Origin of the sequence: Paenarthrobacter sp. AB444 (genome assembly GCF_028736865.1) — a bacterium.
Taxonomy (GTDB): Bacteria; Actinomycetota; Actinomycetes; order Actinomycetales; family Micrococcaceae; genus Arthrobacter; species Arthrobacter nicotinovorans_B.
This window is the reverse complement of record NZ_JAQZBY010000011.1, coordinates 1-110,326: the sequence shown is the minus strand read 5'-3', so window position 1 is coordinate 110,326 and position 110,326 is coordinate 1. Positions and strand designations below refer to the sequence as shown.

The window sequence follows — 110,326 nt, the reverse complement described above, 5'->3', positions numbered from 1 at the left end:
GCGTCGACAGGAGGTCCGACGCCGGTGCCCGGGTTGCGTCCGTGACCGGCGGCTTGCCTGCCGCCAGCGGTGAGGTAGTAGTCTCCGGTGCAACCAGCACCATTTGGCTCGGCCCCACCGAGTTCCTGGTAGTGGCCCCCGAGGAGTCCCACGATTCGCTGGGTGGCTCCCTGGTGGGCGACCTGACCACTGCCTTGGGCAGCGACTCCGGCCAGGTGGTGGATCTTTCCGCCAACCGCACCACGTTCGAGCTCTCCGGCAGCCACGCCCGTGCAGTGCTGGAAAAGACGTGCTCCCTGGACCTCCACCCCCGCGTCTTCAAAGCCGGGACGGCCCTTTCCACGGAACTCGCACACATCCCGGTGGTGCTCTGGAAGACCTCGGACGAGTCCTACCGGATTCTTCCCCGGGCCTCGTTCGCCGACTTCCTTGGCCGCTGGATCCTGGACGCCATGCGGGAGTACGCATCCCCTGAGGTCCCGTAATGGCACTGAGTGTGCTCGACCTGTTTTCCGTGGGCATCGGGCCGTCATCGTCACACACGGTGGGCCCGATGCGCGCGGCAAAGCAGTTCACGGATGGTCTTGAATCGTCCGGCCAGCTTCCGGCCACGGTGCGCGTCCAGGCTGAGCTTTTCGGCTCCCTGGGCGCCACCGGCCGGGGCCACGGCTCGGACAAAGCCGTGGTGCTGGGACTGCAGGGGCACTCCCCCGAGACCGTGGACACCCGCACCGCGGATGACCAGGTTGCGGCAGCCGCCCTCGACGCCGAATTGCGGCTCGGCGGCGACCACCGGGTGGACTTCAACTGGGATGAGGACGTCGTCCTCCACCGCCGCAAGTCCCTTCCGGCCCACCCCAACGGCATGACTTTCCGCGCCCTGGACCACACAGGGACGGTACTGCGGGAACGCAGCTACTACTCCATTGGCGGTGGCTTCGTGGTGGATGGGGATGCCTCCGGCGCCGACAAGGTCGTCGCGGACGACACCGTCCTGCCCTACCCCTTCTCCACCGCTGATGAGCTGCTGGCCATCTGCGAACGCGAGGGTAAGTCGATCTCGGACATCATGCTGGCCAACGAACTGGTGTGGCGTTCCGAGGAAGAGCTTCGGGAGCGGCTCCTGGGTATCTGGGCCGTCATGCGCGAATGCGTGGACAACGGCTGCTCAGCCGAGGGCATCCTGCCGGGAGGCCTGAAGGTCAGGCGACGGGCGCCGTCGTTGTTCAAGAAGCTGTCCGAAACCGACGCCGACCTGAACGGCGCAAACTCAGCCGACCCGCTCCTCGCCATGGAATGGGTCAACCTGTTCGCCCTTGCCGTGAACGAGGAAAACGCCGCCGGTGGACGGATCGTCACCGCGCCCACCAACGGGGCAGCCGGCATCGTTCCGGCCGTGCTGCACTACTACACCAAGTTCGTTCCGGGAGCCAACGACGACGGCGTCGTGCGGTTCCTGCTGGCGGCGGCCGCCGTCGGGATTCTGTTCAAGATCAACGCATCCATTTCAGGTGCCGAAGTGGGCTGCCAAGGTGAGGTAGGTTCTGCCTGTTCCATGGCAGCCGCGGGCCTGTGCGAAGTCCTGGGCGGGACTCCGGAACAAGTGGAGAACGCCGCAGAAGTGGGCATCGAGCATAACCTCGGCCTCACCTGCGATCCCGTAGGCGGTCTCGTGCAGATCCCGTGCATCGAGCGGAACGCCATTGCCAGTGTCAAGGCGATCAACGCTGCCCGCCTTGCCCTGCACGGCGACGGCAGCCACAAAGTCTCCCTGGACAAGGCCATCAAGACCATGCGGGAGACCGGCGCCGACATGAAATCCAAGTACAAAGAGACCTCCCGTGGAGGCCTCGCCGTCAACGTAGTGGAGTGCTGACCATGACTGCCATACAAACTGAACCCGCCGTTTCTTCCAGCGGGGACACCACCGTGGAGCACGTCCTGACCCTGGACTGCCCCGAAGGACCGGGCATTGTGCACGCAGTCTCCGGCTTCCTGCTGGAGCACGGGTGCGACATCATCGACAACAAGCAGTTCGGTGATCGCGCCGAGGGCCACTTCTTCATGCGCGTCCACTTCGCCTCCTCCGGGGACGAGTCCACGCTGGAGACCCTGCGTACCGCGTTCTGCCCGGTCGGCGAGAAGTACGGCATGAACTGGCAGCTTGAACGCCAGGGATCCAAGCGGCGCGTGCTCATCATGGTGTCCAAGTTCGGACACTGCCTGAACGACCTCTTGTTCCGAGCGCGTATCGGTGAATTGCCCATCGATGTGGTGGGCGTCGTGTCCAACCACACCGACCACCAGGGTTTGGCCGAATGGCACGGAATCCCGTTCTTCCACATCCCTGTAACCGCAGCCACGAAGCCCGCCGCCGAAGGTCGCTTGCTGGAGATCATCGACGAGCTGGACGTTGAGCTGGTGGTGCTTGCCCGCTACATGCAGGTCCTCAGCGATGATCTGGCACGCAAGCTCGATGGCCGCGCCATCAACATCCACCACTCGTTCCTGCCGAGCTTCAAGGGTGCCAAGCCCTACCACCAGGCATACGCGCGTGGCGTGAAGACAGTCGGTGCCACAGCCCACTACGTCAACGGCGAACTGGACGAAGGTCCCATCATCGCCCAGCAGGTAGTGGAAGTGGACCACACGTTCGGGCCGGACGATCTCGTAGCCGCCGGCCGGGACACTGAATGCAAGGCCCTCAGCAACGCCGTTCGCTGGCACTGCGAAGGACGGATCATCCTCAACGGGAACAGGACGATCGTGCTGAAGTAGGTCCTTGCTTGCACGCCGAGATGGCATTTAATGACAATCCGAGTGCCTCGCATTGTCATTAAATGCCATCTCGCGGTGGGGGGAAGTGGGGGTTACATCCGCGCCAACCGCGTCGCGAGATGCAGCGCGGCCAGGCGGCCCGTACCCCGAGGATCACCCCCGCAGAGCTCGAAGATCCGTTGCAGCCGGTGATGCATTGACTGCCGTTCCAGATGCAGTTCGCGTGCCGCTTGCGCCGTGTTGCATCCGGTGTCCAGCCATACCGACAACGTCCTCATCAGCTCGGACTTCTTCAGGCGGTCATGGTCGACGACGGCACCCAACTGCCGCTGCACAAAGGCTTCGCGGGTGGTCGGGTCAAGCGAACCGGCGGCGAGGAGTTCCACGGCGAGGATGTCAGCGTCCACTACGCCTGTTCCCGATCCCTCTTCCGTTCCTGACACCGTGAGTTCAAGCGCGCTGCGGGCTTCGGTGAGGGACCATGGCGCCTCTCCGATACCCCTGCCCAACGGGCCAACAGCAATCACAGATCCCACCGGCACGTCCAAACCGCGCAGGGCCTGCACCAAGGCCTGACGCTGGGAACTTCCGCCAGCCACGGATGCCAGCGCAATCAGCTCAGCATTGTTGGCATAGCTGGCGCTGTGGGGCACACACTCCCGGAGCAGCGCATCCAGGGCGGGACGCAGATGCCCCGCACCCGTGGACCGGATCACCATGGCTGCCACGTCTCCACCGACGGTAAATCCCGACGCCGGACCCAGCTGCTGCAACTGCCACTGCTGGCTTCCGGAGTTGATGGCCCGCATGAGCTCGATACCCGCCAATTCCTTCAGGCCCGGGGGCATCCGTTGGAGCAGCGCCAACCCGAGAATGTCCACGGCCCGTTCTCCGGCCACGCGCGCCAGGGCGTTGTCGCCGCCGTCGGGCACTTGCAGGTCGAGCCTGGCCGCAAGCACGCCGCGCACTGGCACGTCCACGGAGGTGACGTCGCCGGCGTCGTCGAAGGAACCGGCGGCCCCGAGCGTCAGGCCCGACGGCGACAACAGCCGCGCGCCCGCACCTGTCTTTTCCGCCAGGACACCCAAGAGCTGGTCGAGGCCGGCGCCATGGGCCAGTTCAGCGGCCATTGCGTGGCTGGCCTGATCACCACGTTGGAGGTATTCCACGGATTCGCTCACGAGGAGTGAGTTGATTTCCTGCATCACGCCAACGAACGGGACCACCTTGCGCAGTTCGATCAGCGGGAGGCCGGCAGCCTCGGCGACCTCCACCATGGCGGCTGGAACTACAGGAAGTGCCGGCCCGGTTTCCAGTGCCAGCGCGGCTATCCCGCGCCCGGCCAATTCCCGCACGTAGTCAGACTGCCGTTCTTCTCCCGCGACCGCGAGCGCCTGCCCGCCGCTGAGGAGCAGTTCCCCGCCGCTGAGCAGAGGAGCGATATCCAGTACTTCGCTTGAGTGCACCCACCTGACGGGTCTTTCGAGAGCCCCAGGGACCTGGTTGAGCAAAAGCGGGTCGGCGGCTTTGAGGCTTGCATACTCCAAAGCAGCACGCAGGAGGATTGGCATGACACTCCGTATGATGGTTGGCATTTCGTTTAGACACATCGTATCTTGTTGCTGTGATCTGACGCACATACGCTGGGAGAGTCCCTTTCACACACGGAGGCTCTCCTCATGCAAGACAACCTCTCCCCCGCGTCTTCCACCCCATCCCATGCGGGCTCGGCGCAGTCAGGTCCGGCAACGGCGCCGGGCCATGACAGCGAAGCCTGGCTCCAGCCCATCCCCGAGTCCGACCGCACCCGCAAAGTTTCCGGACAATTCTGGATCTGGGCCGGCGCCAACCTCGCCCCGATCAACTGGGTCCTGGGTGCACTTGGCATTCATCTGGGCCTCGGCTTCGCCGACACGGTGATCGTCCTGGCCCTGGGAAACCTGATCGGCATGCTGCTGTTCGGCTGTTTCGTCCTCCTGGGCCAGAAGACCGGAGCCACCGGCATGGTCCTGGCCCGTGCTGCCTTCGGCCGACGCGGCAACTACCTTCCCGCGGCCATCCAGGCCCTCCTGGTGATCGGCTGGTGCGCCGTCAACACGTGGATCATCCTGGATCTGGTGATGGCCCTCTTCGGCACCCTTGGCTGGGTCGATCCGGACGCCAAGAACTATGCCTGGAAAATCGGCGTCGCGACGGCCATCATGGCTGCGCAAGTGGCCATCGCCTGGTTCGGCTACAAAGCCATCGCAGCCTTTGAGAAGTGGACGGTTCCGCCAACCATCCTCATCCTCGCCGTCATGTCAGCTGTTGCCTGGTTCGGCATGAAGATCGACTGGGGCTACGCGGGCCCGGCGGGCAACATCCTGCAAGGCTCGGAGCGGATCGCCGCCATGAGCGCCGTCATGACTGCAATTGGCATCGGCTGGGGCATCACCTGGTTCACCTACGCCGCCGACTACTCACGGTTCGTCAGCACCGCGGTTCCCAAGCGCAAGGTCTACCTTGCCTCGGTGCTTGGCCAGTTCATTCCCGTTGTGTGGCTCGGCGTCCTTGGGGCAAGCCTGGCAACGAACAGCGGCGAGATCGACCCCGGCAAGCTGATCGTGCAGAACTTCGGCGTCATGGCGTTGCCTGTCCTGCTCATGGTGCTGCACGGACCCATCGCCACGAACATCCTCAACATCTACACCTTCTCCGTGGCGACGCAGGCCCTGGACATCAAGATCAGCCGCCGCAAGCTCAACCTGTTCGTCGGCGTCTTCTCGCTCATCGCCGTCGTGTTCTTCATCTTCCAGGAGGACTTCGCAGCGGTGCTCGATGCCTGGCTGATCGGCCTGGTGGCGTGGGTAGCCGCTTGGGGTGGGGTCATGCTGGTGCATTACTTCTGGCTGGACCGTCGCTGGCCAGCCAAGGTGGACCGCCTCTTCGACCCCGTCGGCACGCACCGGTTGCCGGTGGTCAACTGGGCAGGAATCGTCTCGCTCCTGGCGGGCATCTTCTCCACCTGGCTGTTCATGTACGGCCTGGTACCCGCCATGCAAGGACCGATCGCTGTTGCCCTGGGCGGCTGGGACCTCTCCTGGCTCGCCGGCGGACTCACCAGCGCCATCGTGTATGCAGTCCTCGGCCCCCGGGCGCACAAGAAGTACCTTTTGGCCGACTCAAACCACGTATCAGTCACTCAGCCTGCACCCGCGCCGGCCGTTGAAAGGACCACCGCATGAACCAGCCCGCTTACGCTGATTCACTCCACCCGATCACTTGGCCTTCCGGATACAAGGCTGCGGCGTCCTTCACTTTCGACGTCGACGCGGAGTCCTGCACCATCGCCCACGATCCCTCCAGCACCAGGCGCATGTCCCTCATGAGCCACCAGTCGTACGGCCCGAAGATCGCTGTTCCACGCTTGCTGCAGATCCTGGACCGCCAGGACATCAAGGCAACGTTCTTCATCCCGGGCTTCACGGCGGAAAGCTACCCGGATGTCGTGCGCAGGATCGCCGATGGGGGTCACGAGATCGCCCATCACGGCTACCTCCACGAGCCCATGCAGGGAATCGACGCCGCCACGGAGGCCAGCTACCTGGACCGGGGCCTTGAAGCGTTGGCCAGCGTCGCCGGCGTCCAACCCGTTGGTTACCGCGCACCGTGGTGGGAGTTGAACTGGCAGTCGCCGGCGCTCCTTGCGGACCGTGGCTTCCTTTACGATTCGAGCCTGCTCGACGGCGATGCGCCCTATCGCCTGTCCGTCGCCGAAGACGACTCCCGCGACATCGTGGAGATCCCCGTGGACTGGGCACTGGACGACTGGGAGCAGTACGGCTTCTACCCCGGCGTCACGGGCAGCGGCGTTATCGAGAGTCCAGCCAAGGCGCTGGAGATGTGGACCCTCGAAGCGCAGGCTCACCACTCCCAAGGCAGCTGCTTTGTCCTGACGAACCACCCGTTCATTTCAGGCAGGCCATCCCGTGCCGTGGCACTGGAGCAGCTGATTGAACGGGTCAAGGATCTGGATGGCATGTGGGTGACCACCCTTGCGGAGATCGCGCAGCACACCAAGGACACCGTGCAGGACATCCACACTCATGCCCGGATCGACGTCCCGCTCTTCCCCGGCGCGGGGGCAACGTTCCGCCCGGCACGGGTTCAAGTGCCCACTCTCCACTAAGCCCAGCGTCGAGATGGCATTTGATGACAGTCCGCCGGCGCGGGATTGTCATTAAGTGCCAACTCGGCGGGCCGTCAGGGGCCGCCGTACACAGCCTCCACCCAGACGCCGATGATCCACGTACTCGCGGCGGCGCAGGCCAGGGCAAACTCCACCAGCATGCCGATGCCCGTTGCTTTGAGCGCCGCCCCGCTTGAGCGCAGGGCGGCCTTGAAGTTCCGGGTCCGTTGAACCTCACTCAGCAGGAGCCCGACGGCGAAACCCACGAACAGCCCCACCACCGGGATAACGAACATTCCCACTACCCCGAGGACAATCCCGATCAACACCGACCTGTTGGGGATTCCGTGCTGTTTCATCTTGCGCCCGGTCAACACGGCGCTGGCGGCCATCCCTGCCACGACAAACACCATGCCGATGGCGAAGATCACCCAGCCCATCGGCCCGGCACCACCCCAGATAGCCCACACCAGGAGGCTGGCGCCGATGAGGATGCTGCCCGGCAACACGGGAATGATGGTTCCGACCACGCCCACGGCGATGGCCAGGCCACACAGGATGGTCACGATAAGTTCGGCGTTCATGGCCCCAAGTCTATGAGCCGCCTTTCCATCGACTTCCAACAAGAGCGACGGCGACGCTCCCCAGCACGGGAGGCGTCGCCGTCGTCGGTCTTGCTTTGGTAGCCGCTACTCGGTGACTGCAGCAGCAACAGCCGCGGTGACCGCAGGTGCCACGCGGGCGTCCAGCGGGCTCGGCACGATGTAGTCAGCGGAGAGGTCTTCGGCGGCCAGCTCGGCAATGGCGTTGGCTGCGGCGATCTTCATGGCCGGCGTGATCCGGCGTGCCTTGGCGTCGAGTGCGCCGCGGAAGATGCCGGGGAAGGCCAGGACGTTGTTGATCTGGTTCGGGAAGTCACTCCGGCCCGTGGCAACAACGGCCGCATACTTCTGCGCAACCTCGGGCAGGACTTCCGGGTCCGGGTTGGACAGGGCGAAGACGATCGACTGCTCGTTCATGAGCTTCAGGTGCTCTTCGTCCAGCTTGGAGGAGGAGACACCGACGAACACGTCAGCGCCCGTCAGTCCCTCGCCCGGGCCGCCGGTGACGCCGCGAGGGTTGGTGCGCTGGGCCATGCGGGCCTTGACGCTGGTGGGGTCGGCGGCGAGGTCGGCGCGCTCGGCGTTGACCACACCCTTGGAGTCAAGGAGGATCACGTCCTCGATGCCGACAGCCAAGAGGATCTCGGCGATGGCGATACCTGCGGCGCCGGCGCCGGAGACAACTACCTTCAGGCCCTTGAGCTCGCGGTTGGTCACCTTGGCCGCGTTGGTCAGGGCAGCGAGAACCACGACGGCGGTACCGTGTTGGTCATCGTGCATGACGGGGCAGTCGAGGGCTTCGATGAGGCGCTCTTCGAGTTGGAAGCAGCGGGGTGCGGAGATGTCCTCAAGGTTCACTGCGCCGAAGCTCGGGCGGAGGCGGACCAGGGTCTCGATGATCTCGTCCACATCCGTGGTGTTCAGGACCAGCGGAATGGAGTCGAGGTCGCCGAAGGACTTGAACAGAGCGGACTTGCCCTCCATGACCGGGAGTGAGGCGCTCGGGCCGATGTTGCCAAGGCCAAGCACGGCAGTGCCATCGCTGACCACGACAACAAGGCGCTCAGCCCAGGTGTGGGTGCGGGCGAGCTTGGGGTCGGCGTGGATGGCACGGCTCACCTGGGCCACACCAGGGGTGTAGGCGATGGAGAGGTCACGCTTGTTGTTCAGAGGAACGGTGCTGGAAACGGTCAGCTTGCCGCCCTCATGGGCTGCGAAGATCTCTTCTTCGCTCAGTACCAGGGCGTCGTTATCAGTTGCAATTGTCTCGATGGACACGTCTTTGTCTCCTCAGGCTAGCCGTGGACCCACGGCATGGTTCGGGCAGGAACAGAACTGCTGTGCGGACCAAGGGTGGCTGGTCCGGCGTTGCTTCTGCAGATAGGGGGCTGCTAGCCGCTTCGGTAGTTCCAGCCTAGGGAGGCGCGAGGGGTACAAGATTCAATACCAAAAGAGACGATTCGAGAGTAAAACGTTCAACCACGGCTAATTGTGAGCTACGTCATGCCAGAAACCGTGTTTTCGGCTGTCTGCGGTCTAGACCACTGCGGCATTTTCCGCGCGGTTATTCGCCGGTCATGAGGGAGCAGGCCCTCTTCAAGTCCTTCTCGGCTTCAAACAACGACAACCTGCGGCAACGGACTGCCTGTACCAATCCACTGACCAGGTGCAGCAGGATCCTGGCCTTCACGGTGTCCTTGCCGGTGTCATTGCTCAGGGAGCCCACGACTTCCTGCGACAGGGCATCGACTTCACGCAGGAGCTGGGCCGTATCGTCGTCCTTGCCGGCCGGGCGGATCAGGCAGTGCTCCACACCCGGTTGCATCACCCGAAGGTGGAAGATCTCCATCATCAAACCGGCCAACGCGTGGCCTTTGCCCCCGCGCTGATGGACGCCGTCCCGCAACTCACGGAGCTGCTGCCTGTAGACCGCAAGCATCAGATGCGCAGTGGAAGGGAAGTAGCGGTACAAGGTTCCCAGCGGGACGTCGGCGCGGGCAGCAACATCGGAAAGGCTCAACGTATCGAACTGCCGCTGGGCAAAGCCCTCCGCCGTTTTCAGGATGCGGGCATAGCGGAGCTGCTGCCGCGGGGTGGTGGGCGCGGCAGCCATACGGGGGAGCCCCGTGGTCAGGTCAAGGGAGTACGGTTCCAGTGAGTTGGTTACGGGCATTTCCGGCGATCTCTTGGCAGGCTGACAAGGAAGCGGCCGGCGGCGTGAAAGACCCGCGGCTGGCCGATCGCATCAATGATACGGGAGCAACATGACCGTTCCCTGAGAGTCGCCGAGGAGGCCAGGCAGCGGCCCATCCCGGAAATCGCGCCCCGCCCGCATACACTTTCATGCAGGTTCAGACCCACAGGAGGAACGTATGGGGACATTACGACGCCGGATGGCAGCAGCGCTGCTGACCGCCACAGTGGCGGCCATGGCACTCAGCCCGTTGTCGGCGTCGGCGGCTCCCAGCAATGGACCCGACCCCGTAGTCAACGGTCAAGCGTTCGTGGGCAAGCAGCTGACCGCGGACATCGGCCCGTACACCTACTACGGTTGCGGAGGTGGCAAAGGACCCGACTACTCAATCTATTGGACCAGGGACGGCTTCCTCGTAGCCGGCGAAACGGCGCCCAGCTACAGGCTCGAAGGCGACGACACCGGTTCGCGGATGGCAGTACACGTCACGGCAAGCAAAACCGCGTGCGGCGGTGAATCCCTGCACAGCGCCGAGACCAGGCCGGTCGGGGCCGTGAACCGCGCGGCAGGATTCACCGGCCGCAGCTTCGAACTGCTGACCCGGGCTAACGACGGTTCGCTGCTCCTGTATGGCCGCACCGGCGCTGCGTGGGACGCGCCCCGCACTGTGGGCTACGGCTTCAACATCTTCAATACCGTCTCCTCCCCCGGCGACTTCGACGGAGACGGTAAAAGCGACATGATGGTTCGTGATTCCGCGGGGGGCCTCTACCTCTTCAGCGGTGACGGCGCGGGCGGATGGAAGCCGGCACGCGCCATCGGCAACGGTTGGAACATTTTTGATGCCATCATCAGCCCCGGCGACTTCAACGGCGACGGCAACAACGACATCCTCGCAAGGGAACCAGGCGGCACCCTGTATCTGTATCCCGGCAACGGCGCCGGAGGCTGGTTGCCAAGAACCGCCGTCGGAACCGGTTGGAACGTGATGAACGCCTTGGTGACGCCCGGCGATTTCAACGGCGACGGCAATGTGGACCTGCTGGCGCGCGACAGTAACGGGTACCTGTTCATTTACACGGGCAACGGCGCCGGCGGCTGGTCGCGGTCCTGGATGATCGGAGTCGGCTGGAACGCGCTCAAATACGTGGGGGCTGCCGGCGACTTCAACGGCGATGGTTTCCCCGATGTCTACGGAGTTGACCAGCAGGGCCGCCTGCTGGCGTATTACAGCGACGGGCGGGCCGGCTGGAAGGGCTCCGAGGCCGTAGGCGCAGGCTTCGGCTGGTTCACAGCAATCTTCTAGAAAACTCCGAACGTTGTACCACTAACCCCATAAAAGTCTGGGGAGGACACAATGTACGCTCCATCACGCCTGGGGTCTGGCGTGCGTCGAGCGGTTGCCGCAACAGTGGCTGCGATGGTCGCAGCCGTACTTGCGGGGCCCGCGCCCGCCATGGCCACCATGGATCCGGAACCGCCAGTCATCACCGGTGCTCCGTTTGTCGGATCCACCCTCACCGTCACATGGGATCCCTACGCCTACAAAGGGTGCGGCGCCGGAGCTGGCCCCGACACCCGGATCTATTGGACCAGGGACGGCGAAGTAGCTACTGACCACCCCACATGGCCCAACTACGTCCTGGGCGAGGAAGACCGCGGAAAGACCATCGCAGCGCACCTCGTGGCCGCTTATCCGTGTGAAGACATGGAAGTAGCCAGCGCGGAGACCGCGCCCATCTCCGACTCCAACCGGCCCAACGGCTTTACGAGCCGGGGAGCCTTCGAACTGCTTGCACGCCGATCCGACGGCGCCCTCCTCATGTACCCGCGGCTAAACAACAGCTGGGAACCCGCCCGAACCGTCGGCGTTGGATGGAATATCTTCCCCACCGTCCTGGCACCCGGCGACTTCGACGGCGACGGCAACAATGACGTCCTGGGCAGGGATTCGGCAGGCGGCCTCTACCTCTACAGCGGCAACGGTGCCGGCGGTTGGAACGGTCCCCGCAAGGTCGGGACGGGATGGAACATCTTCAACTCGCTGCTGGCCCCTGGCGACTTCAACAGCGACGGCACCAACGACATCATGGCCCGCGACGCCAACGGAGTCCTCTACCTCTACCCCGGCGACGGACACGGCGGCTGGCTGCCGCGGACCGTGATTGGCCAAGGCTGGAACGCACTGGATGCGATCATCACCCCGGGCGACTTCGACGGCGACACCAACGTGGACATCATGGGCCGCGACTCTGCCGGCAATCTCAGGCTTTACAGCGGCAACGGCGTGGGGGGCTGGAATGGCATGGCCGTGGTCGGCCAGGGCTGGGGCGGCATGAGCAAGATCGGCAGCGCAGGCGACATCAACAGTGACGGAAAGCTGGACGTCTTTGCCGTGGACAGCTCCGGACAACTGCGGGCCTACTACGGCAACGGTTCCGCCGGATGGGCGGGAAGTGCCGTGGTCGGCTGGGGCTGGGGCGGGTTCACGGACCTGTTCTAGCTTTCGGTTTTGAGGGCCCCGTACGGAGACATCCATACGGGGCCTTCGCCATAAATGGGCACCCTCTATGCCAGCGCTCCTGCAGGCGGTAGTGTCATCCCAATTGATCTCTATCGGCCATCTCAGCGCCGCCTTATTTCTTGGGGGAATCCTTGGGTCTTAACCCTGTCCTGCGCGTGCCCGCGCGCCGCAGTCCTCGACGACTGCTTGCACTTCTCACCGCTCCATTGGTTGCCGCAGGCTTGTTGGCCTCGGTGTTGCCGGCTTCCGCGGCGACTGACGCACCGGCGAATTCCGCAGTCGGCTCCACCGCCGCAACGAACGCCGGCCTCGAAACGGCGAATGCCATGCCTATCGAAGCAACACCCCGGTCAAAGGGCTTCGACGGCGACGGCACCTTCGATCTGTTCGCCCGCGACAACGCCGGTCGCTTGCTCCTCTACCCCACCGACGGACGAGGCAATTGGCAGGCCCCGCGGGTGATCGGCAATGGCTGGCATATCTACAACCTTCTGGTTTCGCCCGGAGATTTCGACGGCGACGGCACAGTCGACGTCATGGGCCGCGATGGTTACGGACGGCTTTTCCTTTACCAGGGCAATGGCGCCGGCGCTTGGAAGCAGGCCTTCCAGATCGGCCAAGGCTGGCAGGGTTTCGTCAACCTCATCGCCCCCGGTGACCTGAACGGCGATGGTACCAACGACATCCTTGCCCAGGATGCAGCCGGCAACGTGACCCTCTACCCGGGAAACGGGCGGGGCGGTTGGCTCGCACCAAGTAAGGTCTCCTCGGCGTGGCAGGGACTTGATGCTGTCGGAGCGGGACATTTCTATGGCACGCCCGAGGCAGTGGTTCTTACCCGCCCCTTCTGGGGTGATCTGCAGGTCCGCTCATCTCCGCGCAACGGTCTCTTCTTTGAATACGGTCATCCCAGCGGCTACGACGGCGTCATTGGGAGGGGCTTTGAGGTGCTCACCCGTTTTGGGGTTGCCGGTGATTTCAATGGAGATGGCTACAACGACGTTTACGGCATCAGCCCGAACGGCCTGCTGACGATGTACCTCGCCGATCCCTCCGGCTTCAGCAGCCACGGCATCTATGGCTTCAAGTGGAAAGGGCAGCCGGTAGTGGGCAGCGGCTGGAACGTCATGAACTACGTCTTCTAGGCCTACTCGACGCTCTTGATCTTCACCACGAACACAGCGCCCAGAAGCCCGATGACTGCGGCGGCTACGTACAGCGAGACGTAGCCGCCCCAGTACTGGACGAACACAAAGGCGATCGCCGGGGCGATCACCTGGGGCAACGAGTTCGCGATGTTGATGACACCCAGGTCCCGGCCGCGGTCCAAAGCCGTGGGCAGGACCTGGGTGATCAGCGCGAAGTCCACCGCCAGGTAGGCCCCAAAGCCGATGCCAAGTACGGCCGCCCCGGCAAGCCCGCCGATCCACGTCGGAGCGAAGGCAAGAATCAACGACGCCGCAGCAATGATGACCGACGACGCTATGACCAAGGGCTTCCGCTTTCCCATCCGGTCACTGACCCGCCCACCCAGGACACTGGTGATGATGACCATGACGGCGTAAAGCCCTGTCAAAACCAGCACACCGAACTCGGGCTCGATCCCTTGCGTTTCCTTGAGGCGCACAATGTCGCTGAGGAAGAAAAGCAGATACAGGGTGATCATGTGGTTGCCCGTGCTGACCAGCAACCGCGTAAGCCAGGCCCATCCAAAGTCCGGGTAGCGCTTCGGCGAAACCCAGAAACCCTTGACGAACTGCCACAGGCTGAACGGCGGCCGCTCCTGCGGCGGGAGGGGCTGGTCATCGCTCTTGAAGAGATAAAGCACGACGCCGGCGAGCAGCGCCGCTGCGCACACCCAGTACCCTGCGGCAAAGTTCCCGGCCACGACGGCGGCGATCACCGCGCCTACGAGGATACCCACTGTTTGGCCCATGGCGGCCAGGCCACCAACAGTTCCGCGCTGCGATACTGGGACCCTGTCCGGGACGGCGGCGGTGATGGCCGAATACATGGCATTGGCCCCGGCCTGCACCAGGCACCACAGAACAGTCATCACAGCCACGTTGGGCGCACCGGCCAGGGCAACCAGGGCCACGGCGCCGAGGATGGCACCCATGAGCACCCAAGGAACGCGCCGGCCGAAACGGGACGTGGTCCGATCACTGAAGGCACCGAACAAGGGGTTCGCCACCATGGAGACTGCAGCGCCACAACCGGTGACCAAGGCCAGGATTGCTTCCTTCTGGCCTTCGTCGAAGTGGGCTGCCTGCTGGCCCAGGAGGACTTGGAGGGGGCCAAAGAACGCGGCGTTGATGCCCAGGTTGACCAGTACCACTCCGGTAATCCACAAGGGCCTGACGCGGGCAACAGGTTCAGCAAGGGCCGTACCTCCGGCACGGACTACAGCAGGATCCGGCACCGGCCCCGGAAGGTCGGACAAGGTCATGGCAGTTTCCCCCTCATTTTGTGTGTGGATTCAGCCTAACGCGGCGCAGTGACAGCTGAACCGCGGTGGCGTCGTTTATCCACATAGCTCGAAATACGCACGGTCCGGGTCGCATCGACGCGTTAGTGTGGCCTCAAACCACTTGGAAGGAGCACCATGAGCGAGCAGATAAATACGGCCGATCTCTACGACGAGCGCGGCGAGGAATTGGAGTCTCTTGCCATCCAGTTCCACAACCTCGGGGGCCACACCCACTTCAGCGGTCCTGCCCGGACGATCCGGTGCCTCGAAGACAATGCGTTGGTGAAATCTGTCCTGGGCACTCCGGGCGAGGGCGCCGTCCTGGTCGTTGACGGCCAAGGTTCCCTCCGCACTGCCCTCATGGGGGACATGATCGCTGACAGCGCCGTCGAAAACGGCTGGGCAGGGGTGATCATCAATGGCGCCATCCGGGACCGCGAAGCGATTGCCCGGTTGCCCCTGGGTGTCAAAGCCCTTGGAAGCAACCCTCGGAAGAGCGCAAAGACGGGTGCCGGGGAGCTCGACGTCGAACTTGTGATCGATGGTGTCCGCATCCGGCCAGGTGCCATGATCTACAGCGACCCGGACGGCATCCTGCTCGAGCGCTGACTCTGCCAGGGCGTCTTGGAGGGTCCAGCAGAAGAAATAATTCCCGCCGGGAATGAACTGGGCGTTAGGATAGTTACTGAAAGCAACTATCCTGCTTAATCCCACTTTTCTGCCATCTCTGGAGAAGATATGTCCAATTCCACGCCCGTTCGGGCCGCTGGTGAAGTCCTGACCCATCGTCAGACACTCACCGTCATGGTGGGACTCATGCTCGGCATGTTCCTGTCCTCGCTGGACCAGACCATCGTGTCGACGTCCATCTACACCATCGCCAACGACCTCGACGGCCTGTCACTTCAGGCGTGGGCCACCACGGCGTACCTCATCACCTCCACGGTCAGCACGCCCTTGTACGGCAAGCTCAGCGATATCTTCGGCCGGCGGCCCTTGTACCTCACCGCCATCCTGATCTTCCTGGCCGGCTCGCTGTACGCGGGGTCCGTGCACTCAATGACCGAACTCGCCATCGCACGCGGCATCCAGGGCCTGGGCGCCGGCGGCCTCCTGGCGCTGGCCCTGACCATCATCGGTGACATCGTCGCCCTGAAGGACCGCGCCAAGTACCAGGGCTACTTCATGTCGGTTTTCGGCATCTCCTCTGTTCTGGGCCCGGTCATTGGCGGCGCCTTCGCAGGTTCTTCGAACATCCTGGGCTTCGACGGCTGGCGTTGGGTCTTCTTCATCAACCTTCCCATTGGCCTCGCGGCGCTGGTAGTGGTCTTCCTGTACCTGCACCTGCCGGCCAGGCACGTCAAGCAGAAGATCGACTACTGGGGCGCCGCTGCCATCACGTTGGCCATTGTTCCGCTGCTTCTGGTGGCAGAGCAGGGACGCACGTGGGGCTGGGCTTCGGCTGGATCCTGGATTTGCTACGGCCTTGGCGTCATCGGCATCGTGGCCTTCCTCCTGGCCGAGCGGCGCGCAGGTGACTACGCCCTGATCCCGTTGCGGCTCTTCAAGAACTCCACCTTCGGCCTCTCCTCGCTGCTGAACTTCATCATCGGTATCGGCATGTTTGGCGCCATCGCAATGCTGCCCATGTACCTGCAGCTCGTGAAGGGCCTGACGCCCACCGAGGCCGGCCTGATGATGATCACGTTCACCGTGGGCATCCTCTTCGGGTCCATCTCCGCCGGACGCACGATTTCCTCATCGGGCGTCTACCGGATCTTCCCGATCCTTGGTACTGCGATCCTGGCTGGTGCAGCCACAGTGATGGGCTTGGTCCTGGGAGTCGACACCGGGCTATGGGTTCCCGGCCTGATCGCCGTGTTCTTCGGCGTAGGACTCGGCTTCTGCATGCAGCCGCTGACCCTCGCCATGCAGGTTTCCGTTCCTCCAAAGGACATGGGCGTCGGCACGTCCACCGCCGCGTTCTTCCGCTCCATGGGCGGCGCCGTAGGAACAGCAGTATTCATCTCCATGCTGTTCAGCACGGCTGCTGACAAGATCGCCGACGGCATGAAAAACGCTGTATCGAGCCCGGACTACCAGGCAGTCATGCGGGATCCCGCTGTGGCTTCGGACCCGGCGAACGCCAAGCTGTTCGACTTCTTCAAGAACGGTGCCAACAACGATTCGTTGAACGACACCAGCTGGTTGCACGCGGCCAACAGCACGCTCACCAGGCCGATCACCGAAGGCTTCGCACAGGCAATCGACGTGGTGATGCTGACCGCCGCAGGCCTGATGATCGTGGCCTTCCTGATCAGCTTTGCTCTGCCGAACAAGAAGCTCACGGATCCCAAGGCTGCTGCCAAGGATTCAGTTCCGGCGCACTAGCTAACCGCGGTTCCATGCGACATACGCCCTGACGGCGGCCCTTGGGGATGTCACCATCCTCAAGGGCCGTCGTCGTGCGTTGCGTTCATTAAGTGGATCCAAGTAGCGCCGTCGTGCCGCCGGGAAGGGCGGAATTGACTCCCAGGGAACGTTCAGCGCATGGCCAGCCCCTCTTGGGTTAAGAAAGTGAATGCATGTCACGTCCATCACTTGACTGGAACTTGGCGGATATGACGTGCCACACTGTGTAGCGCGAGTGCACCGGCGTCCCCGTCGGAACAGCCGACGACGTCACGCATCGCAGCCCCCAACACCTTTCCCAAGGGAGACCCATGTCCAGTCCCAGCACCGAAGCAGGCGCGCCCCACGTTTCACGGAAGGTGATCGGCCTCGCTGTCGCCGGCGCAGTGGGTGGCTTCCTTTTCGGCTTTGATTCCTCCGTGGTTAATGGCGCCGTGGATGCCATGGCGAGCGAGTTCGCCATGAGCGAGGCACTCACCGGATTCGCCGTTGCCGTGGCATTGCTCGGTTGTGCCGTGGGTGCCTACCTGGCAGGCAAAGTCGCCGACCGTTATGGGCGCATTCCCGCGATGAAGATCGGTGCGCTGCTGTTCCTGGTAAGTGCTGTCGGAACCGGCCTGGCCTTCAGCGTGTGGGACCTCATCTTCTGGCGCTTGGTGGGCGGCCTCGGCATTGGCCTGGCGTCCGTGATTGCCCCCGCCTACATCTCGGAAATCTCCCCGAGGCATGTCCGCGGCCGTTTGGCATCACTCCAGCAACTGGCCATCACCACGGGTATCTTTGCCGCGCTGCTCTCCGACGCGGTCCTGGCAAACTCGGCCGGCGGTGCCGGTGAAACCCTGTGGCTGGGCATTGAAGCGTGGCGGTGGATGTTCATCGCCTGCGCTCTTCCCGCCGCCGTCTACGGCTGGATCGCTTTCCGCCTGCCCGAGTCGCCGCACTTCCTGGTGCTCAACGGCAAGGAAGACCAGGCCCGCACCATCTTCACCAGACTGATCCCTGGCGACGATATCGACCGCCACATCCGCGAGATCCGTGAATCCATCCAGCAGGAAAAGCTCTCCACCAAAAAGGGTTCCTTGCGCGGCAACCGCTTCGGCCTGCTGCCTGTGGTGTGGATCGGCATCATCCTGTCGGTGCTGCAGCAGTTTGTTGGCATCAACGTCATCTTCTATTACTCGACCACCCTGTGGAAGGCTGTCGGTTTCCAGGAAAAGGACTCGCTGACCATCTCGGTTGCCACGTCCGTCACCAACATTCTGGTGACCCTCGTGGCCATCGCGCTGGTGGACCGCATTGGCCGCCGGCCCATCCTGCTCACCGGTTCCATCGGCATGGCTGTATCGCTGGGGGTTATGGCCTTGGCCTTCTCCTCGGCTCAAGGATCAGGGGCGGACATCACCCTTCCCGGCGCGTGGGGACCGATCGCTTTGGTCGCGGCCAACGTCTTCGTGATCAGCTTTGGTGCCTCATGGGGTCCGCTGGTGTGGGTGCTGCTGGGTGAGATCTTCCCGTCCCGCATCCGCGCCCGCGCGCTCGGCCTGGCGGCTGCTGCGCAGTGGATCGCGAACTTTGCCATCACGCTCAGCTTCCCCATCATGGCGGCAGGTTCGCTGCCCCTGACGTACGCCATGTACGCGGCGTTCGCGGCGGCGTCGTTCTTCTTCGTAATGTTCAAGGTTCCCGAAACGAACGGCATGTCCCTGGAGCAGGCCGAAACCCTGTTTGTTCCCAAGGGCGCACCGGTGGCACCGCTGCCTGTCACTTCGGACGAAGGCAAATAGCAAACAAAGAAGCCCGGCGGATGTGATCCGCCGGGCTTCTTTGTTTGTGATTGCTAAACCAGGTGCGGTTCGTGGGACGACAGGAACTTCCGACCCCCGAACGCGATGAGGATTGCGATCACCATGGCCACCGCGCCGGCAAAGAACGGCACCTGCGGCCCGAAGTGCTCACCGAGCTGCGCGGCGGCAAAGGGTGCAAGCGCTCCGCCCATCCAACGGACAAAGTTATAACCGGCGGAAGCAACCGGACGCGGCGAGTCTGAGACGCCCATGGCCAGCTCCGTGTACACCGTGTTGTTGATGCCCAGCAGGGCACCTGCCACGATCACCAGCACGACGACGGCAGGCACCGAGTGCCCCGCGGCCAGTCCCAAACCGATCAAGTCGAGCATGAGGACGGCCAGGGTGCCCGTCAGGACCTTCACCGCGCCAAAGCGCTTCTGCAGTACGGGTGCAACGAAAACCGAGAACACAGCTACGGCAACACCCCAGCCAAAGAAGACTCCGCCGATGCCGTAGGCGTCCATGCCGAGGATGAAGGGCGTGAAGGCCAGGATCGTGAAGAAGCCATAGTTATAGAACAGCGCGCTGGCGGCCGTGGTGCGGAGGCCTTTGTGCCCGAGAGCCAGGAGCGGATCCCGGAGACGGGACTTCTTCGCGGGCGCGGGTGTCTTGGGGAGCAACGCCAGCAGGGCAATGAACGCGATGGCCATCAGTACCGCCGTGCCGAAGAAGGGTGCACGCCACTGCCACCCGCCAAGGAGGGCGCCCAGCAGCGGCCCGAGCGAAATGCCAAGGCCGAGGGCAGCCTCATAGAGGATGATCGCGGTTCCCGTTCCGCCGCTTGCGACACCGACAATCACGGCCAGGGCAGTTGCAACGAACAGGGCGTTTCCGAGTCCCCACCCTGCGCGGAAGCCCACGAGCTGTTCGACGCTCCCGGAGAGACCGGACAGGGACGCGAATACGACAATAATCGCCAGGCCAATGAGGAGCGTCCTCTTTCCGCCGATCCTCGAGGACACGAAGCCACTGATCAACATCGCTATCGCCGTCACCAGGAAGTAGCTGGTGAACAGCAAGGACACTTCGCTGGTGGACGCCTGGAGGTTCTTCGCAATCGCGGGGAGGATCGGGTCAACCAGCCCGATGCCCATGAAGGCAAAGACCGCGGCGAGGGCTGTTGCCCAGACTGCCTTGGGTTGCTTGAGGAACGAAGCCTTCTCCGCTTCGAGGGTGTTTTCGACGGTTGTTTCGGCGCTTGCTGAAGCGTCAGCCAACTGGCGTGACATTCAATTGCTCCTTGTCGGTGCGTGACTGGGTATTGGTTCTGGGTATCAGTTCTGGAACGAGCTGTTGATTTTGCTGATGACGGGAAGCGCCGCGGCCAGCTGGCCGATCTCCTCTTGGCTGAGCCCCTGCAGCAACTCAGCCACCATGGCATTGCGCCGCTGGTCGGCAGATTCGACGGCGGCGTGCCCGGCCGGGGTGATGGCCACCTGGACAGCCCTGGAGTCGTCGGGGTCGGGCTGGCGGGTCACAAGGCCGGCGCGCTCGAGTTTGATGATCTGCTCAGTCGCGCTGGGAACCTTGATGCCAAGATTCTTGGCGATGTCACCAACACGGAGACCGGCGTCGGAAATCATGGAAAGAAGGCTGAGTTGCGCAGCGGTGAGGTCGCCTTCGGGATCCAGGCGGCGGAACATGTAGACGCCCAACCGCAGGGCCTCACGGAATTCCTGCGCAAGGTCAATGAGTCGGGGACTGAAGCCATCATTCATATTTAGGTAGCCTAATAGTTAGGGACCCTAATAGTCAAGCCGCAGCCCGCCCATCCAGGGGACAGCAGATGTCGCAATGGGGTCCCATAGCGATGTCTACTGTCCCTTAGTTGGGTGGGTGCGGGTTAGAGGGTGAGCTTCATGCCCTCGTGGCTCGCGACAAAACCGAGCCGCTCGTAGAAGCGATGGGCAGCGGCTCTGGATTTGTCGGTGGTGAGCTGAACGAGCGAGCATCCATGCTGGCGTGCCCGATCAATGGCCCACTGGATCATGAGCGCCCCAACGCCCTGCCCCCGCAGCGCACCGGAAACCCGAACCGCCTCGATCTGTGCGCGCCATGACCCCCGACGGGACAGGCCGGGGATATAGCTGAGCTGGAAAGTTGCCACAACCTCTCCCGCGAGTTCCCCCACCACCAAAAGGTGCGCCGGATCGGCGTCGATCGCGTCAAAAGCCCGCTCGTATGGCGCCAAATCGTCGGCACTTTCTCGCGTGGCACCCAGCTGGTCGTCCGCCAGCAAGGCCAGGATCTGCGGCAGGTCGCCCTTCCGGGCGCGTCGAAGGGTGAGGGTCCCGGAGTCGACGGCGGCAGTCAGCAAGGTGGGCGAGGTGGCAGGGTCTGTAGTCACCATCCCAGCATGCCAAATTCTTCGGTATTCAGTATTGCTAAGTACCGGTACCTAGTTCTACTATGTAGTGGTAGCTAGCAATACTGAGTAGTGAAGGAGGTGTCCGATGGGCAAACAAATGACAGAGATGCTCAAAGGCACTTTGGAGGGCATCGTGCTGGCCCTGCTGACCGGAAAGGCAGCGTACGGATACGAAATCACCACGCTGCTCCGGGAACAGGGCTTCACGGAGATCGCCGAAGGCACCGTGTACGCGCTGCTGGTGAGGATCGAACAAAAGGGGCTGGTGGACGTCGAGAAACGGCCATCCGAAAAGGGCCCGCCCCGCAAGGTGTACACCCTCAACGCCCAAGGCAAAAAAGAACTGAACGAATTCTGGAACACCTGGAGCTTCCTGTCCGAACGACTGGAACAGCTCCGCAAGGAAGGAAACTGACATGGCAGCAAAATGGATCGAACTGGTCACCGGATCACTCGAGCAGAAGAAGCAATACAAGCAAGCAAAAGCGCGGCTGGATGCCCTGCCCGAGCCGTACCTCACTGTAGCCACCGCCTTCAACCGCTACCTCATGTACTACGGCGGAGTGACAGAAGGCGACACCATGGTGCAGATGTTCACGGACCTGGCCGATCTCTGGGAACGCGCCGCTGTGGACGGCACGCCTGTGAGCGCGATCGTCGGAGATGACCCCATCGAATTCGCCGAAACCTTCGCCCAGGCCTACGGCGGAAAACGCTGGATCGACAAGGAACGCGAGCGCCTCAACAAGGCGATAGACAAAGCGAAGGAAGCGGAATCATGACTGCTGCGGCAATCCAGGTCAAGGGCATCGAAAAGTCCTACAAGGATCTCCATGTACTCAAGGGCGTGGACTTCGACGTTGCGAAAGGCAGCATTTTCGCCCTCCTCGGATCCAACGGAGCGGGGAAAACCACCATGGTGAAGATCCTGTCGACGCTGCTGACAGCCGACGGCGGTCAGGCCGCCGTCGACGGTTTCGACGTCGGCTCCGAATCGCTTCAGGTGAGGCAGTCCATCAGCCTGACCGGGCAGTTCGCCGCGGTGGATGAGGTCCTCAGCGGGAAGGAGAACCTCATCCTGGTGGCCAAACTGCGTCATTTGAAGAACCCCGCCGGGATCGCGGACGAACTGCTTGCGCAATTCAGCCTCAGCGACGCCGGGGACCGCAAAGTGGCGACGTACTCCGGCGGCATGAGGCGGCGCCTTGACATCGCCATGAGCCTGATCGGCAACCCCAAGGTGATCTTCCTGGACGAACCCACTACCGGGCTCGACCCGGAGGCCCGCATTGAGGTGTGGCAGATCGTCAAGAACCTCGCCACCAAGGGCACCACCGTGCTGCTCACCACCCAGTACCTGGACGAGGCCGAGCAGTTGGCGGACCGCATAGCCATCCTTCATGAAGGACGCATCATCGCCAACGGCACCCTCGGCGAACTGAAGCAGCTCCTGCCGCCGGCCAAGGTGGAATACGTGGAAAAGCAGCCGAGCCTGGAGGACATCTTCCTGGCACTGGTAGGAACCAACGGCAGCACCGAGTCAGTAAAGGACAGGTCATGAATACCCACTTCTTCGCGGACACCTCGGTCCTGCTGGGCCGCTCCATGCGTCACATCTTCAGGAGCGTGGACACCATCATCACCACCGCGATCACGCCGATTGCCCTGATGCTCCTGTTCGTCTACGTCTTCGGTGGCGCCATCAGGACCGACACCGATAACTACGTCAACTACCTGCTCCCGGGCATCATGCTGATCGCCATTGCATCGGGCATCGCCTACACCGCAGTACGGCTATATACGGACATGCAGAGCGGCATCTTTGAGCGGTTCCAGTCCATGCCGATCGCACGCTCCGCGGTGCTTTGGGCGCATGTGCTGACGTCACTGGTTGCCAACGGATTGTCGCTGGTGATCATCGTGGGGGTTGCACTTCTCATGGGCTTCCGAACCTCCGCGAACGTGCTGGACTGGCTGGCCGTGGCAGGAATCCTGACGCTGTTCACCCTGGCACTGACGTGGATCGCCATCATCGCCGGGCTTTCGGCGAAGTCGGTGGATGGCGCGGGCGGCTTCTCCTACCCGTTGATCTTCCTGCCGTTCATCAGCTCCGCTTTCGTCCCGACGGACACCATGCCAGGACCGGTGCGCTGGTTCGCGGAAAACCAGCCAGTGACGTCGATCGTGAACACCATCCAGGATCTGTTTGCCCAGCGTCCGGCCGGCACCGACATCTGGGTTGCGCTGGCTTGGTGCCTGGGGATCCTGGTTGTCGCTTATGCCTTTGCGACGGCGGCCTATAAGCGGCAGATCGCTTAGCCGCACACCACCACCAGTGCCAACGGCCTAAGCTCCCTTTCCCCAAGGGAGCTTTCGCCATGCAGGGCTGCTTATCCCCTGCCTGAGGTTTCCTTCGCGGTTCGCTTCACCTTGGTAACGGCCAGCCCGATGACGCTGGCTGCCGCGGCCAGGAAGAAGAACAGCACCAGCAGCGGACTGGACATCCCGGGGAAAAGCGGGTTCCCGCCGGTCAGGAAGATCGAAGCCAGCAGGCCCGCCATGGACACACAGAATACCAGCGCGAGTACTTTCTGCCTGCGGCCCTGGCGAGTCATCGGCGGTCTATTTGAAGTAGCCATGGATATATTCTATCGTGTTGATCAAACCTAAATTGACAGGTTTGTAAACAACATGGGGGATATTGTATGAAAGTTCGAAAGATTGCTGGAATCGTCTCTGCTGCGCTTCTGGTTGCCGGCGGAAGCGCCGGGGTTTCGCTAGTGGCGCCGGATGAGGCGAAGGCCTCCGTATGTGGTTACTCACAAGAAGTCCGCTCCTACAATTCCATCCTTAGCCTGAGCCTGCTCGGTCAGACACTGGACCCTTTTGGCGGCCAAAAAGTCGTGTCTGTGTACGGTCATTGCGGCCCTACGAACGTAAAGATCGTCACCGAATCACCCAACGGCAACCGCTACGTGTGCGTGCCCCCCGGCGATAGCTGGCTGGGTTTCGTTAACCAGGGCGGCAGGGTCACCGGCGCCTACTACGTCGGCCTTTGCTAAGGGGGGGCCAATGATCAAGGTCAACGGTTTCAGACGCATTTGCGCCGCAATATCGACCGGGGCAGCACTGGTACTCACCGGCCTGGTAGTCACCGCCGCGCCGGCATCCGCCGCAGTGTGCGGTTTTCAGGGTGTTGTCACTTCGAACATCGGCGGCAGCACAGCGCCGTGGGAACAAGCCATCTATAACCACTGCGGCCCAGGCAATGTCAAGATCAGAGTCCAGTACTACTACGCCGAACGCGACCTGTGCGTAACCCCTGGGGAGACGCGCCTTTATGCGAACCCGAACTTGGGCGGCCTGAACTTTGCTTATTACATTGGCGGATGCTGACCGATAAACATCAGCCGATGTTCTATAGGGCGATTATTGCCCGCGCACTTTTGCGATATATATCGGCTTGCTTCTAAATGGAAATTGATTAATTTCATCACCGGAAGACTGCTCACCGCCTGCGGGTTCGCCCTGGCCGGCGTGCATGAGTGTCCCAATGGCCCCAGGCCGGCGGGACACTCATGCAGACATGGTGCCGAACTCGTTACGTGGCAGACCGGCAACCCCAGCCATTGCAGACCGATTCGCCATTTGTCAGACATAAGCTATAGCTTTATCGAACCAGATCTGTAACGGCCGTCACCTTTTTGACGGTTCTTCCGAAGGGTTCTTGAACACTCATGTCTGACCAGACAACAACAGGGCAGCGCACTGCCTCCAGCAGGGACAGCGAGCCCCACCTTTCACGCTCGCTCAGCAACCGCCACATCCAGCTCCTGGCCATCGGCGGCGCCATCGGAACCGGCCTCTTCATGGGCTCCGGCAAGACCATCTCCGTCGCCGGCCCCTCCGTGATCTTCGTGTACATGATCATCGGCTTCATGCTCTTCTTCGTCATGCGTGCCATGGGGCAGCTCCTGCTGTCCAACCTGAACTACAAATCGTTCAGCGACTTTGCGGGTGACCTTCTGGGCCCATGGGCCGGCTTCTTCACCGGCTGGACCTATTGGTTCTGCTGGGTTGTCACCGGCGTGGCTGACGTCATCGCAATTGCGGGTTACGCCAACGAGCTCTGGCCGGGCATCCAGCTGTGGATCCCGGGCCTGGCCACCATCATCATCCTGCTCCTGCTGAACCTGCCCACCGTGAAGGCCTTCGGCGAGACGGAATTCTGGTTCGCGCTCATCAAGATCGTGGCCATCGTGGCGCTGATCGTCGTAGGCCTGGTGATGATCTTCACCGGTTTCCAGTCCAGCGCGGGTACGGCCAGCTTCACCAACTTGTGGAACCACGGCGGCTTCTTCCCCAAGGAATTCATGGGCTTCGTTGCCGGCTTCCAGATTGCCGTCTTCGCCTTCGTGGGCATCGAACTCGTGGGCACGGCAGCAGCTGAAACCAAGAACCCCGAGCACAACCTTCCCCGCGCCATCAACGCCATTCCCCTGCGCGTCATGCTCTTCTACGTTGGCGCGCTGATCATCCTCATGTCCGTCACCCCGTGGACTGAGTTCAAAGCCGGCCACAGCCCCTTCATCGCCATGTTCTCCTTGGCGGGGCTTGGAATCGCAGCCACGGTGGTCAACCTCGTTGTGCTCACCTCGGCCATGTCCTCGGCCAACTCCGGCATCTACTCCACGTCGCGCATGGTCTTTGGCCTGGCCAACGACGGCGACGCACCCAAGGTCTTCGGCCGCCTCTCCAGCCGCAAAGTACCCCAGAACGCACTGTTCCTTTCCTGCGTGCTGTTGCTGGCCGGCGTCGTCCTCCTTTACGCAGGCAAGGACGTTGGTGCCGCGTTCGACATGGTGACCACGGTGTCCGCCGTCTGCTTCATGTTCGTCTGGTCGATCATCCTGGCCAGCTACCTCGTCTACCGGAAGCGCCGCCCGGAGCAGCATGCAGCGTCCACCTTCAAGATGCCCGGCGGTGTCCCGATGGTGTGGGTCGTGTTCGCGTTCTTCGCGTTCCTGGTGTGGGCCCTGACCACCCAGCCGGACACCCTCACGGCCCTGCTGGTGACGCCCATCTGGTTCGCGATCCTGGGCATTGCTTACGCAGTGGTCCGCCGCTCACCGCTTCACCAGGCCCGCGTGGCCGAATGGAAGGCGATGGCGGAAGCCGAAACCGCGGCAGCGCGCTAACCCTTAAAAGCGAAAGCCCGACGCCGGGCACCCACCTTGGGTGCCCGGCGTCGGGCTTTTAACAGCGAATAGTGAGAGAGGGTCTCTCGCAAGCACGCGGGATGTGAGAGAGGGTCAGAGCTCCGCTTGGCGGTCCTCCACCAGCTTCTGCACGGCAGGGAACAGCGGGTGCGTCGGCGGCAGTTCCGTGACGCGTTCGACGACGGCCGCCGCGTCCGATTCGGACAACAGCTTGGCGAGCTCCACGGCTTCGTCGTCGGCACCGTCGTCAAAACGCAGGGCCGCGGACATGGCCTCAAGCAATGCCACCGGGGTGACTCCGCGCTCGGCGAGTTCTGCCGCCGGACCCACAAAACGCTCGTTGCGGCCGAGTTTCCGCAAGGGGGCCCGCCCCACACGCACCACCGTGTCCGGCAGGTGAGGGTTTGTGAAGCGCGAGAGGATCTTCTGCACGTACGCTTCCTGGGCAGCTTCCTCGAACCCGTGCTTGCCCACCAGGAGTTCCTTGGTCTCCTCCAGCACAGCGCGGACCTTCGCGGCCACGGCGCTATCAGCCATGGCGTCGGAAATCTTCTCCAGCCCGGCCTGGTACCCAAAGTACGCTGCCGATGCGTGGCCCGTGTTCACAGTGAACAGCTTGCGCTCGATGTACGGTCCCAGCTCGTCCACAAACGTGGCGCCCGGGATCACCGGAGCATTGCCCTTGAAGGGCGTGCGGTCGATAACCCACTCGTAGAAGGTCTCCACGGTGACATCCAGGCCTTGGCCCGCTGCCTGGTTGGGGACAATGCGGTCCACTGCGGTGTTCGCGAAAACCGCGACGGCGTCCAGGTCACCGGCCGAGTCGTCCCAGGCGGCGCGGATCTCGGTGTGCAGGAGGTCCGTGGCGTTAATGGCGTTCTCGCAAGCCATCACGTGAAGGGGCGGGAGGTCCGCGGGCCGGGCAGCCAGCCCGCGGGCGATCACCGGTGCAACGAACTTCAGGATGTGCGGCCCCACCGCCGTGGTGACCACATCCGCCGTCGCGATCTCCTCCACGACCGCGTCCTCCTGCGTCGCTGAGTTCAGCGCCCGGAAGCCCGTAACGGTCTTGACTGCGGGATTCTCGCCTACCTCATGGACGTCGTACGAGTCCGCGGACGCGAGCTGGCTGATCAGGGCGTCGGCGACATCCGCGAACACCACCTCATAGCCTGCTTCGTGCAGCAGCAACCCCACGAAGCCGCGTCCAATGTTGCCTGCCCCAAAATGGACTGCCTTCACTATGCGTTGACCTTTCCGAACAGCTCCAGGACCTCATCCACCGTGGTTGCCTGCTCCAACTGGGCAACCTGTGCCTTGTTGGTGAAGATCTTGGCAATGGAGGACAGGATGTGGAGGTGTTCGTTGTTGATGCCGGCCACGCCGACGACGAACTTCACTTGCTTGCCGCCCCAGTCGATGCCCTCCGGGTAACGGACAATGGACACGGCCGAGTGGTTGATGTGTTCCTTGGCGGCGTTCGTGCCGTGCGGGATCGCCAGGAAGCTGCCCATGTACGTGGATACGGATTCTTCGCGCTCGTGCATCGCGTGGACGTAGCTCATGTCCACAGCACCACGGTCGAGCAGGAGCTGTCCGGCCTCGTCGATCGCGCTGTCGCGGTCGCGGGAAGTACCGTTCAGGACCACGCTTTCGCGCAGCAGCACGGCTTTACCTTCGACGGCGGCAGCCGGCTCAGCGGTGTGCGCGCCATGGGCGGGGGCTGCTGCGGCGGTCTCTGTGGTTTCTGCCGGTGCGCCCTCGCTGTTGCTGGCCCTCACGAGTTCAACGATCTCGTCGTAGCGCGGGCTGTTCATGAAGTTGTCCACCGAGTAGTGCACGGCGCTGGCGGTACGCGGCTGGGCCCTCTCGGTGAGGTCCTCGTGCGTCACAACGACGTCGTAGCTGTCGCTCAGGTTGGCAATGGCCGAGTTGGTGACCTTCACATCCGGGAACCCTGCGGCCTTGATCTTGTTGCGCAGGACCGAAGCACCCATGGCGCTGGAGCCCATTCCGGCGTCGCAAGCAAACACGATGTTCTGCACCGGACGGGTCAGGACGGTTCCCTCGCCACGGGCCGCGGCGCGGTCAGCACCCTCGCCGGTCAGGGCGGAGGAGACGGAGCTCTTCTTGCCCTTCATGGCTTCCATGCGGGACGTGGCTTCGGTGAGGTCGTCCTCGCCCTTGTTCTTGGAGGTGCGCAGGATCAGGGAAGCGATCAGGAAGGACACGGTGGTGGCCAGGACGACTGCCAGGATTACCCCAACGTAGCTGTCGCGCGAGGTCTGCGCGATGACGGCGATGATGGAACCAGGAGCAGCCGGGGCAACGAGGCCGGAGTTGGTCAGGGCAAGGGTCGCAATGCCCGTCATGCCACCACCGATGGCGGCGAGGATCAGGATCGGCTTCATCAGTACGTACGGGAAGTAGATCTCGTGGATACCGCCGAGGAAGTGGATGATCGCAGCACCCGGAGCCGATGCCTTTGCTGCGCCACGGCCGAAGAACATGTACGCGAGCAGGATGCCCAGGCCCGGGCCGGGGTTGGCTTCGAGCAGGAAGAGGATGGACTTGCCCTGCTCAAGGGACTGCTGGACACCCAGCGGAGTCAGCACACCGTGGTTGATGGCGTTGTTGAGGAAGAGCACCTTGGCGGGTTCGATGAAGATGCTCGTGAGCGGGAGCAGTCCGTTGTCAACCAGGAACTGGACCACGTTGCCTGCGCCCTTACTGAAGCCGGCGACCAGCGGGGAGATTCCGTAGAAGCCCAGCAAGGCCAACGCGGCACCCCAGATACCGGCGGAGAAGTTGTTGACAAGCATCTCGAAGCCAGGCCGGATCTTGCCGTCCCACAGTCGGTCGAGCTGCTTGATGGTCCAGCCGCCAAGGGGACCCATGATCATGGCACCGATGAACATCGGGATGCCGGCGCCAACAATGACGCCCATGGTTCCAATGGCACCCACGACGCCACCTCGGACGTCATAGACCATCTTGCCGCCGGTGTACGCGATGAGCAGCGGCAGGAGGTAGGTAATCATGGGCCCAACAAGGCCCACATTGGCAACACCTTCGGCGTTGGTACCGAAGCCACCAAGCTGGGGCACTGGGAGGTAGCCCTTTTCGATGAAGAGGGCCGTGATCAGACCCCAGGCGATGAAGGCCCCGATGTTGGGCATGATCATGCCGGAGAGGAATGTACCGAACTTTTGGACACCAACGCGCAGGCTGGTGCGGGGCTTCGCAACGGTCTCTGTTGCCATGTGAATTCCTAACGTGTGTCCCGCGGCGGCGCGGGGTCAGTCGATATAGATCGAGAGAGAGCAGCTAGGAGCTGCTGGAAATGCGGTGAAGCCACTCAAGGAAGAGCTTCAGTTCAGAGCTGGACAGTTGGTCTGAATGCGAGGCCTGCAGTGCCGCATTCAGGGCGATTGCCGCAACAACTACCGAGGACTTACCGGAGTCCTCCGCTGCGGCGCCACGGGCTGTGTCCGTGGAGACGGCGAAAATCATGGAATCCCGGGTCATCGTCGAGAGCTCGAGGTTCCGGTCTTCCACCGGTTCTGCGATCAACATGAGCGTGACGCCTACGTTGGCCGCCAGGATGCTGCGTGCTGCTTCGCGGGGCGGCACGTTGATCTGACCGGCGATGGCGGCTTTGTTCAGCATCTCTTCCAGGAGCGCTTCAGCATCGGCCACGATTGCCGGGCGGCTTTCCGGCCTGATGTTGCCGAACATCACCAAGTACAGGTGGGGTTGGGTCAGCCCGAACTGGACGTGGTTGTCCCACATGCGCCGGACGTCTTCCAAGGGCTCCCCGGACGGTGCAAAATCCCGCTCCCCCGCCACGTACTCTTCGAAACCGGCTGAGACGACGGCGTCAAACAGTCCTTCTTTGTCACCAAAGTGGTGGTAGAGCGTTGGCGCCGTGACCCCGGCAAGCTTGGTGATCTGGCGCGTCGAGACCGCTGACCCCTCCGAATTCGCCAGCAATTCGGCAGCTGCGCGAAGCAACCGAATTTTCGGCGGAAGCTGGTCATCGAAACTCATAACCGCTACCCTAGCACCTATAGCATTGCTATATGAAGTAGCTCACAAGGAAATTTTGTAAGCTAAATTTGCAGGCTCCCGGTGCCGTCGCCGGCGGGTCTTGACCGACAAGCAGGAACAGAGGATTCAGTGCAGAATTTCCAAGGAGTTGGGGTTAGCCCTGGCCGCATCATCGGTTCCGTCCGCCAGATGCCCAAGCCGGTGAGTGAGCCGCCGTCGGGCGAACGCCTCGCCGCGGACGTCAACCCGGAAGACGCCGTCGCGGGCCTGAAAGCCGCGGCGCAGTCTGTCCACGACGAGCTGAAAGGCCGCGCGGACAGCGCCTCCGGCGACGGTAAAGCAGTCCTCGAGGCCACCGCGCTGATGGCCAAGGACACCATGCTCCTGAAGTCGGCCGGCAAACTCATCAACTCGGGAACCTCTGCCGAGCGCGCCATCTGGGAAGCCGGCGCGTCTGTCTCCGAAATGCTGCACAACCTCGGCGGCTACATGGCCGAGCGTGCCACTGACGTGTTGGACGTGCGCGCACGCATCGTGGCTGAACTCCGCGGCGTCCCCGCTCCGGGCATCCCGTCCTCCGACACGCCCTTCATCCTGGTGGCCGAGGACCTCGCACCGGCAGATACCGCCACGCTGGACCCGTCCAAGGTCCTTGCACTGGTCACCTCGGGCGGCGGCCCCCAGTCCCACACCGCCATCATCGCCCGCTCGCTCGGCCTGCCCGCCGTCGTCGCAGCCCACGGCGTGGACGACATCGCGGACGGAACCGAAGTCTACGTGGACGGCGCGGCCGGTTTCGTGGCAGTTGAACCCACCGAGGAGCACCGCACCTCAGCAACCGCGTGGGCTGAAACCTCCGCGACATTGGCTTCGTTCGACGGAAACGGCACGACGGCGGACGGCCACCTGGTGCCGCTCCTCGCCAACGTCGGAGGTGCCAAGGACGCCGTGGCTGCGGCAGGTCTCGGAGCGCAGGGTGTTGGCCTGTTCCGCACCGAGTTCTGCTTCCTTGAACGGGACACCGAGCCCTCAGTGGATGAACAAGCCGCCGCCTACAAAGCCGTGTTTGATGCCTTCCCTGGCAAGAAGGTGGTCCTTCGCACCCTGGATGCGGGCGCCGACAAGCCCCTCCCCTTCCTCACGGATGCCACTGAACCCAACCCTGCGCTGGGCGTTCGCGGCTACCGCACCGACTTCACTACTCCCGGCGTCCTTGAGCGCCAGCTTGAGGCCATCGCCCGGGCCGCGTCGGAATCCGAAGCCGATGTGTGGGTCATGGCCCCGATGATTTCCACCGCAGCCGAAGCCGGACGTTTCGCTTCGCTGTGTGCCGCCGCCGGAATCCAGACGCCAGGTGTCATGGTGGAGGTCCCCTCCGCTGCACTGACCAGCGCCACCGTCCTGCGCGAAGTCGGTTTCGCCTCCTTGGGTACCAACGACCTTACGCAGTACGCCATGGCCGCCGACCGCCAACTCGGCCCCCTCGCGGAACTGAACACGCCCTGGCAGCCCGCGGTGCTGCGGCTCGTCCAGCTCACTGTTGAAGGCGCGGCACAGGAAGGCGCCGGCCGCGAAGGCGCCAACAAGCCCGTGGGCGTCTGTGGCGAGGCGGCCGCGGACCCGGCCCTCGCCGTCGTCCTTACCGGCCTGGGTGTCACCACACTGTCCATGACCGCGCGCTCCTTGGCCGCCGTCGGAACAGTACTGAAGACCGTCACGCTGGAGCAGGCGCAGGAACTTGCCCGCCTGGCATTGTCCGCCCCCAGCGCTACCGAAGCGCGCGAGTGGGTCCGGGCCAAGCTCCCCGTACTCGAAGAACTCGGCCTCTAACCCGATCCACCGCCAGGAGGAACAATGCCAGAACGCACAGCAACCGTAGCCAGCCGCTCGGGCCTGCACGCCCGGCCCGCCGCCCTGTTCGCCGAGGCTGCGGGCGAACAGCCGGTGGACGTCACCATCGCCATGCAGGGCCAGCCCGAAGATGAAGCGATGGACGCCGCCAGCATCCTGTCGCTCATGACCCTTGGCGCCGCCAAGGGCGACGTCGTGGTGCTGCGGGCCGAGGGTGAAGGCGCCGAGGCAGCACTGGATGCCCTGGTGAAGCTGCTGGAAACGGACCTGGACGCGGAGTAAGTTCTTCCCTTCCCAACCGCTAGGCTTCTGCCATGGCATTGATAGCTCCCCGGGTCACAGCGGGCCTCCCCGCCGACGACGCCCGGAATTTGGCGCGGTCCCTCAACGACAGCGACGACATCACGGTGTTCGTGGACGGCACGGTCCATCGGCTGCCCGACGCGGCGCGCGACGCCGTCGTCGACCTCCTGGCGAGACTGGGGCGGGGCGAAACGGTGACCGTCAGCAGCGTGGAGGAAATGCTCACCACCTCGCAGGCGGCGGAGCTCGCCGGGATCTCGCATACCTATTTGCGGAACATGACCGACCGCGGCGAGATTCCTGTGGAGTACCGGGGAACGCATCGCCGGATCCGGCAGGCCGCCATCATGTCCTGGCTGGAAACGCAGAAGCGCAAGCAGGCTGAAACTGCTGCCGCGGAGGCCGCAAAAAGCGAGTGAAAGTGTCCGAGTGATAAGGATCAAGCAACGATCCCAGCCAACAGGCGGGCACCCGTAAAGGCCGGGGTTACGCTTGATCGGTGGGCAATTTCAAGGGGTGGCATATCGTGGCTGGTTTGGCCGCGCTGGCCCTTGCCATACCCCTGGGCTCAGCCATGGGATTGAACTTCGTGGCGACGTTCATGTTTGCGTGCACAGTCTTCGTCGCGGTCACCATGTGGACCGAATCGAAAATCGCACGACGCCGGGAGGCCGCTGATGCTGCGGCCGCACCTGACGCTTCACATCCGGCAGCGGACCCCACCGAATCGGACGACGCAACCAGGGAGTAATCGCCCCTCGCGCCGGATGCGGTTCAATAGCGGTATGGCTTCGAGAATCCCGCACCTGGTTTGGCCCGCATGACCGCACTGTTGTCAGCCGACGTCGAGGTCCTGGGCCTGACCGGACGCATCCTGTGGACGGACGGCACGCCATCGCCAGGCGCTGCGCCGGAGGCGACCCCCGCCTACATCCTCATCCACGGCATTGGGGTCTCCCACCGGTACCTGGCGAGGTTGCACGCCGTGCTCGCCGCGAGCGCGCCCACCTATTCCCTGGACCTGCCCGGTTTCGCCGGGACGCCGCGGCCGGACCGGCAACTCGAGGTCGAAGACTACGGAGCCTTCATTGCCGAAGCACTGGCATCGTGCGGGATCGACTCGTACATCCTCGTGGGCCACTCCATGGGAGTGCAGTTCGCTATCGAGGCGGCCCTGCATCGTCCGGAGAGTGCACGGCATGTGGTGTTGATGGGTCCTGTGGTCGATTCCAGGCACAAGAACATCCTGCGGCAGTCGATCGCCTTGGGTTTGGACGGGCTGCTGCGCGAAAGCCCCTCCTCCAACTGGATCGTGTTTACCGACTACCTCAAGTGCGGGCCGCGCTGGTACTTCACCGAACTGCCCGTGATGATGAAGTATCCCACCGAAGACCGGCTCTCCCGGGTACAGGCCCCGGTGCTGATCCTCCGCGGAAGCCGCGACCACGTGGCGGGGCCAGAGTGGTCGCTCCGGCTTTCGCGGGCAGTGGCGCAGGGACGCCTGGTGGAGATTCCCGGGGTTGGCCACGTAGCCCAGCACATGCGGCCCAAGGCCGTGGCGGATGCCATCCGGAGCTTTGTCACCGCAACAACGCAGCACCGCTGAGAGCTAACGCACGACGACGGTACTCACCGGGGTGCCCTTGTTGGGTGCCGCCGGATCAGGCTAGGCTGGCGGGGCAAGCGGATTAGTAAGTTTGCTTACGAAAGGATGCATCATGACCAGCTATGACCCGGAAGACGATCCCCGGACCTTCGGCGTGAGCGGCGCAACCGGCCCCATCGACACCACGGCCGAGGCGGACAGCATCCACGAAGATCCCGATATGCGCCAGGACGAGGACGACGATCCCGCCGCCTCAGCCAACCCCGATCCCCTGGACGGAAACGTCACAGGACTCGAGCCCGGTGGAGGGGTACCCCCAGGCGAAACGCCTCCTGCCGAAGGAAGCATGAGCAGCGACCAGGGGCACGAGGAGTAGTTCCCGGCGGCACAGCTAACTCCGTTGCCAACCCGCTGTTGCGTTGCTGGCCAGCGACGCAACAGCGGGTTGGCAACGTGCTTGGCAGCGACCCTACGGGAGGCTCAGTATCTCCCCGAGGTCGTACTCCACAGGCTCCTCAAGCTGCGAATACGTGCAGCTTTCGGGGGTCCGGTCCGGCCGCCACCGACGGAACTGCGTCGTGTGGCGGAACCGGTCGCCCTCCATGTAGTCGTACGCCACCTCGATGACCAGCTCAGGGCGGAGGGGAACAAAGGAGAAGTCCTTGCCTGCGCTCCACCGGCTCTGGGCGCCGGGCATCCTGGATCCACCGGCCTCCTGGTTGGCCCACTCACCCCAAGGGTGGTCGGCAAAATCCACTTGATACGGCTCGAGTTCAGCCACCAAGGCCTCCCGCTTTGCCATGGGGAATGATGCCACGACGCCAACGTGATGAAGCCGGCCCGAGTCGTCGTAAAGCCCCAGGAGCATCGAGCCCACAACTTTCGCGGTCTTGTGCCACCGGAAGCCGGCCACGACACAGTCGGCTGTCCGCTCATGCTTGGTCTTGAACATCACCCGCTTGTTCGGCTGGTAGGTGCCGTCGAGCGGCTTGGACAGCACGCCGTCGAGCCCTGCTCCCTCAAGCTGCACGAACCATTCCTTGGCCCGCTCCAGGTCAGTCACCGCGGGCGTGACGTACACCGGCGGCTCAGCGTTGGCGAGGACTTTCTCCAAGGCCGCGCGCCGCTCGGCGAAGGGCTTTCCCGTGAGATCCTCCTCGCCCAGGGCAAGAAGGTCGAACGCCACCAACGACGCCGGCGTCTTCTCCGCAAGCATCCGCACCCGGCTGTCCGCGGGATGGATCCGCTGCTGCAACACCTCGAACTCCAGCCTGTTGCCCTGGATCAGGATGATCTCGCCATCCACCACGCATTTGTCCGGAAGGTTCTTCTTTAGGGCTTCAACGAGCTCCGGGAAGTAGCGCGTCATGGGCTTTTCGTTGCGGCTGCCCAGGATGATCTCGTCCCCGTCCTTGAAGACGATCGTCCGGAACCCATCCCACTTGGGCTCGTAATGCCCAACGTCGGGGATGTTCGGGACAGACTTGGCGAGCATGGGCGAAACGGGCGGCATCACAGGCAGGTCCATAGCTCATGTCTACCGGCCAGTAGGCGCCCAAGGCTAGTGCCTTCCGGACTTTGGCGCCCCGAAGCCTAAGCGGTAGAACCCTCTCGAAGCGGGCGGACGTACCGCCCGTTACATTAATGTGACTTTACTTTCCGGCTACTGTACGGTCGTAGGGCGACCCGAATCTCCGCTGGGCCGCTTCTGGATTGACGCCGGGCTCTGCCGCAATCCAGGATCCGCCAGACCCGCGGCAGAGACGGGGGACCCACAGTTCTCCGGGCTTGTTTTCTCCACAAGCCCTTGGGGTGAAGCCGCAACCAGCGGCCGGACGGCCTCGTCCGAACCCGACAGCTAACCTCGCAGGCGTTGAGAGGCACAACCATGTCCCCAACCATGGATAACACGCGCCGCGCGCAACTCGAACGCGAGCGCACCAAGCCAACCGGACGCCGTCGGGCCCAACCCAGCGGACAGGTCACCGGTACAGAAAGTACGACGCCGGAACCCGCCACCGCGGCGATTCCCACCACTGCGTCGCCCACGGTAGAGGCGCCCGCCGCAGCCGCTCCCACCACGCGCGCCGCCGCGCGTGCCGCTGAGCGGGAACGGGCAGCCCGCGCCGTGATTGAGCCGGCAGAAACCCCGGCAGCGAAATCCGTGCTCCCGGAACCGGCGACCGCGGCCATCCCGGTTGTCGAGGCCGCCCGGGCCGCAGCCCCCGCTTCAACCACGCCGGGCCCTCCAACGTCCGCGATCCCCATCGTCCGGCAAGAAGACGTGGCCCAGCCCGCGGATACAGTTCAGTCCGTGCGCCCGAAGCAGGATGCACCGGTCAAGCAGGATGTTCCAGAACCGGCCACCGCGGCCATACCCGTGGTCGCCGCAGCTGCACCCAAGACGCCAGCTCCTCTTAACGCTGCGGGCCTCGCCGCGACCTCGACATTCGGCCGCGAACCCCAAGCCGTCCTGCGGAAAGCCGCGTCCGTGAAGCACATGAGCCAGCGCATGGCAGTTGTTGCCGGCGCGCTGGGACTCGCCCTGACCGCAGGATCCGTGGGCCAGGCCTTGCATCTTCCCTTCTTCGGGCAGGAAGCACCCACAAGCCAAGCCGGCGGCAGCAACGCAGACCGCCAATCGGGCTCCGCCGCACCGGCACCACGGACGTCCTACACCACGGCTTCGTCCCCGTCGTCATCGGGTTCAGCCTCGTCCGAAGCCGGCCAGCCGGCAACGGTCCCGGAGGCACCTGCGGCCGTTTCGCCGTCGTCGGTTCCCTCACCGCACGTCTCCTTGGCCGCGCCGGTCTGGGTACCTTCGGCGGCAGCCCCGGCTGCTGCACCGCCCGTGACCTCGACGCCTGCGCCCGGAACGACTCCGGCCCAGCCCGCGCCGACTCCCAGCGACGTGCCGTCGGACACGGTCACCACGCCCCCGGCGACGCCAACGCCGACCACCACGCCCACTCCCACCACAACTCCCACGCCTTCGCCCACGCCAACGGAGACCTCCAAGCCACGGCCCACCGGCAACCCGAACACGCCGAAGCCGCAAGCATCCACCTTGGAATCGCTCCTTGGTGCTGCCCGGGATGTGTTGCAGTGAGCATCCGCTTGCCCCGCACCACAGTCCACACCGGATGGCACAGCCGGTACTGCAGCAGCAGCCGCACGTCCACGTTCCGACGCCGAAGGGGCCGCTGGAGTTGCCAGCGCCTAAGGCGTTCCTAGCCAACACATGAGGCAGGCACCCACGCCGGGTGCCTGCCTCATGTGGTTAATGGCCCCTGATTCAAGAGGCCCTCAGATCCTTGGCCTGCCTGCCCAGCGCCGCGCCTTGAGGGCAGCATGCAGTTCGAGCCGAATGGCACCATTGAGCGGATCAGCACCGATAAGCTGGCGGATCCGGCCCAGCCTGTTGTAGATGCTGCTGCGGTGAAGGTGAAGTTTGGCGGCGACATCCTGGACCGCGCCGTCGTTGTCGTAGAGGAGTTCCAGGACCGGCAGGAGCTCGCCGTTCTTGTCCTGATCCTCGAGGGTCCGGAAATGCACCGAGCCGGTGTCGTCCCAACCACCCGGGGCCAGCAGACGATCGAACAACTGGTACACCCCGACCGCCCGGCTGTCCACCAACTCCCCCAGCTGCAGGTCCACCGCAGCGGCCTGCGCGGCAACCTTGGATTGCCGGTACGCCCCCGCGAGCTGCCTGATGACTTGGAACGGTTCGCTGATCCCCAGGATGACGCGGTCCACGGTCCTGCCGGCACGCTTGGCGAGCTCCAGCTGGTAGTGGACCAGAACCTGCGCGTGGTCTGCCCGGCCACCGGATTCGCGGAAGAGGACCACCGAGTGGGTTTCCGTACCCGCACTGAACAAGGCGGCGTTCACGCCGATGGTCGACTGCAGCGCGGCAGAGCGATGCGTCAGGGTTGCGGCAATGGGGTCGACGTCGGACCGGGCACCGTCCGCGTCCAGGACGGTCACCAATTGCCATGGACCGCGGCCTTGGATCTCCTTCCAGCCCGCTACAGCGGCGACGGCGTTCGACTCCCCGCCGCACGCCGAGAGGAACTCCTGCTCACGCCTGCGCCGGAACTCGGACTCGGCCGTGTTGGAGTCAAGGAGCAAGCCCGCCAACAGGTCCAGCTCGTCACGCACGCCGGGCAACTGGGCGAGGATCGCCGTCGCGCTTTGCTCCTCAAGGTCCTGCTGGACCCATAAGTACCCCACACGGAAACCGCGGACCAGGAGCGGCACGCACACACGTCCCAGCATCCCCAGCTCGTCGTTGGCCGGGACCACCACGGGACGCACCGCTGTGGCGATGCCGTGTGAGAGCTGCCAGGCGCTGACGTCCCCCGGAACACGCTTGCTCAGGAGGAAATTCACGCGGACGCGGTCGGCATGGGATTGGTTGGAGCTGTAGGCGAGGAGGACGCCGTCGAGATCCTCAAGGGATAGTCCGCGCCCGAGCTTAAGTGCCACGCGTTCAACGATCTGTTCCACGTCCTGCTGCATCCTCCACAGCGTACCAACACCAGGCGACACTTGACGCTCCAGTGCTCGACAAATGTCGAACAGCCCGGCGAAAATTCCTTGATTTTCCGGCGTTTGGTCCTTGGGCCGCTCCGGTATTCATGTCGCCTGCCTCACAGCCGGATTTATTCTGGAATCACAGCCCGCAGTACATATTCGGCCGAACAGGCCGCTAACGATGGAGCCAGCAAATGATCATCGGCGTCCCCAAAGAAATCAAGAACAACGAGTTCCGCGTAGCCATCACGGCCGCCGGTGTCCACGAGTTCCGCACCCACGGACACACCGTTCTGGTTGAGCGCGGCGCAGGCTTGGGCTCGGGCATCACCGACGAGGAATACTCGATCGCCGGCGCAGAAATCGTCAACGAGGCCGATGACGTCTGGGGCCGCGCCGACATGGTCATGAAGGTCAAGGAGCCCATCGCGGCCGAGTACCACCGCTTCCGCAAGGGCCTCATCCTCTTCACCTACCTGCACCTCGCCGCAGAGCCCGAGCTCACCGCCGAGCTCATCAACTCCGGCGTCACCGCCATCGCCTACGAGACCGTGCAGGAAGGCCGCGCACTTCCGCTGCTGGCTCCGATGTCCGAGGTCGCAGGCCGCTTGTCCGTGGTTGTTGGCGCTTCCTCCCTGATGGCTCCGGCCGGTGGCAAGGGCGTCCTCCTGGGCGGCGTACCGGGCGTGCGTCCGGCCAAGGTTGTTGTACTGGGTGCCGGCGTTGCGGGAACCAACGCCGCCGCCATGGCGCTGGGCCTCGGTGCTGATGTCACCATCATGGACATCAACATCAACCGGCTGCGCGAACTCGACGCCCTCTATCAGGGCCGCCTGAAGACCGTTGCCTCCAACGCCTACGAGATCGAGAAGTCAGTCATCGACGCGGATCTCGTAATCGGCTCCGTCCTGATCCCGGGCGCCAAGGCTCCCAAGCTGGTCACCAACGATCTCGTGTCCCGCATGAAGCCGGGCTCGGTCCTGGTGGACATCGCCGTGGACCAGGGCGGTTGCTTCGAAGACACGCACCCCACCACCCACCAGGAACCGACGTACAAGGTCCACAACTCGATCTTCTACTGCGTTGCCAACATGCCTGGCGCTGTTCCGAACACCTCCACGTACGCACTGACCAACGTCACCCTGCGCTACGCCGTGGCACTGGCCAACCTGGGCGTCAAGGCCGCTTTCGACCGCGACCCTGCCCTGGCTGCCGGCCTCAACATCGCTGCAGGCCACGTGGCACACCACTCCGTTTCCGAGGCGCACAACCTGCCCTTGGTCAACGACTGGCACAGCCTGGTTTCCGCCTAGCACGCCAACCACGACGGCGGGGTGCGGCTTCCATACGAAGCCGCACCCCGCCGTCGTGGTTTAAGCCGCGCCGAGTTGGCAGTTAATGACAATGTTGCTGCCGAACACTGTCATTAAGTGTCACTTCGCGGGCAGTGTGGGAAGCTCCGGAACCGGGATGTCCGAGGGGCGGAGCTTTGAGGGATCCAGCTTGGAAGGATCAAGGTCCGGGGGTGTGACGGGCAGCGACGGAGCCGGAGGGAGGATGCCCTTGCCCGGATCGGTGCCCGGACCTTTGGGGGCCTGGGACTGACCGTGGCCCGGGGTGGCCTGCGGATCAGCGTGAGGTGTCCCGGCAGGGTTCGTGGGAGCCGCTGGGGCAGGAGTGGGCTGGTTCGGAACAACGGCCGGCTGGCTTTCCTGGCGGGAAGGGTCCTGCACCGGCGTCGTACCTGCGGGCACCGGGGCCTGGGGAGCGTTGCCCGAGCCGGGGGTCAACTGTGAAACCACCGAGCCGATGGCCGCGCCGATGTGCTGGAAGGCTCCCGGAATCCCGCCTTCGGAGGCTGCTGCCGCTGTCGCACCACCTGCCAGCGATGCCGCAACGACAAGACCGACGACGGCGGCGCGCCCCTTCTTCCTGCGGCGTGCGGCCAGTTCATCCACAGGAGCAGCCTGCTGCGTCACCTCAACAGCGACGGCGGGCATCAACTCCGTGGCCGCGGGGACACCCACCATCAGGGCGCGGACAGCGTCCGAGGGCATCGGTGCGGTGTTGGCCAGGGAACGCAGTTCGAGAAGTTCAGTGCGCAGGGCGGAGTTGTCCTCCATCCCGGCGTCCGCGAGCAGGGAGTCGATGGCCTGCTGGTCGTTCCGCCGACGCGGTGCGGTGTTTTCGCTCATGATGTGCCGTTCCTTAGTAGCGCACGTTTCTTCAGTGCGCCCAATGCCCTGCGCTGCAGTTGTTTCACGGCACCCTGGGACTTGCCCATGATGTCCGCTGTTTCTTCCACCGACAGGTCGGCGACGACCCTCAGTGCCAGGACCTCCCGGTAATCCTCGGCGAGGTCCTCCAAAAGTTCCGTTACCCCCAGGCCGGAAGCCCTGCCGAATGCCTGCTCTTCAGCCGATGGAGAGCGGCGGGCATCGAAGTCCGGTTCGTACGGCATGGAGTCGGGGGTCCGTTCACGCTTCCGGTAATGGTCCACCAGACGGGCGTGCGCGATGGTGAACAGCAAGGTCTTGGCGCCCTGCAGCCCGCCGTGGAGGGAGTCCAGCTTGGGATACAGGGCAAGGAAGACATCCTGCGTTACGGCTTCGGGATCGTCCACGCCGCGGGCTTTGAGGTAACCGAAAACCGGCCCGGAAAAAGCGTTGTAGGCAGCCGTAAAGAGCAGGGCTGGATCATCGTGATCCGCCTGCACGTATTCGTCAGCCAAGGGTTCAAGCACCCGTGGACGCCTCCATCCCGCGTTATATGGCAGGGCTCCTTGTCATCAAGCCAAGGAGCCCTGCCTTTAAACCGTAACCGCTGCTTGCTTAGCGGACGGAATCGACGGGTGCGCCGTTGACAGCCGGAACCTCAGTGGGAACCTGGTTGGGCAGCGACGGCACAGCCGGGACGGCAGGAACTGCCGGAACCGCGGGCGTCGACGGAACAGCGGGAACTGCCGGAACCGCCGGGGTGGCCGGAAGTTCGGACTTTACGGAAGCGTCGGCGTTGGCGTCAGCCTTGGCGTTGCCGTCAGCCTTCAAGCCTGCAGCCTTGCCGGCTTCCACGACTGCGGTGCAGTGTGCCTCGACGTTGGCTTCGCCACCGGCGGCAATGGCCAGGGACTTGAAACCGGCAACCTTGGTGTCGGCCTTGAGGCCACCGTTGAGGAAGGAGTTGCAAAGACCGAAAGCTTCCGGCGACGTAGCGTCTTCCACGGCAGCCTTGGCGTCGTTGACGGCGTCGGTTGCCTTGGCCTTGCCGGCCTCGGCTGCGTCTTCTGCGGTTGCCTTGGCGGTCTCGACGGCGTCGGTTGCCTTCGCCTTGGCGGTTTCGGCAGCGGCGGTGGCTTCAGCCGTCTTCTGCTCGGCGATGGGGGCAGGGGCACCCACGACATCGTGCGCGGTCTGCTGGATTTCAGTGGGAAGGGCGCCATTGAAGGCAGCGACGCCGGTTCCGCCGACAGCTACAGCTCCGGCAGCCAGGACGCCTGCGGCGACTTTGCTGGTGGCAAGTACAGTGAACAAGGACATAAAACCCTCCGACAAACGATTTTGGGATTGCCCCGGCAGCTGTTGGGTGGCTGCCGGATGATCAGCGTGCGGGCGTGGCCCGTACTCCCCCTACATCGCTGGGGAACCCGTGGAGGTTACGCCTTTCCCAAAAAATGTTTTGAAGCCAGCGCCCGGGCCTGTTCAATCAGCCTCAGGACCGCTACCGGGCCGGCCGGATCCACAGGTGCCGGGCGCGCGGACGACGCGCCGCCGTCGTCGAGCTTTTCCGCCAGAAGACGGTAAAACTCCGGGTAGGCGCCGCGCTCGGTGGGGACGGTTCTGCGTTCGCCGTCCAGCTGGAGCGTGCCATGGTTTTCTTCAGGCTCGACGCCGTACTGCGGGTCCGTGGGCAGGCCTCCTCCCAGCACAAAGGGCTCTTGCGGATCGGTGCCGAACTTCACGAAGCCGCCCTCGGTGCCGAGGATACGGAAACGTGGACCGTGGAGGTGGCTGTTGAGGTTGATGGTGGCGTGGGTGACCACGCCGGAATCGTGCCGGAGGACGAGGAAAACGTCGTCGTCGGCGTTCTCCTGGGGGCGTCTTGCGGTGATTTCAGCATAGGTGACAGTGGCCGGGCCGAAGAAGCGGAGCGCGAGGTCCAGGACGTGCGTGCCGAGGTCGAACAGGACCCCGCCGCCCTCTTCCGCTGTGGCACTGGCCTTCCACGCCTTGGCGATCTCCGGCGCCCAACGCTCCATGCCGATCTCGAACCGGGTTACGGCACCCAGCGTCCCGGCGTCGAGCAGTTTCTGCACGGTAAGTGCATCGCCGTCCCAGCGCCGGTTCTGGTAGACGGTGAGGACCCGCCTTTCCTTCGCAGCCAAGGCCATCAGTTCCTCGCCTTGGCTGCTGTGGATCACGAAGGGCTTGTCCACGACGACGTCGAGTCCGGCTTCCAGCGCGGCTTTCGCGAGCGGGTAGTGGGTTGCCGGCGGTGTGCCGAGGACGACGAGATCCAGCTGGTCTGCGAGCGCGAGGATGTCCTCGGGCGTGTTGACGATCTTCGCCTGTGGGTAGCGGTCTTTGGCTTTCGACTGCCGTTCCGGGTCCGAGGTTGCGATGATGCTCAGCTCATAGGCCGGGTTGGCTTCAATGAACGGCGCGTGGAAGACGCTGCCCGAGAGCCCAAAGCCTGCGACGGCGGTACGGATCGGCTGTGAAGTCATGCCCCAAGGCTACCGACCCTCTCTCACGTAACACCCCCTTCCAGCAAACCCTCCATCACCTTGTGAGCGAGGGTGGGTGGGAAGCGCGGGGGATGTGAGCGAGGGTGGGGACGGCGAAGGCCGGGAATCTCCCCGAACCGTTCAACGGGTTCGGGAGATTCCCGGCCTTCAGGAAACTACAGCGGGCGGGCTACTTCTTGGCGCCCTTTTCCCAGCCGATAGTGGTCCAGTCCGGAACGTTGGAGTTGCTCTTGAACAGGGACGGGCCGTAGTTGGCCAGGCCCTTGTGCACGAACTGGATCTCGGGGCCGTTGAGGACGGTTCCCATGGAGAAGTACTTCTCCATGTGCTTCTTCTCCACCTCCATGGCGGCCTTGTTGCGCTCGGTGTCATCTGCGATGGTCGCCAGGCGCTTGATCTCGGCATCGAGCTCGGCGTCACCAAGGCCGTTCTCGTTGGTGGTGGAGTCGTAGTACTGCTTGACCGCATCCGTTGCGTCCGCGCCCACGGTGTAACCGGAGATGGTCACATCGAAGTCGCGGGTTCCAACAACCTTGCCGAAGTCGGCGTCACCGCGCTGATCGATGGTCACGTCCATGCCGGCGGCCTTGAGCTGGTTCTGCAGGGTCTGCGAGGTGGCAGCGGTGGTGGGGTCATCGCCGAAGTTGGTGATCTTGAAGGCAACAGGAACACCGTCCTTCGCCATGATGCCCTTATCGTTGGGCGCGTAACCGGCGTCGGTCAGGACCTTCTTGGCGGCATCGGCCCCGCTGTCCTTCACGGGGTAGTTGTCCTGGTAGTACTGGGAGAACGGCATAAGCATCATCGAGCCCGAGCTTTCTTCCGACCAGTTCAGGCCGTTGAAGCGGACGTCGCGGATTGCTTTACGGTCGACGGCGGTGAAGATCGCCTTGCGCACGGCCACGTCAGTCAGCGCGGGCTTCTTGGCGTTGAGGTTCAGGCCGCCGGCGAACAGGCGCTGGCCGCGGCGGACGTCGGCATCCTTGGTGCCTTCGAGCTGCTTGTAGCGTCCCAGGGTACGTCCGCTGGTGGCGTCGATTTCACCGTTCTTGAAAGCAGCGATGGTTGCGCTCGGTTCCATCTGGCGCCAGATGACCTTTTCCAGGACCGGCTTCTGGCCCCACCACTTGTCGTTGGGAACCATGGTGACGGTCTTCGCCGTCGTGTCGTACTTCTCCACCTTGAACGGGCCTGCCATCCACTCGGGGTGCATCTCCCCGGCGAAGCCCTTGTTGAAGATGTCAGCGGTGTTGATGGCCGGGTGGATCAGGCCGAAGAACAGGCTTTCCAGCGGGTAGACAGGCTGGGTGGTGGTGACGATGACTTCCTTGTCGTTGGCACCGGCCTTGACCGAATCCACGAAGGCATAGGCACCCGCGGTGACGATGTCAATGGCCTTGTCCTCGCCCTTGAGCATGTTCCACGTGTTCTGGAAGGTCTTGACGTCGATCGGAGTTCCGTCGTTCCAGGTCGCCTTGTCGTTGACCTTGATGGTGATGGTCTGCTTGCCATCCTTGACTTCGCTCTTGACGTCCTCGCAGAAGTCCTTGTTGGGTGAAGCCTTGCCATCGAAGTCGAGCTTCCAGCAACCGCCGATGCCGCCACTGCTCATGCCGACAGGGTTGACCGGAGTCAGCAGAGCGGAGGTGTCCGCGCTGTTGCCCACATTGGAGTTGTTGTTGAAGTCCGGGCCAATACTGCCCACAGCGAGGGTAACCGTGCCACCCTGCTCCAGGTCCTTGGCTTCCTTGGCGTTGACGCTGATCAGCTTGCTGATGTCGCCGCCTGCTTCTTCGGCCTTCTGGGAGGCCGGACCCGACGGCGTTCCCCCGCCGCAAGCGGTCAGCATCAGCGCTGCTGCCAGTGCTACGCCGCCGATCGTCGTGTACTTCTTCATGGTGTGCCCTTCATGTTTACGACTGGAAAATCATTTGCGAGTTTGAGACCAGGGATTTATTCAAATGAGTCATGTGTTGTCAGGCATGCACCACCAGCATGTCGGCATCAATTTCTCCATCCGGGAAGAAGCAGGCAAAGTCCTGTTCTCCTTCCTTCCCGGAAGCCAGTGGCGGCTCCAGAGTAAGGCACTTCTCCTGCTTTTCGGCAGGCAGTGCGGCGAACACCGGGCAACGCGTAGCAAAGTTGCAGCCCTTGGGGGCGTCGAGGGGGCTGGGAAGATCGCCCTGCAGAATGATGCGTTCGCGGGTGCGTTCCACCTCGGGATCCGGCACCGGAATCGCGGACAGCAGCGCCCTGGTGTACGGGTGGCGTGGATTGTCGAAGACGTCGTCCACGTGGCCCGTCTCCACGATTTTGCCCAGGTACATCACGGCAACCCGGTCCGAAATGTGGCGGACCACCGAGAGGTCGTGCGCCACCATCAGGTAGCTGAGGCCAAGTTCGGCCCGCAGCTTGTCCAGCAGGTTGATCACACCGGCCTGCACGGACACGTCGAGAGCCGAGACAGGTTCGTCCAGGACCACGAGCTTGGGATTGACGGCGAGCGCCCGGGCAATGCCGATGCGTTGGCGCTGCCCACCGGAGAACTGGTTGGGGAAGCGGTTGACGTGGTCCGGCTGCAGGCCCACCAGCTTCATGAGCTCCATGATCCGTTTGCGGACGGCAGCCTTGGGCATGCCCAGGTTCTCCAGCGGTTCGGCCAGGACCTCGTACACGGTGAACCGCGGGTCCAGGGCGCCGGTGGGGTCCTGGAACACCATCTGCATCTCTTTGCGCATGGCCATGGTGGTCTTGTGATCGGTGGCTGCCTTGTTGCTGACGCCGCCGATGACAACCTCACCCACCTGGTCCGGGTGGAACTCCATGATCTCCAGGAGCGTGGTGGTCTTGCCGCAGCCGGACTCGCCCACGATCGAGACGCACTCACCCTCGCGGATGTCGAAACTCAGCCCGTCCACGGCCTTGACCGTGCCGATGCGCCGCTTGATCAGGGCGCCCTTGAGAAGCGGGAAGTGCTTCTTGACGTCCTTGAGTTCCAGGACCTTTGCGCGCTCGAGGCGGGGGACGCCGTCGAACTTCGATACCGGCTTGGGCGGCGCGTGGAAGATCTTGTGCGCGTCGGCATCGCCGGAAAGTTCATCGGCCTTGATGCAGGCCGCCTTGTGGCCGAGCGTTTGGTCCGCAGAGCCCGGCACGGGAATCAGTTCGGGTTCGCCGTGCAGGCAGGCATCGCTGACCATGGGGCAACGTGCTGCGAAGGAGCACCCGAGAACGGGCAATGCCAGGTTGGGCGGTGTTCCTTCGATCGGCACCAGCGACTGCTTCTCCGAGGAGTCCACGCGGGGCACGGCGCCGAGCAGGCCCAGCGTGTAGGGCATCCGCGGGTTGTAGTAGATGTCCTCCACTGTGCCGGTCTCCACGGGCTTGCCCGCGTACATGACCATGATGTCGTCCGCCATGCCCGCCACGACGCCGAGGTCGTGCGTGATCATGACGACGGCGGCACCGGTCTCCTCCTGCGCCGTGTGCAGGACTTCCAGCACCTGCGCCTGGATGGTGACGTCCAGCGCCGTCGTGGGTTCATCGGCGATGAGCACCCGCGGATCGTTGGCGATCGCGATGGCGATCATGACGCGCTGGCGCATGCCGCCGGAGAACTCGTGCGGGAAGGCCTTGAGCCGGTCCTTGGGGCTCGGGATGCCCACCATCCGCAAAAGTTCGACGGCGCGGGCTTCTTTGGCCTGCTTGCTCATGGTGGGGTTGTGTACCGTGAGGGCCTCGATGATCTGGTTGCCCACCGTGTACACGGGTGTCAGGGAGGACAGCGGGTCCTGGAACACCATGGCGATGTCGTTGCCCCGGTGCTTGCACATGGCCTTGTCACCCAGGCCCAGGAGCTCCTTGCCCTTGAAGCGCACCGAGCCGGTGATGTCCGCTGTTTCGGGGAGCAGGCCCATGATGGCCATCGAGGTGACGGATTTGCCGGAGCCGGACTCACCCACGATGCCCAGCGTCTTGCCCGGCATGAGGTCGAAGTCGACGCCCCGGACAGCATGGACCACGCCGTTTTCGGAGTTGAAGCGCACGTTGAGGTCGCGGACGCTGAGGACGGCGTCCCCGGGGGCGTAGAGTCCGGCGTCGCGGAGGCGCTCGGCGGGGTTCTGGGAGGTGTTGGTGCTCATTTGTTGGTCACCTTCGTGGTCTTGGTCTTCGTCTTCGCCCGGCCGATCGAGCTGGAGCTGGGGTCGAAGGCGTCGCGGAGGCCGTCGTTCATCATGGCCAGCGAACCGGTCAGGAAGAACATCACGATCAGCGGTACCCAGAACATCCAGGGGAAGGAGGACACCTGGCCCGTCGCCTGGCCAATGAGGACGCCGAGGCTGACGTCCGGAAGCTTGATGCCGATGCCAATGAAGGAGAAGGCAACCTCGGCAAGAATGGCACCTGTAATGCCCCGGGTGAAGTCGAGGACCAGCAGGGAGCCGATGTTTGGAACCAGGTGTCGCCAAACGATCCTGCGGGAAGGCACGCCCATGTACTTGGCGGCTTTGACGTAATCACGCTGCATGAGGGACATGGACAGCGAGCGCACCAGGCGGGCAGTGCCCATCCAGCTGAAGAACAGCAGCACAACCACCAGCAGCAGCCAGCTGGGAAGGCTCTTGAGCCCTCCGCTGCCGCTGGTCGCCACGGCAACCACCAGGATGGCGGGCATCATGATGAGTGCTTCAAGAATGAACAGCATGGTGGCGTCCACCTTGCCGCCAAAGAACGCCATGGTGCAGCCATAGACGGCGGAGATCAGCACGGACAAGCCGCCCACAATCAGGCCGATAAGGATCGAGGTCCTGGTGCCATCGACTATGAGCGCCATGAGGTCGATGCCGGCCTGCGTGGTGCCCAGAAGGTGGTCCGGGGACGGCGGCATGCCGATGTTGAGGGGATCGATGGTTTCCTTGTCCCACGGCGTCAGGAACCCGCCGAAGACGGAGAACAGGAACAGCGCCAGGAAGATGAACAAGCCGGCGACGGCGGTCCGGTTCCGCATGAAGCGACGGAAGATGATGCGGGACTTGCCGATCACGACGTCCTGGTCGGCTACCCGTGTCTCATCGATTTCGGCGATCGGGTCAATGATGTTTGTCATTACTGGACCCTCACTCGCGGATCGACCAGGGTGGTGGCGAAGTCGGCCAGGATGGCGCCGATGGCGAAGATGACCGAACCGTAGGCCAGGGTGGCCGTGGCGACGTTGACGTCCTGCAGGCCGATGGACTGGATGCTCCAAAGGCCGATCCCCGGCCAGGCGAAGATCGCCTCGGCGAAGAAGCCGCCCGTGAAGATGGCCGGGATGGTGAAAGCGATGCTCTGGGCAACGGGAATGAAGGAGACGCGCAGGGCGTGCTTCCTGATGGCCTGGTTGCGGGTCAGCCCCTTGGCCCTCGCGGTGCGGACGAAGTCCGCATTGACGTTGTCCAGCAGGTATTGCCGCTGGGCAATCTGGTAGCCCGCCCAACCGAAGATGGTCATCGCAAAGGTGGGCACGGCGTAGTGGGCCACAAGGTCAACGAAAGCCGGCCAGCCCGGGTCTATTCCCGGCGTCGAAATTCCTGTCACGAAGAAGATGCGCTCGCCGACGGCCTCATTGACGCTGATGGCACCGAGCTGGACCAGGAAATAGGCGATGGGCGCTGGGAGGATATGGACCAGGTAGCTGTAGGACGTGATGACGCGGTCCTGGAACTTGTACTGGCGTGCTGCGGAGTAGACACCCAGGGCCACGCCGATGATCAGCGTCAGGATGATCGAGGCGATGAAGAGCCGGGTGGAGACCATGACGCGGTCCGCAAATTCGGCGTTGACGTAGGCGCCGTTCGGGCTGCGGCCCCAGTCCCAGCGGGTCACGATGCCGCCCAGCCATTCGACGTAGCGCTCCCAGGGGTTCTTGTCCGGGTCGAGCCCGAGGCCACGGAAGGATGCGGCGACTTGCTCCGGCGTTGGCCGCGGGATTTTTTCCTGCTCCAGGACGGCCGGCTTGAGGGAGGACACTGCCAGGAAATATCCGGCGCTTGTGGTCAGGAAGATCATGATCAGGTAGATGCCCGATCTCTTCAGCAGATATTTCAGCATGTCGGGTGGCTGCCCCGAATCGTGGCAAAACTCAAAGCTCGTCCTTCCGCGGTTCCCGGCTGTGGCCGGCGTCAGCTGCGAATTGGCGCAGCGGGTGGTTTGGCTCCCCCAGCGCCTCTTCAGTGATCACCGGGCCATGTATGGCATGGGTCACATTCAAGAGGAAACTACCACAATAAGTGCTTCACGTTTTGCTTCGACGACGCCACTTTAAGGCCTGCAGCCAGATTGTTATGTGCAGCTTGCGTCACGAAATGGACGACGACGGCACTTAAGCGCCGCTGCCAGGCGCCAGGGCGGGGGCCCGGGGCTATTTGCCGCCCAAGAGCCTCGTGATGAGCTCGCCCCAGGAATCGGTGAGTCGTCGTGGTGAAATCCCCCGCGCCCGGACATCGTCAACGATCCGTTCCGGGTCCAACGCGTAGGTCAGCGACATGGCCATGACCCAAGGATCCGCAATGCCGGCCTCCCGCAGCAGAACTTCCATGTGCCGGTGCGAAAGCTTCGTCGCCGGGACATCGAATCTGTTGCGGGTGGCAGCACCGGCCGCCTTGAGCAACTCGCCGTTTTCCAGCACGAAATAGATCCGGCCCTCGCCAAATGCCACGAGGCGATCCTTCGGCGAAGCGCCCGGACCCAATGGTGGCGGCCCGAACATGAAGGCCCGTTGGAAGTCCGACTCCGCGTCGCTCAACAAGGTCATCATGAGGCCTGCCCTGCTGCCGAAGCGCCGGAAGACTGTCCCCTTGCCCACCTTGGCTTTGCACGCGAGGGCGTCCATGGTCAGCGCGTCTGCACCGAACTCATCCACCAGTTCCCGGGCAGCGCACAGCAGGCGCTCGCGGTTCCGCGCGGCGTCGCTGCGCTCATGCGGCAGCCCTGGCGTCCCCAATGGCGCGTCAGGCTGGAGGGGGATGAAGCTCACAAGAAACATAATAGACCCGGGAATAGAAACCGGACCGTAGTCCGTTTAGTATCGGTGAAGGCTCCAAAGCCCCACAAACCGCAGGCCGGATACCCTCAGCCCGGCCCGACACAAGGAGACACCATGTCCAAGAGCACCGTCCTCACCCTCGTCGGCAGCCTGCGTGCCGATTCCCACAACAAGAAGCTCGCCGAAGCCATCCAGCTGAACGCCCCGGAGAACGTAGAAGTCCAGATCCACGACTCCTTGGGCAACATCCCCTTCTACAACGAAGACATCGACGTCGAAGGCCAGGTTCCCGCCGAAGCCGCCGCCCTCCGCGAGGCAGCTTCAGCCGCCGACACCATCCTCCTGGTCACCCCCGAGCACAACGGCACCGTCCCGGCATCGCTCAAGAACGCCATCGACTGGCTGTCCCGCCCGTTCGGCGCCGGCGCCCTGTCCGGTAAGCCGACCGCCGTCGTCGGAACCGCCTTCGGCCAGTACGGCGGCGTCTGGGCCCAGGACGAGGCCCGTAAGGCCGTCGGCATCGCCGGCGCCAAGGTCCTCGAGGACGTCAAGCTGGCCGTCCCGGGTTCCATGATCCGCTTTGCTGAACTGCACCCGAAGGACGACGCCGAGGTCGTTGAGCAGATCAAGGGCATCTTCGAGCCGCTGACTGCCGTGCAGGATGACGAAGAAGCAGCAGCCTAGTCATTCACCGGGTTGATGCCCCCGTCCCGCAGTCCGCGGGACGGGGGCATTTTCCGTTTCTGTTTGCTCCGTTCCGGGCGGCTGGCTCCTGAGGCGTGACCAACTCTTGTCCGAACCGTCACCGTAGCGGCATGTTGTGCGGCGCCCTACCGTCCTAACGTTGGACGTACAGGTGGACGGGGACAGGAGCGCGGGGCTGTCATGCGTACCGGACGGGGAATCACAAGCACGACGGCGATCGCGGCTGCCTGCCTCGCTTTCGGTGCTTGGGTGGTTGGCTGCACCACGGTTCCGGACGCCGCTCCCCTCCCGACGCTGAACTCCCCGCCTACGGTTTCCGTGCCCTCGCCGGCCTCGCCTTCGCTTGCTGCCTCGTCGCCCGCGATTCCTTCCCCTGCGGCGCCGAGTGTCCCCGCTGCAGGTGTTCCCTCGGTCGCAGTTCCGGCCGAGCCTCCTGCCTCCGCGACTGTTGCTCCGGCATCGTCGCCTGCCTCCGCGGGCACCGCCGGGCCGCGCGCGACGCAGCCGGTTCCCGTCGTCGAGCCTTCGCCGGAACCAGGCACCAGCGCCCCTGAGCCGAGCGCCACGGCCATGTTGGCCCCGGAGCTGGACGCCGACGGCCCCGCGGTCTACTACGTCGCAATCGACGACGGCGGTGCGCGCGGCGTTCGCTTCGGCTGCAACGACAGCCTGGTTCCCGTGCGCGGTGTTTCGGTTCCCGGCGATCCGCTGTCCGTGGCGCTGGGACGCTTGCTGGAAGCAGGCCTACCGGTGGACAGCGACGCCGCCCTCTACGATTCGTTGGCCGGTTCATCGCTAAGATTCCTGTCCGGCTACATGAATGGCTCCACCGTGGTGGTAAACCTCAGTGGATCCCTGCGGCCGTCCGGAGTGTGCGACATTCCACGCATCCAGGCCCAGCTGATCCACACGGTCGTGTCCGCCACGGGAGCTTCGCGGGCCGAGATCTACGTCAATGGCCGCACGCTCACGGAGGCGCTGAGCCTGCGGTGAAGGCGAGCCGCCGGGACGGGTGGTGTTCTCCATCATCGACAGCGAGTGGAAGACGGTAAAACTGTCGCTCCAAGAGAAGCTTGCCAGCAGGTAATCGTTCCCGCGCCGCTAATGCGTTCCTGGGCCGCTGCTGCGTTGTTGGGCCGCAACGGAATTGCGGGGCGGCGACGGGCTTGCTGCGCGGGGCCGGTGGCGGCTGACCGGGGCCGCCGGGACGCGGCTAGGCCGTCGCAATGGCCAGCACCCGCCTCAGGGCCCAGGCTACGCGCAGCAAAGACAGCACCGCGGCAAAGGCCAGCACGAAGGCCACGGCCTCGGGGATCCACAGGCCGGTGGGCGCGTCTCCCTCAAGGACAACCGTGACCAGTGCTGCGATCACCAAAAGACCGAGCCCGGGAATGGCGAAGAGGAAGACCTCGCCGATCTGGCGTCGGTGGATAGCCGAAAGCCTTTCCAACGGCAGTTCCCGCTGGCCCGGGGCGGCCTTCTTTCCGAGCACGTTGATCAGCATGGAAACACTCGTCAGGGTGAGCCCGGCCGTAGCACCGGCCAACGTGGCGAGGGTTTGGGACAGGGTTCGCCGCGCCCCGGGATCCACATGTTCCAGCATCAGCGGTTGGCCTGCCACGGCAGCGATGCCTGCCCAGAGCATGACCGCCAGGGCAGCCCAAAGGTAGTCGGCCGTTGGATGCAACAGGAACCATCGCCACAAAGCGTTGCGCCGACCAGGGCGGTCAACATCAACCTCGTACAAGCTCATGACCGTCTCCGACGTGGGGTTCGCTGGCCGCAGCAAGAGCTGCGCGGACAGTGGCCTTTCCTCCCGCGACGAGGTCCGGGACCAGGCCGGAATCGGCAGTTCCTTTGATGTCCGGCAGCGTCCTGGCGAAAAAGGCCTCGTTGTCGCGAGCTTGTTTGTTGAGGATCACAATGGCCTCAGCGGCGGACTTCTGTGGATCATTGAAAACATCCGGGTCAACCTCAATGTGCGAAATGAACCGCTCCTTCAGCAAGTCCACTACTTCTCGGTCACCGGTCAGGGAGTCCTTCCCCTCCGCCACCACATAATCGAAATGTTCCACGGAGCCGGCCTGCCGGAACAGATCGATCAACCGTTGAATGCGTTCCCGGATACGCCGCTTGTCATCGGCACTTCCGGACCTGCCCACACTCAAGGAAATCCGGAAGGTTCCCTGGTTCATCAAACGGGAGGCACTCTCCAGCACATCAGCCCATTCCCCTTCCATGAGCTTTCCGGACAGGCGCTCTGCGGGCAGGGCGAACTCGAAACGGCTCACCTCCAGCCGGGCAAGGATTTCCTCGACATCCTCCCTCACTACCGGCACCAACGTCGGCTCCAGACCCAGCATGCCCCCGAGGTACTCCCCCATCCGGGATGCCCGCGGACCGTTACCACTGGTCAGCACTGCAATGACATTGCGTTTGAGGAAGGCGAAGTACGTGGTCTCCAACAGATGGTCACCCGGCGCCAAGGGAAGGGGCTTGCGACGACCAAGAGCATCGCCAACACTGGGCAGATTGGCGTCCCGGACCCTGTCAAGAAGCAGCACAGGGCATGGCGAAATCGCGACCGTCTGGGCGATCATCACCGTCCCGTCAGCGCTGGTGAAGTGCCGGTCCGTTCCGGCGTCCTGGGCCTTCTTCAGAACTTCCGCCACACGGCGCGCAGGAAACGGGCGGTTGAGCTCATCCCCGTTCAGCTGCTCGATCCACCAGAACTGCACACTGCGCCGTGCCATGAAACCTCCCCTCGTCTTCCATGGTTCCCACGCTATCGGCGGGGTCGGACATTAAGGCCAGGTGCCGCCGTCGTGCGTCTTTTACGGACCCCTTACAGGCTGTACTTGGGGCCCTGCTCGAACAGGGCGTCCATTTCGCCGTGGCTGCGGGTACCGGCGAGGCCGGACCAGTTGCCGTCGCCGAGGATCTCGGTGGCCACGCGGGCGACTTTGGCGTAGGCGGCCTTGGCGGTGTTGCCGCCGATGCTGACCCGCCGGACGCCGGCGTCGTGCAGTTCCAGGGGCGACGGCGCCCCCACGCCCGCCAGCGCGTTGAGGGGAGCCTCTATCCGGCTGGAAAGCTCGTGCAGGACATGAAGGTCGACGACGCCGGGTACGAAGATTCCATCGGCTCCCGCGGTGACGTACGACTCGGCACGCTTGAGGGTTTCGTCGTAGGCCGAGTCCGGGAACTGGCCGGAGAGGTACGTATCGGTTCGGGCGTTGATGAACAGCGGGATTTCGCGCTCGTCGGCAACCAAACGGATGATGGCGATCCTGCGTGACTGCTCTTCGATGTCCGTGAGCGGGTCCGTCGCCGAGTCCTCGATGTTGATCCCCACGGCGCCGGCGTCGAGGACTGCGTGGATGGTGGCGCGGAGCTCGTCATCGGTTCGCCCGTAACCAGTCTCGATGTCCGCCGTCACCGGCAAGGTGGTGGCCCCGGCGATCCGTCCCAGCGCGGCCATGGCCAGGCCCCACGGCACATGATCGCCGTCCCGGAAGCCCAGGCTCCAGGACACAGCAGAACTCGAGGTGGCGATCGCCGTCGCACCGGCTTCCTGGACCACACGCGCTGAGGCCGCGTCCCAGACATTCACCAAAACCAAGGGAGTCGGTCCGGCGTCGTGGAGTTTGTGGAAATGTTGGGCTTTGGTCACGGATCCCCGGTGTGCTGTCATAGCTACATTCCAACCTCTGCTGCCCTCGCCGTAAAGCATGGTCCGGAATATCCGGTGATCCTGAAAACAAATGTTGCCTCTTTAGCAACATCGAGGAGTATCCTGTGACTGTGACCCACGAAACATTGGATGCCGGCGCAACGCTGCCCGCTGAAGCCATCGACGCCATTGAGCGGGCCGCCACGGCCGCTCACCCGCACGAGGAACTGTTCTCCGCGCGGGCCGCCAACATCAAGCAATCCGCCGTCAGGGATGTTTTTGACATCTCCATGCAGCCTGGGCTTGTCTCCTTGGCTGGAGGCAATCCCTATCTTCAGTCCCTTCCCCTGGAAAAGCTCGGCCAGACTGCCGCGCGGATCATCGCCGAAGAAGGCATGACCGCGTTGCAATACGGCGGTGGCCAGGGCACGGAGGAACTGCGGGCGCAGATCTGCGAAATCATGGCCGTTGAGGGAATCACCAACGCCCTTCCCGAGAACATCGTCATCACTGCGGGGTCCCAGTCAGCTCAGGACGTCGCCACCAAGGTCTTCTGCAACCCCGGCGACGTTGTGCTGGTCGAAAATCCCACCTACGTTGGCGCCCTGAACACGTTCGAGGCGTACCAAGTGCAGGTGGAACCGGTGGAAATGGACGACGACGGCCTGGTACCTGAGCTTCTTGAGGCCAGGATCGCGGCGCTCCAGTCAGAGGGCAAGAACATCAAGTTCCTCTACACGATCCCCAACTTCAACAACCCTTCCGGAATTACCTTGGCTGAAGAGCGCCGCCAACGGATCGTCGATATATGCCGCAACGCGAATATTATTGTGCTGGAGGACAACCCCTACGGACTCCTGCGCTTCGATGGCCGCCCGATCACGCCCATGCGTGCGAACAACCCGGATGACGTGATCTATTTGGGCTCGTTCTCCAAGATCTTTGCTCCCGGGCTCCGCATCGGTTGGGCCCTCGTGCCCGCGCATCTGCAGAGGCGCTTTTACCTCGCTTCCGAAGCCGTAACGCTATGCCCGCCACCTTTGAACCAGATGCTCGTCTCGGCCTATCTGCGCGACTTCGACTGGAAGGGCCAGATCAAGACGTACCGCACCTTGTACGCCGAGCGTTGCCAGGCCCTGCTGTCCGCGCTCGATGAGCACATGCCCGCTGGCCTGACATGGACCAAGCCAGCCGGCGGTTTCTTCGTCTGGGTCACCCTGCCCGAGGGCGTGGATACGTACCCGTTGCTCGGAAAGGCGATCGACGCCGGCGTCGTCTTCATCCCGGGCGCAGCCTTCTCCCCCGCCGACGGCCCCTCCAACAAGCTGCGCCTGGCCTTCAGCGCCGTCCCGCCGGATACCATTGCCGAAGGAGTGCGACGCCTGGCGCCTGTCTTGACCGAAGCCATCCAAGCCACCAGTGAAGGAGCAGCACGATGACCGGAGTTGTGATTGTCGGAGTCGACGGAAGCGAGACGGCGATGAGGGCTGCGCAGGCAGCGCAGCAGCTGGCCCTTGGGCTTGGCGCGAGCCTGCGCGTCGTCAGCGCCTTTGACAGCAACCGGACGGAAGTTGTGGAGATCGGCACGGACAGGTGGATAGTCTCCGATGCCGCTGAAGCCGAAACCGTAGCCCGCACCGTCGCTGAACGCCTCGCGCATGAGGGCCTTGAAGTGACCTACTCAGCTGCGCGCGGGAAACCGGGTGAAGCCTTGGTCAAGGAAGCTGAAGTGCAGGATGCCCGGCTGATCGTCGTGGGCAACCGCCGCATGCAGGGGTTGGGCCGGGTCCTTGGCAGTGTCGCCAATACCGTTGCCCACACCGCCCCCTGCGACGTCTACATTGCCAAGACAGACCAGCCGTAAAGCGAGCTGAATCACGCGGCCGGGTGGGGAGACTCACCCGGCATTTGGCGTCTTCCGGCCGAACCCCCTGATGCAACCGTTATAAAATTGAGATGCCCCCAATGGCGTGCGCCACCTCCACATCTCACTTTCAGGGGAACATTTCTTGCTTACTTTGCAGCCGCGCCAGCGCGTGGGCCACGACATCCTGCTCGCCCGTCACGGCAACAACATCAGCACCATGCGCTACGACCGCGCCAACAACCGCATCGTTGCAATGCTCGACGACGGCTCCTGGGACAGCGCCCCCAACATGATCACCCCGGGCCTGGAGATGCCCGAAACCATTGGAAGCGTGTTCCGCAAAGACTGGCGCTTCCTCTCCGTGGCGTGCGTAGCCATGATCACGGTCGCTGCAGTAGCCATGGGCATCAGCGTGGAGCTGGCCAACAACATGTCGACCACCGAACTCCAAGCATTGCTGGTCAACTACCCCGCGTTCTAGCCGAAGTCGAGGGTCTCCAGGCCGCCCGGGCGCCGACGGCGGGCCAGGAAAACGACAAGTCCCACAACAAGCCATGCAGCACCCAGCAGGTACGTAAACCACGCCAAGGATGTCCATAGCCAGGCAACGGATGCGAACCCGAGGACAGGCAGCACCAGATTACGGGCGGTTCCCCGGAACCCCCGGCTGCGCAGGTCGAAGAACAGGACCTTGATCGTGGCAAGGTTCACCACCGCGAAGGCTATCAACGCTCCGAAGTTGATCATGTAGACCGCTTGTTCGAGCGTGATGAACAACGCCACCAGCGACACCGCGGAAACCAGCAGGGCCGCGACAAAGGGCGTACGGAAGCGCGGCTGGAGCTTTGCAAGTATCCCGGGCAGGATGCGGTCCCTGCCCATGGCATAAATGACCCGACTGACGCTCATTTGGGCCGCCGTGCCGCAGAGCACCAGGCCGCCAAGGTTCACCAGCACGAACACCACCATCAGGACATCTCCCCCGGCACGCTGCATGAGTTCGGTCCCTGCGGCGTCGAGATTCGCAATCGACCGCCAATCCGGGGCGATCAGGCTTCCCGCCACCGAAAACAACGTGTAGCCCAAGCCCGCGAAAAGCGTGGACAAGATAATGCCCCGCGGAACGTCCCGCTTGGGATGGCGCGTTTCCTCCGAGAGTGTGGAAACGCCGTCGAACCCCAGAAAAGCAAAGGCGACGATAGCGGCTGCGGCCATAACGGGTGCGATCCCGCCCGCCCCGGGAGTCAAGGGCCGAACGAGGCTTTCCATCGAGAGTTCCGGGGCATTGAGGACAGCCAGAACAACAAACGCCAGGATGACCAGGACGGAAGCACCCACCACGACGAGATTCATCTTCTTGATCCAGCCGACGCCGATCACGCTGAAGAGCCCAACGACCAGCAGACACGCCAGGACTGCGAGCTGGGGCGGTATGCCGGGCACCAGACTGTTGAGATAAAGGCCGAACAACAGGAAGTTCACCATCGGCAGGAACAAGTAATCCAGCATCATGGCCCACCCCACCAGGAAGCCGATCGGCTTGCCGAAGGCACTGGACGCATACGCATAAGCCCCGCCGGTCACGGGAACATGCCGTGCCATCTGGCCATAGCTGTGCGCGGTAAACAGCATGGCGACCAAGGCAGCGACGTAGGCAGCAGGCAGATGACCGTCACTGATCTCGGTTCCAGCCCCGTACACTGCCACCACGGACAAAATGCCCATGGAGGTCAGGCCAAAGGCAACCAGCGACGGCAGTCCTAGAACGCGCCTCAGTGCAGGTTCCGTCGTCGGAGCCTCCGGGGCGGCTGTTGGGGTGGGGTACATGGCGCCTCCTTGATGCGATACGCATCACATAAATGAATGGTGTTCATTAGATTAGGGTGTCGGGTGCCCGATGTACATAGTTTGGTATTCCAAACTTGAGTTCTTTGCTATTGGTTGGCGGAATTGGTGGCCGAGAATAGTGGCCACTAGCCCCCCGCCCGCTGCGTTGGCACGTTTGGTATACCATAAAGCAAGAAGGGACACCGATGACTGAACTCTTGCCACTCAACCCAACCAATGCGGATCCCAACAATGGGCAGCCCATCCTGCATACGCCGGGCTTCGTGGATGCGCATATCCATCCCGACAAGACCTCTTGGGGTACTCCCTGGCTGTCCAGGCAAACAGCGCACAGCCTCAGGGACTTCATAGACAATGACCTGCGCACACAGCTCGCTTTCCAGACCACCGTTGAGGAACGCGCTCTTGCCCTCATGAAGCAGGCCGTCATGAACGGGACCATGGCGATGCGCGCCCATGTGGACATTGCTCCCCAGATCGGCCTGCGTAACGTCCATGGAGTGCGGGCTGCGGCCGAACAACTGGCCCCCTACCTGGATGTACAGATCGTCGCGTTTCCGCAGTTCGGCCTGCTCAGCAACCCGGGCACACTGGAACTCATGGAAGCCTCCCTGGCTGAGGGGGCGGACCTTGTGGGCGGGATTGATCCCCTGTCACTGGACGGGAACCTGGCGGGTCATCTGGACGCCGCCTTTGGACTCGCAGGCAAATACGGAAGGGATCTGGACATACACCTTCACGACGGCGGACAGGGGGGCCTTTCCCAAATCCGGACGATCGCCGAACGCACCGTGGCGGAAGGAATGCAGGGGCGGGTCACCATCGGCCACGGCTTTGCGCTCTGCGAGGGCTCGCAAGCGGAACTTGGGGCAACGCTTGACGCAATGGCAACCGCCGGGATGTGGATGGCGACCTGTGCCCTTGGAGCCGACCCCGTCCCGGCCCTGGATCTTTTGGAAAAGCACGGTGTTCGGGTCGCCCTGGGGTCTGACGGCGTTCGCGATGCCTGGTCGCCGTTCGGGTCCGGAAGCATGATGGACCGCGCACACCTGCTCGGTTACCGGACTGGAGCCATGACTGACACGGAATTGGAGAGGTGCTTCCGGATCGCAACGGCTGCCGGGGCGGAACTTGTTGGATCGGCGGCAGTTGCAGGATACTCCGGACCCGGGTGCGCCGACCGGCTGGAATTCGCTGCCCACTCAATACCTCAGTTGGTGGTGGACCGGCCTTCACCGCTCAAGGTGGTCCGGGCAGGTCAGGCTGTGGCCTTGTGAACCCGTCCCCTTCTACAGCATCCACTCCCGCAGCAGCCACCACAGTCCGGCGATGACGATGCCACCAAACAAGGACCCCGCGATGACCTGACCCAGGGTGTGGGCGCGAAGGACCAAACGGGACCAGCCCACCGCCGGGACGAGGACGAACAGGGGAAGCCACGCCGGTCCGCCCATGAGGACGGCGATGACGACCGCGGCCGCGAGGGCGGAGGCGTGCCCGCTCATCTTCCAGAAAGCGCTGACGACGGCCAAAACCGCGATCCCGGCGATCAGCGCGATGATCATCACCGAGACGCTCACCGGCCCGCCGATCAACTGCAGCACCAACAATCCGGTCACAACGGAGACCAGAGCCATCAAGAGCAGCGCCGGCCGCTGCCTCCGGTCGCTGACATGATGGTCCGAAATCCGGCCCAGCCTCACCATCACCAGCACGTAGGCAAGCGGAAGCACGCAAACGAAGAAGGCTCCCAGCAAGCCGAACCACATGGTCCCCGGAAATCCGGGTTCTATTGCCGGGCTTATCAGCAACAGGACCAAGACAACCACCGGCGGCTGGAAAACCTCAGTCAGAATGCGGGCAAAGGTTCGCCAGGGCCCTGTCAGCAGCTGCGGAGGCGTGTGTACCGGTTCTGCCTTCTGGTCAATCAAGCAACAGCGCCGGTTCTTCGAGAATGGCCGCGACATCTGCCATGAAGCGTGCCGACAAGTCGCCGTCCACCACGCGGTGGTCGAAGGAACCGCCCAGGGTGGTGATCCACCGCGGAATTACTTCGCCGTCCAGTACCCACGGCTTCTGCTTGATGGTTCCAAACGCAATGATGGCCACCTCGCCCGGATTAATGATCGGCGTGCCCGTATCAATGCCCAAGGCGCCGATGTTGGTGATGGTCAAGGTTCCGCCCTGCATCTCGGCAGGCTGAGTCTTACCCGCCCGGGCCTTGGTAGCCAGCTCATTAAGCGCCAGCGCCAGCTCCTTGAGGGAAAGGTCCTGCGCATCCTTGATGTTGGGAACCATGAGCCCGCGCGGGGTTGCTGCTGCGATGCCGAGATTCATGAAGTGCTTGATCTGGATCTCGGCTCCACCCTTGCCATCAGCATCTTCCACCCATGTGGCGTTGACGCTGGGGTTGCGGGCTGCCGCCCAAATGACCGCCTTGGCAAGGATAAGCAGGGGCGAGATCTTGATGCCCTCGAAATCGCGGGAAACCTTCAGGCGCTTGACGAACTCCATGGTCCGGCTGGCATCGACATCCACGAAAATGCTCACGTGGGGCGCCGAGAACGCGGAGTCCACCATTGCCTTAGCGGTCGCTTTGCGCACGCCCTTGACCGGAACGCGCTCCACCCGCTGGTCCTGCGGCTTCCTTGAGGCGCCCCAGAAAGTGTCGGCCTGATCGTGCTCAGCATCGCGCTGGGCCTGGTAGCTCACCAGGTCCTCCCGGGTCACCTCACCCCGTTGCCCGGTAGCGACGACGTCAGCGAGGTCGATGCCAAGATCCCGGGCGAACTTGCGCACCGGGGGCTTCGCCAAAACCTTGTTGACCAGACCACTGATGGTGCCGCTGATAGCGGCACCGCGGGTCGCTGCCGGCTGCTGCACCGCTGGGGACGGCACCTGCTGTGCGGGCTCGACGACGGCGCGTGCCGCCGTCGGACGATGCGCAACGGGTGCCTCGGCTGCTTTTGCCTCCAGAACCGCTTGGTTGTCCTGGACGGCACCTTCGGCGTTTTCGGCGACGCCGGCGGCCTCAACGACTGCGCCGGTTGGCCGTTTGCGGGCACGGCGTTTGACGGCGTCGGCCTTGGGTCCGGAACCCACCAATGGACCGCCGGCCGGCTGCTCCCCGGCCTCCGCCGTGAGCTTGCCGTAGACGGGGGTGAAGGTCTCTTCCGCTGCGGGAACCTCCGGTGCGGTGCCGTTGGCGCCTTCCTGGCCCTCCGAAACGGCGATGATCGCCGTGCCCACCTCCACGGTGATGCCTTCCTCGACCAGCAACTCGGTGACCGTGCCGGCAAACGGGGACGGCAACTCAACGAGCGACTTGGCGGTCTCGATCTCGCAGAGGACGTCGTTGATGGCAACGGTGTCGCCCGGCTTGACCTTCCAGGCAACTACCTCGGCCTCGGTCAGGCCTTCTCCGACATCCGGCAGGTTGAATTTCTTTACAGTCACAGTGGTCCTCGATTTCCGGTTACCAGGCAGCGAAGCCGGGCAGGATCAGGGCAGGTTTTCAGTAGGCCAGGGAGCGGTCCAGGGCTTCGAGGATCTTGTCGATGTCCGGCAAGTAGTCCTCCTCCACCTTGGCGACCGGGTAGGGCATGTGGAAGCCGCCCACACGGATTACCGGGGCTTCGAGGTGCAGGAACGCCCGCTCGCTGATGCGTGCCGCGATCTCACCGCCGATCCCGCCGAAGGTTGGGGCCTCGTGGGCGACAATCAACCTGCCGGTCTTCTTGACCGAAGCTTCCACCGTGTCGAAATCCAAGGGGGAGATGGAACGGAGGTCGATGACCTCGATGCTTCGTCCGTCCTCCGTGGCAGCGTTGGCTGCCGCCAACGCGACGGGCACCAACGGGCCGTACGCCACGATGGTGGCGTCGGTACCTTCACGGACGACGTGGGCCTTGAACGGGTCCTCGGAAAGGCCCGGGCTCTCGACGTCGACCTCGCCCTTGAGCCAATACCGGCGCTTTGGTTCGAAGAAGATCACCGGGTCCTTGCACTCCACGGCCTTCTGGATCATCCAGTAAGCGTCATGGGCGTTGGAAGGGCTGATGATGCGCAGGCCCGCGGTGTGGGCAAAGAGTGCTTCCGGCGACTCTGAGTGGTGCTCGATGGAGCCAATGCCCCCACCATAGGGAATCCGGATCACCACAGGAACGGTCAGCTTTCCCAGGCTCCGGGCATGGATCTTTGCAAGCTGGGTGGTGATCTGGTTGAAAGCCGGGTAGACGAAGCCGTCGAACTGGATCTCACACACGGGCGAGTAGCCCCTAAGGGCAAGTCCGATGGCCGTGCCCACGATGCCGGACTCAGCCAGCGGGGTGTCAAGGACGCGGTCGTCGCCGAATTCCTTGATGAGGCCATCAGTAACCCGGTAAACGCCACCCAGGTGGCCGATATCCTCACCCATCAGGAGCGACTTGGGGTTCTTCGTCAACGTTGCGCGGAGACCCTCGTTGATGGCCTTGGCGATGGTCATTGTTGCCATCAGTTGGATGCCTCCTGGTCGCTCTCGAAGCCGGCCGAGTACTCCTCGAACCAGGCCAATTCCTCTGCAATCAGCGGATGCTGCTCGGCGTAGACGCTGGCAAACGCCTGGCGGATGTCCGGGACTTCCAGCCCGTGCGTGGTGCTGCGAACGTACTTGGCCAGTTCGTCGCCGTCGGCCTTGACCTGGTCGAAGAACGCATCGTCGGCGAGACCTTCGGCACGAAGGTATTTCTCCAAACGGTCCAGCGGATCCTTTTCCCGCCAAGCGGCTTCTTCGGCGGACTCCCTGTATTTGGTGGGGTCGTCGGCCGTGGTGTGTGCACCCACCCGGTAGGTGTATGCCTCAATCAGGACCGGGCCACGCCCTTCGCGGGCGTGCTCCAGGGCCCATTCGGTGACAGCATGGACGGCAATAACATCGTTGCCGTCCACCCGAATACCCGGGAAACCATAGCCCTTGGCACGGTTGGAGAGTGGAACCTTGGTCTGAACCTCAGTTGGTACGGAAATTGCCCAGTGGTTGTTTTGGCAGAAGAACACCACCGGTGCGTTATAGGAGGCAGCAAACACCATGGACTCATGGACGTCGCCTTCCGAGCTGGCGCCATCCCCGAAGTAGGCCATGACGGCGGCTTTGGGATCCGTTGAATCCGTGGCGGCCGCTCTTTTCTGGTCGCGCTGGACGCCCATGGCATAGCCCACGGCATGAAGCGTCTGCGCTGCGAGTACGAGTGTGTAGAGGTGGAAATTGTTCTCGCGCGGATCCCATCCACCGTTGGACACCCCACGGAACTGCTTCAACAACTCTGCGAGGTCAACGTTCCGGACAAGGGCCACTCCGTGCTCACGGTACGTGGGGAAAATGTAGTCCTGCGGTTGGCTGGCGTGACCGGAGCCGATCTGGGCCGCTTCCTGGCCCGTCAAGGGGACCCACAAAGCGAGCTCGCCCTGGCGCTGGAGGGCGGTGGATTCCTGGTCGAAGCGACGGATCTTTGCCATGTCGGTGTAGAAAACACGGAGCTTTTCCGGATCAATTCGCTTGGCGTAGTCCGAGAAGATCGGGTCCGAGCCCAGCGTCCCGTCGGGTCCGAGCAACTGCACCATGTCCGTGGCTTCGCCTGGCGCGGCTGCCAACGCGGTAGTCGCCGCGAGAGAGTCTTCCGTCCCTGGGGGCAGTTGTGTCGAGCCCATTCCGTCTCCTTGCTTTGCCGTGGCTAACGCCGGGCAATGTCTGTCGCTGGGATATATGCCCGTTCCGGAATGCATTCCGGAACGGGCATACTTTTGGCTTTCGTCCCTTACTTTATCGGCAGTAAGTTCGGATTCCGCATTTGTTAACCGCTAGGAACCCAGCGGCGCCTTTGTATAACCTGCACAGAGATTCAGGAATCGGGTGTTGGCTTCCACCTCACCGATGCTGACGCGGACTCCTTCATTGGCGAAGGCGCGCACGGACAAGGCTTGTTCACCTGCCAAGGCCGCAAACTCAGCACTGTTCTCGCCGAGATTCAACCAAATGAAGTTGCCTTGAGCCTCGGGGACAAACCAACCCAAGTCCCGCAGCCCTGCCGTCACCCGGTCCCGTTCGACCACCAGGCTTTGTACCCTTTCCACAACCTGGTCGAAATTCTCAAGTGAAGTGACTGCGGCGCGTTCAGCGATTTGTGATACCGCAAAGGGCGTGGCCGTCACCCGGAGATGTTGGGTGAGAGCCGGCCCGGAAACGCTGTATCCCACGCGCAGGCCAGCAAGGCCATGGGCCTTCGAGAATGTCCGGAGAACTATGACATTGGGGTATTTCCGGTACAACTTGATGCCGTCTACAGCTTCCGGGTCACGTACGAATTCCTGATAGGCCTCATCAATGACCACCACCACATGCGGCGGAACCGAGCGGATAAAGCGTTCCGTTTCCTCGGCGGTGAGGATGGGCCCGGTGGGGTTGTTGGGCGTGCACAACAGGATCACCTTGGTGCGGACAGTAACTGCCGCAGCCATGGTGTCGAGATCATGGCGGCCGTCTGCCAGCAAGGGAATCTGCACACTGGCGGCGCCTGCAAGGCCCACACAGATGGGGTAGGCCTCGAACGAACGCCAGGCATAGATCACTTCATCTGCCTTGCCATCATCATTCTGGCCGGCGAAGGTGGCAAGGATCTGGTTCAGTGCCCCCAGGCTTCCGGCGCCTGTGACGACATCGTCAGCTGGGACGTCAAGGAATCCTGCAAGGGCCGTCCTGAGCTTCGTTGCCAAGGGGTCTGGGTAGCGGTTGATGTCGGTCTGGTCCGCGATTGCCTGCAACACTGCAGGTATCGGGGCCAGTGGGTTTTCATTGGACGACAATTTGTAGCTGGTAAGGCCTTCAATCGCTGCTGGCGGTTTACCTGCGGCGTATTTGGGAAGCCTGTCCACGACCGGTCGAGGGAGTACGCCCTCCGGTGCGTTGTCAGTAGTAGTCATGGCTTCAAGCCTACTTGTACCCTCGCCGCGAGCGCAGAGGCTTGGGGAGCCGCCCAGCCAGGGCACAGGTGCGTGTGGAACGATGGACCTATGGGTTCATTCATCATCCGCGTCCTTGTTAATGGGCTGGCTCTTTGGGTTGCTACCTGGCTGTTGCCAGGTATGGACATCAACACCACCGCTACGGAGTCAGCAGCGGCAAATGCAGGGCTCACGCAGGGCGCCGACACGGCCGGCATTATTCTGGGATACCTGTTTATCGGGCTCATTTTCGGTGTGGTCAACGCATTCGTTCGCCCCTTGGTGAAGATTCTGTCGCTGCCGGTGACGATCCTGACCTTGGGCCTTTTTACGATCGTGATCAACGCGGCGATGTTGTACCTCACTGCGTGGTTGAGCAGTTTCACACCGGTGCATTTGACCCTCGATTCCTTCTTCTGGACTGCGATCCTCGCGTCAATCATCATCAGCATCATCTCCATGGTGGCGGGACTCATTCCAGGCGCACGCAAGCGGTAGGAATCATCGGGAACCAGCCGTAGAACGCGATTCGGGAAGGCCTGGAACCGTCAAGCCGTTCCGACGATCAGGGAGCGGATCACGGGTGAGCTTGAACCTGGTGACCTTGGCTGCGCCGCCAGCTCCGACCACGCCCGCGAACGCCGCAGTGGATGCCACTAGTGATGGATCGTCGCTGGCCGCGACCAATTCGGCCCCCTTCGCATAGTTCTCTTGGTTGTGCCCAGGGCCCAAGCCTGGTCCTTCCCCTTCAGGCGTCTGAACGTGCTCGGTCAGCGTTACCGTCACCCGATCCTTGGTGTCCGGGTTCATGTGGCCATCTGTTCCCGGAACCCAGTCCTGCACGTGCTCCAAGTGAAGGGAACTGATGCCGGGCTCTGGAACGATGCCCCCAACGGGTGCCCCGGCAGTGAGAACAAATTTGAGGTCGAATTCACTGAGAAACGCCTTGTCCCGGCTCAAGTTCATGGCGTGTACGCCGCCTTGGCTATGCCCTACCGCCACCACCTGGTCCCCCGCCTCCGCCCCCGCTTCACGCAAGGCCTGCGCGACGGCGGGAGCGACATCCTCGGAGCGATAGCCGACTGCTTCGCCGATTCCCTGGATGTCGAAAGGATTGCTTGAGGGCGTATTGGGCTGCGTGCCCGGAATCAGGACCATCCAGGAAGATGAACCGCTGTTGTCCAACTCAATAACCTCAATCTCGCCGTTGTTCCTGTCGTAGACCTTCTCAAGGCGGCGGAGACTCCCGGCCAAGGAAGGCTGCACGTCCTCGGCGGTTTCTCCGACCTTCGTCACGCTGACCGGGCGGGGTTGAAAGGCTGCCAGCAACGGCGAGCCCACCATGAGGCCGAGTACTTGCTCCGCTTCAAGACCCGGGCTGACTACAAGGTTCAAGATGTCCTCAGTGAGGTCACGGCCCAGGGGGAAGAGGTGGCCCGGGTCCGGGAACATCATCGCCCCGGGCCCAAAAAGATGGAGTCGTGTGTTCCCCGCTTCAGTTTCCACATAATCCCGGTGGCTGGCCCGTACGCTTGCGCTGACGTCGCCCAGGGCCTGGCGCAACCGGCCTACGTCTTTGCGGCTTTCGGCTACCTCGTCGATGGCGAGACAGCCTGACTCGAAGGAGCCGGGCAGATACGGCATAAGTGCATCCTGAACGCGACGTGCCTCTTCTTCGATACCCAGCAGCTGCCCAACCATGGCGTCGAGCTGATCAGCTCCGCGCACCAGTTCGTCGAGCTGGAAAGAGATCCCGCCAACTCCTCCCTGAATGCGGAGGCTGCCATCCGGCGGCGGCGGTGAAGGCCTCGGTGCTGCTCCGGCCCCGATGGGGGCTGCGTCGGCCATCAGTTCCCCCTCTCACCGGAGACAGAGACGTTCTGCGAATGCCGAAGGACCACAGCTGCTGCGCCATCGAGCCTCTCCCTGGTCCGCATCAGCGCGGAGGCATGGACGGCAAGTGTGGTCCGGAAGGCCCGGCCGGCCGGGGACTGCCAGTCGTCCAACTGCAGCTTCCGCAGCGATGCGAGGACGCTGTCTGCCTGATCAACGCAATCCTTCATTCGCCATGCGAGCCGCTGGACCTCGTGGCTTCGGGAGGCACATTCCGAAGGATCGAAGATGGGCGGATTGGCGGCAGGCATCAAGCCGAGGCTCATGACGGGTGTACTCCAGTGGTCGTTCTGCTGATCGGTAGCCAAAACGCTACGGATGGGCAGGCACGGAAGGAAGGAATGAAGTTGCGTATGTGGATAACCTGTCGTTCATCCACATAGCGCCGTCATCGACTCCGGCCTCTGTGCCCGGCATGAAAGAATAGGGACCATGGCTGAATCCCCTCGTGTGTCCCTCGCTTCCGAACCCCTGGCCCTTGGCGCCCTTGATGGCCGCTACCGTGCCGCCGTCGCACCCCTCGTTGATTACTTGTCCGAGGCCGCGCTGAACCGCGATCGCGTTCACGTCGAAGTTGAGTGGCTTATCCACCTGACCAGCCAGTCCGTACTTCCGGGCGCCGGCCCGCTGTCCGAGTCCCAGATTGCGCAGCTGCGCGCCATCGTCACCGAATTCGATGCTTCCTCGGTCAATGAGCTCGCCGAGATCGAGGCTGTCACCGTCCATGACGTCAAGGCCGTCGAGTACTACATCGCCCGCCGCCTGCCCGCCATTGGCATCGAGAACCTGACTGCCATGGTTCACTTCGGCTGCACCTCCGAGGACATCAACAACCTCTCCTACGCAGTGGGAATCAAGGGTGCCGTGGAGGACGTCTGGTTGCCCAACGCCACTGCATTGGTGAAGCAGATCGAGGCCATGGCGGAGGAAAACCGCTCAGTGCCCATGTTGTCCCGTACGCACGGCCAGCCCGCCACCCCCACCACGCTTGGCAAGGAACTGGCCGTCATCGCGCACCGCTTGAACCGCCAGCTCTCACGCATCGCCAAGACCGAGTTCCTTGGCAAGATCAACGGCGCCACCGGCACCTACGCCGCCCACGTCGCATCCGTGCCGGGAGCTGATTGGGAAGCTGTGGCAAAGTCCTTCGTCGAAGGCCTGGGCCTCACGTGGAACCCGCTCACCACGCAGATCGAAAGCCACGACTGGCAGGCCGAGCTGTACGCCGACATCGCCCGCTTCAACCGCATCCTGCACAACGTCTGCACGGACATCTGGAGCTACATCTCCATCGGCTACTTCCGCCAGATCCCAGTTGCCGGCGCCACGGGTTCCTCAACCATGCCCCACAAGGTAAACCCGATCCGCTTCGAGAACGCCGAAGCCAACCTGGAGATCTCCAACGGCCTTCTGGACACCCTCGCCGCAACGCTGGTGACCTCCCGCTGGCAGCGCGACCTGACCGATTCCTCCTCGCAGCGCAACATCGGTGTGGCTTTCGGCCACTCACTGCTTGCCATCTCCAACGTCGCCAAGGGCCTCAAGGCACTGGACGTCGCCGAGGAAGTCCTGGCAGGCGACCTCGATACCAACTGGGAAGTCCTGGGCGAAGCCATCCAGATGGTCATGCGCGCCGAGGCCATTGCCGGCGTCGAAGGCATGGAGAACCCGTACGAACGCCTTAAGGACCTCACCCGTGGACAGCGCGTGGACGGCGCCCGCATGCAGGAATTCGTCCAGAGCCTCGGGCTTTCCGCCGACGCTGAAGCCCGCTTGCTTGCGCTGACCCCGGGCAAGTACACCGGTATCGCCGACAAGTTGGTGGACCACCTGAAGTAGCCATACTTCAGCGAAAAACGCTCGACGACGGCGGGCGGGGCTGGGTGCCCCGCCCGCCGTCGTGCGCTTAACCGGCCGCCCGCTCAGCCGGACGTCGTCGTGCCAGCGAAATCCGGCACCGTCCCAGAGACCGGACGCGCCGCTCCTTTCCAGTTGCTGTTCACCGCGTCCGGCGTCGAGCCTTAGAACACGGCGTGTCGGGCTGTTTCAGGACCCCGGCGGCTGATTGGCTGGAGGCTACCGGGCTGGAACGAAGAGTCCGGAAGAAGCACCCCGGAAAAACAACGTGAGGAGCGGAGCACCATGAAGCTCCTGTTGGTCAGGCACGGACAAACCCCCGGCAATGTGGCAGGTGAGCTGGACACGGCCTTTCCCGGCCCAGGGTTGACTGCGCTCGGGGAACGCCAGGCGGCCGCGCTGCCGGAAGCGCTGGCAGATGAAACCATCGATGCCCTGTACACCTCCACCCTCCTCCGCACCCAGCGCACCGTGGTTCCGCTGGCAAAAGCCACAGGCCTGCAACCGACGGTTCTGGCCGGCGTCCACGAGATCGAGGCCGGAAGCCTGGAGAAGAAGACAGATCACGAGTCGCACCTGCGCTATATGAGCACGGTGTTCGCCTGGACGGACGGTGACTTGGACGTCCGCATGCCCGGAGCGTTCAACGGACACGACTTCTTTGCCCGGTTCGACGCATCGGTGGAGGAAGTGGTCGCTGCCGGACATCAGACAGCAGTGATCGTCAGTCACGGTGCGGCGATACGTTGCTGGGCGGGGCGCAGGGCAACTGACATCGACACCGCGTTCGCGCAAACGCACCAGTTGCCCAACACCGGAATCGTGGCGTTGGAAGGCGACCCGGAAAACGGGTGGAAGGTGCTGCATTGGGACCAGATCCCTGTTGGCGGCATGGCTTTGGCGGACCAAACCGCCGAGGACCCGACAGGCGAGGCCCTCTAGAGACGTTGTGGGGCCCGCTGTGCGCCCCAAACGCTTCGAAAAGCGCGCAGAGCGGGCCCCACAACGCATGGCGAGCCAGCATTTCTCCGGACGCTTACGCGAAGGAAACACCACGGTAACCCCGCCTCCCTAGGGTTAACACGCATAGACACCTCCCCGAAACCCGGCGAATTGAGGCATAAATGCAGACCAACCCCCGGCTCAATATCCGGCAGGTCACGTGGGCCAACCCCGTGGGCGCCGACCTCCGGGCCGCGCAGCAGGCAGAACTGGATTCGCGCTTCGGAAGCACTGACCACGAGCCCGGGCCGCCGCCGTCGGAAGCTGACACCGCAGTATTTGTGGTGGCGTACGAAAAATGCTCGGGGCAGCCACTCGGCTGCGGTGGCTTGAGGATGCTCGATGAAAAGACTGCAGAGATCAAGCGGCTGTACGTAGTGCCGTATGCACGTGGGTCGGGAGTCGCGAGCTCCATCCTGGCGGCGCTTGAAGCGCAGGCGCATTCACACGGGTTCACCGTGATCGCAGCCGAGGCCGGTTCGGCCCAGTCGGATGGCCGCAGCTTCTATGAGAGTGCGGGCTTTGCCGCGGTGCCCAACTTTGGTCCCTACGTCGGCGTCGAGGAGTCGTATTGCTATTCGAAGCGGCTCGATTCACACAGCGCGGCACACACCGCCATGGCCTAGGAGGAGGATGTCCGGCGCAACATCCAGCAGGGGGTTGCGCCGGTTCGATAATCTCGGATTATGGAAAAAGCAGACATCACCTTCCGCACCCGCAAATGGGTGCGGCCCGAGGACCTCAACGCCAATGGCACTCTGTTCGGCGGCAGCCTGCTGAAGTGGATCGATGAAGAGGCAGCGATCTACGCCATCCTCCAATTGGGCAACGGCCGCGCGGTCACCAAGTACATCTCTGAAATCAACTTTGTCAGCTCGGCCGTCCAGGGTGACCTCATTGAGATGGGACTGACCGCAAAGCGCTTCGGCCGGACGTCACTGACCATGCGTGCCGAAGTCCGGAACATGATCACCCGGCAGGCCATCTTGACCATCGACGAGATCGTGTTCGTCAACCTCGGCTCGGACGGGCGTCCCCAGCCCCATGGTTACACCGAAATCACGTACGACCGCGACCGGATCCCGACTCATCACCTGACGGAAACGTTGGACGAAGACTGAGCCGGCCGCCGTCGTAATCCCCGAATACAAACCTTAAACGGGTGCTGGCGGCCGCGAAAACGCGGCCGCCAGCCTGTATTTCCGGCGACGGGAGCGAGTGCCGCCGGAACCTAAAGGGCGCTGGACTGAACCAGGCTCAGCGCCGGTCGAACACCAAGCCGCCGGGGACCTGGAACGTCGGCATGAGCTCGAGCATTCCAACGTTGACGTGCCGCGGGGTTTCGATCGCGTAGTCCAGGGCGTTGACGATGTCGTCCGTGGTGAGCGATTCGTAGCCTTCGTAGTAGGTCTTCCAGGCTTCTTCCATGGCCTCTGGAGTGCCGCCGAGGTTGCGGCCAAAGATTTCGGTCTCCACGCGGCCCGGGCAGATCTCCGTCACGCGGATCCGTTTGCCGACGGTGTCGTTGCGGAGTTGGCGGGAAATCTGGTGCACTGCCGCCTTGGTGGCGTGGTAGACCGTGTGGCCGTAGAAGTTGTACACACCGGCAATCGAGCTGATGTTGATGACGTGGCCAAGGTCGCGCTCCACCATGCCGGGAAGAACCAGCCGGGTGAGTTGAAGGAGGCCCCGGAGGTTCACGTCCACCAGCTCATCAATGTCGGCTTCCGATGAATCCAGGATGTTGCCCGGGCGGGAAACACCGGCACAGTTCACCAGGACGTCCACCTTGAGTTCACTCACGACGGCGGCCAGCGCGGCTGTGTCGGTCAGGTCCACCACGTGCGGGACTGCTCCGGTACGGTCGGCAAGTTCAGCGAGGCGTTCGGCGTTGCGTGCCACGGCGTGGACGGTGAGTCCGCGCTTTGCCAGGCGCTCCGCGATGGCTGCACCCATGCCGGTGGAAGCTCCGGTGACGAGGGCGGTGGTGTAGTCGGAAAAAGACATTGGTCCTCCAAAGGCGGGGAAGGGGCGGGTGCCATCAGTAAGACGGCACCCGCCAGGGGTAAAAACTTAGGCGTCGCGGAGCGGTTCGTGGGCACGGTCCTTGACGGTGCTCACTGCGATGAGCGTGCCGAGGGCGGTGATGACTGCGTAGAACGCCGGCATGTAGATGTTGTTGGTGCTGCTGATCAGCCAGGTCATGAGCAGCGGGGCGGTACCGCCGAACAGGGCCGAGGAGATGTTGTACCCCAGGCCGTAGGCCGAGTAGCGGACGCGGGTGGGGAAGAGCTCTACGATCAAAATGTGGATCACCGCGGTGTGGCCGGCGAAGACGATGGCCATGATGCTGGCGCCGAGGATGGCCAAGCCCATCTCACCGGTGGCGATGAGGGCGTAGGAGGGAATTCCTAGAACAGCCATGGCGATGGCGGAACCGGCGATGACTTTCTTCCGGCCAACCCGATCCGACAGGGCGCCCATGAAGGGGATGGCGATGCAGATGACAACCAGGCTGCAGGCCGTGACAAGCAGTGCCTCGCCGATGGTGAAGTTGAGTTGCTTGCCCTTGAGGAACGTGGGCATGTAGGAGAACAGGACGTAGTAGCCGGAGCCGTTCATCAGCGGGATGAAGAGGGCCAGCAGCATGGCGCGGCGGTGTTCCTTGGACTGGAAGGCTTCCTTGAGCGGGTTCTTGGAGAGGCCGCCCTCTTCCTTCAGCTTTTCGAAGTTGGGGGTATCGCTGATGGCTTTGCGGATGTACCAGCCGATGATGCCCATGGGGATGGCGACCAGGAACGGAATGCGCCAGGCGAACGAACCGAAGCCGCCGCCGTCGATCGCTGCCTGGGTCAGCCAAGGCGACATGGAATAAGCCACCAAAGTACCGGTCAGCAGCGCCGCGAACGAGGCGATCTGTGCGTAGGAGGTGATGATGCCGCGCTTGCCTTCGGGAGCGTGCTCGGCGAGGAACGTCATGGCACCGGCAGCTTCACCGCCGACGGAGAAGCCCTGCAGGAGCCGCAGGAGGACCAGGAGAATGGGGGCGGCAACGCCAATGGCGGCGTACGGGGGCAACAGGCCGATACCGGCCGTGGCAACGCTGATCAGCAGGATCACAAAGACCAGTAGTTTTTGCCTGCCAATCCGGTCACCGAGGTAGCCGCAGACCACTGCACCCAGCGGGCGGACGAAGAATGAGACCGCATACCCTGCGAACACGAAAAGCAGGGCATTGTCCGGGTTTCCGGGGGCCAGGAAGACGAGTGCCAGCGTTCCCGCCATGAAGGCGAAAATGCCGTTGTCGTACAGTTCCACGAAGATGCCCACACAACCCGCGGTGACAACCTTGCGGGTTTGGCGGCCCGTGAGCCGCTCATGCTGCGTTGGCGCAGCGTTGGTGCTTGCGGTCATGACTTTTCCTTACTGGGATGAGCGTAGCAACGCCTACGAGGTATTACGACGGGTTCCTTAGCTGCATGCCGCAACCGGCAGGTCCTGCCACTGGGGACGGCATCCGATGCCAAGGAGTCCGAAGACGGTGTTGACGGATTCGCGGAGGGTTTCAAGCTGGGCCCGCGAGCGCCGGTGGGCGGCAGTTGCTTCTGCCACTGTGGTTTTCCGAAAACGGACTTTGTCCCCTGGCCGCGCCTGGGCCAGGACATCCAGTCCGGTGCTGGTAACCACTGCGAGAACGGGATACCCGGCGGTGACGCCGCGTCCCCGGTGCAGTACCAGCAGCTCTTCCCTTGAGGGGACCTCGACGGCGCCCACTGGCACGCCGCGGGAAAGCACCTCACCGCTGGAGGTTCTTTCCGGTAGTTCCCCACCGAGCCGCAGGCCGATGTGGTTGCTGCGTCCGCTGACGGTGTACTCGGAAGTGAAGAGCAGATCACCGGACGCGCCGAACTCGGCAACGTCCGGCCCGTCGGTCACATCGACCGACAAGTCTGAGCCCATGCTTGGCCGTTCGAGGCCAAGCCGGAAAAGGGGGAGGTCGAAGTACGGCTGGCGTACGGGGCCGACGCTGCGCCGGGTGGCCAGTGCGGTGCCTTCCCTCAGCTGAAGCCCGAAGCCCACAACGGTGTCCGGGGCTGCACTGCCAAGCAGCGTCTCTGCCTCGAGCGAGCCATGGACAGCGAGGTAGGCGCGGAGGCCCCGGTTGATTCCGCGGATGGAAACCGACTCGCCTGCGCGTACCGAGACCGGCTCCCACTGGCTGCAGGGGCGTCCACCTACCGTCAGGGTAAGTGGCGCACCCGTCACGGCGATCAGGAGGTCGGTGTTGGCTTTCATGCGGAAATCGAGCGCCGTGATCTCCACCAGGGGGTCGTTGTCCAGGTTTCCAGCCAGGATGTTCGCTGCCCTTGCGGAGTATTGATCGAGGGCGCCGTTGACGGGGAGGCCGAAGCGTGGGCCCCGGGTCCTGCCGAGGTCCGTGACCACGGAGTTGCCAGGCTGCTGAACCAGGATCCCGGCGCTCACGGCTGCGGCTCCAGGTTTTCCAAGGCCAGCGGCTCCAGGTCCCGGCCGGCGTAGGCACTGAAGTCCTCGGCGCCGATCTGCCTGAACCTGAGGATGTCGCCTGGCTTGTAAGGGACCAAGGGTTCACGCCGGATGTTCAGTACGGACAGGGGCGTCTGGCCAATGACGCACCAGCCGCCGGGGGCGGTCGCAGGTGCGATCACTGCCTGCCGGCCGGCTACTGACACCGCACCTGCAGGAACGCTGAGGCGCGGATCCTTCAGCCGCGGTACGGGCTTGGGGAAGGCAGGTCCGTCCATCATGGGTGAGCCCGCGGGCGCGCCAAGGCAGCGCACGGTGTAGGTCTTTTCGCTATGGAGGCGGATGACTTCCTCGACGGAGATTCCCTGGTGCTCTGCGACGCGTTCCAGGTCCGGGCCGTACTCCCCTCCGTAGACGACGGGAACGTCGAACTCACGAGGTGCCTTGAGTGATTCATCGGCGTGGGCAAGTTCCAGGAGTCCGAGTTTGACGAAGGCGCGCACCTGGCGGGCCGATACCAATACCGGATCGAATTCCACCAAGACGGAGTCGTAGGTTGGTACGGCACCGTGAAGACCTTCGGCGCCGCAGCCTTCGAGCCAATCAGCCAGGCGGTGGACCGTCAGCCAGTTGTCTTCGCTGGCCTCGGAAATGGCCACCACGCGCAGTGCTGAGTCACCGGATTCGTAGACCTCGGTGGGGGCCGTTGAGAGCACGGACATGTCAGGCCGCCTTCTTCTTTGCGTCCATGACCTGGGCAAGAGGGGCGACACGCACACCGGCGGAGGTGAGTTCCGTTCGGATCCGACGGGCCAGTTCAACAGCCCCCGGGTTGTCTCCGTGCAGGAGGAGGGTGTCGACGTCGATATCCATATCCACGCCGTTGGCACAGCGCAGCTTGCCGTCGACGACCATCCGGAGGGTACGGTCGATGATTTCCGCGGGATCGTGCAGAACCGCGCCGGGCTGGCTGCGGGGAACCAGCGTGCCATCTTCCTGGTAGGCGCGGTCCACTATCCCCACGATCGCTACGTCCAGCCCTGCCTCCCGCGAGGCCGAAGCCAGTTCGCCGTCCTGGGCCACGACAATCAGCTCACGATCCACTCGGGCCGCCGCTTCCGCTACTGCCCGTGCGTAGTCGGGGCGGACAGCCACGAGGTTGCCAAGCCTGCCGTGAGGTGCCAGGTGCGTGACCCTGGTGCCGTGGAATCCGGCAAAGCCATTCAGTGCGCCCAGCTGATACAGGACATCGTTCTGGACTTCGCCTGCAGAAAGACCCATGTCCCGGCGGCCGAATCCACGCAGATCCGGGAAGCTGGGGTGGGCCCCAATGCCTACTCCGCGTCGAACGCATTCAGCCACAGTGGCCGCCATGATGTCAGGGTCGCCGGCATGAAACCCGCAGGCGATATTTGCACTTGTGACGATCTCCAGGAGTTCGGAATCGTCGCCAATGGTGTAGGCGCCAAATCCCTCTCCAAGATCAGCTACAAGATCAATAATCGGGCTCACGTGGTTCTCTTTCCATGGATTATGCAGGGGAATTTAATTCCGGGTAAATGGTGAACGCCTGGCGATTCCAAAGTGTTGCCTGAAGTTCTTTCCAAAAGTCTCGCACCGTTCATCCATGCGGCACAAAGACCTATTAGCTATCCCGTAATAGCTCTCCGTTATGACCTGCGCCACCCTGTACTGTGGCAGGGGTCGCATCCACCACGCGACTAGAATTTTCCTACGCACGCCACCCGGGGACGTGGCTCTCCAGGAAGGCAGAAGCATGGACACTCGAAAGCTCGCATACTTCGTCCAGATCGTCGATTCGGGAAGCATCACCAAAGCTGCCGCGGCACTCCACGTCGCCCAACCGGCCCTGAGCCAGCAGGTTTCCGCGCTTGAAAACGACCTCAAGCAGAGGCTCCTCATCCGCAGCAAGCAAGGCGTTGAACCCACCGCTGCGGGCCATACGTTGTACCGGCATGCGCAGTCGATTCTTCGATTGGTGGAGCAGGCACGGCAGGACGTTGCGACGTCCGGCGCTGCGCCATCCGGGAGGGTGTCCATCGCTATCGCGCCCTACAGCATGGCTTCCAGCCTCACACCCCAGATCATCAGGGAAGTGGGCCGCCGTTACCCGGACATCGTGGTCCACCTGACCGAGATTTTTGGCGGTGTCCTCAGTGAGGCCATCAAGAACGGGCGCTTGGACATGGCGCTGATCTACGAGCCCGGAAAGATCCGCGGGGTGCAGTTCACCACCATGATCGTGGAGGACTTGCACCTGGTGGTCCACCCGGACCTCGATGTGAACCACGGCAAGGAGACGGTCACCCTTGCCGAAGCGAGCACTGTGGGCCTCTTCCTGCCCGAGAAGAACCACACGCTGCGCCAGATCATCGAAAAGGGCCTCGCGGACCAGGACCTTCCACTCAAACTGGTGGGCGAGGTGGAATCCGTGCCGTCTTTGACCAGGCTCATCCGCGCCAACCTCGGCGGCACAGTGCTGCCCAAGTCGGCCGCGGACGCCCTCTTCCCGGACCAGGACTTCAAGGTGCTGCGGATCGTTGAGCCCGGGCTGCAGAGCAAGATCGCCCTCTGCACCCCGGACCACGAGCCCCTGTCCGAAGCAGCCTCGGCCGTGCTCTTGGTGGTCAAGGAAATGCTGCACCAACAGCTCATCTCAAAGTACGGAACCGACCCTGTGCAGCTGCCGGCGCATCCATAACAAAGTCTTATCCGGACAGACAGCATTGGTCTTATTCAAAACCGTTTTACTTTCCTAATATCGAATTAAGAAGAAATTCGAATTACAGCCCACGGAACACCGCGGGCCTGTTCAAAGGATAGAACGGTGAAAAAGATCAGCACTTCCGGATGGGTATCGAATCCAACCCGTGGAACGGTCAGCGCACGTACCGGCTTTCACTGCCCCCGAAACGGCTTTTGGCGTCCGGTCGGCGGCATTGGTGAACCACTGTTCGTGTTTGAAGGATCCCTGATGCCGGCACACTCCGGGAACAGCATCGAGTGGCACCTGGTGGATACCCGCCCCGGGCACTCCGGCCTCGACTGAACCGCACCCCCTCCTGCGGCGAGAGGACCACGCAACCCGGCCCTCCGCCGTCGTACCTCCATCCCAGCCGCAGTACCCACAAGGCGCCCTGCCCTCGTAGCAACCGCACGAGGCAAGGCGCTTTTCTGTACCCGGAGCCACGCCAAAAGGCCGGCCGCACGTCTTTCCCAGACGGACGGCCGGCCCTCAGCTGGGCTGAACTAGTCCTCCACAAGCAGGCCCTTCTCCTTCAGCTTCTCCGTCAGGCCGCAGAGCTCGATGGTGTTGCCGCCGTCGTGGTAGAGCTTGATGAGTTCGCGCTCGTGGTCGTCGCGGGCCTGGGAGAGCGCAATGACTTCCTCAGCCTCTTCGCGGCGGACCACGACGACGCCGTCAGCGTCGCCGCGGAGGATGTCGCCCGGGTAGATGATTTCGTCGCCGAAAACGATGGGGTGGTTGATCGGACCGAGGGTTTCCTTGACGGTGCCCTTGATGCTGACACTGCCGGAGAAAACGGGCAGGCCGAGTTCGATCAGGTCCTGGGTGTCGCGGACGCCGGAGTCGGTGACCATGGCCGCGATCCCCTTGGCCTTCATGGCGTTGCCCAGGACGTCGCCGAACGTGCCGGCCTCGGCCATTTCCTGCGCACCGACCAGGACGACGTCGCCGGCCTGTGCGTAATGGATGGCGACCTGGAGCATGAGGTTGTCCTGCGGGGCACAGGCCACGGTGACGGCCGGCCCACAGAAGGACATGGAGCGGTCGATGGGCTTGATCCTGGAGCTCAGCGCACCCCGACGGCCCTGGGCCTCGTGGATGGTGGCGGAGGAAAAGGCAGCGAGGCGTGCGACGACGTCGGCGTCGGGGCGCTCGAATTTGGTCTTGACGTGGATCATTTCTGGTTCCTTCTGTGAGGGCTTAGGAGAGGGCGTTGACGGCATCGCGAATGGAATCCACACCCGCGTTGATGGTCTCCAGCGAGGTTGCGAAGGAGATCCTGAAGTACGGGCCCAGGCCGTAGGCCGAACCCTGGATGACTGCGACGCGCGCTGCGTCCAGCAGGTACAGCGTGAAGTCTTGATCGTTTTCGATGACGCGGCCGTCGGGAGCGGTCTTGCCGATGACGCCGGCGCAGTTCACGTAGGCGTAGAACGCGCCCTCGGCGGGTGCGACGGACAGTCCGGCAATGGAGTTCAGACCCTCGACGGCGGCATCCCGGCGCTTGCGGTAGACCTCCACGCTGTCGCGGACGAAGGACTGGTCGCCGTTCAGCGCGGCGGCTGCGGCTGCCTGGCTGATCGACGACGGGCAAGAGGAGGTTTGCGACTGCAGCTTGTTCATGGCTGCGATCAACGGGGCCGGTCCGACGCCGTAGCCCAGGCGCCAACCCGTCATGGCGTACGCCTTGGATACTCCGTTGACCAGCAGGATCCGGTCCTTCAGTGCAGGAGCTGCGGTGACCAGGCTGGTGACGCGGCCTTCGCCGAAGTACACCTCGTCGTAGATCTCGTCGGTGAGGACAAAGACGTGGGGGTGTTCTTCAAGCACCTCGCTGAGGGCCTGAAGTTCCTCGCGGGAGTACACGGCACCGGTCGGGTTGGACGGCGCGTTGAGGATCAGCCACTTGGTTTTGGAGGTGATGGCCTGCTTGAGAGCCTCGGGGGTGAGCTTGAAGCCGGTTTCCTCACCGCACGGGACGATCACCGGAGTGCCGTCGTTCGCCAGGACCATGTCCGGGTACGACACCCAGTACGGAGCCGGGACAATGACTTCATCGCCTTCATTGAGCGAGGCCATCAGCGCCACGTAGAGGACCTGCTTGGCACCGCCACCGATGGTCAGCTGCGCGGCCCCATAAACGTGGCCGGTGTCGCGCTCGATCTTGTTGAGGATCGCGCCTTGCAGATCGGGGGTGCCGGTTACCGAGGTGTACTTGGTCTCGCCGGCTGTGATCGCCTCGACGGCCGCTGCCTTGATGTGGTCCGGGGTGTCGAAGTCCGGCTCTCCGACAGTGAGGTCGATGATCCGGACGCCTTCAGCTTTCAGTTCGCGGACACGGGCGGCAGCGGCGACGCTGGCTGAGGCTTTGATGCGGGTAACCCTCGACGCCGGCAGGAACTCGGACATGTCTCCTCCAGGAATGTGGAACTCGGGACGCGCGGATTCGCGGATCCCTTTGTTCGAGACTAAGGAGGCCGAGGGCGCTCTGGATAAGACCTAATGTGCGTGGATCCATAAGGGGGTCCTATGACGTGGGCCCAGCTCGCCGGGGATAGGCCCTGCCCGAGGGCTTTTGGAGGACCATCCATGCGCTTTTCTTATGGGTTCACCGGGTATTGGTATTTCCATGCGTGGATGAACGATGCCTAGATTCGAGTGAACAGCAGCGCTCATCCGAACCGAAAGGGAGTCAATGCAAACCCGGTCAGCCACTGGACGGTACGCGTACCGGGCCAACTCCCCTGCCCGTCCAGCCACAAACCCGGATGGAGAGCACGCCAGGCTGGTCCACGCGTTGGGCGTTCATCGCCAGCTCCTCACCCATGCAGCCAGCTCCATCAGGACCTTGACCGCGGCAAGGAACGACCTGATCGCCCAGGCCGTGGAAGACGGGCTGACGCTGGCCACTATCTCAGCCGTCACCGGCGAAAACCTTCGCACTGTACGAACCATCGCTTTGGCTTATGACGATCTCCACCTGAGCGGGCTCCCACGGCAGGCACAGCTGGAGGCGTTGAAGGCCAAAAGCGATGAGCTGAAGGCCGCGGAACAGCGTCGCGGGCGGATCACCGAACGCCGGGAAGCCCTTATCGCAATGGCCCTGCGGGCACAGGTCTGCGATGACTTGGAGCTCGCGTCCCTGACCGGCCTCACCCCGGAACACATCCGCCATGCAAGCCGCAGCCACCGTTGAACCCATGCCCAGCGCACGGTAGAACGGGTACATGACCAACGACGTGAACGCCTGGATGGACAACTACGAACGCGCGTGGACCTCAAACCAAGCCGAGGACATTCGCGCCTTATTCACCGAGGACGCCGTCTACAACACCCGGCCGGACGATCCCGATGCGTGGCACGGGCACGAGGAGATCGTGAAGGAATGGTCCGGCGACTCCTCCGATAAACCCGAGGACTGGACCTTCGAGTGGACGCTCCTGGGCAGGGATGGGGACACCGCGTTCGTGCAGGGTTTGACGACGTACCTCAACGGCCAGCCCACATATGACAACCTCTGGGTCATCCGCTTCGCCGAGGACGGCCGGGCCCGCGAATTCACGGAGTGGTACATGGCCCGGAAATAGTCCTATCGGAGGATCAGTAGCTCTCCCGCTCCGCCTTCTCCGACACCGGAATGAACTTCTCCGCGAAAGCCTCCGAAGCCCGCGCCAGCACCACCACGTCCGCACCCACCAACGCAAAGGCCGCACCGGCGTCGAGATACGCGCGGGCAATCTCCTCGTTGAAGGCGTTGACGCCCGCGGGTTTGCCGGCGGCGCTCGCGGCAGCGAGGCAATGCTCGACGACGGCGCGAACCAAAGGATTCTCGTGCTGTCCCAGCAGGCCCATGGAGGCGGCGAGGTCGGCCGGTCCGAGGAAGATGCCATCGACGCCGTCGACGGCAAGGATCTCCTCAACAGCTGCGGCTGCCGCTTCGGATTCCACTTGAACGGTGACGCTCACGGTGTCGTCGGCTTGGGCAAGGTAGTCGGGGATGCGGTTCCACCGCGAGGCACGTGCCAAGGCCGAGCCAACGCCGCGGACACCCAGGGGCGGATACCGGACAGCGGCCACAGCGGCTTCGGCCTCCATCGCCGAGTTGACCATGGGCACCAGGAGGTTCTGCACGCCGAGGTCCAGGTACTGCTTGATGACCACAGGATCGTTGACCGGCGGCCGGACCATGATCTGCACCGGGTAGCCGCTGACACTGTGGAGTTGGCCCAGGATCGACTCGATGCCGTTGGGACTGTGCTCGGCGTCGATCAGCAGCCAGTCCAGCCCCGAGCCCGCACAGATCTCCGCGACCAACGGACTACCGGAGCACACCCACATGCCCACCAGCGGTCTTTCCTCGGCTTCCAGCACTGAATAGAACGTGGGATGTGGCACTGGACGGATCGACATCGCTCAGCTCCCGTAGTCCGAAACCCGCAAGGTGATACCACTGTTGTACCCCTTTGCAGGCTGGCAAAACAGACCGTGGCTCGGCCCCTAATAGCTCTGTTTCACGGCATCTTCCGCAGGCCGCACGAACGCGGTTGCCAGCGCTTCGGAGGCCCTGGCGAGCACGGCGACGTCGGCCCCGACGAGCACAAAGGTGGCACCGGCGTCGAGATAGGCGCGGGCGGTGTCGGGGTTGAAGGCGTTGACGCCCGCCGGCTTGCCGGCCGCCGTGGCGGCCTGGATGCAGCGTTCGACGGCGGCCCTCACCTCGGGATGCTCCTGCTGTCCCAGCAGGCCCATCGAGGCGGCGAGGTCCGAGGGGCCCAGGAAGATCCCGTCCAGGCCGTCGACGGTCAGGATCTCCTCGACGGCGTTGACGGCGGCGGTGGATTCGATCTGGACGGTGACGCTGACGGTGTCACCCGCCGTCGCAAGGTAGTCCGGGACCCGGTTCCACCGCGATGCCCGCGCCAGCGCGGAACCGACCCCACGCACCCCGTGCGGCGGGTAGCGAACGGCAGCGACAGCCGCGGCCGCCTCGAAGGCCGAGTTGACCATGGGAATGAGCAGGTTCTGCACCCCGAGGTCCAGGTATTGCTTGATGACCACGGTGTCGTTGACCGGAGGCCGGACCATGGCCTGGACCGGGTAGCCGTACATCGCCTGGAGTTGGGCCAAGATCGATTCGAGACCGTTGGGGCTGTGTTCGGCGTCCACCAGGATCCAGTCCAAGCCCGAACCCGCGCAGATCTCCGCCACAAGAGGGCTTCCGGAGCACACCCACATGCCGGCCAGGGGCCTCCCTGCTGCAGCAAGGGCCGAGTAGAAAGTAGGGCCTAGTTGAAGTGGCATGTGACAACTCCCAAAGGACCGTAGTCGGCGTGGACGGTGTCGCCCTTGTAAACCCACAGGGGCCTGGTGAAGGAGCCGGCCAGGATGATGTCGCCAGCCTTCATCGAGTCCCCGTGCGCAGCGATCTTGTTGGCCAGCCAGTGCACGCCGTTGGCCGGGTGGTCAAGGACCCCCGCAGCAACTCCGGTCTCCTCGACGGTCTGGTTTTTGTACAGGATCGCCGAGACCCAGCGCAGGTCCACGGCATCCGGTTTCACCGGGCGCCCGCCGATGACCATGGCACCCATCGCGGCGTTGTCCGAGATCGTGTCCACGATGGTCCGGCCCTCCATTTCGATCCTGGAGTCCAGGATCTCGAGGGCCGGAACCACGTAGTCGGTGGCGTTGAGGACGTCGAAGATCGTACAGCCGGGGCCCTTCAGCCCCTCCTTCAGCACGAAGGCCAGCTCCACCTCCACCCGGGGGTGCGTGTACTGGTCCCAGTCCACCGAGCACCCGGTTTCGAGGACCATGTCGTCGAAAATCGCGCCATAGTCCGGCTCCGTGATGCCCGTGGCGGCCTGCATGGCTTTGGACGTGAGGCCGATCTTCCGCCCCACCAACGTGCGTCCGGCTTCCTCGTTCCGCTGGCGCCACAACTGCTGCACGGCGTAGGAGTCCTCCACCGTCATGCCCGGGTAGCGGGCGGTCAGGCGCGGCACCGGTTTGCGGTTCCGGTGGGCTTCAAGGAGCTCGTCGGCAATGGCTTCGATCGTCTTCGCGTCCAGCATGGCTTAGACCTGCGCTCCCAACTTAAAGCCCTCGGCCGCGGTGCCTTCGGGGCGGGTGTAGGAGAAACCGTCGGCGCCGACCGTGACGGCCATTTCGGACTTGTCTTCACGCTCGATCACCGGCTGCGGGTTGCCGTCGAGGTCCAGGACCAGGGAGGCCTCGGTGTACCAGGACGGGACGACCGGGTTGCCCCACCAGTCGCGGCGCTGGTTGTCGTGGACGTCCCAGGTGACGGTGGGGTTGTCGGGATCGCCGGTGTAGTAGTCCTGGGTGTAGATCTCCACGCGGTGGCCGTCGGGGTCCAGGATGTAGAGGTAGAACGCGTTGGACACGCCGTGGCGTCCGGGGCCGCGTTCGATGCGGTCGCTGATGCGCAGGGCGCCCATCTTGTCGCAGATCTGGATGATGTTGTGCTTCTCGTGGGTGGAGAACGCGATGTGGTGCAGGCGCGGGCCGTTGCCGCCGGTCAGGGCAGTGTCGTGCACAGTCTGCTTGCGGTGCATCCACGCGGCGTACGTGACGCCGTCGGAGTCCTTGATGTCTTCGGAGACGCGGAAGCCGAGGTCCTCGAGGTACTTGCGGCCGCGGGGAACGTCCGGGGTGACCTGGTTGAAGTGGTCCAGGCGGACCAGTTCACCGGCGGAGTAGAGGTCGTAGCGCTGGGTGAGGCGTTCGACGTGTTCGACATCGTAGAAGAACTCGTAGGGGAAGCCCAGCGGGTCCTCGACCCGGACGGAATCGCCCACGCCCTTGGTGAAGCCTTCCTTGCGGCGCTCCACCCGGCAACCGAGTTCGCGGTAGTAGGCCTCGGCGGCGTCGACCTCGGCCGGGGACTTCACCCGGTACGCGAAGGCAGCGGCTGCGGCAACCGGGCCCTTGCGGAGCACCAGGTTGTGGTGGATGAACTCCTCGAAGGAGCGCAGGTAGATGGTGTTCTCGTCTTCTTCGGTGACGTGCAGGCCGAGGAGGTCCACGTAGAACGCGCGGGACTTCTCCAGGTCGGTGACCACAAGTTCCAGGTAGGCGCAGCGGACGATGTCCGGAGCCGGAACACTCGGTGTTGGGATGGGGCCGGTGAAAAGGTTGCTCATGATGGTCTCTCTTCGTTGAAAGCTGGGAGGGTTAGGCGCCGAACTTGGGCGTGTGGACGGATCCGAGGGTGATGTGCACGGCCTGCTGGTCCGTGTAGAAGTCGATCGAACGGTAGCCGCCCTCGTGGCCCAGCCCGGAAGCCTTGACACCACCGAACGGGGTGCGGAGGTCGCGGACGTTGTGGCTGTTGAGCCACACCATGCCGGCCTCGACGTTCTGCGAGAAGTTGTGGGCCCGGGTCAGGTTCTGGGTCCAGATGTAGGCCGCCAGGCCGTACTTGGTGTTGTTCGCCAAGGCGAGGGCTTCGTCGTCGTTCTCGAACGGCGTGATGGCCACGACGGGACCGAAGATCTCCTCCTGGAAGATCCGCGCGTCAGGTTCGACGTCGGCAAACACCGTGGGTGCGATGTAATTGCCTTCAGGCAGGTGGTCGGGTCGACCGCCGCCGGCGAGCAGCCGACCTTCGGACTTGCCGATCTCCACGTAGGAAGCGACCTTGGCGTAGTGCTCGGGGTGGACCAGCGCACCAACTTGGGTCTTGGGGTCGTGGGGATCGCCCACCACGATGTTCTTGGCGCGGGCGGCGTACTTTTCGCAGAATTCGTCGTAGATGGCGCGCTCGACGAGGATGCGGGAACCGGCCGTGCAGCGTTCGCCATTGAGCGAGAAGACACCGAACAAAGCGGAGTCGATCGCTGCATCCAGGTCGGCGTCCGCGAACACGACGCACGGGGACTTGCCACCGAGTTCCATGGACAGTCCCTTGAGGTTGGCTGCGGCGTTGCGGAAGATGGTCTGGCCGGTGGTGGTCTCGCCCGTGAAGGAGATCAGCGGAACGTCCGGGTGCTTCACCAGGGCATCGCCGGCTTCTTCACCCAGGCCGTTGACCAGGTTGAACACGCCGTCGGGGAGGCCGGCGTCCTTGAAGATCGTGGCCCAGAGCGAGGCGGAGAGCGGGGTGAACTCGGCCGGCTTGAGGACGACGGTGTTGCCGGTGGCCAGGGCGGGGGCCAGCTTCCAGGACTCGAGCATGAACGGGGTGTTCCACGGGGTAATCAGCCCGGCGACGCCGATCGGTTTGCGGTTCACGTAGTTGATCTGCGAGCCCGGGACCTTCATGGCGTCGTCGAACTGGGCGACGATCAGGTCGGCGAAGAAGCGGAAGTTCTCGGCAGCGCGGAGGGCCTGGCCCTTGGCCTGGGTGATCGGCAGGCCGGTATCGAACGTCTCGAGTTCGGCCAGGCGCGCTTCCTGCGCCTCGACGGCGTCGGCGATCTTGTTCAGCACCCGGGCACGCTCGCGCGGCTTCATCTTCGGCCAAGGGCCGTTGACGAACGCTTCCCGGGCCGCAGCAACGGCGAGGTCGATGTCTTCCTTCTGGCCTGCAGCGGCGGTGGCGTAGTTCTGGTTGGAGACCGGGTCCAGGACGTCGAAGGTCTTCCCGGATACGGAGTCAACGAACTCGCCGTTGATGTAGTGCTGGATCTGCGTGGGCAAATCCTCGGGGACGTAATGCTTGGTGGTTTCTACGGAGGTCGTCATCGTTGTCTTCCTTTTCTTTCAACGCGGGGTCACTTATGGCCCCTTCGGAGTGGTTTTATGGGCCATAAGTGACCCCGCGTTGCTTTAAGTGGTGGTTGCGAGGTAGGCGTCGAGGGTAGCGGCGCGGTGTTGGCGGGCTGCTTTTTCGATGGTGTCGGCGTCGGCTCCGGACTCGATGAGCTGGAGCAGCGCCTCGTGTTCGCGCACGGATTCCTGGGCGCGGCCGGGGACGAAGCGGAACGTGGACGAGCGCAGTGACGCCAGCCGGTTCCAGCCCCGGTGCACGAGGTCCAGGATGTGCGGATTGGGGCAGTGTTCAAAGAGGACGCTGTGGAAGTCCTGGTTCAAGGCAGTGAAACGCACGGGATCGAAGTGCTCCAGGCACTCCCGCATCTCGGCGTTCACGGCCCGCGCCCGCGCAATGGTGGCGGGGCCGATCAGCGGCGCCGACAACGCCGTGGCCGCGCCCTCGACGATGCTCAGTGTCTGCATCGTGTAGAGGTACTCGGTAGGGTCGATCCCGGAAACGGTGGCTCCGACGTTGCGTTCGAACTTCACCAGCCCTTCGGCCTCAAGACGGCGGATGGCTTCGCGGACGGGAACAACGCTGAAGCCCAGGTCCTCGGCGATCTTGGCGAGCACCAGCCGGTACCCCGGCGTGTAGGTGCCCTCGACGATCCGTGCCTTGACGGCGTCATAGGCCTGCTGGGACTTGCTTTGGGCGACGCTCCCGACGGCGGTTTCAGTCACCGTAGGCTCCTTCCGTGGCTTCCCAGGCCTTGTAGCGGGCCTGCCATTCGGCGTTCATCGGGTACAGCCCATCGACGCTGTGGCCCTCCTGGACCATCTGGAAGATGAACATCTCTTCCTTCTCCTGGGCGATGCAGTCCTCCACCAACTCCTCGGCGAGTGCCGGCGGAATGACCAGGATGCCGTCGGAGTCGGCCACGATGATGTCGCCGGGCTGCACGGTGGCGCCCCCGCAGGCGATGGTGATGTCGGTGTCCCAGGGAATGTGCCGCCGACCGAGCACTGCAGGGTGCGGGTTGGCGAAGTAGGTGGGCATTTCCAGGTCTGCCACAGTGGAGTAGTCGCGGACGCCGCCGTCAGTGATGATGGCCGCGGCACCGCGGACCTGGGCGCGCAGGGCCAGGATGTCACCCACCGTGCCAGTCCCCTTCTCGCCGCGGGCTTCCATGACCAGGATTTCGCCCTCGTTCACCGAGTCAATGGCTCTCTTCTGGGCGTTGAACCCGCCGCCGTGGGTCTTGAAGAGGTCCTCACGGTTGGGCACGTAGCGCAGGGTCCGGGCCAGGCCCACCACCTTGCGGTCGGGGCGGGTGGCCTGCAGGCCGTCGATACTGACGTTGTTCAGCCCGCGCTTGCGGAGCTGGGAGGACAAGGTTGCCGTGGCGACGGATTCGAGCTTGGCCTTCAGCTCAGGCGACAGACCAACCGACGCCGACGCCAGTCCGGCGGCTTCCCGCGAACCGTAGGCCTCTTCGCGCTGAGTGTCATCGGTCTTGGGTTGGGCACCAAAGTCCGCGAACGGCGTCGTACCTTCCGTCACTTTGGTGGTGAGGCGGCCGGTGCTGAAATTACCGCCGGTGACTTCGATTTCGACGACGTCCCCCGGCTTGGCGACGGACGCGCCGGCGGGAGTGCCGGTGAGGATGATGTCGCCCTCTTCCAGGGTGAGGAGTTGAGACAGGTCCGCGACGAGCCGGGCGAAGGGGAAGAGCAGGTCTTCGGTGGTGTCATCCTGGACCAGCTCGCCGTTGTGCCAGGTGCGGATGCGCAGTTGCGTTGGGTCGACGGCGTCGGCAGGGATCAATACCGGGCCAACGGGAGTGAAGCCGTCGCCGCCTTTGGACCGGACGTTTGAGCCCTTGTCGGCGTAGCGGAGGTCGTAAACCCCAAGATCGTTCGAAGCTGTCACCCACTGGACATGGCTCCAAGCATCTTCCAACCCAACCCGCCGGGCTGCCTTGCCGATGACCAGCGCGATCTCGCCCTCATAACCGAGCAACTCGCAGCCTGCAGGACGTTCAACCGTGCCCGGAGCCGCAGCCGAACCCAGCGCAAGGGAGGACGACGGCTTCAGGAAGTACGAAGGCTGCGCGGGAGTCCGCCCACGCTGGGCGGCCCGGCTGGGGTAGTTGATATGGACAGCAATAACCTTGCGCGTCCGGTCCAGCACGTCCTGGCCAAGCTCCTGCGGTCGGAACTCCACTGTCACGAGCCGCTCCCTCCTGAATAGACTCCGATATCTGATCATCCAGCTATCGAGTACGAAATCGTATACGAAAACTATGACCCGGAAAGTGGCGCCCGTCAACCCCTTCTTCCCACTCAAAGGGGTTCATCTTGTCAGGGGGCTCCCGTAGGGTACCGGCATGGACATCATCCTGGTACCTGGTTTCTGGTTGGACGCTTCGTCATGGGAGGAGGTGACGCCGGCCCTGGAGAAGGCGGGACACGCGGTTCACCCGCTGACTCTTCCCGGACTTGAAGCACGGGAGCGCCCGCGCGCGGGGATAGGCCTCCGGACGCATATCGACGCCGTCATTGAAAAGGTCGATTCGCTGGAGGGCAAGGTGGTCCTGGTGGGCCACTCCGGTGGCGGCGCCATCATCCATGGCGTGGTTGATTCACGGCCTGATCGGATTGCCCGTGCGGTCTACGTGGACAGCGGGCCGCTGGGTGAAGGTGGCGTGATCAACGACGAACTGCCCGACGACGGCGATGACATCCCGCTGCCGCCATGGGAGGGATTCGAGGAAGCGGACCTCGTGGACCTGACGGAGGAGCTGCGGGAAAAATTCCGCGCCCGCGCCATCCCCGAGCCCAGAGGGGTCGCCTACGACCAGCAGCACCTCCATGATGTCCGGCGCTACGACGTTCCGGCTACGGTCATCGCCTGCGAGTTCCCATCATCGATGCTCAACGAGATGATGGACGCCGGCCACCCCTTCACCGAGGAACTGGCGCGCATCAAGGACGTGGAGCTCGTGGATCTGCCCACGGGACACTGGCCGCAGTTCACCAAACCCGCCGAATTGGGCGAGGCGATCCTCAAGGCAGTCGACCGTACAGCGTAGGGCGCGTTCCGGCGTCGAGCGTTAATGCCCGACGCCGGAACGCACCACGCGCGGTCGGCCTACGTCACGCCTTTGGCGGCGTGTTGGTTGCGGGGCCTTCGGGGGCAGCCCCGCCTTCACTGGTCCAATCGGTGCCCGTAATGTCGGCATGGGCGGGATCGGACACGACATCGCCCTTCACGGTGGACACCGTCGCAGGACGGTCATCCCCGTCCTTGGAATCCTGGCCGTTCTTTGAATCCAGGATGCCTGGAAGCGCGGCCTCGGCCTTTTCCAGGAGTTTCTTTCCTGCGGCAAACAAGTTGTCCAGGATGTCAGGAACGGATTCCTGCACCGCATCCGCAGCCTGATGGACATTTTCCTTAACCTCAGGATTCTGCATGACCTTTTCAGTGCCGCCGCGGATCCGCCGATATACCTCCGGCCAGGACTTCGACCCCCACACGTAGCCAACAGCCACGCCAACGGCGAACAATGCTTTCCCTTTCACGCCACCCACTCCTTCCGAGGTGTTTGCTATCGACCCTAATCCCGCGCGCCGGAACCTGTCACGAGGACGTTCAGGCCCGGCGGCAGCATGCATCCGATAATAGTCAGGTTACTTGCTACTCGCTTTGGGAACAGCTAGCGTTGCAGATGAAGTACCGGACCGACACCCAATCGGCAGGATGTCCAACGACAAGAAAGCAGGAACAAAAATGGGTTTCTTTGGTTTCCTTCTGCTCGGTCTTTTGGCCGGAGCTATCGCAAAACTTATCCTTCCCGGCCGTCAGGGTGGTGGTTGGTTCGTCACCCTCATCCTGGGCGTCGTCGGCGCCCTCCTGGGTGGCTGGCTCGGCGGCCTGATCTTCAACACAGGCCTGCAGGAATTCTTCTCGCTCACAACCTGGCTGCTCGCAATCGGTGGCTCGATCATCGTGCTGCTGATCTATGGCCTGATCACCAACCGCAGGGCTACCCATGGCTGATCACCAGAACCGCGACGCCAACAGCGAAGAGCTTGACGGCCAATACACCGAGGGCGACTACGGAGACACGGGAGTGTCGCCGGAAACCCTGAAGGACGACGCCGGCGGGGACTACACCGAGGGGGACTACGCCGAGAAGACGGTCCCTTCAGCGGATGCCGAACTCGACGACAAGAACACCGAGGACACACCGCCGGACCGGCCTTTCTCCTCCGAACCGGACGAGGAAGCATCAGGCTCAAGCCGCCCGTAGTCCGCGGAGTTCGTTGTACAACTGAATCACCACAGGAACCCGGAGAACTGCCGATGCAGTCTCCGGGTTCCGGCGGTACGGGACGGTGCGGCCGCGCTACGACGCGACCGACGCCAACAGCGGATAGATTTCCTCAAGTGGCAGCACATTCTGCCGGTACTCACGCGTCAACACCCTGAGAACCGTTTCCGCAGCTTCCGCATTTTCCGTACCGATCGCTTCGGCCGCATAGATCACTTTGAGGTTGTGGGCGAACGCGTCCGCAGCCGTCTGGGCAATGCAGTTGTGGGCCGAGATTCCGGCCAGGACCACGGTATCCACTCCCCAGTTTCCCAGCCGCATGGCCAGGTCCGTGCCGAAGAATGCGCTGTCACGGGTTTTGACCAGCCGCGGAAAGTCCGCCGTGAGCAGGCCATGTACGAATCCGGCCTGCTCACTGCCCCTGAAAATGAAACCTTGGTCGTCCTCGAGCATGTTCAGGCTCCAGGTGGACTTATCCCGCTCATGCACCGTGCCCACCAGCAGCACTTTGCCGCCCGCATCCACTGCGGCGCTGGTCAGGGAATTGCAGGCAGCGACGATTTCATTCCTGCGGGAGGCCAGGGACGGGTCCTCAAAGTAGGCATTCTGCATGTCGATGACCAGGACCGCGATCATCTCAAAGCCCCTTGCCACCCGTAACGGGCAACACTGCACCGGAGATGTAAGAGCCCTCGTCCGACGCGAGCAGAACATAGGCGGGAGCCAGTTCCGCGGGTTGGCCGGCCCGACCCAAGGGTGTGTCCTGCCCGAAGGAAGGCAACTTGTCAGGCCATTCGGTGGCGGGAATCAACGGAGTCCAAATGGGACCCGGCGCCACAGCATTGACTCGGATTCCCTTGGGCCCAAGCTCCTGTGCCATGGCCTTGGTGAAAGCCACCTGCGCAGCTTTGGTCATGGCATAGTCCACCAACTGGGCCGAGGGGTTGAACGCCTGGATGGAGGCCGTGACGATGATGGAAGCTCCGGGCCGAAGATGGGGAATGGCGGCCTGGGCTGTCCAGATGAGCGAGTACAGGTTGGTCTTGAAGACGCGGTCGAACTCTTCGGTCGGGATGGTTTCCAGGCCTTCCCGGTTCTTCTGGTAAGCCGCATTCAGCACCACGATATTCAGGCCGCCGAGTTCCTGCACGGTACGTTCCACGATGTCCGCCGCGAAGCCTTCATCCCGCGCATCACCGGGCAACAGGAGAACCCGCGCCCCGCACTCACGGATCCATTCCGCCGTCGACTGTGCGTCTTCCTCCTCCTCCGGCAGGTATAGCTGATGGCTACGTTGGCACCCTCGCGGGCGTATGCGATGGCCACGGCGGCGCCGATGCCGGAGTCGCCGCCGGTAATCAGTGCCGTCTTCCCCTGCAGCCGGCCGTGGCCTGCATAGCTTTTCTCCCCGTGGTCCGGTTGCGGGTCGAGGGGCTTGGTAAGGCCCGGCTGCTGCTGCTCCTGCTGGGGGAATTCCTCCGAGTAGTAACCCTTGCGCGGGTCGGAGGGCGCGGAGGCCAGCTGGTGCCCGGCCGGTTGCGGCTGGTCGTTCCGTTGCGGATCGTCATGTGTCATGGTTCTGCCCTTCAGATGGCCTGCACGGTTCGTTAGCCCTGTACCCAGCGCCCCGGGCGCCCAAACGGCAGGTGGGCCACGCAGCGTCAGGTCCGAAGGGACTTTGCCTTGACTATCAGGAAGAGTCCGTAGGCAATCAGCCCCACGGCGACGGCGGCCAGCAGGTACGGTCCGTACGGCTGTTCCCGCAGGGCCTTCAGGCTCCCGTCCAGCCCCGTTGATTGCTGCGGCTGGGCACGCACGGCGGCGATAACCACCAGCAGGCCAACCAGGAACAGGGCGATGCCCTTGGCGATGTACCCCACCATGCCCACGCCGACTTGAAAGTTCCGGACCGCTTCCTCCGAGGACAAGGAGATGTCACGCTTGAAGGTCTGCCGGAAGCCGCGTACGGCAAAGAAGATGCCCGTGATGGCGACCCCCACACCGATGGCGACAAGCAGGAATACACCCATGGGAGCGCTCATGAGGGTGGCCGTGAAGTCGGTGCTGGACTCCCGGCTGTTCTTTCCCTTGCCCATGATGAACGAGACAATGGTGGCCGCAAGCGCCGCGAAGACGAGGGCCTGGCCCGCGGCTGAGAGCCTCTTGGTGAGTTTCTTGCTCGCGGTCCGCTCCCCCATGATCGCGTTCCCCAATTGCCACAGCGCCAGCGCCGCGCAGGCGCCAAAGCACGCCCACAGAAGCACAGGTCCCACGGGCTGGCTGGCCAGGGAGGCCACCGCCCCCGAAACGTCGGCTTCGCCGCCGCCTCCGAAGGCCAGTTGAAGCGCGATTACCCCGATCAGCACATGCAGCAGGCCGCTCACGGCGTAGCCTGCACGCGCAATGATCTCGAAAGTACGTGAGTTTGAGGCTTCCTCGGCCACGTCAGCGGCCTTCCTCATCTCCTCTTTGATGACAAGCCTCCTTAGTTCCGGTGGACACCATCGTCCCACCGGAGTAACGCGAAAGCCACGACCATTAACGACGTCGGACAGGCACCTTGGTGCCTGTCCACAGAAGTCGGAGGAAGCCTAGAATCCGACGACGGATTGGGGCCAAATACTGCGCAGTCCTGCGGCCAAGGGGTTGAACGGCTCACGCACAGCCAAACCCGTACGGGCCTGGCCCGGTACGTCCTCCGGGTGGTTTGCCGCTTCCGGGGAGCGGGTGTCCGCAGCGCTGGCACCGTTGGCCTGGGCGGTGATGTGAGCAGTCATGTCGGTCGCCTTCCTGAAAGTTCCCATCAGCTCCAATGGCTGATGTTTCAACCATCGGGCAGGGCCCTCAAGAACGACGCCGGGTCATCTCAAGATTGGCTCAAGCTTCCTGGGTGGGCTACTCCATCAGCTTCTCAATGGCCGCGAAGCTCATCCCGGACGCAATCGCGAGGTCCGGAAGTCCCGCTCCTGCCTCCACCGCGCTTCGCATCGCCTGGGCCAAGGACTCTTCAGCTTCATCCATTTCCCACTGGAGGCCTTCCACCCGGGCCGCCGCCGTCCACACCACATCCAATAAGCCGGTCCGCTTCGCCGGAGTGGAGGGGGCCACTTCCTTCGCGGTGTCCGGAAGAGCCCCGATGTTCGTCCCAGCCATAGCTACTGCAGTCATTTGGTGCCCTTTCCAGGAGGTGTAACTCGACAAACTAGTTATATGACAAACTAACTATGCAAGCCAGCGTGTCAGCGAGAAAGTGACTCACATCACATGGTTTTCAGCGTGAGGAATCAGCCGGTCAGCACGTCTTATTCATGACGGCGCACAGGAAGCGCCGCAAACAAACGGACAGGAGCCATCGCCATGACGATCCAAACGCACACCCCAGCAGACGTACCGGCCAAGAACAAGCAGCACGTCGACGTCGTGGACGCACCCACCCGGGACAAGGGCAAGGACGGCCGCGGTGCGACCACCGTCGCCGACGGCGTCGTCGCCAAGATCGCCGGCATCGCCATCCAGGAGATCCCGGGAGTGCATGCCTTGGGCGGCGGAGCGGCCCGCGCCATCGGCAGCCTCCGCGAAAAGGTGGGACAAAAGGACCTCACCCAAGGAGTCAACGTGGAGGTAGGCCAGACCCAGGTTGCCGTCGACGTGACCCTGGTTGTCGAATACCCGCACCCGCTCCAGGAGGTGGCGGACAACGCCCGCGACGCCGTGTATTCCGCCATCGAAGACCTGGTTGGGATGGAAGTGACCGAGGTGAACGTGACCATTACCGACATCCACGTCCCGTCAGAGGACTCCGAATCCGATGACGCCGACCGCGAACCGAGGGTCTCGTGAGCCCCACCATCGCAGGGCTGGCCATAGGAGCGGTGCTCGCCCTGGCTGGACTGGCCTTCGGGTTCTGGGGCCTGCTGCTGACAGCGCTCTTCATGGGAGTCGGGGCGGCGTTGGGCCGTTCCGCCGAAGGAAAGCTTGACCTTCGCGGGGTGCTTGATGCCCTGCGGGGCAAGCGCTCCTCCTCATGAGCAGCGCGGGCGCCACGGAGCGCTTCCCGGACACGGCGGACAGGATAGGACACAACCGGCTCACGCACGCGGCGATCCGGAAAACCGTGGAAACAGTCACTGCCCAGGCGTTCCGCGTTGGTACGGGCGACGTTTCAGCAACGGTGAAGGATGACGCGGGAAAGCTTGGCGTCAAGGTTTCCATCCGTCTGGCCCTCCCGCCGCTGCTGAAACAGTCCCCGACGCCGCGGGAGCCGCAGCCCGGTCCGGCCACAGTCTTCGAACAAGCCCGTGCCGCCCGGCAGGAAATCGTGGCCCGAGGTACGGCCATCACCGGTTTGGCCATAGGCCGGGTAGACATCCGCCTCACCGGCGGAAAGCCCGAACGGCTTAAGGAAAGGAGCGTCGAATGAGCAAGGATGCCGCCATCCGCCGTTTGGTCCGGCGCGAAACGCACTCCTCGAGGGCGGTCCCCTCCATCGTGGCCGCCTCCCTCCTGGTAGCCGTTTTCCTCTGGCTGGCACTGGAATCCGTGCTGTGGTTGCTCAAAGACCAGCCCTTGCTCGCCAGCCCGGCGCAGATGGTCCGCTGGTTGATCGAGCTTCCGGCCAACACAACGTCGGCAGGCATGGTGGCATCAGGCGCAGGGCTGGGAATCCTGGCACTGGTGCTGTTCGGACTGGCCTTCGGGAGAGGGCGACGGCCACGCCGCGCGATCGGAAGCCAGCGCGCCGCCGTCGTGGTGGATGACGAGGTGATTGCGGCAGCGGTGTCCCGCAAGGTCCGGCGCGCAACGGGCCTCGCCCCCGGGCAGGTGACCACCACCGTCGGTGGACGTTCCGTCTGCGTCCAGGTGCGTCCGACGTCGGGCGAACCGCTTGAGGCGGCGGACATTCAGGCAACGGTCGACGGCGAACTGGCAGCCTACGCGCTGGATCGGCCAGTGCGGTCGAGCGTCAGCATTCTGAACGAAGGAGCTGTGGGCCAATGAGAAAGGCGGGGCAATGAGAAACACGAATCGGGCGCTCAACCGCATCCTGCTCACCATCCTGGGGATCGTCCTGCTGGGAGCCGGCGCCGCACTGATCGCGGCCGGAACCCTGCCAGGGGTTGCAGAGTTATGGACAACCACCGGGTGGACTGCACGGGATGGACTCCGCAATCTGGTTGGCACGGCACTCCTGCCCGACCCCGTCCGGAGCTGGTGGTTGGTGTTGGGAATCGCCGTGCTGCTGGTCGGCGCCATCCTGGGCGCGGCCTGGATCGCTTCCCAGGGAGGCGGCAAAACACCTCGCTTCGCGGAGGACCCGGAAGGCAGTGCGGGCCGAACCGTGGTGGATACCGGACTGGTCTCGGCAGCCGTCAGGGAAGCCCTCGCTGGTCGCCCCGACGTGCTTGCTGCCTCTGTCTCGACGTGGGAATCCCGGCGCGGCACGGCTCTGCGGCTCCGCTTGGAGGCCCGCAAGGGGGCGTGCCCCCGGGAGCTCGGCGACACGGCGGCCCAGTTGCTCCAGGAACTGGACGCCTGGCTGGGCCATCCGGCGCCCGCCCTGGTCCGAATCACGAGTGGTCCCAGAACCCGGGTGTCAGGATCGCGCAGGGCCCGGTAACGAGGCATCCCCAAGTCCCTGGCCCTTTGGGATGACATGCCCGACTCACAACACTGGAAAGGCGGAAACGTGACTGGTTCACCCGCGGCCTCCGCCGCAGCACAGCAACACCTGGACGTGGTGCCGGACGCGTTGCTGGCCGGCAGGGCAGCAGATGGCGACACTGCCGCTTTCGAAGCCCTCGCCCGGCGCCACGGGCCCTTGATGCGGGCAACGGCCCGACGGTTGACGGGCACCCTGGCGGACGCGGACGACGTCGTCCAGGAGAGCTTGGTGCAGGCATGGAATCAATTGGACACTGTACGGGACCCCGCCGCAGTGAAAAGCTGGTTGCTTCGCATCGTTGGCACGCGCAGCATTGACCACCTCCGAAAACGGCGCAACCACGCTGCCTTGGACGAGCTGGAGAACCATGCCGGGGCTCCCTACAACCAGCGGATCCCGGATCCTGAAAGCACTGCGGTCAATGCCTCCAGAATCGACGCGTTGAAATCGGCGCTCCAACGGCTTCCCGAGGAGCAGCGCCGCTGTTGGGTACTCAAGGAATTCAACGACCTGAGCTACGAGGAGATCGCACTGACCTTGAACATCAGCCCTGACAGCGTCCGTGGCCGTCTTGCCAGAGCCCGGATTGCCCTGGCACGCACAATGGAGGAGTGGCGATGAAAACCCCCGGCGATGCTTTGGAATGCGGGCACAGCCTCGCGGAACTGAGCGCCTATTTGGACACGGGATACATCGCTGATCCCGAACATGTGGAGGGCTGCCCTGAATGCCAGGCCGGCCTGGCATCCCTGCGGAGGCTCTCCGAACTGGGCCATGAACTGTTGGCCTCTGACGTGGCCGAGGCAGGATCGGGCACGGACGACTGGATGCAGAACATCCTGGACAACCTCCATTTGGAGCTGCGTCCCGGCCGCAGCATCCCGCTGCGGTCCGAGGACCCGCTCGATGCCCTCTGGGAGACCGAAGGCTCCGTGTCGGCGTTGATCCGCTCCGTTGTCGACTCCATGCCCGGAACAGCAGCCGGTAAGTGCCGCCTGGCAGGCGACATCACGACGCCGGGAGCCGGGATCGACGTCGACGTGGAGATCGCGGTGGTCTACGGATACTCCATGGAAGAGCATGCAGCGGCCCTGCGGAATGAACTGGCGGAGGTGCTGGCGGCACAGACTGAACTCACCATCCAGGCCATCAACATCACGGTCACCGATGTGCTGGAGCCTCCCGCCCCGGCCATCACAGCGATCAAGGAGGACCAGCCATGACGGAGCACCTGGAAAGCAATTTCCCCGCCCTGGCCGTGAAACTGCTTGGCGTTGTCCAGGCCGTTGACGGGGTCACGACCGTCTACCCTGCCCAACCGTTGTGGCAGTCGATCGCCGGAGCGGCGGTTGCGGCGGTGACCGGTGAAGCACAGCCCCTCATCGCTCTTTCCCGCCATGGTGACGACGTGGCGGTCAAGGCCCGGATAGGCGTCGGAATCCTCCGCCCCGCCCCGGAAGTAGCCCGGGAAGTAGCCGCCGCAGTCCGCAGGCACCTGGGAAACGCGAGCGCCGTCGTCGAAATTCTGGTGGTGAAGATAAGTCAGTAGGTAAACCGGCAGCGCTGACCTCCCGGTAGTATCGGCAGGGAATTCACAAGACGCTTGGGGGTTGGCTCAATGACGGAAATTCAGGGACAGCTGTCTTTCACTACGGACGTCGGCCGGGACAGGGAGCTCCAGGAATACGGCCTTGATCCTGCATTCGACTCGACGCTCCTTCCCAATGACGCCGTTCTGAGCGCTCTGCAAAATCTCGTACGGCTGGCCACCGAGCTCTGTGGCGCCCCGTTTGGCGTGGTCAACATCATCAGCGCCAAGTACCAGCACCAGATCGGGGCCTGGGGCGTGGAACCCGGGGTCTGCTCCCGTGAGGATTCGATGTGCGCCAAGGTCTTCCTGACCCGTGAGCGCACCGTGGTGCCTGATGCTTCCCGGGATCCACGCTTTGCCGACAACCCTTTCGTGACCGGCGAAATCGGCAACGTCCGGTTCTATGCCTCTGTGCCCCTGCAAACGGAATCCGGATTCGTGCCGGGAACCCTGTGTGTCTTTTCGGACCAGAGCAAGGAGCTGAGCCAGGAGCAGGTAGGAATGCTCGAAGTCCTGGCCAAGCAGGTGGTTGAGCTCCTGGAACTTCAGCACCGCACGGCCCAGCTGGACCGCACCTACTCCGAACTCAGGGCCAGCAACGCCAAGCTTGCCGGATTCGCCGGCCGCGTCAGCCACGACCTCCGCATCCCCCTGACCACCATCCTGGGATACGTGGAGCTGGTGGAGGACGACCCCGATATCGAGCCCAGCAGTCCCGCTGCGCGGTACCTGGACCGCATCGGTGCCAGCGGACGGCGCATGCTGGGAATGCTGGAAGACGTCCTCAATTACTCCCGTGTTGGTGGTGGCATCCAGCCAGCCCGCGTCTCCCTGCGTGAGGTCACCGAAGAGGTAGTCCGGGACCTCGGGATAGAGAATGAGGGCATCGTTGATGTCCGCGACATCACCGTTTACGCCGACCCCGGGCAGCTGCGGACGCTGCTGCAGAATCTCATTTCCAACGCGATGAACTACCGCAGCCCGGAGCGCGACCTCAAGGTCAGCGTCAGCGGAATTTCGAACTACCACGGCGCGACGGTGTACGTGGCGGACAACGGCAAGGGCATCAAACCCGAGGACCGGGACAAGGTCCTGGAGCCCTTGGTGCGCCTGCGCCGCGATGGGGACGGCCCAGGCACCGGCCTCGGGCTGGCCACCTGCAGCAGCATCGCCAAAGCCCATGGCGGGGACCTCAGCATCTCCGAGACCGCTGGCGGCGGCACCACTATCGCGGTGAGCTTTCCCGCCGGAACGTAGCGCCTGGCCGAGACTACTTACCGCCCTTCTCCGGCTTCTTGTCGCTCTTGCCATCGCTCTTTGTCTTGGCGATGTCCGGGCCCTTCATATCGGAGGGAGGCCGGACCGGCTGGTTCTGGGCGGGTACGTTCTGGACCGGCACGTTCTGGGCCGGGACATTCTGGACGGGGATGTTCTGCACCACCTGCGCGGGCGTGGTCGCCTCCGGAAGGTCGACTGCCTCCGCCGGCACGGCCCCGGCCGGGGAGGAAACCGCCGGCGTCGGGAGGACCGGAGTGGCAGGCTGCGGATCGGCCTGGGATACCCCGTTGTTGGGAGCACGCGAAGGATCGTTCGTACTTCCGGCCGACGAAAGCCCCTGGGTAAGGGCCACCAGGGCAAGCGGGATAGCCACGGCTGCAGCCGCAACCCCACGCGCCGTCTTGGGCCGGCGTTTGCTGAAGTCGCGGATGCCGGTCAGCGTTGCCGCCTTCCTGGTCCGCGGCCGGATGGGCGCAGGCCGGGCAGCACGGCCGCGGGCGCTGGGCGTCCGGGCCGTCGTCGCACTCAGCGGAGTCCGCTGCGGGACGGGAGGAAGTATCGCGGTCCTGCGCCCCGACTGGACGCCTTCCTCCGAAAGCGCCTGCTCCACCTCCTGGGCTGCAGGGCGCTTCTCCGGATCCATGTCCGTCATTGCTTCCAGGAGGGTACGCAGCGGCCCAGGCAATTCGCAGGGCACCTGCGGCGCCCTGTGCAGACGGGCCGAAGCAGTTTCCACGGGCGTTCCCGGGTATTCCGCATGGCCCGTCAGGCATTCCAGGAGCACCAGGCCCAGCGAGTAGATGTCGCTTTTCGGCGTAAGGTGCAAGCCCTGCGCCTGCTCAGGACTGAGGTACTGGGCGGTGCCCACGGTGAATCCCGTTGCCGTCAGGCGGTTGTCGTTCATCACCAACGCGACCCCGAAGTCTGCCAGCTTGACCGACTGCGCCAGCCCATCGGCGTCGGACACCAAAATGTTGGCCGGTTTGATGTCACGATGGATGACGCCGTGTTCGTGCACCTGGGCCAGGGCTCCGGCGATCCGGATACCGATGCGGGCGGTTTCGGGAACGGTAAGCGGCCCGTCGGAGAGTACGGCGCGCAGATCCCGCCCCTCGGCGAGCTCCATCACCAGGTAGGCACGTTCCTCGTCGTTGCGCGTATCGACGCCCGCGTCGAAGGCCGCCACGAGGCCCGGGTGGTCAAAAGCGGCGAGGAGCCGCATTTCGGTCTCCTGCCGTGCGCGGAAGGAATCGTCGCCTGAGCCGGGCAGGAAGATCTTGACTGCCACCTCACGGCCGAGGACCAGGTCCGTCGCCCTGTAGACAGCAGACATTGCACCCCTGCCCAGTAGCGGTCCCAGTTCGTAGCGGCCATCAAGTGCGCCGCTGCCATCCGCGCCGTTCACGGAATCGGGGGCGCCCAGGCCCCCGGTTTTGTCGTTGTAGCCCACGATTGTCACGTCCTTTGGGACTACCTGGCGCGTCACGGACTCAAACACTATCCGTCGGTACCAAGTAATGCCGTCAATAACATTTCACGTTGCCGCTTGACCGATTGCTTCAGCCCTGGCGGCTTGAGCAAGTCAGCTCAAACAGCATCATCCGGTGTCACCAGATAAGTCATCAGGATACTGATTAAATCACACGAAGGACAATGGGCAGTTCACGTTACGTGACGCAGCGAACTGCGCCCGGCCCGGCCGCAAGGCACAATGGAAGGCATGACCCTTACGACTTTCGCCCTCGTCCGCCATGGCCAGACCGATTGGAACGCGGAGCGCCGGTTGCAGGGGTCCACCGATATTCCCTTGAACGACGTCGGTCGCGGCCAGGCGCGCGACGCCGTCGCCTTCCTGTCGGGCCAGCAATGGGACACCGTGGTGGCCTCGCCGCTCAGCCGCGCAGCCGAAACGGCAGAAATCATCGCCGAAGGGCTGGGGCTCACGGTGGCACGGCTCGTCCCGAACCTGACCGAGCGCAGCTTCGGGCCGGCAGAGGGATTGCAGGCCGGGCCTGAGCTGGAAGCGCTGCGCATCCCCGGCGGCTTCCGTGGCGGCGAGAGCGACGACGACGCCGCGACGCGGGGGATCGCCGCACTCGAGGAACTGGCCCAGGAGTTCGCGGGTAAACGAGTGCTGGTGGTAGCCCACGGCACCTTGATCCGGCTGACCCTTAGCCGTGCGATTGGCCGCACGCTGGACAGCGTCCAGAACGCGGTGCTGAACCTTGCCCACCATCACCCGACGGACGGTTGGCAGCTGGAATACTTCAACGGCGAGCGCATCACCGCAGACCTTCAGGCCTGAACAGGCTTTCCCTGGGCGATCCTCCCGACCTCCTCCAGCAGGCCGGACACCCATTCGTCCATGGCGCCGCTGAGATGGCGGCCAACGAAGGTTCCGGCTCCGGGGATGTCGAAGACCGCGACAGCCTGGTTGCCATCTTTTCCGGGCCCGGCGTAAATCGTGACCTTCCCACGATGGATCCCTGCGATGTCGAAGCAAAGCTCCGTCCTGGACTGCAGGGACGACGCCCAAGCCGCGACCGATTCAGGTGTGTAGGTGTGGATGGCCGCTACTCCCTCGAACGCCGGCTGACAGGACGAAGGTTAAGTAGCGGAAAGCCCCCGATCGTGACGCGGAAGCGCTACCGGGCTTGGAGGCGCTGCTTCAATTGCTCGGTGTAGCCCGTGTAGGCGGCGGCAATTTCTTCCAGGTCCACGGTCTGGGGAAAGTCGATGACCGGCTGGTGCTCGGCCAGGTACGTGGCGGTCTCTTCCACAATCAGCTGCTCATCGAAGCCTTCAAGCCCGGCCTCGGCCAGGAAGTCGGGATTCGTGTGGACCAGCGATTCCCCGGACTGCCCTTCCGATGCCCATCGCACCAGGTACTCGTTCTGATTCACCAATTCGATGTCGAATGTCTGCTCCATGGAAGCAGCCTACGCCGTCGGGCAGCAGGGCCTGAACCTCGCCTGAGGTAAGAAACGCACGACGGCGACAGCCCGCCGTCGTGCGTTTCCTCCGTAGCTTGCGGCTGCTAGATTTCCGGGCGACGCTCCACAACGGTGTGTGGATCACCGCGCCGTTCGACTACTGTGCGGCGGGTCCTGTTGGACATGGCAATCGAAACGATGAGGCCGATGATGCCCACCGCGATCAGGATGTAGCCAACCAGGACCTGGTCAAGGAAGGGGATGATGCCTGGGGCGAGCGCGAAAGCCAGAATAGCTCCGATGGCGATCAGGGCAATGGAAGAACCGATTCTCATAGCGTGCTCCTCATGTTGGTCCGGCGCATGGTCAGGGGCAGCGCCGGTGCGTGTCATCAGGATACTTACGATTTACCTTGCCCGCCAGCCACCAAGCCGCTGGAATCAGGAGCCGAACCGCTCAACGTCAATGGCCGTACCGCTCAGCCACCCGGCCGATGGCATCCTCAGGTGTGGGCGCCGGTCCGAACACCTGCTCCTGCCGGGAAGTGTCCGCGACGTACTTCCCCGTCTCGAACCACGCCACCATGCTGGCCATATCCGACACCAGGGGAAGGACCTTGGCGGTCGCCTTGCCGAGCCCTGTAATTGCGCCAGTGGGCACGGACATGACTTTGACCGGCTTGCCGGCCCGCCTGCCCGCAAGCTCCGCGGCTTCCTGCATGCTCACCGGCCGCGTCCAGCCGATGTCGATGCGCTCACCGTCAACGACGTCGGCATCGACGGCGGCCGCCAAGTAGCCGGCGAGGTCGCTCGCCAGAACGAACGTCAGCTTGGCCTCCTTGGAGCCAAGCCACACAAAGCGACCCTTCGCGAAGGGATCGCCACCCATCCCCACGGCCTGGTCGAAGAAGGCACCCGGCCGCAGCGCGACGAACGGAACCCCGAGCTCCTCGAACTTGTCTTCAGCAAGCTTTTTGTTCCAAAAGTGCGGGATCTGGGGTGTCTGGTCGCACGTGAGGATACTGATCAGCACAAACCGTGGGACGGCGGCATACTTGGCTGCGACGGCCAGGTTGCTGTTGCCATAGCTGTCGATGAGCTTGGCGTTCTTATCATTCCTGGTGTAGCCGGCGGCGGTCGAGATCGCTCCTGATACGCCCGTCATGGCCTTGATCAGCGAGGCCGTGTCCAGCATGTCTCCGCGGGCGATTTCCACGCCTTTGGCCTCAAGCTTGGCGGCTTTCGATCCAGGACGCACCAGCGCCCGGACCTTCTTGCCGCGTTTCAGGAGCTCATCCACTACTTGGCCGCCCAGGAATCCGGTAGCGCCAACAACAAGGACAGGCAGATCTTCGGCCACAACATCTCCTCGGGTTTGTTCCTACGTCAGTGGTAGCACGCACCCGGAAACGAGACCAGACCCAACCCGCCAAGGCCAGTGCCGCCGTCGAGCCTCTCCCGCGGCTGCCAGCGACGCAGACTAGGATCTGTCCCATGGCGAGGATCGAGGACTACGCAATCATCGGGGATTTGAACACCGCGGCCCTGGTGGGACAAAGCGGGTCCATTGACTGGATGTGCCTCCCGAGGTTCGACTCGCCCGCCTGCTTCGCGGCGTTGCTGGACAAGCCCGAGGCGGGACGGTGGCTGTTGGCACCTGCCGGGACTCCCGACGGCGGCAACTGCACCCGCCGCCAATACCGGGGAGACACCCTCATCCTGGAGACGGTGTGGGAAGTGGCCGGCGGTTCGGTGAAGGTGATCGACTTCATGCCGGTCCGCGACGACGCCGTGGACCTGGTTCGGATCGTCGAAGGTGTGTCCGGCGAGGTGGACATGCACATGGAACTGGTCCTGCGCTTCGACTACGGCAGCGTCGTTCCCTGGGTACGGCACAGCAAGCACGGCATCAGCGCGGTCGCGGGGCCCGATTCGGCGTACGTTACTACCCACGCCCCGCTTGTCGGGCGGGACAACCGGACCTACAGCGACTTCACGGTCCGCGCCGGAGACAAGGTCCCCTTCGTCCTTCGCTGGGCCCCGAGCCATGAACGCGAGCCCCGCAGGATCGATCCCCTTCGGGCGCTCAATGCGACGGAGTCGTACTGGCTGGAGTGGATCGGCCGGAGCAAGATAGTGGGCAAGTACAAGGAGCCGGTGGAGAGGTCACTCATCACCCTCAAAGCACTCACCTACGAACCCACCGGCGGCATCGTGGCCGCCGCCACCACGTCGCTGCCCGAGCAGATCGGCGGACCACGGAACTGGGATTACCGGTTCTGCTGGCTGCGGGACGCGACACTGACGCTTCAGTCGCTTCTCGCCGCCGGATACACGGAAGAGGCCTCCGCTTGGCGGGATTGGCTGCTCAGGGCCATCGCCGGCGACCCGTCCCAGCTTCAGATCGTGTACGGACTCGACGGCGCCCGGAGGCTTCCGGAGGCGAGCATCCCCTGGCTCGCCGGTTATGAAGGGTCCATGCCCGTACGCACGGGGAATGCGGCCGCTCCGCAGCTCCAACTGGACGTCTGGGGTGAAGTCCTGGATGGCCTCTCGCTGACCCGGGCCGCCTCCCCTGACGGCACGGTGGACAATTCCTGGGACATCCAGGTGGCCTTGATGGAATACCTCGAAGGGGCCTGGAACCAGCCGGACAACGGGCTTTGGGAAATGCGCGGACCCCGGCGCCACTTCACGCATTCCAAGGTCATGGCCTGGGTAGCGGCAGACCGCATGGTCAAAGCCGTACGGACCTCCGGCCTGCCCGGCCCGCATGACCGATGGGCGGCGCTTCGCAGCGAAATCCATAACGACGTCATGACCAGGGGCTTCGACGAGGACCTCAACAGCTTCGTTCAGTCCTACGGCAGCAAGGAACTGGATGCGAGCCTGCTGCTGGTGCCCCGCGTAGGCTTCCTGCCGCACCGGCATCCGCGCGTTGCCGGAACGGTGGAGGCCATTCAAAGGGGACTCACGGAGGACGGCCTGGTTCTCAGATACCGGACCCAATCCGGCCACGACGGCCTGCCCGGGAACGAAGGGGTATTCCTGGCGTGTTCATTCTGGCTGGTGGATGCGCTGCTGGGTATCGGCCGAAGCGATGAAGCTACAGAACTCTTCGAGCGGCTCCTCAGCCTGCGCAATGACGTGGGTCTTCTCAGTGAAGAATGGGATCCCCGCGCCCGGAGGCAGCTCGGAAACACTCCCCAGGCGTTCAGTCATTTCCCCCTGATCCACAGCGCCTTGCAGTTGCACCACGGGGAGGCCCATAAGAGCGACACGCCGTTCGGCAACGGCGGACACTCCGGCGCATCTACCCTTCGGAATGATCCACGCCTTCAGTAGTTTCACCCTTATGGCGGGCTTCTTCCAGGTGGATATCGAGCTTCCGTTCCGCTTCGCGCCGGCGCTGCCCGACGGTCCGAAGCTGCTGCGTTGTTGGCGCGCCCGCGTCCTCTGCCGCAATCCCTGCCGGCTCGGAGGGCTGGTGTTTCTCTTGTTCGCCCATATGAAAATCGTCCCATCGTCGCCGCTTTTGCGATAGCGGCAGTTGCTTCGCGGGCCGCTGTTCCAGCCTCCGCCTGTGGGTTTACGTAGGTGGGTTGACGTCCGACGGCGACCTGCCGCCGTCGGACGTCAACCGCGCCTAACGCGCGTCCCGGGTGGGTCAGCGACGGATGTCGTCCCTGTGTTTTCCCTTGCGAGCATTTTCTGTCTCCTTGGAATGCGGTTCTCTTGTGTGGATCGCCAAGCGGGCTGCATCACCAGGCATGGTTTCCAGTCGCTGGTACGGGGAAGCTTCAACTCGTCAGCTTTAAGGAACACCAATACCATAAGCATGCTTACTGTTTTCTTCGCAAGTCTTTTTGGGAAATTCCCAGCTATGGCTGAAGGTCGTCCCAGCCGCCTTCCGAGCCGTTTCCCAGGATTCTTGGAGCTGCAGGCATTGAACGTTCGGAAAGCTTGGGTGGGCGACCCACGCCGGGTAGCGTGAGCCGCAGACGAGTAGCCCCGCGCGAACGAATCCAAGGAGCCGGCCCATGAGCAGAGCCCACCGCACGTCCCACCACGAGCCGGACACCGCCGTCGAACTAAATCCCCTGTTCAGCAGGCCTGGAGAGTCCACCATCTTTCCCCGATTCACCCTGCCCGAAGGTGAATCCCTGCCGGCCACCGCCTACCAGGTTGTCCACGACGAAGCGATGTTGGACGGCAATTCCCGCCTGAACCTGGCAACGTTCGTGGGGACGTGGATGGAAACCGAAGCGTCCGCCCTGTACGCGGAAACATTCGACAAGAACATGATCGACAAGGACGAATACCCCCAAACGGCACTCATCGAGACACGGTGCTGGCGAATGCTCGCTGACCTGTGGAACGCGCCGGATCCTTCGAAAAGCATCGGCACGTCCACCATCGGATCCTCGGAGGCATGCATGCTGGGCGGCTTGGCCCTGAAACGCCGCTGGCAACACGCACGCCGCGCAGCAGGCAAGCCAACGGACAAACCCAATCTCGTGCTCAGCTCCGCAGTCCAGGTGTGCTGGGAAAAGTTCTGCAATTACTGGGAAGTCGAACCGCGCTTTGTGCCGGTCTCCCCCGAACATCCCACCCTGGACGGCCATGACCTGGACCAGTACGTCGACGAAAACACGATCGGCGTCGTCGCCATCCTGGGCGTCACCTACACCGGGCTCTACGAGCCCGTAAAACTCATCTCCGAAGCATTGGACGAGATCCAGGGCAGCCGCGGCCTGGACATCCCCATCCACGTCGATGGAGCGTCCGGCGCCATGGTTGCACCTTTCCTGCAGCCCGAAATGGTGTGGGATTTCAGGCTTCCCCGAGTAGCGTCGATCAACACCTCCGGCCACAAATACGGCTTGGTGTATCCCGGGCTGGGCTGGGTGGTGTGGCGTGACGCGGAGGCCCTCCCCGAAGACCTGATCTTCCACGTCAGCTACCTGGGCGGGGACATGCCCACCTTTGCCTTGAACTTTTCCAGGCCCGGCGCACAGGTTCTCCTGCAGTACTACCTGTTCCTGCGGCTCGGATTTGCGGGGTACAGATCCGTCCAGGCCACTTCGCGCGATGTGGCGCTCTACCTTTCCAGCGAGATCGGAGCCATGGACGCTTTCACCCTATGGAGCGACGGTTCGGACATCCCCGTGTTCGCCTGGCAGCTCACCGAGGGTTACACAGAGCACTGGAACCTCCACCACCTTTCCGAACGCCTGCGCATGAACGGGTGGCTGGTGCCGGCCTACCCGTTGCCCGATGGATTGAGCGAGGTAACAGTCCAGAGGATCGTCGTACGGAACGGTTTCACCCGCGACCTCGCCTCCAGCTTCCTGGCCGACCTCACCAAAGCCGTGGACTACCTGGACAGCCTCACCTCGCCCATGCCCACGGACAGGCAGTCCGAAGGCTTCCACCACTGATTCCTGCGACAGGAGGCCGCAATGTGCCGACTCTTCGGGCTGCATGCCGGCGCCCACCCAGTCCGCGCCACGTTCTGGCTGCTGAACGCGCCGGACAGCCTCTCGATCCAAAGCCGGAAGGAACCCGATGGCGCAGGAATAGGGACCTTCGATGCGGCAGGCAACCCCCATGTGGCCAAACAACCGCTGGCAGCATGGGAGGACCACGCCTTTGCCCGCGAAGCCCGCGACCTTAAAAGCACCACCTTCCTGGCACACGTGCGGTACGCCAGTACCGGCGCCCTCACCCTCGTCAACACCCACCCTTTCGAGCAAGACGGCCGGATCTTCGCCCACAACGGGGTGCTCCGGGGGCTGGAAAAGCTTGATGCCCGCCTTGTTGAGCTCGGCGCGATGGACCTGGTGCAGGGCCAATCGGACAGCGAGCGTCTTTTCGCCCTGATCACTGCGGAGACGCGGGCCGCCGACGCGGATGTCCGCGCGGGGATCCTGGCCGCCGTCAGGTGGATCGCCAGGGAACTGCCGGTGTTCAGTCTCAATTTCATCCTGACGACGTCCACCGACATGTGGGCGCTCAGGTACCCGGCGACGCACGAACTGTTCATGTTGGAACGGCATCCGGTCGAACCCAGCCCGCTCGACGCACGAAGTGAACGCATCCGCTCCCGCAGCACCGAACTCTCCCGGTCCGGGCATGTCCTCTTCGCCACCGAACCAATGGACCACAATCCCGGCTGGCGGCCCCTGGCGTCCGGCGAATTGGTGCACGTCGGACCGGACCTGGAGGTCACGTCCAGCGTCGCTTTCCCCGATCCCCCGGCCCACCTCCTCGCGCTCGATGACTTGGAACCAGCGGCGGCGGCTTCGCAGGCGCCGTAGGTCTCCGCACCTCGGGCGAGCAAGGCACGACGGCGGCCTGCCGCCGCTGGGGGGGGACCGGCGTCGTGCGGGGGGTGCCGCCGTGCGGTGGGGGCCGTCGTCGTGCGGTGGGGGCCGTCGTCGTGGACATGCCGTTCACGGGGGTCCTGCGTCCCTCAGACTTGCTGCCCACCGACGACCGCATTGATGGCCTCCGCAGCCGTCGGAGCAACCAGATCCGGGGCGGCAAGGCCCAGGGAGCCAGTGTCCCCGGCCCAGGTTTTGCCTCGCGAGACCCAGGCCGTTTTCAGTCCCGCCCGTCGGCCGCCCGCGATGTCCGCGGTTGGGTGGTCGCCAACCATCCAACCGGTTACTCCGGTTGCGCCGGTTGCGCCGGTTGCGCCGAGACTGGCGGTGGCAATTCGGAAGATTTCGGGGTCTGGTTTCTTCACCCCCACGGCCTCGGAAATAATGACGGCATCCACAAAGGCTTCGAGACCGAGCCGACGGATCTTGAGCGTTTGCTGCTTTGTCGCGCCGTTGGTAACGATGCCTATTTTCCATCCCGCTTCACGGGCATTTCCCAGAGCGGATGTGACGCTTTGGTCCAGGGTCATCAGGGGCACGTGGTCTAACAGCAACATATGCCTGATTTCCCCGGTATCCGGTGCCGTCTCGAATCGCTGCCCGATGGCCCGGGCAAGAGAATCCCGGGACTCGTAGCCATCTTGGTCCGCGTCGATGAGCCACTCTGCGTCAGTCGTGGATCCCCCCAATGTCCCGATGAACGAGCGTGCCCAAGCATTGAAGGCCGCGGCCCTGTCGACCAAGGTGTTGTCGAGGTCCACAAGCAGCAGCATGGCTCAAGAATACGCACGCCAAGTGGCGGGTGCGGCGAAAGCGGCCGTTGTCCACATAGGGTGGTTTGTCCACATACGGGGGTTGTGGGCTTATGGGGTTTCTGCGGGGGTGACAGGCTTGATTCATGGATGGGATGGGGCGGCTTAGTGGACTTGGGACGGCGTCCCAGGATACTGGAGGAGCGCTCCCGGGTCCTGGAGGACCGTCGGGTGGCGGTGGAGCAGCGTCAAAGGGGCTGTTGCTTCACGTGACGGACTCCCCTGCGCTGCAACCGCCCAACGACGGCCGTGCGGGACACTCCCCTTTGGCACTTCCAGACGATTCCCGCATTCTGCCCCGGCTTGGTGACACGGATGCGAGCAGCGTGGCCCCCGGCGGGTCTGCCCCAGAGGTGGGCGCTTTCCTTGATGATGCGGTGGAGGCGTTGGCCGGTTTGCGGGGTGCTGCTGTGGCGGATGCCCGGTTGTTCGGGTTCGTGGAGGCGGCGGATTTCGCGGGCAGGGTCGAGGACCTGGCCCGGACACTCGAGTACGTCCAGATCATCGCGGCCCAAGCCGTGGAACGGACCCGGAACCAGGAACAACAGGCACAGCGATCCCAGGCCCAGACCCGGCAGGTCTCGGCGGCGGCTACTCCGGAAAAGTCCGGAATCCCGTGGCTGACCGGTTGGGCAGAACCCGCCGAAACCGCCGAACGCGCCACGGATTCCGCGACAGAATCGGCCATCGCCCCCGGGCCGGGTGCCGTGGTCGGATCCGGATTGGGTGCAGGTGCAGGTGCAGGGCTTGCCGCGGACCTGCCCAGAGCGGGCACTAGTCCTAGTGCCGGCGCTAGTGCGGGCAGTGTCCTTGATGATGGGTAT

117 protein-coding genes, 2 pseudogenes and 1 riboswitch (1 of these 120 cut by a window edge) are annotated in these 110,326 nt (G+C 63.7%); of the genes and pseudogenes, 59 read left to right on the top strand and 60 right to left on the bottom strand.

Translation table 11 applies throughout. The features are described 5' to 3' along the window. The 3 genes in view from PQ627_RS14505 to purU are tightly spaced (at most 2 nt apart) and all read left to right on the top strand, a layout consistent with a single transcriptional unit that may run on beyond the window. A protein-coding gene (locus tag PQ627_RS14505) for a sarcosine oxidase subunit gamma (protein ID WP_274262111.1) crosses the window boundary here: on the top strand, window positions 1-485 show its 3' portion. 154 nt of this gene lie to the left of the window's left edge; the window shows 485 of its 639 coding nt (coding positions 155-639); its start codon lies off the left edge, out of view; its stop codon occupies window positions 483-485. Then, window positions 485-1,876 (top strand): L-serine ammonia-lyase, encoded by a 1,392-nt coding sequence (locus PQ627_RS14500; protein WP_144662192.1) that lies wholly within the window; start codon window positions 485-487, stop codon window positions 1,874-1,876. The genes PQ627_RS14505 and PQ627_RS14500 overlap by 1 nt, the downstream gene beginning before the upstream one ends. A 2-nt stretch (window positions 1,877-1,878) precedes the next feature. Then, a complete protein-coding gene (gene purU / locus PQ627_RS14495; protein WP_274262109.1) occupies window positions 1,879-2,778 on the top strand; it encodes a formyltetrahydrofolate deformylase in 900 nt (299 codons plus the stop codon). 92 nt (window positions 2,779-2,870) lie between these two features. Here the strand turns inward: purU and PQ627_RS14490 are convergent, their stop codons facing one another. Next, on the bottom strand, window positions 2,871-4,349 hold the full coding sequence (locus PQ627_RS14490) for a helix-turn-helix domain-containing protein (RefSeq protein WP_274262106.1): 1,479 nt from the start codon (window positions 4,347-4,349) through the stop codon (window positions 2,871-2,873). A gap of 108 nt (window positions 4,350-4,457) precedes the next feature. Between PQ627_RS14490 and PQ627_RS14485 the strand changes: the two genes are divergently transcribed. Beyond that, a complete protein-coding gene (locus PQ627_RS14485) occupies window positions 4,458-6,002 on the top strand; it encodes a purine-cytosine permease family protein (RefSeq protein WP_274262104.1) in 1,545 nt (514 codons plus the stop codon). Beyond that, entirely contained in the window at window positions 5,999-6,946 is a 948-nt protein-coding gene (locus PQ627_RS14480) for a polysaccharide deacetylase family protein (protein WP_274262101.1), read from the top strand. Before PQ627_RS14485 ends, PQ627_RS14480 begins: the two co-directional genes overlap by 4 nt. 74 nt (window positions 6,947-7,020) lie before the next feature. On the opposite strand, the gene PQ627_RS14475 is transcribed toward PQ627_RS14480, so the two are convergent. The 3 genes from PQ627_RS14475 to PQ627_RS14465 form a co-directional block, all read right to left on the bottom strand. Then, window positions 7,021-7,530: a DUF456 domain-containing protein gene (locus PQ627_RS14475; RefSeq protein ID WP_144662182.1), complete on the bottom strand. Its 510-nt coding sequence runs from the start codon at window positions 7,528-7,530 to the stop codon at window positions 7,021-7,023. 105 nt (window positions 7,531-7,635) lie between these two features. Then, complete coding sequence (locus PQ627_RS14470) at window positions 7,636-8,826, bottom strand: NAD(P)-dependent malic enzyme (RefSeq protein ID WP_274262099.1); 1,191 nt, start codon at window positions 8,824-8,826, stop codon at window positions 7,636-7,638. 286 nt (window positions 8,827-9,112) lie between these two features. After that, complete coding sequence (locus tag PQ627_RS14465; RefSeq protein ID WP_144662178.1) at window positions 9,113-9,721, bottom strand: TetR/AcrR family transcriptional regulator; 609 nt, start codon at window positions 9,719-9,721, stop codon at window positions 9,113-9,115. Between the two features lie 199 nt (window positions 9,722-9,920). Here PQ627_RS14465 and PQ627_RS14460 point away from each other — a divergent pair, with 199 nt between their 5' ends. The 3 genes from PQ627_RS14460 (at window position 9,921) to PQ627_RS14450 (ending at window position 13,411) form a co-directional block, all read left to right on the top strand. Beyond that, entirely contained in the window at window positions 9,921-11,048 is a 1,128-nt protein-coding gene (locus PQ627_RS14460; protein WP_274262096.1) for an FG-GAP repeat domain-containing protein, read from the top strand. Window positions 11,049-11,162: 114 nt separating this feature from the next. After that, window positions 11,163-12,245, top strand: a complete 1,083-nt coding sequence (locus tag PQ627_RS14455; RefSeq protein ID WP_274262094.1) for an FG-GAP-like repeat-containing protein — start codon at window positions 11,163-11,165, stop codon at window positions 12,243-12,245. 152 nt (window positions 12,246-12,397) lie between these two features. After that, window positions 12,398-13,411, top strand: a complete 1,014-nt coding sequence (locus PQ627_RS14450; RefSeq protein WP_274262092.1) for an FG-GAP repeat domain-containing protein — start codon at window positions 12,398-12,400, stop codon at window positions 13,409-13,411. 2 nt (window positions 13,412-13,413) lie between these two features. Here PQ627_RS14450 and PQ627_RS14445 read toward each other — a convergent pair whose 3' ends face one another. Continuing rightward, window positions 13,414-14,715 carry an MFS transporter gene (locus tag PQ627_RS14445; RefSeq protein ID WP_274262090.1) on the bottom strand — a complete coding sequence of 434 codons (1,302 nt, stop codon included), beginning with the start codon at window positions 14,713-14,715 and terminating at the stop codon, window positions 13,414-13,416. A 156-nt stretch (window positions 14,716-14,871) separates the two neighbouring features. On the opposite strand from PQ627_RS14445, the gene rraA reads away from it, so the two are divergent. The 3 genes from rraA (at window position 14,872) to PQ627_RS14430 (ending at window position 18,932) form a co-directional block, all read left to right on the top strand. Further along, complete coding sequence (gene rraA / locus PQ627_RS14440) at window positions 14,872-15,345, top strand: ribonuclease E activity regulator RraA (protein ID WP_274262088.1); 474 nt, start codon at window positions 14,872-14,874, stop codon at window positions 15,343-15,345. A 129-nt stretch (window positions 15,346-15,474) separates the two neighbouring features. Continuing rightward, entirely contained in the window at window positions 15,475-17,127 is a 1,653-nt protein-coding gene (locus PQ627_RS14435; RefSeq protein ID WP_274262086.1) for an MDR family MFS transporter, read from the top strand. Between the two features lie 332 nt (window positions 17,128-17,459). Continuing rightward, complete coding sequence (locus tag PQ627_RS14430) at window positions 17,460-18,932, top strand: sugar porter family MFS transporter (protein WP_274262085.1); 1,473 nt, start codon at window positions 17,460-17,462, stop codon at window positions 18,930-18,932. A 53-nt stretch (window positions 18,933-18,985) separates the two neighbouring features. Here the strand turns inward: PQ627_RS14430 and PQ627_RS14425 are convergent, their stop codons facing one another. The 3 genes from PQ627_RS14425 to PQ627_RS14415 form a co-directional block, all read right to left on the bottom strand. Next, window positions 18,986-20,224, bottom strand: coding sequence for an MFS transporter (locus PQ627_RS14425; protein WP_274262083.1), 1,239 nt, complete (start codon window positions 20,222-20,224; stop codon window positions 18,986-18,988). 45 nt (window positions 20,225-20,269) lie between these two features. Further along, the gene (locus PQ627_RS14420) at window positions 20,270-20,713 is read right to left on the bottom strand and encodes a MarR family winged helix-turn-helix transcriptional regulator (RefSeq protein ID WP_274262081.1); all 444 of its coding nucleotides are present in this window, start codon (window positions 20,711-20,713) and stop codon (window positions 20,270-20,272) included. Window positions 20,714-20,838: 125 nt separating this feature from the next. After that, the gene (locus PQ627_RS14415; RefSeq protein ID WP_274262079.1) at window positions 20,839-21,345 is read right to left on the bottom strand and encodes a GNAT family N-acetyltransferase; all 507 of its coding nucleotides are present in this window, start codon (window positions 21,343-21,345) and stop codon (window positions 20,839-20,841) included. Between the two features lie 103 nt (window positions 21,346-21,448). Between PQ627_RS14415 and PQ627_RS14410 the strand changes: the two genes are divergently transcribed. Genes PQ627_RS14410 through PQ627_RS14395 form a run of 4 tightly spaced genes read left to right on the top strand, consistent with a single transcriptional unit; the run spans window position 21,449 to window position 23,682 of the window. Next, window positions 21,449-21,778 (top strand): PadR family transcriptional regulator, encoded by a 330-nt coding sequence (locus PQ627_RS14410; protein WP_144662159.1) that lies wholly within the window; start codon window positions 21,449-21,451, stop codon window positions 21,776-21,778. 1 nt (window position 21,779) lies between these two features. Next, window positions 21,780-22,145, top strand: coding sequence for a DUF1048 domain-containing protein (locus PQ627_RS14405; protein WP_262276396.1), 366 nt, complete (start codon window positions 21,780-21,782; stop codon window positions 22,143-22,145). After that, window positions 22,142-22,924, top strand: coding sequence for an ABC transporter ATP-binding protein (locus PQ627_RS14400; RefSeq protein WP_274262076.1), 783 nt, complete (start codon window positions 22,142-22,144; stop codon window positions 22,922-22,924). The genes PQ627_RS14405 and PQ627_RS14400 overlap by 4 nt, the downstream gene beginning before the upstream one ends. Then, window positions 22,921-23,682 (top strand): ABC transporter permease, encoded by a 762-nt coding sequence (locus PQ627_RS14395; protein WP_274262074.1) that lies wholly within the window; start codon window positions 22,921-22,923, stop codon window positions 23,680-23,682. Before PQ627_RS14400 ends, PQ627_RS14395 begins: the two co-directional genes overlap by 4 nt. Before the next feature lie 71 nt (window positions 23,683-23,753). Here PQ627_RS14395 and PQ627_RS14390 read toward each other — a convergent pair whose 3' ends face one another. Next, window positions 23,754-24,002: a hypothetical protein gene (locus PQ627_RS14390; protein ID WP_274262072.1), complete on the bottom strand. Its 249-nt coding sequence runs from the start codon at window positions 24,000-24,002 to the stop codon at window positions 23,754-23,756. A gap of 66 nt (window positions 24,003-24,068) precedes the next feature. Here PQ627_RS14390 and PQ627_RS14385 point away from each other — a divergent pair, with 66 nt between their 5' ends. The 3 genes from PQ627_RS14385 (at window position 24,069) to cycA (ending at window position 26,561) form a co-directional block, all read left to right on the top strand. Beyond that, a complete protein-coding gene (locus PQ627_RS14385) occupies window positions 24,069-24,425 on the top strand; it encodes a DUF6355 family natural product biosynthesis protein (RefSeq protein WP_274262070.1) in 357 nt (118 codons plus the stop codon). 10 nt (window positions 24,426-24,435) lie between these two features. After that, window positions 24,436-24,759, top strand: a complete 324-nt coding sequence (locus tag PQ627_RS14380; protein ID WP_274262068.1) for a DUF6355 family natural product biosynthesis protein — start codon at window positions 24,436-24,438, stop codon at window positions 24,757-24,759. A 341-nt stretch (window positions 24,760-25,100) separates the two neighbouring features. Continuing rightward, entirely contained in the window at window positions 25,101-26,561 is a 1,461-nt protein-coding gene (cycA, locus tag PQ627_RS14375) for a D-serine/D-alanine/glycine transporter (RefSeq protein WP_274262066.1), read from the top strand. 114 nt (window positions 26,562-26,675) lie between these two features. Here the strand turns inward: cycA and PQ627_RS14370 are convergent, their stop codons facing one another. The 3 genes from PQ627_RS14370 to PQ627_RS14360 form a co-directional block, all read right to left on the bottom strand. Further along, complete coding sequence (locus PQ627_RS14370) at window positions 26,676-27,824, bottom strand: mannitol-1-phosphate 5-dehydrogenase (protein ID WP_274262064.1); 1,149 nt, start codon at window positions 27,822-27,824, stop codon at window positions 26,676-26,678. Continuing rightward, window positions 27,824-29,845 (bottom strand): PTS mannitol transporter subunit IICBA, encoded by a 2,022-nt coding sequence (locus PQ627_RS14365; RefSeq protein WP_274262062.1) that lies wholly within the window; start codon window positions 29,843-29,845, stop codon window positions 27,824-27,826. Before PQ627_RS14365 ends, PQ627_RS14370 begins: the two co-directional genes overlap by 1 nt. Before the next feature lie 64 nt (window positions 29,846-29,909). Further along, entirely contained in the window at window positions 29,910-30,632 is a 723-nt protein-coding gene (locus PQ627_RS14360) for a TetR/AcrR family transcriptional regulator (protein WP_144662142.1), read from the bottom strand. Window positions 30,633-30,761: 129 nt separating this feature from the next. Here PQ627_RS14360 and ptsP point away from each other — a divergent pair, with 129 nt between their 5' ends. The 6 genes from ptsP to PQ627_RS14330 all read left to right on the top strand — a co-directional run bounded on the left by ptsP (window position 30,762) and on the right by PQ627_RS14330 (window position 34,768). Further along, entirely contained in the window at window positions 30,762-32,462 is a 1,701-nt protein-coding gene (gene ptsP / locus PQ627_RS14355) for a phosphoenolpyruvate--protein phosphotransferase (RefSeq protein ID WP_274262060.1), read from the top strand. A 24-nt stretch (window positions 32,463-32,486) separates the two neighbouring features. Beyond that, on the top strand, window positions 32,487-32,765 hold the full coding sequence (locus tag PQ627_RS14350; RefSeq protein WP_144662138.1) for an HPr family phosphocarrier protein: 279 nt from the start codon (window positions 32,487-32,489) through the stop codon (window positions 32,763-32,765). Window positions 32,766-32,797: 32 nt separating this feature from the next. Next, entirely contained in the window at window positions 32,798-33,205 is a 408-nt protein-coding gene (locus PQ627_RS14345; protein WP_144662136.1) for a helix-turn-helix domain-containing protein, read from the top strand. Window positions 33,206-33,285: 80 nt separating this feature from the next. Continuing rightward, the gene (locus tag PQ627_RS14340; protein WP_144662134.1) at window positions 33,286-33,537 is read left to right on the top strand and encodes a hypothetical protein; all 252 of its coding nucleotides are present in this window, start codon (window positions 33,286-33,288) and stop codon (window positions 33,535-33,537) included. Window positions 33,538-33,606: 69 nt separating this feature from the next. Further along, entirely contained in the window at window positions 33,607-34,392 is a 786-nt protein-coding gene (locus tag PQ627_RS14335; RefSeq protein ID WP_274262056.1) for an alpha/beta fold hydrolase, read from the top strand. A 112-nt stretch (window positions 34,393-34,504) separates the two neighbouring features. After that, window positions 34,505-34,768: a DUF6480 family protein gene (locus PQ627_RS14330; protein WP_274262055.1), complete on the top strand. Its 264-nt coding sequence runs from the start codon at window positions 34,505-34,507 to the stop codon at window positions 34,766-34,768. Between the two features lie 93 nt (window positions 34,769-34,861). Here PQ627_RS14330 and PQ627_RS14325 read toward each other — a convergent pair whose 3' ends face one another. Further along, window positions 34,862-35,920 carry an ATP-dependent DNA ligase gene (locus tag PQ627_RS14325; protein WP_274262052.1) on the bottom strand — a complete coding sequence of 353 codons (1,059 nt, stop codon included), beginning with the start codon at window positions 35,918-35,920 and terminating at the stop codon, window positions 34,862-34,864. Window positions 35,921-36,126: 206 nt separating this feature from the next. Continuing rightward, window positions 36,127-36,277: riboswitch (cyclic di-AMP (ydaO/yuaA leader) on the top strand. Window positions 36,278-36,292: 15 nt separating this feature from the next. Between PQ627_RS14325 and PQ627_RS14320 the strand changes: the two genes are divergently transcribed. Next, window positions 36,293-37,501: a hypothetical protein gene (locus PQ627_RS14320; RefSeq protein ID WP_274262050.1), complete on the top strand. Its 1,209-nt coding sequence runs from the start codon at window positions 36,293-36,295 to the stop codon at window positions 37,499-37,501. 197 nt (window positions 37,502-37,698) lie between these two features. Here PQ627_RS14320 and PQ627_RS14315 read toward each other — a convergent pair whose 3' ends face one another. After that, window positions 37,699-38,913 carry a PucR family transcriptional regulator gene (locus PQ627_RS14315; protein WP_274262047.1) on the bottom strand — a complete coding sequence of 405 codons (1,215 nt, stop codon included), beginning with the start codon at window positions 38,911-38,913 and terminating at the stop codon, window positions 37,699-37,701. 209 nt (window positions 38,914-39,122) lie between these two features. On the opposite strand from PQ627_RS14315, the gene ald reads away from it, so the two are divergent. Further along, window positions 39,123-40,241 (top strand): alanine dehydrogenase, encoded by a 1,119-nt coding sequence (gene ald / locus PQ627_RS14310; RefSeq protein WP_144662122.1) that lies wholly within the window; start codon window positions 39,123-39,125, stop codon window positions 40,239-40,241. 120 nt (window positions 40,242-40,361) lie between these two features. Here ald and PQ627_RS14305 read toward each other — a convergent pair whose 3' ends face one another. From PQ627_RS14305 to PQ627_RS14260, 10 genes are all read right to left on the bottom strand, one after another. Continuing rightward, entirely contained in the window at window positions 40,362-41,123 is a 762-nt protein-coding gene (locus tag PQ627_RS14305; RefSeq protein ID WP_274262045.1) for a hypothetical protein, read from the bottom strand. Further along, window positions 41,120-41,671 carry an RNA polymerase sigma factor gene (locus tag PQ627_RS14300; protein WP_274262043.1) on the bottom strand — a complete coding sequence of 184 codons (552 nt, stop codon included), beginning with the start codon at window positions 41,669-41,671 and terminating at the stop codon, window positions 41,120-41,122. Before PQ627_RS14300 ends, PQ627_RS14305 begins: the two co-directional genes overlap by 4 nt. Before the next feature lie 88 nt (window positions 41,672-41,759). Further along, window positions 41,760-42,464, bottom strand: a complete 705-nt coding sequence (locus tag PQ627_RS14295) for a hypothetical protein (RefSeq protein WP_274262040.1) — start codon at window positions 42,462-42,464, stop codon at window positions 41,760-41,762. 116 nt (window positions 42,465-42,580) lie between these two features. After that, window positions 42,581-43,651, bottom strand: coding sequence for a Gfo/Idh/MocA family protein (locus tag PQ627_RS14290; RefSeq protein ID WP_274262038.1), 1,071 nt, complete (start codon window positions 43,649-43,651; stop codon window positions 42,581-42,583). 190 nt (window positions 43,652-43,841) lie between these two features. Next, window positions 43,842-45,569, bottom strand: coding sequence for an ABC transporter family substrate-binding protein (locus PQ627_RS14285; RefSeq protein ID WP_144662111.1), 1,728 nt, complete (start codon window positions 45,567-45,569; stop codon window positions 43,842-43,844). 79 nt (window positions 45,570-45,648) lie between these two features. Then, a complete protein-coding gene (locus PQ627_RS14280; RefSeq protein WP_274262036.1) occupies window positions 45,649-47,814 on the bottom strand; it encodes a dipeptide ABC transporter ATP-binding protein in 2,166 nt (721 codons plus the stop codon). Beyond that, window positions 47,811-48,779 (bottom strand): ABC transporter permease, encoded by a 969-nt coding sequence (locus PQ627_RS14275; protein ID WP_144662109.1) that lies wholly within the window; start codon window positions 48,777-48,779, stop codon window positions 47,811-47,813. The genes PQ627_RS14280 and PQ627_RS14275 overlap by 4 nt, the downstream gene beginning before the upstream one ends. After that, window positions 48,779-49,762: an ABC transporter permease gene (locus PQ627_RS14270; RefSeq protein WP_144662108.1), complete on the bottom strand. Its 984-nt coding sequence runs from the start codon at window positions 49,760-49,762 to the stop codon at window positions 48,779-48,781. Before PQ627_RS14270 ends, PQ627_RS14275 begins: the two co-directional genes overlap by 1 nt. Before the next feature lie 31 nt (window positions 49,763-49,793). Next, window positions 49,794-49,916, bottom strand: coding sequence for a hypothetical protein (locus tag PQ627_RS14265; RefSeq protein WP_274262033.1), 123 nt, complete (start codon window positions 49,914-49,916; stop codon window positions 49,794-49,796). Window positions 49,917-50,072: 156 nt separating this feature from the next. Then, the gene (locus PQ627_RS14260) at window positions 50,073-50,687 is read right to left on the bottom strand and encodes a TetR/AcrR family transcriptional regulator (RefSeq protein WP_144662107.1); all 615 of its coding nucleotides are present in this window, start codon (window positions 50,685-50,687) and stop codon (window positions 50,073-50,075) included. Between the two features lie 123 nt (window positions 50,688-50,810). On the opposite strand from PQ627_RS14260, the gene PQ627_RS14255 reads away from it, so the two are divergent. Next, on the top strand, window positions 50,811-51,380 hold the full coding sequence (locus tag PQ627_RS14255) for an NAD(P)H-dependent oxidoreductase (RefSeq protein WP_144662106.1): 570 nt from the start codon (window positions 50,811-50,813) through the stop codon (window positions 51,378-51,380). A gap of 201 nt (window positions 51,381-51,581) precedes the next feature. Further along, a complete protein-coding gene (locus PQ627_RS14250; protein WP_274262030.1) occupies window positions 51,582-52,394 on the top strand; it encodes a GerMN domain-containing protein in 813 nt (270 codons plus the stop codon). A gap of 220 nt (window positions 52,395-52,614) precedes the next feature. Here PQ627_RS14250 and PQ627_RS14245 read toward each other — a convergent pair whose 3' ends face one another. The 3 genes from PQ627_RS14245 to PQ627_RS14235 all read right to left on the bottom strand — a co-directional run bounded on the left by PQ627_RS14245 (window position 52,615) and on the right by PQ627_RS14235 (window position 55,095). Further along, the gene (locus tag PQ627_RS14245) at window positions 52,615-53,154 is read right to left on the bottom strand and encodes a hypothetical protein (RefSeq protein WP_274262028.1); all 540 of its coding nucleotides are present in this window, start codon (window positions 53,152-53,154) and stop codon (window positions 52,615-52,617) included. Next, the gene (locus PQ627_RS14240; protein WP_274262026.1) at window positions 53,135-54,154 is read right to left on the bottom strand and encodes a hypothetical protein; all 1,020 of its coding nucleotides are present in this window, start codon (window positions 54,152-54,154) and stop codon (window positions 53,135-53,137) included. Before PQ627_RS14240 ends, PQ627_RS14245 begins: the two co-directional genes overlap by 20 nt. A 92-nt stretch (window positions 54,155-54,246) precedes the next feature. Beyond that, the gene (locus PQ627_RS14235; protein WP_274262024.1) at window positions 54,247-55,095 is read right to left on the bottom strand and encodes an isocitrate lyase/PEP mutase family protein; all 849 of its coding nucleotides are present in this window, start codon (window positions 55,093-55,095) and stop codon (window positions 54,247-54,249) included. Between the two features lie 110 nt (window positions 55,096-55,205). Between PQ627_RS14235 and PQ627_RS14230 the strand changes: the two genes are divergently transcribed. The 3 genes from PQ627_RS14230 (at window position 55,206) to PQ627_RS14220 (ending at window position 57,422) form a co-directional block, all read left to right on the top strand. Further along, window positions 55,206-56,513 (top strand): aminotransferase-like domain-containing protein, encoded by a 1,308-nt coding sequence (locus PQ627_RS14230; protein WP_274262023.1) that lies wholly within the window; start codon window positions 55,206-55,208, stop codon window positions 56,511-56,513. Next, window positions 56,510-56,938 carry a universal stress protein gene (locus PQ627_RS14225; protein ID WP_274262021.1) on the top strand — a complete coding sequence of 143 codons (429 nt, stop codon included), beginning with the start codon at window positions 56,510-56,512 and terminating at the stop codon, window positions 56,936-56,938. Before PQ627_RS14230 ends, PQ627_RS14225 begins: the two co-directional genes overlap by 4 nt. Window positions 56,939-57,110: 172 nt before the next feature. Continuing rightward, entirely contained in the window at window positions 57,111-57,422 is a 312-nt protein-coding gene (locus PQ627_RS14220) for a hypothetical protein (RefSeq protein ID WP_144662318.1), read from the top strand. Here PQ627_RS14220 and PQ627_RS14215 read toward each other — a convergent pair. Then, on the bottom strand, window positions 57,419-58,768 hold the full coding sequence (locus PQ627_RS14215) for an APC family permease (RefSeq protein ID WP_274262019.1): 1,350 nt from the start codon (window positions 58,766-58,768) through the stop codon (window positions 57,419-57,421). The genes PQ627_RS14220 and PQ627_RS14215 overlap by 4 nt on opposite strands. Before the next feature lie 206 nt (window positions 58,769-58,974). Here PQ627_RS14215 and PQ627_RS14210 point away from each other — a divergent pair, with 206 nt between their 5' ends. Continuing rightward, a complete protein-coding gene (locus PQ627_RS14210) occupies window positions 58,975-60,066 on the top strand; it encodes an amidohydrolase (RefSeq protein WP_274262018.1) in 1,092 nt (363 codons plus the stop codon). Window positions 60,067-60,078: 12 nt separating this feature from the next. Here PQ627_RS14210 and PQ627_RS14205 read toward each other — a convergent pair whose 3' ends face one another. The 5 genes from PQ627_RS14205 to PQ627_RS14185 all read right to left on the bottom strand — a co-directional run bounded on the left by PQ627_RS14205 (window position 60,079) and on the right by PQ627_RS14185 (window position 65,746). Beyond that, the gene (locus PQ627_RS14205; RefSeq protein WP_274262251.1) at window positions 60,079-60,675 is read right to left on the bottom strand and encodes a phosphatidic acid phosphatase; all 597 of its coding nucleotides are present in this window, start codon (window positions 60,673-60,675) and stop codon (window positions 60,079-60,081) included. A 37-nt stretch (window positions 60,676-60,712) separates the two neighbouring features. Further along, window positions 60,713-62,245: a dihydrolipoamide acetyltransferase family protein gene (locus tag PQ627_RS14200; RefSeq protein ID WP_274262015.1), complete on the bottom strand. Its 1,533-nt coding sequence runs from the start codon at window positions 62,243-62,245 to the stop codon at window positions 60,713-60,715. Window positions 62,246-62,303: 58 nt separating this feature from the next. Further along, window positions 62,304-63,284: an alpha-ketoacid dehydrogenase subunit beta gene (locus PQ627_RS14195; RefSeq protein WP_144662095.1), complete on the bottom strand. Its 981-nt coding sequence runs from the start codon at window positions 63,282-63,284 to the stop codon at window positions 62,304-62,306. Continuing rightward, complete coding sequence (gene pdhA, locus PQ627_RS14190; RefSeq protein WP_443192759.1) at window positions 63,284-64,477, bottom strand: pyruvate dehydrogenase (acetyl-transferring) E1 component subunit alpha; 1,194 nt, start codon at window positions 64,475-64,477, stop codon at window positions 63,284-63,286. Before pdhA ends, PQ627_RS14195 begins: the two co-directional genes overlap by 1 nt. Before the next feature lie 150 nt (window positions 64,478-64,627). Next, the gene (locus PQ627_RS14185) at window positions 64,628-65,746 is read right to left on the bottom strand and encodes a histidinol-phosphate transaminase (RefSeq protein WP_186313637.1); all 1,119 of its coding nucleotides are present in this window, start codon (window positions 65,744-65,746) and stop codon (window positions 64,628-64,630) included. Between the two features lie 90 nt (window positions 65,747-65,836). Here PQ627_RS14185 and PQ627_RS14180 point away from each other — a divergent pair, with 90 nt between their 5' ends. Next, window positions 65,837-66,265 (top strand): phage holin family protein, encoded by a 429-nt coding sequence (locus PQ627_RS14180; protein WP_274262012.1) that lies wholly within the window; start codon window positions 65,837-65,839, stop codon window positions 66,263-66,265. Between the two features lie 3 nt (window positions 66,266-66,268). Here PQ627_RS14180 and PQ627_RS14175 read toward each other — a convergent pair whose 3' ends face one another. Together PQ627_RS14175 and PQ627_RS14170 are read right to left on the bottom strand one after the other, a co-directional pair. Beyond that, window positions 66,269-67,615 carry a hypothetical protein gene (locus tag PQ627_RS14175; protein ID WP_274262011.1) on the bottom strand — a complete coding sequence of 449 codons (1,347 nt, stop codon included), beginning with the start codon at window positions 67,613-67,615 and terminating at the stop codon, window positions 66,269-66,271. Beyond that, entirely contained in the window at window positions 67,615-67,926 is a 312-nt protein-coding gene (locus PQ627_RS14170) for a hypothetical protein (RefSeq protein ID WP_144662090.1), read from the bottom strand. The genes PQ627_RS14175 and PQ627_RS14170 overlap by 1 nt, the downstream gene beginning before the upstream one ends. Window positions 67,927-68,092: 166 nt before the next feature. On the opposite strand from PQ627_RS14170, the gene purB reads away from it, so the two are divergent. The 4 genes from purB to PQ627_RS14150 all read left to right on the top strand — a co-directional run bounded on the left by purB (window position 68,093) and on the right by PQ627_RS14150 (window position 71,640). Next, the gene (gene purB / locus PQ627_RS14165; RefSeq protein ID WP_144662089.1) at window positions 68,093-69,499 is read left to right on the top strand and encodes an adenylosuccinate lyase; all 1,407 of its coding nucleotides are present in this window, start codon (window positions 68,093-68,095) and stop codon (window positions 69,497-69,499) included. A 303-nt stretch (window positions 69,500-69,802) separates the two neighbouring features. Further along, entirely contained in the window at window positions 69,803-70,459 is a 657-nt protein-coding gene (locus PQ627_RS14160) for a histidine phosphatase family protein (RefSeq protein WP_274262010.1), read from the top strand. Window positions 70,460-70,641: 182 nt separating this feature from the next. Next, complete coding sequence (locus PQ627_RS14155; protein WP_274262008.1) at window positions 70,642-71,145, top strand: GNAT family N-acetyltransferase; 504 nt, start codon at window positions 70,642-70,644, stop codon at window positions 71,143-71,145. Window positions 71,146-71,205: 60 nt separating this feature from the next. Next, the gene (locus tag PQ627_RS14150) at window positions 71,206-71,640 is read left to right on the top strand and encodes an acyl-CoA thioesterase (RefSeq protein ID WP_144662086.1); all 435 of its coding nucleotides are present in this window, start codon (window positions 71,206-71,208) and stop codon (window positions 71,638-71,640) included. 136 nt (window positions 71,641-71,776) lie between these two features. Here the strand turns inward: PQ627_RS14150 and PQ627_RS14145 are convergent, their stop codons facing one another. The 5 genes from PQ627_RS14145 to PQ627_RS14125 all read right to left on the bottom strand — a co-directional run bounded on the left by PQ627_RS14145 (window position 71,777) and on the right by PQ627_RS14125 (window position 76,537). Beyond that, window positions 71,777-72,526, bottom strand: a complete 750-nt coding sequence (locus PQ627_RS14145; RefSeq protein ID WP_144662085.1) for an SDR family oxidoreductase — start codon at window positions 72,524-72,526, stop codon at window positions 71,777-71,779. Window positions 72,527-72,592: 66 nt separating this feature from the next. Continuing rightward, a complete protein-coding gene (locus PQ627_RS14140) occupies window positions 72,593-73,933 on the bottom strand; it encodes an MFS transporter (RefSeq protein ID WP_144662084.1) in 1,341 nt (446 codons plus the stop codon). A gap of 57 nt (window positions 73,934-73,990) precedes the next feature. Further along, the gene (locus tag PQ627_RS14135) at window positions 73,991-75,004 is read right to left on the bottom strand and encodes a biotin-dependent carboxyltransferase family protein (protein WP_274262005.1); all 1,014 of its coding nucleotides are present in this window, start codon (window positions 75,002-75,004) and stop codon (window positions 73,991-73,993) included. Further along, window positions 75,001-75,747, bottom strand: a complete 747-nt coding sequence (locus tag PQ627_RS14130) for a 5-oxoprolinase subunit B family protein (RefSeq protein WP_274262003.1) — start codon at window positions 75,745-75,747, stop codon at window positions 75,001-75,003. Before PQ627_RS14130 ends, PQ627_RS14135 begins: the two co-directional genes overlap by 4 nt. Before the next feature lies 1 nt (window position 75,748). After that, window positions 75,749-76,537: a LamB/YcsF family protein gene (locus PQ627_RS14125; protein WP_274262002.1), complete on the bottom strand. Its 789-nt coding sequence runs from the start codon at window positions 76,535-76,537 to the stop codon at window positions 75,749-75,751. Window positions 76,538-76,802: 265 nt separating this feature from the next. Here PQ627_RS14125 and PQ627_RS14120 point away from each other — a divergent pair, with 265 nt between their 5' ends. After that, window positions 76,803-77,747 carry a LysR substrate-binding domain-containing protein gene (locus tag PQ627_RS14120; protein ID WP_144662080.1) on the top strand — a complete coding sequence of 315 codons (945 nt, stop codon included), beginning with the start codon at window positions 76,803-76,805 and terminating at the stop codon, window positions 77,745-77,747. 126 nt (window positions 77,748-77,873) lie between these two features. Further along, window positions 77,874-78,095 carry a hypothetical protein gene (locus tag PQ627_RS14115; protein ID WP_144662079.1) on the top strand — a complete coding sequence of 74 codons (222 nt, stop codon included), beginning with the start codon at window positions 77,874-77,876 and terminating at the stop codon, window positions 78,093-78,095. Between the two features lie 200 nt (window positions 78,096-78,295). On the opposite strand, the gene PQ627_RS14110 is transcribed toward PQ627_RS14115, so the two are convergent. Beyond that, the gene (locus PQ627_RS14110; RefSeq protein WP_144662078.1) at window positions 78,296-78,970 is read right to left on the bottom strand and encodes a 4-carboxy-4-hydroxy-2-oxoadipate aldolase/oxaloacetate decarboxylase; all 675 of its coding nucleotides are present in this window, start codon (window positions 78,968-78,970) and stop codon (window positions 78,296-78,298) included. A 22-nt stretch (window positions 78,971-78,992) separates the two neighbouring features. Continuing rightward, complete coding sequence (locus tag PQ627_RS14105) at window positions 78,993-80,201, bottom strand: aspartate transaminase (protein WP_274262000.1); 1,209 nt, start codon at window positions 80,199-80,201, stop codon at window positions 78,993-78,995. A 286-nt stretch (window positions 80,202-80,487) separates the two neighbouring features. Between PQ627_RS14105 and PQ627_RS14100 the strand changes: the two genes are divergently transcribed. Together PQ627_RS14100 and PQ627_RS14095 are read left to right on the top strand one after the other, a co-directional pair. Beyond that, window positions 80,488-80,988: a hypothetical protein gene (locus PQ627_RS14100; RefSeq protein WP_274261998.1), complete on the top strand. Its 501-nt coding sequence runs from the start codon at window positions 80,488-80,490 to the stop codon at window positions 80,986-80,988. A 31-nt stretch (window positions 80,989-81,019) separates the two neighbouring features. Then, window positions 81,020-81,379, top strand: coding sequence for a nuclear transport factor 2 family protein (locus tag PQ627_RS14095; RefSeq protein WP_274261995.1), 360 nt, complete (start codon window positions 81,020-81,022; stop codon window positions 81,377-81,379). A gap of 13 nt (window positions 81,380-81,392) precedes the next feature. On the opposite strand, the gene PQ627_RS14090 is transcribed toward PQ627_RS14095, so the two are convergent. The 7 genes from PQ627_RS14090 to PQ627_RS14060 all read right to left on the bottom strand — a co-directional run bounded on the left by PQ627_RS14090 (window position 81,393) and on the right by PQ627_RS14060 (window position 88,737). Continuing rightward, a complete protein-coding gene (locus PQ627_RS14090; RefSeq protein WP_274261993.1) occupies window positions 81,393-82,202 on the bottom strand; it encodes an aldolase/citrate lyase family protein in 810 nt (269 codons plus the stop codon). Between the two features lie 87 nt (window positions 82,203-82,289). Next, a complete protein-coding gene (locus tag PQ627_RS14085) occupies window positions 82,290-83,093 on the bottom strand; it encodes an HpcH/HpaI aldolase family protein (RefSeq protein ID WP_274261991.1) in 804 nt (267 codons plus the stop codon). After that, complete coding sequence (hpaH, locus tag PQ627_RS14080; RefSeq protein WP_144662073.1) at window positions 83,078-83,863, bottom strand: 2-oxo-hept-4-ene-1,7-dioate hydratase; 786 nt, start codon at window positions 83,861-83,863, stop codon at window positions 83,078-83,080. The genes PQ627_RS14085 and hpaH overlap by 16 nt, the downstream gene beginning before the upstream one ends. 3 nt (window positions 83,864-83,866) lie before the next feature. Next, the gene (gene hpaD, locus PQ627_RS14075; protein ID WP_144662072.1) at window positions 83,867-84,955 is read right to left on the bottom strand and encodes a 3,4-dihydroxyphenylacetate 2,3-dioxygenase; all 1,089 of its coding nucleotides are present in this window, start codon (window positions 84,953-84,955) and stop codon (window positions 83,867-83,869) included. A gap of 31 nt (window positions 84,956-84,986) precedes the next feature. After that, window positions 84,987-86,498 (bottom strand): 5-carboxymethyl-2-hydroxymuconate semialdehyde dehydrogenase, encoded by a 1,512-nt coding sequence (gene hpaE, locus PQ627_RS14070; RefSeq protein ID WP_274261989.1) that lies wholly within the window; start codon window positions 86,496-86,498, stop codon window positions 84,987-84,989. Window positions 86,499-86,582: 84 nt separating this feature from the next. Further along, entirely contained in the window at window positions 86,583-87,248 is a 666-nt protein-coding gene (locus PQ627_RS14065) for a GntR family transcriptional regulator (RefSeq protein WP_274261987.1), read from the bottom strand. Beyond that, entirely contained in the window at window positions 87,241-88,737 is a 1,497-nt protein-coding gene (locus PQ627_RS14060; RefSeq protein WP_274261985.1) for a fumarylacetoacetate hydrolase family protein, read from the bottom strand. Before PQ627_RS14060 ends, PQ627_RS14065 begins: the two co-directional genes overlap by 8 nt. A 157-nt stretch (window positions 88,738-88,894) precedes the next feature. On the opposite strand from PQ627_RS14060, the gene PQ627_RS14055 reads away from it, so the two are divergent. Continuing rightward, window positions 88,895-89,599 carry an alpha/beta fold hydrolase gene (locus PQ627_RS14055; RefSeq protein WP_274261983.1) on the top strand — a complete coding sequence of 235 codons (705 nt, stop codon included), beginning with the start codon at window positions 88,895-88,897 and terminating at the stop codon, window positions 89,597-89,599. A gap of 64 nt (window positions 89,600-89,663) precedes the next feature. Here the strand turns inward: PQ627_RS14055 and PQ627_RS14050 are convergent, their stop codons facing one another. Next, window positions 89,664-90,089 (bottom strand): hypothetical protein, encoded by a 426-nt coding sequence (locus PQ627_RS14050; protein WP_274261981.1) that lies wholly within the window; start codon window positions 90,087-90,089, stop codon window positions 89,664-89,666. A gap of 208 nt (window positions 90,090-90,297) precedes the next feature. Between PQ627_RS14050 and PQ627_RS14045 the strand changes: the two genes are divergently transcribed. Both PQ627_RS14045 and PQ627_RS14040 read left to right on the top strand, forming a co-directional pair. Next, window positions 90,298-90,567 carry a GlsB/YeaQ/YmgE family stress response membrane protein gene (locus PQ627_RS14045; protein WP_262276452.1) on the top strand — a complete coding sequence of 90 codons (270 nt, stop codon included), beginning with the start codon at window positions 90,298-90,300 and terminating at the stop codon, window positions 90,565-90,567. Next, entirely contained in the window at window positions 90,560-90,820 is a 261-nt protein-coding gene (locus tag PQ627_RS14040) for a hypothetical protein (RefSeq protein ID WP_262276453.1), read from the top strand. Before PQ627_RS14045 ends, PQ627_RS14040 begins: the two co-directional genes overlap by 8 nt. 96 nt (window positions 90,821-90,916) lie before the next feature. Here the strand turns inward: PQ627_RS14040 and PQ627_RS14035 are convergent, their stop codons facing one another. The 5 genes and pseudogenes from PQ627_RS14035 to PQ627_RS14015 form a co-directional block, all read right to left on the bottom strand. After that, entirely contained in the window at window positions 90,917-91,477 is a 561-nt protein-coding gene (locus tag PQ627_RS14035; protein ID WP_274261978.1) for a cysteine hydrolase family protein, read from the bottom strand. 1 nt (window position 91,478) lies between these two features. After that, a pseudogene (locus PQ627_RS14030) lies at window positions 91,479-92,416 on the bottom strand (SDR family oxidoreductase). An 86-nt stretch (window positions 92,417-92,502) separates the two neighbouring features. Continuing rightward, window positions 92,503-93,303: a DUF1206 domain-containing protein gene (locus PQ627_RS14025; RefSeq protein ID WP_274261976.1), complete on the bottom strand. Its 801-nt coding sequence runs from the start codon at window positions 93,301-93,303 to the stop codon at window positions 92,503-92,505. A 129-nt stretch (window positions 93,304-93,432) separates the two neighbouring features. Then, the gene (locus PQ627_RS14020) at window positions 93,433-93,618 is read right to left on the bottom strand and encodes a hypothetical protein (RefSeq protein WP_144662061.1); all 186 of its coding nucleotides are present in this window, start codon (window positions 93,616-93,618) and stop codon (window positions 93,433-93,435) included. Window positions 93,619-93,736: 118 nt separating this feature from the next. Continuing rightward, on the bottom strand, window positions 93,737-94,009 hold the full coding sequence (locus PQ627_RS14015) for a hypothetical protein (protein ID WP_144662060.1): 273 nt from the start codon (window positions 94,007-94,009) through the stop codon (window positions 93,737-93,739). A 189-nt stretch (window positions 94,010-94,198) separates the two neighbouring features. Here PQ627_RS14015 and PQ627_RS14010 point away from each other — a divergent pair, with 189 nt between their 5' ends. The 9 genes from PQ627_RS14010 (at window position 94,199) to PQ627_RS13970 (ending at window position 99,351) form a co-directional block, all read left to right on the top strand. Beyond that, window positions 94,199-94,681 carry an Asp23/Gls24 family envelope stress response protein gene (locus PQ627_RS14010; RefSeq protein ID WP_274261974.1) on the top strand — a complete coding sequence of 161 codons (483 nt, stop codon included), beginning with the start codon at window positions 94,199-94,201 and terminating at the stop codon, window positions 94,679-94,681. Then, window positions 94,678-94,869: a DUF2273 domain-containing protein gene (locus PQ627_RS14005; protein WP_274261972.1), complete on the top strand. Its 192-nt coding sequence runs from the start codon at window positions 94,678-94,680 to the stop codon at window positions 94,867-94,869. Before PQ627_RS14010 ends, PQ627_RS14005 begins: the two co-directional genes overlap by 4 nt. Then, the gene (locus tag PQ627_RS14000) at window positions 94,866-95,261 is read left to right on the top strand and encodes a hypothetical protein (RefSeq protein ID WP_274261970.1); all 396 of its coding nucleotides are present in this window, start codon (window positions 94,866-94,868) and stop codon (window positions 95,259-95,261) included. The genes PQ627_RS14005 and PQ627_RS14000 overlap by 4 nt, the downstream gene beginning before the upstream one ends. After that, window positions 95,258-95,839 (top strand): hypothetical protein, encoded by a 582-nt coding sequence (locus tag PQ627_RS13995; protein ID WP_274261968.1) that lies wholly within the window; start codon window positions 95,258-95,260, stop codon window positions 95,837-95,839. The genes PQ627_RS14000 and PQ627_RS13995 overlap by 4 nt, the downstream gene beginning before the upstream one ends. Window positions 95,840-95,852: 13 nt before the next feature. Further along, the gene (locus PQ627_RS13990; RefSeq protein ID WP_274261967.1) at window positions 95,853-96,458 is read left to right on the top strand and encodes a hypothetical protein; all 606 of its coding nucleotides are present in this window, start codon (window positions 95,853-95,855) and stop codon (window positions 96,456-96,458) included. Window positions 96,459-96,527: 69 nt separating this feature from the next. Then, window positions 96,528-97,124: an RNA polymerase sigma factor gene (locus PQ627_RS13985; protein WP_274261965.1), complete on the top strand. Its 597-nt coding sequence runs from the start codon at window positions 96,528-96,530 to the stop codon at window positions 97,122-97,124. Next, window positions 97,121-97,726 (top strand): Asp23/Gls24 family envelope stress response protein, encoded by a 606-nt coding sequence (locus tag PQ627_RS13980; RefSeq protein WP_274261963.1) that lies wholly within the window; start codon window positions 97,121-97,123, stop codon window positions 97,724-97,726. The genes PQ627_RS13985 and PQ627_RS13980 overlap by 4 nt, the downstream gene beginning before the upstream one ends. Continuing rightward, a complete protein-coding gene (locus tag PQ627_RS13975; RefSeq protein ID WP_274261961.1) occupies window positions 97,723-98,052 on the top strand; it encodes a hypothetical protein in 330 nt (109 codons plus the stop codon). The genes PQ627_RS13980 and PQ627_RS13975 overlap by 4 nt, the downstream gene beginning before the upstream one ends. A gap of 69 nt (window positions 98,053-98,121) precedes the next feature. Then, entirely contained in the window at window positions 98,122-99,351 is a 1,230-nt protein-coding gene (locus PQ627_RS13970) for a GAF domain-containing sensor histidine kinase (protein ID WP_274261959.1), read from the top strand. 13 nt (window positions 99,352-99,364) lie between these two features. Here the strand turns inward: PQ627_RS13970 and PQ627_RS13965 are convergent, their stop codons facing one another. After that, on the bottom strand, window positions 99,365-100,858 hold the full coding sequence (locus PQ627_RS13965) for a serine/threonine-protein kinase (protein ID WP_274261957.1): 1,494 nt from the start codon (window positions 100,856-100,858) through the stop codon (window positions 99,365-99,367). A gap of 225 nt (window positions 100,859-101,083) precedes the next feature. Between PQ627_RS13965 and PQ627_RS13960 the strand changes: the two genes are divergently transcribed. Beyond that, entirely contained in the window at window positions 101,084-101,677 is a 594-nt protein-coding gene (locus PQ627_RS13960; RefSeq protein ID WP_274261955.1) for a histidine phosphatase family protein, read from the top strand. A gap of 340 nt (window positions 101,678-102,017) precedes the next feature. On the opposite strand, the gene PQ627_RS13955 is transcribed toward PQ627_RS13960, so the two are convergent. From PQ627_RS13955 to PQ627_RS13945, 3 genes are all read right to left on the bottom strand, one after another. Beyond that, on the bottom strand, window positions 102,018-102,302 hold the full coding sequence (locus PQ627_RS13955; protein WP_274261952.1) for a hypothetical protein: 285 nt from the start codon (window positions 102,300-102,302) through the stop codon (window positions 102,018-102,020). Window positions 102,303-102,409: 107 nt separating this feature from the next. After that, entirely contained in the window at window positions 102,410-102,640 is a 231-nt protein-coding gene (locus tag PQ627_RS13950) for a DUF6458 family protein (protein WP_144662048.1), read from the bottom strand. A 127-nt stretch (window positions 102,641-102,767) separates the two neighbouring features. Continuing rightward, window positions 102,768-103,664, bottom strand: coding sequence for an SDR family oxidoreductase (locus tag PQ627_RS13945; protein WP_274261949.1), 897 nt, complete (start codon window positions 103,662-103,664; stop codon window positions 102,768-102,770). Between the two features lie 134 nt (window positions 103,665-103,798). Between PQ627_RS13945 and PQ627_RS13940 the strand changes: the two genes are divergently transcribed. From PQ627_RS13940 to PQ627_RS13925, 4 genes are all read left to right on the top strand, one after another. Then, window positions 103,799-105,649 (top strand): glycoside hydrolase family 15 protein, encoded by a 1,851-nt coding sequence (locus PQ627_RS13940; protein WP_274261947.1) that lies wholly within the window; start codon window positions 103,799-103,801, stop codon window positions 105,647-105,649. A gap of 10 nt (window positions 105,650-105,659) precedes the next feature. Further along, window positions 105,660-105,848 carry a hypothetical protein gene (locus tag PQ627_RS13935; RefSeq protein ID WP_186313636.1) on the top strand — a complete coding sequence of 63 codons (189 nt, stop codon included), beginning with the start codon at window positions 105,660-105,662 and terminating at the stop codon, window positions 105,846-105,848. 496 nt (window positions 105,849-106,344) lie between these two features. Then, the gene (locus PQ627_RS13930) at window positions 106,345-107,745 is read left to right on the top strand and encodes a glutamate decarboxylase (protein ID WP_274261944.1); all 1,401 of its coding nucleotides are present in this window, start codon (window positions 106,345-106,347) and stop codon (window positions 107,743-107,745) included. Window positions 107,746-107,766: 21 nt separating this feature from the next. After that, window positions 107,767-108,624 (top strand): class II glutamine amidotransferase, encoded by an 858-nt coding sequence (locus tag PQ627_RS13925; RefSeq protein WP_274261942.1) that lies wholly within the window; start codon window positions 107,767-107,769, stop codon window positions 108,622-108,624. Between the two features lie 155 nt (window positions 108,625-108,779). On the opposite strand, the gene PQ627_RS13920 is transcribed toward PQ627_RS13925, so the two are convergent. Continuing rightward, the gene (locus PQ627_RS13920) at window positions 108,780-109,463 is read right to left on the bottom strand and encodes an HAD family hydrolase (RefSeq protein ID WP_274261940.1); all 684 of its coding nucleotides are present in this window, start codon (window positions 109,461-109,463) and stop codon (window positions 108,780-108,782) included. A 248-nt stretch (window positions 109,464-109,711) separates the two neighbouring features. Between PQ627_RS13920 and PQ627_RS13915 the strand changes: the two are divergent. Further along, window positions 109,712-110,326, top strand: a pseudogene (locus PQ627_RS13915) (hypothetical protein); the annotation flags it as partial.

Excerpts from the sequence above, each read along its gene's own strand:
- PQ627_RS14405 (WP_262276396.1), top strand. The coding sequence starts at position 21,780 with ATGGCAGCAAAATGGATCGAACTGGTCACCGGATCACTCGAGCAGAAG.
- PQ627_RS14285 (WP_144662111.1), bottom strand. The coding sequence starts at position 45,569 with ATGAAGAAGTACACGACGATCGGCGGCGTAGCACTGGCAGCAGCGCTG.
- rraA (WP_274262088.1), top strand. The coding sequence starts at position 14,872 with ATGAGCGAGCAGATAAATACGGCCGATCTCTACGACGAGCGCGGCGAG.
- hpaD (WP_144662072.1), bottom strand. The coding sequence starts at position 84,955 with ATGAGCAACCTTTTCACCGGCCCCATCCCAACACCGAGTGTTCCGGCT.
- cycA (WP_274262066.1), top strand. The coding sequence starts at position 25,101 with ATGTCTGACCAGACAACAACAGGGCAGCGCACTGCCTCCAGCAGGGAC.
- PQ627_RS13940 (WP_274261947.1), top strand. The coding sequence starts at position 103,799 with ATGGCGAGGATCGAGGACTACGCAATCATCGGGGATTTGAACACCGCG.
- PQ627_RS14025 (WP_274261976.1), bottom strand. The coding sequence starts at position 93,303 with ATGAGGAAGGCCGCTGACGTGGCCGAGGAAGCCTCAAACTCACGTACT.
- PQ627_RS14445 (WP_274262090.1), bottom strand. The coding sequence starts at position 14,715 with ATGACCTTGTCCGACCTTCCGGGGCCGGTGCCGGATCCTGCTGTAGTC.
- PQ627_RS14090 (WP_274261993.1), bottom strand. The coding sequence starts at position 82,202 with ATGTCGATCCGTCCAGTGCCACATCCCACGTTCTATTCAGTGCTGGAA.
- PQ627_RS13955 (WP_274261952.1), bottom strand. The coding sequence starts at position 102,302 with ATGGAGCAGACATTCGACATCGAATTGGTGAATCAGAACGAGTACCTG.
- PQ627_RS14345 (WP_144662136.1), top strand. The coding sequence starts at position 32,798 with ATGGCATTGATAGCTCCCCGGGTCACAGCGGGCCTCCCCGCCGACGAC.
- PQ627_RS14055 (WP_274261983.1), top strand. The coding sequence starts at position 88,895 with ATGGACATCATCCTGGTACCTGGTTTCTGGTTGGACGCTTCGTCATGG.
- PQ627_RS14000 (WP_274261970.1), top strand. The coding sequence starts at position 94,866 with ATGAGCAGCGCGGGCGCCACGGAGCGCTTCCCGGACACGGCGGACAGG.
- PQ627_RS13970 (WP_274261959.1), top strand. The coding sequence starts at position 98,122 with ATGACGGAAATTCAGGGACAGCTGTCTTTCACTACGGACGTCGGCCGG.
- PQ627_RS13935 (WP_186313636.1), top strand. The coding sequence starts at position 105,660 with ATGGCGGGCTTCTTCCAGGTGGATATCGAGCTTCCGTTCCGCTTCGCG.
- PQ627_RS14170 (WP_144662090.1), bottom strand. The coding sequence starts at position 67,926 with ATGAGCCTCGGCTTGATGCCTGCCGCCAATCCGCCCATCTTCGATCCT.
- PQ627_RS14155 (WP_274262008.1), top strand. The coding sequence starts at position 70,642 with ATGCAGACCAACCCCCGGCTCAATATCCGGCAGGTCACGTGGGCCAAC.
- PQ627_RS14385 (WP_274262070.1), top strand. The coding sequence starts at position 24,069 with ATGAAAGTTCGAAAGATTGCTGGAATCGTCTCTGCTGCGCTTCTGGTT.
- PQ627_RS14145 (WP_144662085.1), bottom strand. The coding sequence starts at position 72,526 with ATGTCTTTTTCCGACTACACCACCGCCCTCGTCACCGGAGCTTCCACC.
- PQ627_RS14015 (WP_144662060.1), bottom strand. The coding sequence starts at position 94,009 with ATGACTGCAGTAGCTATGGCTGGGACGAACATCGGGGCTCTTCCGGAC.
- PQ627_RS14325 (WP_274262052.1), bottom strand. The coding sequence starts at position 35,920 with ATGGACCTGCCTGTGATGCCGCCCGTTTCGCCCATGCTCGCCAAGTCT.
- PQ627_RS14430 (WP_274262085.1), top strand. The coding sequence starts at position 17,460 with ATGTCCAGTCCCAGCACCGAAGCAGGCGCGCCCCACGTTTCACGGAAG.
- PQ627_RS14040 (WP_262276453.1), top strand. The coding sequence starts at position 90,560 with ATGGCTGATCACCAGAACCGCGACGCCAACAGCGAAGAGCTTGACGGC.
- PQ627_RS14195 (WP_144662095.1), bottom strand. The coding sequence starts at position 63,284 with ATGGCAACAATGACCATCGCCAAGGCCATCAACGAGGGTCTCCGCGCA.
- PQ627_RS13975 (WP_274261961.1), top strand. The coding sequence starts at position 97,723 with ATGACGGAGCACCTGGAAAGCAATTTCCCCGCCCTGGCCGTGAAACTG.
- PQ627_RS13990 (WP_274261967.1), top strand. The coding sequence starts at position 95,853 with ATGAGAAACACGAATCGGGCGCTCAACCGCATCCTGCTCACCATCCTG.
- pdhA (WP_443192759.1), bottom strand. The coding sequence starts at position 64,477 with ATGGGCTCGACACAACTGCCCCCAGGGACGGAAGACTCTCTCGCGGCG.
- PQ627_RS14435 (WP_274262086.1), top strand. The coding sequence starts at position 15,475 with ATGTCCAATTCCACGCCCGTTCGGGCCGCTGGTGAAGTCCTGACCCAT.
- PQ627_RS14490 (WP_274262106.1), bottom strand. The coding sequence starts at position 4,349 with ATGCCAATCCTCCTGCGTGCTGCTTTGGAGTATGCAAGCCTCAAAGCC.
- PQ627_RS14420 (WP_274262081.1), bottom strand. The coding sequence starts at position 20,713 with ATGAATGATGGCTTCAGTCCCCGACTCATTGACCTTGCGCAGGAATTC.
- PQ627_RS14365 (WP_274262062.1), bottom strand. The coding sequence starts at position 29,845 with ATGGCAACAGAGACCGTTGCGAAGCCCCGCACCAGCCTGCGCGTTGGT.
- PQ627_RS13950 (WP_144662048.1), bottom strand. The coding sequence starts at position 102,640 with ATGAGAATCGGTTCTTCCATTGCCCTGATCGCCATCGGAGCTATTCTG.
- PQ627_RS14395 (WP_274262074.1), top strand. The coding sequence starts at position 22,921 with ATGAATACCCACTTCTTCGCGGACACCTCGGTCCTGCTGGGCCGCTCC.
- PQ627_RS14240 (WP_274262026.1), bottom strand. The coding sequence starts at position 54,154 with ATGGCACGGCGCAGTGTGCAGTTCTGGTGGATCGAGCAGCTGAACGGG.
- PQ627_RS14335 (WP_274262056.1), top strand. The coding sequence starts at position 33,607 with ATGACCGCACTGTTGTCAGCCGACGTCGAGGTCCTGGGCCTGACCGGA.
- PQ627_RS14460 (WP_274262096.1), top strand. The coding sequence starts at position 9,921 with ATGGGGACATTACGACGCCGGATGGCAGCAGCGCTGCTGACCGCCACA.
- PQ627_RS14500 (WP_144662192.1), top strand. The coding sequence starts at position 485 with ATGGCACTGAGTGTGCTCGACCTGTTTTCCGTGGGCATCGGGCCGTCA.
- PQ627_RS14380 (WP_274262068.1), top strand. The coding sequence starts at position 24,436 with ATGATCAAGGTCAACGGTTTCAGACGCATTTGCGCCGCAATATCGACC.
- PQ627_RS14020 (WP_144662061.1), bottom strand. The coding sequence starts at position 93,618 with ATGACTGCTCACATCACCGCCCAGGCCAACGGTGCCAGCGCTGCGGAC.
- PQ627_RS14225 (WP_274262021.1), top strand. The coding sequence starts at position 56,510 with ATGACCGGAGTTGTGATTGTCGGAGTCGACGGAAGCGAGACGGCGATG.
- PQ627_RS14390 (WP_274262072.1), bottom strand. The coding sequence starts at position 24,002 with ATGGCTACTTCAAATAGACCGCCGATGACTCGCCAGGGCCGCAGGCAG.
- PQ627_RS14150 (WP_144662086.1), top strand. The coding sequence starts at position 71,206 with ATGGAAAAAGCAGACATCACCTTCCGCACCCGCAAATGGGTGCGGCCC.
- PQ627_RS14235 (WP_274262024.1), bottom strand. The coding sequence starts at position 55,095 with ATGACAGCACACCGGGGATCCGTGACCAAAGCCCAACATTTCCACAAA.
- PQ627_RS14130 (WP_274262003.1), bottom strand. The coding sequence starts at position 75,747 with ATGTCCGTGCTCTCAACGGCCCCCACCGAGGTCTACGAATCCGGTGAC.
- PQ627_RS14305 (WP_274262045.1), bottom strand. The coding sequence starts at position 41,123 with ATGAGCGAAAACACCGCACCGCGTCGGCGGAACGACCAGCAGGCCATC.
- PQ627_RS14315 (WP_274262047.1), bottom strand. The coding sequence starts at position 38,913 with ATGCAGCAGGACGTGGAACAGATCGTTGAACGCGTGGCACTTAAGCTC.
- PQ627_RS14330 (WP_274262055.1), top strand. The coding sequence starts at position 34,505 with ATGACCAGCTATGACCCGGAAGACGATCCCCGGACCTTCGGCGTGAGC.
- PQ627_RS14140 (WP_144662084.1), bottom strand. The coding sequence starts at position 73,933 with ATGACCGCAAGCACCAACGCTGCGCCAACGCAGCATGAGCGGCTCACG.
- PQ627_RS13995 (WP_274261968.1), top strand. The coding sequence starts at position 95,258 with ATGAGCAAGGATGCCGCCATCCGCCGTTTGGTCCGGCGCGAAACGCAC.
- PQ627_RS14410 (WP_144662159.1), top strand. The coding sequence starts at position 21,449 with ATGGGCAAACAAATGACAGAGATGCTCAAAGGCACTTTGGAGGGCATC.
- purU (WP_274262109.1), top strand. The coding sequence starts at position 1,879 with ATGACTGCCATACAAACTGAACCCGCCGTTTCTTCCAGCGGGGACACC.
- PQ627_RS14085 (WP_274261991.1), bottom strand. The coding sequence starts at position 83,093 with ATGCCACTTCAACTAGGCCCTACTTTCTACTCGGCCCTTGCTGCAGCA.
- PQ627_RS13960 (WP_274261955.1), top strand. The coding sequence starts at position 101,084 with ATGGAAGGCATGACCCTTACGACTTTCGCCCTCGTCCGCCATGGCCAG.
- PQ627_RS14290 (WP_274262038.1), bottom strand. The coding sequence starts at position 43,651 with ATGACTTCACAGCCGATCCGTACCGCCGTCGCAGGCTTTGGGCTCTCG.
- PQ627_RS14175 (WP_274262011.1), bottom strand. The coding sequence starts at position 67,615 with ATGGCCGACGCAGCCCCCATCGGGGCCGGAGCAGCACCGAGGCCTTCA.
- hpaH (WP_144662073.1), bottom strand. The coding sequence starts at position 83,863 with ATGCTGGACGCGAAGACGATCGAAGCCATTGCCGACGAGCTCCTTGAA.
- PQ627_RS14210 (WP_274262018.1), top strand. The coding sequence starts at position 58,975 with ATGACTGAACTCTTGCCACTCAACCCAACCAATGCGGATCCCAACAAT.
- PQ627_RS14465 (WP_144662178.1), bottom strand. The coding sequence starts at position 9,721 with ATGCCCGTAACCAACTCACTGGAACCGTACTCCCTTGACCTGACCACG.
- PQ627_RS14035 (WP_274261978.1), bottom strand. The coding sequence starts at position 91,477 with ATGATCGCGGTCCTGGTCATCGACATGCAGAATGCCTACTTTGAGGAC.
- PQ627_RS14280 (WP_274262036.1), bottom strand. The coding sequence starts at position 47,814 with ATGAGCACCAACACCTCCCAGAACCCCGCCGAGCGCCTCCGCGACGCC.
- hpaE (WP_274261989.1), bottom strand. The coding sequence starts at position 86,498 with ATGACGACCTCCGTAGAAACCACCAAGCATTACGTCCCCGAGGATTTG.
- PQ627_RS14350 (WP_144662138.1), top strand. The coding sequence starts at position 32,487 with ATGCCAGAACGCACAGCAACCGTAGCCAGCCGCTCGGGCCTGCACGCC.
- PQ627_RS14045 (WP_262276452.1), top strand. The coding sequence starts at position 90,298 with ATGGGTTTCTTTGGTTTCCTTCTGCTCGGTCTTTTGGCCGGAGCTATC.
- PQ627_RS14180 (WP_274262012.1), top strand. The coding sequence starts at position 65,837 with ATGGGTTCATTCATCATCCGCGTCCTTGTTAATGGGCTGGCTCTTTGG.
- PQ627_RS14295 (WP_274262040.1), bottom strand. The coding sequence starts at position 42,464 with ATGTCCTTGTTCACTGTACTTGCCACCAGCAAAGTCGCCGCAGGCGTC.
- ald (WP_144662122.1), top strand. The coding sequence starts at position 39,123 with ATGATCATCGGCGTCCCCAAAGAAATCAAGAACAACGAGTTCCGCGTA.
- PQ627_RS14475 (WP_144662182.1), bottom strand. The coding sequence starts at position 7,530 with ATGAACGCCGAACTTATCGTGACCATCCTGTGTGGCCTGGCCATCGCC.
- PQ627_RS14415 (WP_274262079.1), bottom strand. The coding sequence starts at position 21,345 with ATGGTGACTACAGACCCTGCCACCTCGCCCACCTTGCTGACTGCCGCC.
- PQ627_RS14250 (WP_274262030.1), top strand. The coding sequence starts at position 51,582 with ATGCGTACCGGACGGGGAATCACAAGCACGACGGCGATCGCGGCTGCC.
- PQ627_RS14110 (WP_144662078.1), bottom strand. The coding sequence starts at position 78,970 with ATGATCCACGTCAAGACCAAATTCGAGCGCCCCGACGCCGACGTCGTC.
- PQ627_RS14485 (WP_274262104.1), top strand. The coding sequence starts at position 4,458 with ATGCAAGACAACCTCTCCCCCGCGTCTTCCACCCCATCCCATGCGGGC.
- PQ627_RS14100 (WP_274261998.1), top strand. The coding sequence starts at position 80,488 with ATGCAAACCCGGTCAGCCACTGGACGGTACGCGTACCGGGCCAACTCC.
- PQ627_RS14160 (WP_274262010.1), top strand. The coding sequence starts at position 69,803 with ATGAAGCTCCTGTTGGTCAGGCACGGACAAACCCCCGGCAATGTGGCA.
- purB (WP_144662089.1), top strand. The coding sequence starts at position 68,093 with ATGGCTGAATCCCCTCGTGTGTCCCTCGCTTCCGAACCCCTGGCCCTT.
- PQ627_RS14275 (WP_144662109.1), bottom strand. The coding sequence starts at position 48,779 with ATGACAAACATCATTGACCCGATCGCCGAAATCGATGAGACACGGGTA.
- PQ627_RS14245 (WP_274262028.1), bottom strand. The coding sequence starts at position 53,154 with ATGAGCTTGTACGAGGTTGATGTTGACCGCCCTGGTCGGCGCAACGCT.
- PQ627_RS13930 (WP_274261944.1), top strand. The coding sequence starts at position 106,345 with ATGAGCAGAGCCCACCGCACGTCCCACCACGAGCCGGACACCGCCGTC.
- PQ627_RS14480 (WP_274262101.1), top strand. The coding sequence starts at position 5,999 with ATGAACCAGCCCGCTTACGCTGATTCACTCCACCCGATCACTTGGCCT.
- PQ627_RS14360 (WP_144662142.1), bottom strand. The coding sequence starts at position 30,632 with ATGAGTTTCGATGACCAGCTTCCGCCGAAAATTCGGTTGCTTCGCGCA.
- PQ627_RS14455 (WP_274262094.1), top strand. The coding sequence starts at position 11,163 with ATGGTCGCAGCCGTACTTGCGGGGCCCGCGCCCGCCATGGCCACCATG.
- PQ627_RS14255 (WP_144662106.1), top strand. The coding sequence starts at position 50,811 with ATGTCCAAGAGCACCGTCCTCACCCTCGTCGGCAGCCTGCGTGCCGAT.
- PQ627_RS14215 (WP_274262019.1), bottom strand. The coding sequence starts at position 58,768 with ATGTACCCCACCCCAACAGCCGCCCCGGAGGCTCCGACGACGGAACCT.
- PQ627_RS14105 (WP_274262000.1), bottom strand. The coding sequence starts at position 80,201 with ATGTCCGAGTTCCTGCCGGCGTCGAGGGTTACCCGCATCAAAGCCTCA.
- PQ627_RS14185 (WP_186313637.1), bottom strand. The coding sequence starts at position 65,746 with ATGACTACTACTGACAACGCACCGGAGGGCGTACTCCCTCGACCGGTC.
- PQ627_RS14270 (WP_144662108.1), bottom strand. The coding sequence starts at position 49,762 with ATGCTGAAATATCTGCTGAAGAGATCGGGCATCTACCTGATCATGATC.
- PQ627_RS14400 (WP_274262076.1), top strand. The coding sequence starts at position 22,142 with ATGACTGCTGCGGCAATCCAGGTCAAGGGCATCGAAAAGTCCTACAAG.
- PQ627_RS14095 (WP_274261995.1), top strand. The coding sequence starts at position 81,020 with ATGACCAACGACGTGAACGCCTGGATGGACAACTACGAACGCGCGTGG.
- PQ627_RS13925 (WP_274261942.1), top strand. The coding sequence starts at position 107,767 with ATGTGCCGACTCTTCGGGCTGCATGCCGGCGCCCACCCAGTCCGCGCC.
- PQ627_RS14010 (WP_274261974.1), top strand. The coding sequence starts at position 94,199 with ATGACGATCCAAACGCACACCCCAGCAGACGTACCGGCCAAGAACAAG.
- PQ627_RS13980 (WP_274261963.1), top strand. The coding sequence starts at position 97,121 with ATGAAAACCCCCGGCGATGCTTTGGAATGCGGGCACAGCCTCGCGGAA.
- PQ627_RS14320 (WP_274262050.1), top strand. The coding sequence starts at position 36,293 with ATGGATAACACGCGCCGCGCGCAACTCGAACGCGAGCGCACCAAGCCA.
- PQ627_RS14425 (WP_274262083.1), bottom strand. The coding sequence starts at position 20,224 with ATGTCACGCCAGTTGGCTGACGCTTCAGCAAGCGCCGAAACAACCGTC.
- PQ627_RS14120 (WP_144662080.1), top strand. The coding sequence starts at position 76,803 with ATGGACACTCGAAAGCTCGCATACTTCGTCCAGATCGTCGATTCGGGA.
- PQ627_RS13920 (WP_274261940.1), bottom strand. The coding sequence starts at position 109,463 with ATGCTGCTGCTTGTGGACCTCGACAACACCTTGGTCGACAGGGCCGCG.